This window comes from Methylobacter marinus A45 (assembly GCF_000383855.1).
In the GTDB taxonomy this organism is placed as follows: domain Bacteria; phylum Pseudomonadota; class Gammaproteobacteria; order Methylococcales; family Methylomonadaceae; genus Methylobacter; species Methylobacter marinus.
The window spans coordinates 2,809,579-2,924,921 of sequence record NZ_KB912877.1 but is presented as its reverse complement, the minus strand read 5'-3'; the positions used below and the strand labels follow the sequence as shown (position 1 = coordinate 2,924,921).

General features: G+C 53.9%; 108 protein-coding genes, 2 tRNA genes and 2 rRNA genes (2 of these 112 only partly in view). 61 read left to right on the top strand and 51 right to left on the bottom strand.

The window, feature by feature from the left end; translation table 11 throughout:
- The 6 genes from METMA_RS24625 to METMA_RS28220 all read left to right on the top strand — a co-directional run.
- Nucleotides 1–165, top strand: partial view of a hypothetical protein gene (locus METMA_RS24625; protein WP_051114355.1) — the 3' portion only. The gene continues 102 nt to the left of window position 1, outside the view; only the last 165 of its 267 coding nucleotides appear in the window; its start codon lies off the left edge, out of view; it ends in the stop codon at nt 163–165.
- A 73-nt stretch (nt 166–238) separates the two neighbouring features.
- Nucleotides 239–778 (top strand): GNAT family N-acetyltransferase, encoded by a 540-nt coding sequence (locus METMA_RS0113785; protein ID WP_020159677.1) that lies wholly within the window; start codon nt 239–241, stop codon nt 776–778.
- Between the two features lie 61 nt (nt 779–839).
- Nucleotides 840–1,283: an Imm50 family immunity protein gene (locus METMA_RS24620; RefSeq protein ID WP_051114354.1), complete on the top strand. Its 444-nt coding sequence runs from the start codon at nt 840–842 to the stop codon at nt 1,281–1,283.
- A gap of 65 nt (nt 1,284–1,348) precedes the next feature.
- A complete protein-coding gene (locus METMA_RS0113775) occupies nt 1,349–1,747 on the top strand; it encodes a hypothetical protein (RefSeq protein ID WP_027147328.1) in 399 nt (132 codons plus the stop codon).
- 587 nt (nt 1,748–2,334) lie between these two features.
- Nucleotides 2,335–2,820 carry a VOC family protein gene (locus METMA_RS0113765; RefSeq protein WP_020159673.1) on the top strand — a complete coding sequence of 162 codons (486 nt, stop codon included), beginning with the start codon at nt 2,335–2,337 and terminating at the stop codon, nt 2,818–2,820.
- A gap of 100 nt (nt 2,821–2,920) precedes the next feature.
- On the top strand, nt 2,921–3,307 hold the full coding sequence (locus METMA_RS28220; protein ID WP_020159672.1) for an MAPEG family protein: 387 nt from the start codon (nt 2,921–2,923) through the stop codon (nt 3,305–3,307).
- A 99-nt stretch (nt 3,308–3,406) separates the two neighbouring features.
- On the opposite strand, the gene ltrA is transcribed toward METMA_RS28220, so the two are convergent.
- Nucleotides 3,407–4,720 carry a group II intron reverse transcriptase/maturase gene (gene ltrA / locus METMA_RS0113755; RefSeq protein ID WP_020159671.1) on the bottom strand — a complete coding sequence of 438 codons (1,314 nt, stop codon included), beginning with the start codon at nt 4,718–4,720 and terminating at the stop codon, nt 3,407–3,409.
- Nucleotides 4,721–5,486: 766 nt separating this feature from the next.
- Between ltrA and METMA_RS24615 the strand changes: the two genes are divergently transcribed.
- From METMA_RS24615 to METMA_RS27015, 7 genes are all read left to right on the top strand, one after another.
- Entirely contained in the window at nt 5,487–5,828 is a 342-nt protein-coding gene (locus tag METMA_RS24615) for a YciI family protein (protein WP_020159670.1), read from the top strand.
- 69 nt (nt 5,829–5,897) lie between these two features.
- A complete protein-coding gene (locus tag METMA_RS0113745) occupies nt 5,898–6,170 on the top strand; it encodes a hypothetical protein (protein WP_020159669.1) in 273 nt (90 codons plus the stop codon).
- Between the two features lie 238 nt (nt 6,171–6,408).
- Complete coding sequence (locus METMA_RS26510) at nt 6,409–6,684, top strand: putative quinol monooxygenase (protein WP_084254130.1); 276 nt, start codon at nt 6,409–6,411, stop codon at nt 6,682–6,684.
- An 82-nt stretch (nt 6,685–6,766) separates the two neighbouring features.
- On the top strand, nt 6,767–7,546 hold the full coding sequence (locus METMA_RS0113740) for a PhzF family phenazine biosynthesis protein (RefSeq protein WP_020159668.1): 780 nt from the start codon (nt 6,767–6,769) through the stop codon (nt 7,544–7,546).
- 114 nt (nt 7,547–7,660) lie between these two features.
- Nucleotides 7,661–8,218, top strand: a complete 558-nt coding sequence (locus tag METMA_RS0113735) for a membrane protein (RefSeq protein ID WP_027147327.1) — start codon at nt 7,661–7,663, stop codon at nt 8,216–8,218.
- 76 nt (nt 8,219–8,294) lie between these two features.
- The gene (locus METMA_RS0113730) at nt 8,295–8,927 is read left to right on the top strand and encodes a histidine phosphatase family protein (protein ID WP_232216358.1); all 633 of its coding nucleotides are present in this window, start codon (nt 8,295–8,297) and stop codon (nt 8,925–8,927) included.
- A 328-nt stretch (nt 8,928–9,255) separates the two neighbouring features.
- Nucleotides 9,256–9,408: a hypothetical protein gene (locus METMA_RS27015; protein ID WP_020159665.1), complete on the top strand. Its 153-nt coding sequence runs from the start codon at nt 9,256–9,258 to the stop codon at nt 9,406–9,408.
- Nucleotides 9,409–9,648: 240 nt separating this feature from the next.
- Here METMA_RS27015 and surE read toward each other — a convergent pair whose 3' ends face one another.
- The 4 genes from surE to METMA_RS27010 form a co-directional block, all read right to left on the bottom strand.
- The gene (gene surE, locus METMA_RS0113720) at nt 9,649–10,659 is read right to left on the bottom strand and encodes a 5'/3'-nucleotidase SurE (protein ID WP_020159664.1); all 1,011 of its coding nucleotides are present in this window, start codon (nt 10,657–10,659) and stop codon (nt 9,649–9,651) included.
- 41 nt (nt 10,660–10,700) lie between these two features.
- The gene (locus tag METMA_RS0113715) at nt 10,701–11,336 is read right to left on the bottom strand and encodes a hypothetical protein (protein ID WP_020159663.1); all 636 of its coding nucleotides are present in this window, start codon (nt 11,334–11,336) and stop codon (nt 10,701–10,703) included.
- Between the two features lie 5 nt (nt 11,337–11,341).
- Nucleotides 11,342–11,782 (bottom strand): hypothetical protein, encoded by a 441-nt coding sequence (locus METMA_RS0113710; RefSeq protein WP_020159662.1) that lies wholly within the window; start codon nt 11,780–11,782, stop codon nt 11,342–11,344.
- Nucleotides 11,783–12,316: 534 nt separating this feature from the next.
- Entirely contained in the window at nt 12,317–12,481 is a 165-nt protein-coding gene (locus tag METMA_RS27010; protein ID WP_020159661.1) for a hypothetical protein, read from the bottom strand.
- A 335-nt stretch (nt 12,482–12,816) separates the two neighbouring features.
- Between METMA_RS27010 and METMA_RS0113700 the strand changes: the two genes are divergently transcribed.
- Entirely contained in the window at nt 12,817–13,158 is a 342-nt protein-coding gene (locus tag METMA_RS0113700; RefSeq protein ID WP_020159660.1) for a YciI family protein, read from the top strand.
- A 170-nt stretch (nt 13,159–13,328) separates the two neighbouring features.
- On the opposite strand, the gene purL is transcribed toward METMA_RS0113700, so the two are convergent.
- The 4 genes from purL to METMA_RS0113680 all read right to left on the bottom strand — a co-directional run bounded on the left by purL (nt 13,329) and on the right by METMA_RS0113680 (nt 19,567).
- Nucleotides 13,329–17,213 carry a phosphoribosylformylglycinamidine synthase gene (gene purL, locus METMA_RS0113695; RefSeq protein ID WP_027147326.1) on the bottom strand — a complete coding sequence of 1,295 codons (3,885 nt, stop codon included), beginning with the start codon at nt 17,211–17,213 and terminating at the stop codon, nt 13,329–13,331.
- 274 nt (nt 17,214–17,487) lie between these two features.
- Nucleotides 17,488–18,144 carry an outer membrane protein assembly factor BamC gene (gene bamC, locus METMA_RS0113690; RefSeq protein ID WP_232216357.1) on the bottom strand — a complete coding sequence of 219 codons (657 nt, stop codon included), beginning with the start codon at nt 18,142–18,144 and terminating at the stop codon, nt 17,488–17,490.
- Nucleotides 18,145–18,148: 4 nt separating this feature from the next.
- A complete protein-coding gene (gene dapA, locus METMA_RS0113685) occupies nt 18,149–19,024 on the bottom strand; it encodes a 4-hydroxy-tetrahydrodipicolinate synthase (protein WP_027147325.1) in 876 nt (291 codons plus the stop codon).
- Nucleotides 19,025–19,123: 99 nt separating this feature from the next.
- Entirely contained in the window at nt 19,124–19,567 is a 444-nt protein-coding gene (locus METMA_RS0113680) for a YaiI/YqxD family protein (RefSeq protein WP_020159656.1), read from the bottom strand.
- Between the two features lie 115 nt (nt 19,568–19,682).
- On the opposite strand from METMA_RS0113680, the gene METMA_RS0113675 reads away from it, so the two are divergent.
- Nucleotides 19,683–21,443: a DEAD/DEAH box helicase gene (locus METMA_RS0113675; protein WP_020159655.1), complete on the top strand. Its 1,761-nt coding sequence runs from the start codon at nt 19,683–19,685 to the stop codon at nt 21,441–21,443.
- Between the two features lie 39 nt (nt 21,444–21,482).
- Here the strand turns inward: METMA_RS0113675 and dnaQ are convergent, their stop codons facing one another.
- The 3 genes from dnaQ to METMA_RS0113660 all read right to left on the bottom strand — a co-directional run bounded on the left by dnaQ (nt 21,483) and on the right by METMA_RS0113660 (nt 24,424).
- Nucleotides 21,483–22,208 carry a DNA polymerase III subunit epsilon gene (gene dnaQ / locus METMA_RS0113670; RefSeq protein WP_020159654.1) on the bottom strand — a complete coding sequence of 242 codons (726 nt, stop codon included), beginning with the start codon at nt 22,206–22,208 and terminating at the stop codon, nt 21,483–21,485.
- A gap of 26 nt (nt 22,209–22,234) precedes the next feature.
- Nucleotides 22,235–22,684: a universal stress protein gene (locus tag METMA_RS0113665; protein WP_020159653.1), complete on the bottom strand. Its 450-nt coding sequence runs from the start codon at nt 22,682–22,684 to the stop codon at nt 22,235–22,237.
- A 90-nt stretch (nt 22,685–22,774) separates the two neighbouring features.
- The gene (locus METMA_RS0113660; RefSeq protein WP_020159652.1) at nt 22,775–24,424 is read right to left on the bottom strand and encodes a multicopper oxidase family protein; all 1,650 of its coding nucleotides are present in this window, start codon (nt 24,422–24,424) and stop codon (nt 22,775–22,777) included.
- 373 nt (nt 24,425–24,797) lie between these two features.
- Here METMA_RS0113660 and METMA_RS27515 point away from each other — a divergent pair, with 373 nt between their 5' ends.
- Complete coding sequence (locus tag METMA_RS27515; protein WP_020159651.1) at nt 24,798–24,941, top strand: hypothetical protein; 144 nt, start codon at nt 24,798–24,800, stop codon at nt 24,939–24,941.
- Between the two features lie 128 nt (nt 24,942–25,069).
- On the opposite strand, the gene METMA_RS26505 is transcribed toward METMA_RS27515, so the two are convergent.
- From METMA_RS26505 to METMA_RS0113635, 4 genes are all read right to left on the bottom strand, one after another.
- Nucleotides 25,070–25,444, bottom strand: a complete 375-nt coding sequence (locus METMA_RS26505) for a glycine zipper 2TM domain-containing protein (protein WP_036299481.1) — start codon at nt 25,442–25,444, stop codon at nt 25,070–25,072.
- Between the two features lie 254 nt (nt 25,445–25,698).
- Nucleotides 25,699–25,774, bottom strand: a tRNA-Phe gene (locus tag METMA_RS0113645).
- A gap of 42 nt (nt 25,775–25,816) precedes the next feature.
- A tRNA-Phe gene (locus METMA_RS0113640) sits at nt 25,817–25,892 on the bottom strand.
- A gap of 62 nt (nt 25,893–25,954) precedes the next feature.
- Nucleotides 25,955–26,593, bottom strand: a complete 639-nt coding sequence (locus METMA_RS0113635; RefSeq protein ID WP_020159649.1) for a DUF4126 domain-containing protein — start codon at nt 26,591–26,593, stop codon at nt 25,955–25,957.
- Nucleotides 26,594–26,770: 177 nt separating this feature from the next.
- Here METMA_RS0113635 and hslV point away from each other — a divergent pair, with 177 nt between their 5' ends.
- The 9 genes from hslV to METMA_RS0113590 all read left to right on the top strand — a co-directional run bounded on the left by hslV (nt 26,771) and on the right by METMA_RS0113590 (nt 36,072).
- On the top strand, nt 26,771–27,319 hold the full coding sequence (gene hslV, locus METMA_RS0113630; RefSeq protein ID WP_027147324.1) for an ATP-dependent protease subunit HslV: 549 nt from the start codon (nt 26,771–26,773) through the stop codon (nt 27,317–27,319).
- 4 nt (nt 27,320–27,323) lie between these two features.
- On the top strand, nt 27,324–28,649 hold the full coding sequence (gene hslU / locus METMA_RS0113625; RefSeq protein WP_027147323.1) for an ATP-dependent protease ATPase subunit HslU: 1,326 nt from the start codon (nt 27,324–27,326) through the stop codon (nt 28,647–28,649).
- Nucleotides 28,650–28,653: 4 nt separating this feature from the next.
- A complete protein-coding gene (locus METMA_RS0113620; RefSeq protein ID WP_020159646.1) occupies nt 28,654–29,052 on the top strand; it encodes a gamma-butyrobetaine hydroxylase-like domain-containing protein in 399 nt (132 codons plus the stop codon).
- A 16-nt stretch (nt 29,053–29,068) separates the two neighbouring features.
- A complete protein-coding gene (gene ubiE, locus METMA_RS0113615) occupies nt 29,069–29,818 on the top strand; it encodes a bifunctional demethylmenaquinone methyltransferase/2-methoxy-6-polyprenyl-1,4-benzoquinol methylase UbiE (RefSeq protein ID WP_020159645.1) in 750 nt (249 codons plus the stop codon).
- A 1-nt stretch (nt 29,819) separates the two neighbouring features.
- The gene (locus METMA_RS0113610) at nt 29,820–30,446 is read left to right on the top strand and encodes a ubiquinone biosynthesis accessory factor UbiJ (protein WP_020159644.1); all 627 of its coding nucleotides are present in this window, start codon (nt 29,820–29,822) and stop codon (nt 30,444–30,446) included.
- Between the two features lie 75 nt (nt 30,447–30,521).
- Nucleotides 30,522–32,072, top strand: coding sequence for a ubiquinone biosynthesis regulatory protein kinase UbiB (gene ubiB / locus METMA_RS0113605; protein WP_020159643.1), 1,551 nt, complete (start codon nt 30,522–30,524; stop codon nt 32,070–32,072).
- Between the two features lie 260 nt (nt 32,073–32,332).
- On the top strand, nt 32,333–33,505 hold the full coding sequence (locus METMA_RS0113600; protein ID WP_027147322.1) for a phosphoglycerate kinase: 1,173 nt from the start codon (nt 32,333–32,335) through the stop codon (nt 33,503–33,505).
- Nucleotides 33,506–33,640: 135 nt separating this feature from the next.
- Complete coding sequence (gene rpoZ, locus METMA_RS0113595; RefSeq protein WP_020159641.1) at nt 33,641–33,880, top strand: DNA-directed RNA polymerase subunit omega; 240 nt, start codon at nt 33,641–33,643, stop codon at nt 33,878–33,880.
- A 23-nt stretch (nt 33,881–33,903) separates the two neighbouring features.
- A complete protein-coding gene (locus tag METMA_RS0113590) occupies nt 33,904–36,072 on the top strand; it encodes a RelA/SpoT family protein (RefSeq protein ID WP_020159640.1) in 2,169 nt (722 codons plus the stop codon).
- Nucleotides 36,073–36,098: 26 nt separating this feature from the next.
- Here METMA_RS0113590 and METMA_RS0113585 read toward each other — a convergent pair whose 3' ends face one another.
- Both METMA_RS0113585 and METMA_RS0113580 read right to left on the bottom strand, forming a co-directional pair.
- Nucleotides 36,099–36,416, bottom strand: a complete 318-nt coding sequence (locus METMA_RS0113585) for a CcdB family protein (protein ID WP_020159639.1) — start codon at nt 36,414–36,416, stop codon at nt 36,099–36,101.
- Nucleotide 36,417: 1 nt separating this feature from the next.
- Nucleotides 36,418–36,657, bottom strand: a complete 240-nt coding sequence (locus METMA_RS0113580) for a type II toxin-antitoxin system CcdA family antitoxin (protein ID WP_020159638.1) — start codon at nt 36,655–36,657, stop codon at nt 36,418–36,420.
- 476 nt (nt 36,658–37,133) lie between these two features.
- Between METMA_RS0113580 and METMA_RS0113575 the strand changes: the two genes are divergently transcribed.
- Genes METMA_RS0113575 through METMA_RS0113565 form a run of 3 tightly spaced genes read left to right on the top strand, consistent with a single transcriptional unit; the run spans nt 37,134 to nt 40,218 of the window.
- Nucleotides 37,134–37,535 (top strand): RidA family protein, encoded by a 402-nt coding sequence (locus METMA_RS0113575; RefSeq protein ID WP_020159637.1) that lies wholly within the window; start codon nt 37,134–37,136, stop codon nt 37,533–37,535.
- Nucleotides 37,536–37,558: 23 nt separating this feature from the next.
- Nucleotides 37,559–39,649 (top strand): ATP-dependent DNA helicase RecG, encoded by a 2,091-nt coding sequence (gene recG / locus METMA_RS0113570; protein WP_020159636.1) that lies wholly within the window; start codon nt 37,559–37,561, stop codon nt 39,647–39,649.
- Nucleotides 39,650–39,654: 5 nt separating this feature from the next.
- Nucleotides 39,655–40,218 (top strand): chorismate--pyruvate lyase family protein, encoded by a 564-nt coding sequence (locus METMA_RS0113565; protein WP_020159635.1) that lies wholly within the window; start codon nt 39,655–39,657, stop codon nt 40,216–40,218.
- Between the two features lie 2 nt (nt 40,219–40,220).
- Here the strand turns inward: METMA_RS0113565 and METMA_RS0113560 are convergent, their stop codons facing one another.
- On the bottom strand, nt 40,221–41,030 hold the full coding sequence (locus METMA_RS0113560) for a thermonuclease family protein (protein ID WP_027147321.1): 810 nt from the start codon (nt 41,028–41,030) through the stop codon (nt 40,221–40,223).
- 67 nt (nt 41,031–41,097) lie between these two features.
- Here METMA_RS0113560 and dtd point away from each other — a divergent pair, with 67 nt between their 5' ends.
- The 8 genes from dtd to METMA_RS0113515 all read left to right on the top strand — a co-directional run bounded on the left by dtd (nt 41,098) and on the right by METMA_RS0113515 (nt 47,826).
- On the top strand, nt 41,098–41,553 hold the full coding sequence (dtd, locus tag METMA_RS0113555; RefSeq protein WP_020159633.1) for a D-aminoacyl-tRNA deacylase: 456 nt from the start codon (nt 41,098–41,100) through the stop codon (nt 41,551–41,553).
- A gap of 73 nt (nt 41,554–41,626) precedes the next feature.
- The gene (locus METMA_RS0113550) at nt 41,627–42,691 is read left to right on the top strand and encodes a YjgN family protein (RefSeq protein WP_020159632.1); all 1,065 of its coding nucleotides are present in this window, start codon (nt 41,627–41,629) and stop codon (nt 42,689–42,691) included.
- Nucleotides 42,688–43,737 carry a M48 family metallopeptidase gene (locus tag METMA_RS24610; RefSeq protein ID WP_020159631.1) on the top strand — a complete coding sequence of 350 codons (1,050 nt, stop codon included), beginning with the start codon at nt 42,688–42,690 and terminating at the stop codon, nt 43,735–43,737. Before METMA_RS0113550 ends, METMA_RS24610 begins: the two co-directional genes overlap by 4 nt.
- Before the next feature lie 306 nt (nt 43,738–44,043).
- Nucleotides 44,044–45,387, top strand: a complete 1,344-nt coding sequence (trhP, locus tag METMA_RS0113535; RefSeq protein WP_020159629.1) for a prephenate-dependent tRNA uridine(34) hydroxylase TrhP — start codon at nt 44,044–44,046, stop codon at nt 45,385–45,387.
- Nucleotides 45,388–45,440: 53 nt separating this feature from the next.
- Nucleotides 45,441–45,926: a ribonuclease E activity regulator RraA gene (gene rraA, locus METMA_RS0113530; RefSeq protein ID WP_020159628.1), complete on the top strand. Its 486-nt coding sequence runs from the start codon at nt 45,441–45,443 to the stop codon at nt 45,924–45,926.
- Between the two features lie 36 nt (nt 45,927–45,962).
- On the top strand, nt 45,963–46,910 hold the full coding sequence (gene ispH, locus METMA_RS0113525) for a 4-hydroxy-3-methylbut-2-enyl diphosphate reductase (RefSeq protein ID WP_020159627.1): 948 nt from the start codon (nt 45,963–45,965) through the stop codon (nt 46,908–46,910).
- Between the two features lie 164 nt (nt 46,911–47,074).
- The gene (locus METMA_RS0113520; RefSeq protein ID WP_027147320.1) at nt 47,075–47,437 is read left to right on the top strand and encodes a rhodanese-like domain-containing protein; all 363 of its coding nucleotides are present in this window, start codon (nt 47,075–47,077) and stop codon (nt 47,435–47,437) included.
- Nucleotides 47,434–47,826 (top strand): RNA-binding S4 domain-containing protein, encoded by a 393-nt coding sequence (locus METMA_RS0113515; protein WP_020159625.1) that lies wholly within the window; start codon nt 47,434–47,436, stop codon nt 47,824–47,826. The genes METMA_RS0113520 and METMA_RS0113515 overlap by 4 nt, the downstream gene beginning before the upstream one ends.
- On the opposite strand, the gene METMA_RS0113510 is transcribed toward METMA_RS0113515, so the two are convergent.
- The 4 genes from METMA_RS0113510 to METMA_RS24605 all read right to left on the bottom strand — a co-directional run bounded on the left by METMA_RS0113510 (nt 47,827) and on the right by METMA_RS24605 (nt 49,508).
- On the bottom strand, nt 47,827–48,159 hold the full coding sequence (locus METMA_RS0113510) for a TusE/DsrC/DsvC family sulfur relay protein (RefSeq protein ID WP_020159624.1): 333 nt from the start codon (nt 48,157–48,159) through the stop codon (nt 47,827–47,829).
- Entirely contained in the window at nt 48,150–48,440 is a 291-nt protein-coding gene (gene tusB, locus METMA_RS0113505; RefSeq protein WP_020159623.1) for a sulfurtransferase complex subunit TusB, read from the bottom strand. The genes METMA_RS0113510 and tusB overlap by 10 nt, the downstream gene beginning before the upstream one ends.
- A 2-nt stretch (nt 48,441–48,442) precedes the next feature.
- A complete protein-coding gene (locus METMA_RS0113500; protein ID WP_020159622.1) occupies nt 48,443–48,763 on the bottom strand; it encodes a DMT family transporter in 321 nt (106 codons plus the stop codon).
- Nucleotides 48,764–49,133: 370 nt separating this feature from the next.
- Nucleotides 49,134–49,508 (bottom strand): hypothetical protein, encoded by a 375-nt coding sequence (locus METMA_RS24605; RefSeq protein ID WP_020159621.1) that lies wholly within the window; start codon nt 49,506–49,508, stop codon nt 49,134–49,136.
- 89 nt (nt 49,509–49,597) lie between these two features.
- Here METMA_RS24605 and xseA point away from each other — a divergent pair, with 89 nt between their 5' ends.
- The 3 genes from xseA (at nt 49,598) to METMA_RS0113480 (ending at nt 54,057) form a co-directional block, all read left to right on the top strand.
- Nucleotides 49,598–50,950: an exodeoxyribonuclease VII large subunit gene (xseA, locus tag METMA_RS0113490; protein WP_020159620.1), complete on the top strand. Its 1,353-nt coding sequence runs from the start codon at nt 49,598–49,600 to the stop codon at nt 50,948–50,950.
- A gap of 146 nt (nt 50,951–51,096) precedes the next feature.
- On the top strand, nt 51,097–52,464 hold the full coding sequence (gene trkA, locus METMA_RS0113485; RefSeq protein WP_027147319.1) for a Trk system potassium transporter TrkA: 1,368 nt from the start codon (nt 51,097–51,099) through the stop codon (nt 52,462–52,464).
- A 135-nt stretch (nt 52,465–52,599) separates the two neighbouring features.
- The gene (locus tag METMA_RS0113480) at nt 52,600–54,057 is read left to right on the top strand and encodes a TrkH family potassium uptake protein (protein WP_027147318.1); all 1,458 of its coding nucleotides are present in this window, start codon (nt 52,600–52,602) and stop codon (nt 54,055–54,057) included.
- A gap of 22 nt (nt 54,058–54,079) precedes the next feature.
- Here METMA_RS0113480 and thpR read toward each other — a convergent pair whose 3' ends face one another.
- The 4 genes from thpR to METMA_RS0113460 all read right to left on the bottom strand — a co-directional run bounded on the left by thpR (nt 54,080) and on the right by METMA_RS0113460 (nt 57,870).
- On the bottom strand, nt 54,080–54,598 hold the full coding sequence (thpR, locus tag METMA_RS0113475; RefSeq protein ID WP_020159617.1) for an RNA 2',3'-cyclic phosphodiesterase: 519 nt from the start codon (nt 54,596–54,598) through the stop codon (nt 54,080–54,082).
- A gap of 163 nt (nt 54,599–54,761) precedes the next feature.
- Nucleotides 54,762–55,649 (bottom strand): succinate--CoA ligase subunit alpha, encoded by an 888-nt coding sequence (gene sucD / locus METMA_RS0113470; protein ID WP_020159616.1) that lies wholly within the window; start codon nt 55,647–55,649, stop codon nt 54,762–54,764.
- A gap of 12 nt (nt 55,650–55,661) precedes the next feature.
- Entirely contained in the window at nt 55,662–56,843 is a 1,182-nt protein-coding gene (locus METMA_RS0113465; RefSeq protein ID WP_020159615.1) for a malate--CoA ligase subunit beta, read from the bottom strand.
- A gap of 70 nt (nt 56,844–56,913) precedes the next feature.
- Nucleotides 56,914–57,870: an HpcH/HpaI aldolase/citrate lyase family protein gene (locus METMA_RS0113460; RefSeq protein ID WP_027147317.1), complete on the bottom strand. Its 957-nt coding sequence runs from the start codon at nt 57,868–57,870 to the stop codon at nt 56,914–56,916.
- Nucleotides 57,871–58,126: 256 nt separating this feature from the next.
- Between METMA_RS0113460 and METMA_RS0113455 the strand changes: the two genes are divergently transcribed.
- Both METMA_RS0113455 and METMA_RS0113450 read left to right on the top strand, forming a co-directional pair.
- A complete protein-coding gene (locus METMA_RS0113455; protein WP_027147316.1) occupies nt 58,127–59,293 on the top strand; it encodes an aminotransferase class V-fold PLP-dependent enzyme in 1,167 nt (388 codons plus the stop codon).
- A gap of 130 nt (nt 59,294–59,423) precedes the next feature.
- Nucleotides 59,424–60,395 carry a 2-hydroxyacid dehydrogenase gene (locus METMA_RS0113450; protein ID WP_027147315.1) on the top strand — a complete coding sequence of 324 codons (972 nt, stop codon included), beginning with the start codon at nt 59,424–59,426 and terminating at the stop codon, nt 60,393–60,395.
- A gap of 50 nt (nt 60,396–60,445) precedes the next feature.
- Here the strand turns inward: METMA_RS0113450 and METMA_RS0113445 are convergent, their stop codons facing one another.
- Nucleotides 60,446–61,423: a malate dehydrogenase gene (locus METMA_RS0113445; protein WP_027147314.1), complete on the bottom strand. Its 978-nt coding sequence runs from the start codon at nt 61,421–61,423 to the stop codon at nt 60,446–60,448.
- Nucleotides 61,424–61,778: 355 nt separating this feature from the next.
- On the opposite strand from METMA_RS0113445, the gene METMA_RS0113440 reads away from it, so the two are divergent.
- The 4 genes from METMA_RS0113440 (at nt 61,779) to METMA_RS0113425 (ending at nt 67,101) form a co-directional block, all read left to right on the top strand.
- Nucleotides 61,779–62,636, top strand: coding sequence for an NADP-dependent methylenetetrahydromethanopterin/methylenetetrahydrofolate dehydrogenase (locus METMA_RS0113440; protein WP_020159609.1), 858 nt, complete (start codon nt 61,779–61,781; stop codon nt 62,634–62,636).
- Nucleotides 62,637–62,653: 17 nt separating this feature from the next.
- On the top strand, nt 62,654–64,030 hold the full coding sequence (locus METMA_RS0113435) for a glycerate kinase type-2 family protein (RefSeq protein WP_020159608.1): 1,377 nt from the start codon (nt 62,654–62,656) through the stop codon (nt 64,028–64,030).
- Nucleotides 64,031–64,067: 37 nt separating this feature from the next.
- On the top strand, nt 64,068–65,324 hold the full coding sequence (gene glyA / locus METMA_RS0113430; RefSeq protein ID WP_020159607.1) for a serine hydroxymethyltransferase: 1,257 nt from the start codon (nt 64,068–64,070) through the stop codon (nt 65,322–65,324).
- A gap of 103 nt (nt 65,325–65,427) precedes the next feature.
- Entirely contained in the window at nt 65,428–67,101 is a 1,674-nt protein-coding gene (locus tag METMA_RS0113425; RefSeq protein ID WP_020159606.1) for a formate--tetrahydrofolate ligase, read from the top strand.
- 324 nt (nt 67,102–67,425) lie between these two features.
- On the opposite strand, the gene METMA_RS0113420 is transcribed toward METMA_RS0113425, so the two are convergent.
- The 4 genes from METMA_RS0113420 to METMA_RS0113405 form a co-directional block, all read right to left on the bottom strand.
- A complete protein-coding gene (locus METMA_RS0113420; protein WP_027147313.1) occupies nt 67,426–68,646 on the bottom strand; it encodes an aminotransferase class V-fold PLP-dependent enzyme in 1,221 nt (406 codons plus the stop codon).
- A 195-nt stretch (nt 68,647–68,841) separates the two neighbouring features.
- A complete protein-coding gene (locus METMA_RS0113415) occupies nt 68,842–69,969 on the bottom strand; it encodes a sodium ion-translocating decarboxylase subunit beta (RefSeq protein ID WP_020159604.1) in 1,128 nt (375 codons plus the stop codon).
- A gap of 84 nt (nt 69,970–70,053) precedes the next feature.
- Nucleotides 70,054–71,832, bottom strand: coding sequence for a sodium-extruding oxaloacetate decarboxylase subunit alpha (gene oadA / locus METMA_RS0113410; protein ID WP_020159603.1), 1,779 nt, complete (start codon nt 71,830–71,832; stop codon nt 70,054–70,056).
- Between the two features lie 135 nt (nt 71,833–71,967).
- Nucleotides 71,968–72,198, bottom strand: coding sequence for an OadG family protein (locus METMA_RS0113405; protein ID WP_232216355.1), 231 nt, complete (start codon nt 72,196–72,198; stop codon nt 71,968–71,970).
- A gap of 259 nt (nt 72,199–72,457) precedes the next feature.
- On the opposite strand from METMA_RS0113405, the gene METMA_RS0113400 reads away from it, so the two are divergent.
- From METMA_RS0113400 to METMA_RS0113340, 12 genes are all read left to right on the top strand, one after another.
- Nucleotides 72,458–73,348: a (Fe-S)-binding protein gene (locus METMA_RS0113400; RefSeq protein WP_036254155.1), complete on the top strand. Its 891-nt coding sequence runs from the start codon at nt 72,458–72,460 to the stop codon at nt 73,346–73,348.
- Between the two features lie 87 nt (nt 73,349–73,435).
- Nucleotides 73,436–78,439: a 2-oxoacid:acceptor oxidoreductase family protein gene (locus METMA_RS0113395; protein WP_020159600.1), complete on the top strand. Its 5,004-nt coding sequence runs from the start codon at nt 73,436–73,438 to the stop codon at nt 78,437–78,439.
- Between the two features lie 153 nt (nt 78,440–78,592).
- Entirely contained in the window at nt 78,593–79,936 is a 1,344-nt protein-coding gene (rsxC, locus tag METMA_RS0113390) for an electron transport complex subunit RsxC (protein WP_020159599.1), read from the top strand.
- Complete coding sequence (locus tag METMA_RS0113385) at nt 79,929–80,978, top strand: RnfABCDGE type electron transport complex subunit D (RefSeq protein WP_020159598.1); 1,050 nt, start codon at nt 79,929–79,931, stop codon at nt 80,976–80,978. Before rsxC ends, METMA_RS0113385 begins: the two co-directional genes overlap by 8 nt.
- 2 nt (nt 80,979–80,980) lie before the next feature.
- Nucleotides 80,981–81,682, top strand: coding sequence for an FMN-binding protein (locus tag METMA_RS0113380; protein WP_020159597.1), 702 nt, complete (start codon nt 80,981–80,983; stop codon nt 81,680–81,682).
- An 11-nt stretch (nt 81,683–81,693) separates the two neighbouring features.
- Nucleotides 81,694–82,371 carry an electron transport complex subunit RsxE gene (gene rsxE, locus METMA_RS0113375; RefSeq protein ID WP_020159596.1) on the top strand — a complete coding sequence of 226 codons (678 nt, stop codon included), beginning with the start codon at nt 81,694–81,696 and terminating at the stop codon, nt 82,369–82,371.
- A gap of 44 nt (nt 82,372–82,415) precedes the next feature.
- Nucleotides 82,416–83,006 (top strand): electron transport complex protein RnfA, encoded by a 591-nt coding sequence (locus tag METMA_RS0113370; RefSeq protein ID WP_020159595.1) that lies wholly within the window; start codon nt 82,416–82,418, stop codon nt 83,004–83,006.
- 20 nt (nt 83,007–83,026) lie between these two features.
- Entirely contained in the window at nt 83,027–83,209 is a 183-nt protein-coding gene (locus tag METMA_RS0113365; protein ID WP_020159594.1) for a hypothetical protein, read from the top strand.
- Between the two features lie 230 nt (nt 83,210–83,439).
- A complete protein-coding gene (gene motA / locus METMA_RS0113355) occupies nt 83,440–84,294 on the top strand; it encodes a flagellar motor stator protein MotA (RefSeq protein WP_020159592.1) in 855 nt (284 codons plus the stop codon).
- Nucleotides 84,295–84,317: 23 nt separating this feature from the next.
- On the top strand, nt 84,318–85,262 hold the full coding sequence (motB, locus tag METMA_RS0113350; RefSeq protein WP_020159591.1) for a flagellar motor protein MotB: 945 nt from the start codon (nt 84,318–84,320) through the stop codon (nt 85,260–85,262).
- Nucleotides 85,252–86,019 carry a class I SAM-dependent methyltransferase gene (locus tag METMA_RS0113345; RefSeq protein WP_232216354.1) on the top strand — a complete coding sequence of 256 codons (768 nt, stop codon included), beginning with the start codon at nt 85,252–85,254 and terminating at the stop codon, nt 86,017–86,019. The genes motB and METMA_RS0113345 overlap by 11 nt, the downstream gene beginning before the upstream one ends.
- Before the next feature lie 384 nt (nt 86,020–86,403).
- A complete protein-coding gene (locus METMA_RS0113340; RefSeq protein ID WP_020159589.1) occupies nt 86,404–89,061 on the top strand; it encodes an MMPL family transporter in 2,658 nt (885 codons plus the stop codon).
- Between the two features lie 288 nt (nt 89,062–89,349).
- On the opposite strand, the gene tpx is transcribed toward METMA_RS0113340, so the two are convergent.
- From tpx to htpG, 13 genes are all read right to left on the bottom strand, one after another.
- Nucleotides 89,350–89,844 carry a thiol peroxidase gene (gene tpx, locus METMA_RS0113335; protein ID WP_020159588.1) on the bottom strand — a complete coding sequence of 165 codons (495 nt, stop codon included), beginning with the start codon at nt 89,842–89,844 and terminating at the stop codon, nt 89,350–89,352.
- A 99-nt stretch (nt 89,845–89,943) separates the two neighbouring features.
- The gene (der, locus tag METMA_RS0113330) at nt 89,944–91,344 is read right to left on the bottom strand and encodes a ribosome biogenesis GTPase Der (RefSeq protein ID WP_020159587.1); all 1,401 of its coding nucleotides are present in this window, start codon (nt 91,342–91,344) and stop codon (nt 89,944–89,946) included.
- Nucleotides 91,345–91,349: 5 nt separating this feature from the next.
- Nucleotides 91,350–92,543, bottom strand: coding sequence for an outer membrane protein assembly factor BamB (bamB, locus tag METMA_RS0113325; RefSeq protein WP_020159586.1), 1,194 nt, complete (start codon nt 92,541–92,543; stop codon nt 91,350–91,352).
- Nucleotides 92,543–93,190 carry a YfgM family protein gene (locus tag METMA_RS0113320; protein WP_020159585.1) on the bottom strand — a complete coding sequence of 216 codons (648 nt, stop codon included), beginning with the start codon at nt 93,188–93,190 and terminating at the stop codon, nt 92,543–92,545. Before METMA_RS0113320 ends, bamB begins: the two co-directional genes overlap by 1 nt.
- Nucleotides 93,191–93,262: 72 nt before the next feature.
- Nucleotides 93,263–94,534 carry a histidine--tRNA ligase gene (gene hisS, locus METMA_RS0113315; protein WP_020159584.1) on the bottom strand — a complete coding sequence of 424 codons (1,272 nt, stop codon included), beginning with the start codon at nt 94,532–94,534 and terminating at the stop codon, nt 93,263–93,265.
- Between the two features lie 17 nt (nt 94,535–94,551).
- Nucleotides 94,552–95,313: a type IV pilus biogenesis/stability protein PilW gene (gene pilW, locus METMA_RS0113310; protein WP_020159583.1), complete on the bottom strand. Its 762-nt coding sequence runs from the start codon at nt 95,311–95,313 to the stop codon at nt 94,552–94,554.
- Nucleotides 95,303–96,415 carry a bifunctional tRNA (adenosine(37)-C2)-methyltransferase TrmG/ribosomal RNA large subunit methyltransferase RlmN gene (locus METMA_RS0113305; protein ID WP_020159582.1) on the bottom strand — a complete coding sequence of 371 codons (1,113 nt, stop codon included), beginning with the start codon at nt 96,413–96,415 and terminating at the stop codon, nt 95,303–95,305. Before METMA_RS0113305 ends, pilW begins: the two co-directional genes overlap by 11 nt.
- Nucleotides 96,390–96,821, bottom strand: coding sequence for a nucleoside-diphosphate kinase (ndk, locus tag METMA_RS0113300; RefSeq protein ID WP_020159581.1), 432 nt, complete (start codon nt 96,819–96,821; stop codon nt 96,390–96,392). The genes METMA_RS0113305 and ndk overlap by 26 nt, the downstream gene beginning before the upstream one ends.
- A gap of 109 nt (nt 96,822–96,930) precedes the next feature.
- Nucleotides 96,931–97,857, bottom strand: coding sequence for a protein translocase subunit SecF (gene secF, locus METMA_RS0113295; protein WP_020159580.1), 927 nt, complete (start codon nt 97,855–97,857; stop codon nt 96,931–96,933).
- 23 nt (nt 97,858–97,880) lie between these two features.
- Entirely contained in the window at nt 97,881–99,728 is a 1,848-nt protein-coding gene (gene secD, locus METMA_RS0113290) for a protein translocase subunit SecD (RefSeq protein WP_020159579.1), read from the bottom strand.
- Between the two features lie 78 nt (nt 99,729–99,806).
- Nucleotides 99,807–100,157, bottom strand: a complete 351-nt coding sequence (gene yajC, locus METMA_RS0113285) for a preprotein translocase subunit YajC (protein WP_020159578.1) — start codon at nt 100,155–100,157, stop codon at nt 99,807–99,809.
- Between the two features lie 43 nt (nt 100,158–100,200).
- The gene (tgt, locus tag METMA_RS0113280; protein ID WP_020159577.1) at nt 100,201–101,316 is read right to left on the bottom strand and encodes a tRNA guanosine(34) transglycosylase Tgt; all 1,116 of its coding nucleotides are present in this window, start codon (nt 101,314–101,316) and stop codon (nt 100,201–100,203) included.
- A gap of 53 nt (nt 101,317–101,369) precedes the next feature.
- On the bottom strand, nt 101,370–103,292 hold the full coding sequence (gene htpG / locus METMA_RS0113275) for a molecular chaperone HtpG (protein WP_020159576.1): 1,923 nt from the start codon (nt 103,290–103,292) through the stop codon (nt 101,370–101,372).
- A 113-nt stretch (nt 103,293–103,405) separates the two neighbouring features.
- Between htpG and METMA_RS0113270 the strand changes: the two genes are divergently transcribed.
- Together METMA_RS0113270 and METMA_RS0113265 are read left to right on the top strand one after the other, a co-directional pair.
- Nucleotides 103,406–105,040 (top strand): tetratricopeptide repeat-containing response regulator, encoded by a 1,635-nt coding sequence (locus METMA_RS0113270; protein ID WP_020159575.1) that lies wholly within the window; start codon nt 103,406–103,408, stop codon nt 105,038–105,040.
- Nucleotides 105,040–105,726 carry a sensor histidine kinase gene (locus METMA_RS0113265; protein ID WP_020159574.1) on the top strand — a complete coding sequence of 229 codons (687 nt, stop codon included), beginning with the start codon at nt 105,040–105,042 and terminating at the stop codon, nt 105,724–105,726. The genes METMA_RS0113270 and METMA_RS0113265 overlap by 1 nt, the downstream gene beginning before the upstream one ends.
- On the opposite strand, the gene holA is transcribed toward METMA_RS0113265, so the two are convergent.
- The 3 genes from holA to leuS are packed head-to-tail and all read right to left on the bottom strand — an operon-like array spanning nt 105,707 to nt 109,695.
- Nucleotides 105,707–106,732: a DNA polymerase III subunit delta gene (gene holA, locus METMA_RS0113260; RefSeq protein ID WP_020159573.1), complete on the bottom strand. Its 1,026-nt coding sequence runs from the start codon at nt 106,730–106,732 to the stop codon at nt 105,707–105,709. The two genes, METMA_RS0113265 and holA, sit on opposite strands and share 20 nt — an antisense overlap.
- Nucleotide 106,733: 1 nt before the next feature.
- Nucleotides 106,734–107,228 carry an LPS-assembly lipoprotein LptE gene (locus METMA_RS0113255; protein WP_020159572.1) on the bottom strand — a complete coding sequence of 165 codons (495 nt, stop codon included), beginning with the start codon at nt 107,226–107,228 and terminating at the stop codon, nt 106,734–106,736.
- A gap of 13 nt (nt 107,229–107,241) precedes the next feature.
- The gene (leuS, locus tag METMA_RS0113250) at nt 107,242–109,695 is read right to left on the bottom strand and encodes a leucine--tRNA ligase (protein WP_020159571.1); all 2,454 of its coding nucleotides are present in this window, start codon (nt 109,693–109,695) and stop codon (nt 107,242–107,244) included.
- Nucleotides 109,696–109,777: 82 nt separating this feature from the next.
- On the opposite strand from leuS, the gene METMA_RS0113245 reads away from it, so the two are divergent.
- Nucleotides 109,778–110,263 carry a zinc ribbon-containing protein gene (locus tag METMA_RS0113245; RefSeq protein WP_020159570.1) on the top strand — a complete coding sequence of 162 codons (486 nt, stop codon included), beginning with the start codon at nt 109,778–109,780 and terminating at the stop codon, nt 110,261–110,263.
- Nucleotides 110,264–110,325: 62 nt separating this feature from the next.
- Nucleotides 110,326–111,102 (top strand): ParA family protein, encoded by a 777-nt coding sequence (locus METMA_RS0113240; protein ID WP_027147310.1) that lies wholly within the window; start codon nt 110,326–110,328, stop codon nt 111,100–111,102.
- A gap of 101 nt (nt 111,103–111,203) precedes the next feature.
- Here the strand turns inward: METMA_RS0113240 and lnt are convergent, their stop codons facing one another.
- The 3 genes from lnt to METMA_RS0113225 form a co-directional block, all read right to left on the bottom strand.
- Nucleotides 111,204–112,745 (bottom strand): apolipoprotein N-acyltransferase, encoded by a 1,542-nt coding sequence (gene lnt / locus METMA_RS24600; protein WP_051114352.1) that lies wholly within the window; start codon nt 112,743–112,745, stop codon nt 111,204–111,206.
- Nucleotides 112,746–112,973: 228 nt separating this feature from the next.
- A 5S ribosomal RNA gene (gene rrf / locus METMA_RS0113230) occupies nt 112,974–113,089 on the bottom strand.
- A 105-nt stretch (nt 113,090–113,194) separates the two neighbouring features.
- A 23S ribosomal RNA gene (locus METMA_RS0113225) occupies nt 113,195–115,343 on the bottom strand; it runs 745 nt beyond the window's last position.

Sequence of the window (115,343 nt, the reverse complement as noted above, 5' to 3'; positions counted from 1 at the left end):
TACGGCGTTACAAATATCGAAATTCCTCATTATGCTCCATGGGGGAAGTCAACCTGTATTAACGCAGTTCGGTTTGAAGAAAATCGTTTTCAAATTGAAATGCAAACAGGCGATATATTAAGTATTGAGGCGTCTAGTTATGAATTTCAAGAACTTCCCTTATAACACACCGCTCAAAGGGACGCTCCGCTTCGCTGCGCGCCCTTTAGCTCTGCGTTAGAAAATAGGAACCAACATCGTGCAGACCCGTACTCCCATTCGATTTAGCTCAGTTACGATAAATGGTGAACGGGTACGACTAATACCAATCTCTGATCAATATGCGGACATAATTTTTAAAGAGTTTACTGATGAAATAACGCAGCTTATGGTTCCATCGACACCCACACATATTAATCAGATTTACGAGTTTATTCGAACAAGTAATAAAAATATGGAAGATAACACTGATTTAACTTTTGCAATTCTTGATAATAACTCAGATGAATTCTTGGGCGTTTGTGGGCTTCATGGAAAGCCTTCCCCAGACGAACCAATCCTGGGTATATGGCTAAAAAAACATGCTCACGGTAATCGTTTCGGTCAAGAGGCAATAAAGCTTCTGGCTGATTGGGCCAGAAAAAATCTGATTTTCAATTTTATGGTATATCCTTGCGACAGAGATAATATACCCAGCAGGAAAATTGCAGAAAAATTAAACGGCAGAATATTTAGAACTGGCGAAGTAACAAGTATGTCTGGTCGAATCCTTAATGAAGTTGCATATAAAATCGTTTAGATCGTTTTAACAATACGCTCGCGCCCCACAGTTTGTCGTTATGCATATCGAATCCACGCGAATGAATAAGTATTTGAAAATTGCTGGTTCAGAAGAAATATTGGGCATTTTTGAGGATTGGCCGTCGTTCCATGATGCAGAAATTATTTCAGTTGTCCTTGATAGAAATGCATGCAAAGGGCAAAATGGGCCAACGGTAACAGTAAAGCTTCATTGTTTTCAAATTACCAACGAGGTTGTCGGTAATCAATACAAAACTATAAAGCACAATATTGTTACTTTCGCATTCTACGATGTGGTCGAGTTCTATTTGGGCTACGGGTTTGGACAACAGAACTCGTTAAGCGGACTTACGATTTCGGATATTCGCGGTGATCAATTAGAAAACATTAACTACAAGGTTAGCTTCGATGCGCATACGACATGTGACCTACGTTTTAACTGTTCAAAAATAGAAATATTGTCGATTGAAGGCGGCATACCAGTTGGCAGTGTATATGCATAACACAGCGCTCAAGGCAACGATTCACTTCGCTACACGCTCCTTAGCTTGGCGTTATGCCCTTTAATATGAAGACAGAGACACTATTAGAAAATGAATTCCAATATGACGGGCGCGGCCCAGAATTGCAGCGCGCTGTATGGTTCCGTAATGGCGTAATTCTCAAAGGATTCGAATATTACAACCCAGAAGATGTTTATGATGAAGAAAACATTAAACATCTAGAATTAGTCGGTATTGAAGCGTACTCAATGGCCAGCGAAGAAGTTCATGGGAATATTCTAGCCACCGGGGACTCAAAAGCCGCAGTAATAAAAGTCGTAAACTCACCTTGGTTTAAACAATTTAACCCCTCTCACCTAGAAGGTTGTGAGCATTACCAAATCATGTTTTACGATGAAATTTACGATGTTATCTGTAAAGAGATTAAGGCTGGTAAGGGCAGGTTAACAGATGGCGGGGTATAACAAGTCGCTTCATTTGACGCTCATTCCGTTGCGTTTTATTCGCGCAAATGAGCTCGGTCGTTAAATGAAGGAAGCAATTATCAAGATCCTCTGGAGGTTGTACTTTGTAATCATAGCGTTAAGCTTTGTTGCGCTGCTCTCATTTTATTCGTATTTCGACCTAGAGGAGCCAAATGCGAGTGATGTTCTTGATATCCTCTTTATGTCGATAACTCTTGCTGGTTTATTTGGGTTTATCTATAGGCACAAAATATTCACTAAAGCACTATGGAAGCTATGGCTGCCATTCATTGTTCTGTGGGATATATATTTATCGGTTCATGGTTATATTGAAGAACCAATAGAAGTGAATACAGAGAATATTATTTGGGCCGGATTCGCATATGTTATTTTGTTTATACCAGGCTACATTGGATTGTATCTGTATGGATTTCGATCCTGTGAATTATGGGAAAAATCATCTAACACTGCGCTCAAGCAGGACCGCGCTGACCGCGCGGCCCCTTAGCTGAGCGTTAAACCACAATGCGAAGCACAGTGTAGCCATGCCGGAATGACACAAATTTCGATCTTAGTGGAGAAGTGACATGACAACACCAGCAAAGAACACGGTTTGCCTTTGGTACGATGGTAGCGCCGAAGACGCGGCACGGTTTTACGCCGCTACTTTTCCTGACTCGTTTGTCGGCGCAGTGCACCGCGCACCGGGGGACTTTCCGTCCGGGAAGACAGGGGATGTGTTGACGGTCTGGTTCACTATAATGGGCATTCCGTGCCTCGGGCTCAACGGTGGACCTGCATTTAAGCACAACGAAGCGTTCTCGTTTCAGGTCGCAACCGCTGACCAGGCCGAAACGGATCGCTACTGGAGCGCGATCGTCGGCAACGGCGGCCAAGAGAGTGCGTGCGGCTGGTGCAAGGACAAATGGGGATTGTCCTGGCAGATAACACCTCTGGCCCTGACGGAAGCGATCACTGATCCAGATCCCGCTGCCGCCAAGCGTGCGTTCGATGCGATGATGACGATGCGAAAGATTGACATCGCCGCGATCGAAGCGGCGCGCCGCGGCTGAGATGCGGGCAGTCTAACATTGCGCTCAAGCGAGACGGTCGTTATCGCGCCCGCCCCTTAGCTTCACGTTTGGCTACCCAAATAAACAGGAATTTTAACGTATGAATTTTGTTCACGTAGTAGCAGTTTTGGCGGTGTTACAGTTTTTTCTATTTGGTATCCTCGTAGGCCGAGCACGAGCTAAACACGATGTTAGGCCCCCTTCAACATCAGGGAACGAGCAGTTTGAACGCGCTTTTCGTGTGCAAATGAACACGATGGAGCAATTGGTGGGTTTTCTTCCCGCTCTGTTCATCGCTAGCCATTATTGGCCAAATTCGGTAGTCGCTGCCGTTGGGGCAGTTTATTTAATCGGGCGCTTTTTGTATCGACATTTGTATATTACTGACCCGGCTAAAAGGCAACCTGGATTTGTTTTAACAGTCGTCCCAACTTTCATTCTATTAATTGCTAGTTTGGTAGGGTCGCTAGGGCTATATATAGCCTAACAAGCGCATGTTACGGAAAAATTTCCGCTGATCGGGTCAGAGGGAGCCGCAGCTCCCGTCTGCCCACAGAACCGTGCGTACGGGTCCGTACACGGCTCCTCACGTAAGACGAATCCATTGAGAAACCTCAAACCAATGCGCTAATTGGCGGTCGGATCGTATTTCCTGTCCCATCAGGTTGATAAACCAACTGTTCGGGTAGGCTCTCGTCACCGCTCGGGTTGCCGAAAGGGCCCACCGTTTCTTGTTGGAAAAGACCGTCTGGGCGGCTTGCTTTCGCGGTACGCCCCGTTTGACCAGGTTTCGATACAGATGCTGTTTCCGCTTCTGCTGACTCACCAGCCTCGCTCGTAATCGTCGCCGGATATGGGCTTCGATTTTCCTCAGTTGAGACGGGTATTGGGTCAAACTGTAGTAGTTGGCCCAGCCCACGTACCACTGATTAAGGTCGGCCAGGGTATGATTCAGCGTCTGATGGGTGCCACGCGGCGTGAGTTCCTTGACTTTACTCATGGCCGTTTGCAGGGCTTTATGCGCAAGCGCTATCGTCCCATCGACCACGGTAAAGCCCAAGAACTTTACCGCATCGGATTTAGCCACTTGGCTTTTCTCCCGATTCACCTTCAGTTTCAGCTTGTTTTCGATGAATTGGCTGACTTTGTCCATCACCCGTTCGGCCGCTTTCTGCGAGCTAACGAAGATGTTACAGTCATCGGCAAACCGGCAAAATGCCAGTCCGCGTTTTTCCAATTCCTGGTCCAGTTCGTCCAGAACGATATTGCTCAGCAAGGGACTTAACGGGCCACCTTGCATCGCGCCTTCCTTGTTCGGGTTGACGACGCCGTTGATCATCACGCCGCTGCGCAGCATCATGCCCACCAGGCGCAAGATGCGTTTGTCAGCGATCCGCAGTCCCATCCGGGAAATCAAGCGGTCATGGTGGATTCGATCGAAGAACTTCGATAAGTCGATATCCACCACGTAGGGCTTGCCACTGTTGACGATTGCCTGAGCCGCTTGCACCGCTTGGTGTTGACTACAGCCCGGTCTGAAACCGTAACTGTGCGGCGAAAAATGCGGATCAAAGATCGGTTCCAGCAACATTTTCAAGGTCGTCTGTACCACACGATCCCGTACCGTCGGTATGCCGAGCAGCCGAACTCCCTTGCCGCCCGGCTTGGGAATTTCGACCCGGCGAACCGGCGAGGGTTGGTAAGTCCAATCCTGCAACTCCTGTTGCAGGCGGCTTAGCTCTTCGTCTAAACGGGCTTCAAAGTCGGCTATCGTGACCCCATCAATGCCGGGTTTGCCTTTGTTCTTCTTCACCTGTTCAAATCCCGCACTCAAATACAACGTTGAGCACAGGTGGTCAAAGAGTCTTGGTTCCTCAATCAATCGGTCATGTTCGTTCATTTCACTTTTTTTTTCTCTCTTGCAATGGCCTTTCTTCAATCTCGCGCAATCGATTCGTTCACTGTTTACGACGCGAATAGTCGATTGCTCCTGCCAGGCTGATCTCAGACCCTCAGTTTATAATCAACGGCCATGGCCCGCTTACGTGTTCCACCCTTCACCTCCAACTTCCTGTCACTGGTTCGATGTTTTTCCCTCAGCTATGTCACCATAACCTCATCGGCATCGAACTTTACGATTACTACGGCTTCATCTGCAGACCCTCGGTTCATCACGTCAACATTACTGCTGCGCTTAGGGCTTAAGGTGTCGCAGTTACACCGACCCGAAGCCGACGGCCCTTCACTGGGTAAGATAGTCAACTTTATCTCGGTCCACCTACCTTCAATACACCAGCAAGTTACGGTGAGAATATCGGACTTCGGTGGGCGCGGGCACCTCATCCTCTTGCTGCCGCCTTACGAAGGTTCACTCTCGTTTAGGTGACCGATTCGGCTAGAGCTTCTTTCAGATTCCGCATTGGCTCCCGATAACCGTGCTTCCCTGTTGGGTAGCTACCGGGCATTTCTTTGGACACCCTTGCTTTCGCCTACTTCTTCCCTTCTCACAGGGCAAAGGCTGGACTTTCACCAGCTAGCTGACTACCATGCCAGTCACACCACAAAAAGCTACGCGACGCTTCGCTTTTTGTATCCGGTTATGCTTTACGTTATGCAACAAAAGCGGATCATTGGCCGCGATCCTTCGATCACTAGAGGAGCTATGAATGAAATTCTTGTGCCTTGCCTATGGAAGCGAAGACGGATGGAACAGTTTGACTGAGGATGAGAAACGAGAAGTCCTTGCCCAAGATGCTGTGATTCGGGACAGAGGTAATCTCATGGCAGCGGTTCAAACCAAAGTAACCTCAGTAAAAAACTGGGGCGGAAATCTGGAAGTCTCGGAAGAACCATATGTCAACCTCGATCTTCCGTTAGCCGGTTTCTCCGTAATTGAAGCTGACAGCATGGACGAGGTTGTCAAGCTTGTTGCTAACACACCCTGCGCACGAGCAAGTGGAGTGATAGAGATTCGGCCTTTCTGGGATTTTGGTGATGATGTCGCATAACCTTGCAGTCAAGCGGGACTGCGCAAAAGCGCGCAGCCCCTTACTTTTACGTTATGAGTTGGTGAAGACATGAACGAGTTTTGGTTAATAGATGGTAAAACGTCTGACAGAGAATGGCTTTACAACCTCTACCAAAACGCGATGAAACCATGCATTGAAGACACTTGGGGTTGGAATGAGGAATTTCAAAGCAATGGCTTCAATAGCAACTTGAAGCCTACTGACTGGAAAATCATTAACGATGATATTGAAAGAATTGGCGGATTTGTTTTAAAGGAAGGCATCGACCATCTTTGGCTGGAAATGATTATTATCAAACCAGAATACCAACAAAAGGCATAGGGCGGAGAGTTCTGACATATATACAGAACATCGCAAAACAAAAGTCTTTACCATTGAGGCTTAGTGTTATCAAAGCCAATCCGGTCAAACCATTCTATTTAAAATTGGGTTTTTGCCAATATGATGAAGATGACTCATTTTATAAAATGCAGTGGCACTCATAACACTGCGCTCAAAGGGACGGTCGCTATAGCGCCCGCCCCTTAGCTCGGCGTTATGTGTCCAGGAGATTAGTTACGTGGCAATAATTGTAGCAGGCAAACTGACTATAAAGTCGGGTTCGCGTGACGAATTCATAGAAAAGTCTTGTGAGGCAACCTTACAGGCGAGAGAAAATGAAGCTTGCGATGATTTCTCGGTATCACCAGACCCTATTGATCTAAATAGAGTAAATATTTACGAGAAATGGAAATCCCGTTCTGCGCTGGATGCATTCCGAGGCTCTGGTCCGGAAAGTGATATTTTTTCACTCGTAGTATGTTTCGATGTAAACGAATATGAAATCAACACATAACAAGGCAATTTCACTCGGACGCTCCGCTGCGCTGCGCGCCGGTGAATTGCGGCGTTAGGTTTCTCATCACACGTTATCAGACATGAAAATCAAACAATACCAAGTAGATGCTTTTGCAACCCGAGCATTCGAGGGAAATCCGGCGGCAGTGTGCCCGTTGGAGAACTGGCTGGATGATGACTTGCTTCAAGCCATCGCAGAAGAAAACAACTTGTCAGAGACCGCATTCTTCGTACCCAGCGCAAAGGGGTTTAATCTGAGATGGTTTACTCCAGTCAAGGAGGTTGATCTTTGTGGCCATGCCACATTGGCAACGGCTCACGTAATCTTTGAATCTCTTGGCTTCACAGAATCAGTCATTACATTTGAAACGCGTAGCGGTGATCTATTCGTGAAAAAGCGTGGAAGTCTCTTGCAAATGGATTTCCCTGCATACAAGTTAACCGCCTGCGAGATTTCCGAAACCTTGGTTCAAGGTCTTGGCGTGCGCCCTATAGAGGTATTAGCTGACGACGACTACTTGGCCGTGTTCGATAGCGAAGCAACCGTTCGCGCCATCACGCCAAACCACGCCCTGCTCAGCCAGCTCGATTTGCGCGGCGTTATCGTTACTGCGCCAGGCACTGATGTGGATTTTGTCAGTCGTTTCTTTGCCCCTAAGATCGGCATTCCTGAAGATCCCGTCACCGGTGCCGCCCATTGCAAACTTGCGCCGTACTGGGCTGGAAAACTTGGCAAAAATACTCTGTCCGCCAGACAGGTTTCTAAGCGTGGCGGCAACCTCGCATGCGAGGTAAAATCCGACAGAGTGGTACTGTCCGGAAGTGCCGTAACGTTCATGGAGGCCGAAATTGCCTTCTAAACCTAACGATGCGCTCAAGCGCCTGTATAAACCGTCGGCCAAGAAGGTTGATATCGTCGAAGTGCCACGATTGACGGTGATTCGCGGCGTTATGCGTCATAGGAAACTCATAGGTTGAAACGTATAATACTCATAGTCATGCTCAGCATCCCGGTTGCTGCCTGGGCATTCTTCAAGCCTGTTCGAATTGTTGCACCTGAACTGGCCGGTCTTTCCTGTCTTGATGATACTTTGTGCATAGACGACCTGTCTCGCACCCGGGAAGCAGCCAAACTGTACGATGAAGCTCTACAGTTTGTCGACGCATCGGTTGGCGCCATCGAAAATAAGCCACGCGTCATTTTCTGCAGTTCTGATGCCTGTTCCGAGTCCTTCAATCTGGGAAATCGCGCGGGCATGACGATCGGCACGTTCGGCATCGTCATCAACTCCCGCGGATGGAAACCATTTTATGTGCGTCATGAAATGATCCATCATCTTCAAAATGAGCAGCTTGGGATGTTCGCGGCATGGACCAAGCCCAAGTGGTTCTTCGAAGGAATGGCATATTCTCTTAGTGAAGACCCGCGATCAAAGCTATCCGAACCATTTGAGCAATACCGCTCACAATTTGAGCGTTGGTATACCAGCGTTGGCAAAGAACGAATCTGGTCAGAGGCGCGCCACCTATGAACGCGCATACCAAGTCGCCCAAAGGGACGCCCCGCTTCGCTGCGCACCCTTTAGCTTGGCGGTATATAGTGAAAAGATGATGCGAATTACCTTGCTACGTCATGGAAAACCAGCGTTTGAGCTGAAAGGGATAGTCCAAACGAAAGACTTGGGCGCGATTGCAAAAGCATACAACTTATCAGGGATTGCGGGCGCTCCCCCAAGAAAAACGGCTGCCGCCATCCAGGGAGAAAAGTGGATCGTGTGCAGCCACCTTGCGCGCTCAATCGAATCAGCAAAAGCACTTGGATTTTCCGAAGTGCATGTGAAGGATCCGCTGTTCTGCGAAACTGCAATACCCCACTTTGGTAGCGGTTCTGTTCCACTGCCAGTCGGTGTCTGGATTGTTGTTCTAAGGGTTCTGTGGCTATTTGGCTTTTCAAAGAACGGCGAATCGCTGATAAGCGCCAGGAAGCGCGCAAGGCAAGCGGCGGAAAGACTGGTTGAACTGGCAGAGGAACATCAGAACATTCTGCTTGTTGGCCACGGGTTCATCAACCACTTCATCGCCAAGGAGCTTAAGAAAAGCGGCTGGCTTGGCCCATCAAAGCCAGGCAAAGTATTTTGGGAATACGGGGTTTATGAATTAAATCGAAGACATAGCGGCCTTGGCAACTGTCTTCCCGATCCAACCGGCGGTTCCGACCAGCCGCCTGTCAATGGCCAATAATTTTGAGCCAGTTTCGGCCATTAAAATTGAGCCATTTTTTCCGGTTAATATGAGTTGTTTAGCTTCGCTTTCAGCCGATAACTTTCCCCTCCGAGCATAAAGGCTAAAGCCACAGGACGCGCCGGATACCTGACGACAGGCACTGTTATCCATGACTGCAGCCGCTCTTTGGCCCTGCCGGATTCGGCATCGGCCCTTTACGAAAGTATTTCCAATGCGGAAGACCTCGCCGTCACAGCCAGAGCCGCAAAAACGCCTAACACTTCACTAAGCCAGAGAGGTAAAATCCTATTTCTGGTAAACATTAAACTGCTCTGAGGAGAACACAGTGAAGCACATCATTACTTTTTCATGTTTAATAGCCGCGATTGCACTGTATATCGTCGGAAGCGTCCCGGGCGCCACCGTGTTCTTCATAGCGGGACTGTTTGCTGAGATGGCATTCTGGATTCGCCTTTTTCAAGGCGAAGAAAACGAATAACCGCCCTGTACGGTTGACTAAACGCTATCGCCCATCAATTGGACATCCAAACGACCGGAAAAGGCCGATTGTTCCCGGCCTATCGGCCTCAAGCCACTAATCGCCGGAATCCGCTGTCAAGTCATTCCCGGCAATTGCATTGACTGGAATACATGGCGATGCGCCCCAGAATAGACGCTTGCGTGCAATTTTTCTTTTTCTGCGTTCTCCCCCGTTTCCCAAAGCAACAGACATCGTCGCCTATCGCCTCCCGGCGCCGCTTTTAATATCCATCTTCAGAGGGACAAGACCCGGCGTATCGGCCGTATAGTCGGGCGTGATCGGAACGATGGTGATGTACCCTTTCGAATACCACGTGGTGTCGGCGCCCGGGATCTCGGGCGTCTCGTCCGGGATAATCTCCGTTATTCCGCCCTTGAGCGTGGTTCCCACCGGTACGTCGACGCAGGGCTCATGACAGCCGATGTTGATAGCGACCGTATCGGCGCCGAAGCTCACGACCAGATCATCCTCAAAAGTGACCGTGCGGCCCTGCCGCGTGACGAGGACGCCGGCGGGCTCGGGCAGCGGCGGGAAGTTGATGTTGAGACCTACGCCGCGCGGCAGCAGGCGCTTTTCGCCCGTCAGGGAGCCGGCCTTGCGTTCGAGACGGGCAATGAAAGCAACGAGAAAGTCCGCCACCCGTGCAAAATGGGCATCGTTCGAGGCTCTGCAATCAGGCGTGGACTCGCCGCACACCGGATCGGTGCTGATCGCGATGGCGGGGACTGCGCCATTGAGCATGGGGGACAGCGCGGCAATGGCGGCACCGACTGTGCCCGAGAACTGGGTAGCGGCGCCGATGTTGGCGCCAATGTTGATGCCGGATACCAGCAGGTTGGGCAGCCGGCCGGCGCGCTGCCGCGCGATATCGATAGCCACGAGCGCGCTGGTCGCCGGCTCGGCGCTTTCTGTCCCGTCACCAATGGCAACGGAATACTCGAGCACTCCCTCTTCATCGCGCCGCTTGGTAATCAGGAGGTCTGTCATGTTGATCGCCGCACTGCTGCCGCTTTGCTCATTGAGCGGACCGGCGAGGATCACGGTATGGCCGGCGGCCAGCGCCCGCTTGGCGGCCTGGATGCCGATGGCGTCCCAGCCGTCAGCGTCACTGAGGGCAATCGTGAGCGCCCGTACGCCGGGCGAGAACACGAACAGCAAGACGGCGAGCGCAGCGGCGAAGCGCCCTCGGTATTTACGATCGTTACGCATGGTATACCTCCACATATAGGCATTTTGCGGCCGCACACTTGTCAGGGGCTCTGCGGCCGTTCCTTGCCGTCGAAGACAATGACCAACGGGGTCAGTGTCTGCCTGGAATCGGCGCCCCGGGCCGTACCCGGAACAACGTAGTTCCGCTCGATGAATGTCACTGTCTCGCCCTTCGGAATCAACGCCTCCGTGATTTCAAAGCAGTAGGCGAGTCCCGTACAGTCGCGCGCGAAGTACTGGACGTAGAACCGGTCGGCATTGTCGACCGGTTCCGAAAAGGCCGATGCGGTCCCCGCGAGATCTTCGTCGAAGACGTTCCCGATGCCCTGGAGAACCGACGAGCGATTGAGCGCGATGCTTGAGTACGTGGCGTTGCCGGTACCCACGACGGCAAGCACCTGGCCCGAATCGATATTGGCGCGCTGGCTGAGCCGCCAGTCTTCGTCCTGGTTGTCGCCGAGGCAGTTCATGGGGCGCTCGATGCAGTGCTGCCCGATGAGATCCACGGCCAGTTCCAGAGCCTGGAACGGCAGTGCGGGGGCGTAAGTCTGTTCCCAGTGCTGCTTGACGGACTCGATCAGCGCCGCGAAATCACCCAGCAACCCAAGCTCGGAGCGGGCGGTCCTCTCATCGTAAGCGGGCTTGGGATAAGGCTCGGTCGGACGCGCCGTGTTCATGTCCCTCACCCGGAGTATGGCCAGCGGATGCTGAGCGCCAGGTCGTCCGCCTCGGGCCCGAGCCCTGCCTGGAAAATCTCCGTTGACACGGGCGCGGTAAACACCTGATTGCGATCGGGAACGCCCGCCCGCAGGAGCGCCTCGGTCACTGCCCGCTCCATCACGGCATCGGGCGTGACGATGAAAAAGCGCTGCTGGTCGAAGGCCGCCCCGGACTGCCGCTCGATGACGACGTTGTTGATGCTGTTGCCGAAGGTCGCGAACACCAGCGAACGGGACGGATTCGGCGAAGCGGTGAACAGCAGTTCCCGCAGGAAAGGGTCCGTGACCGACTGGAAGACCAGATTCTCGGGATCGATGAGTCCTTCGCGCGAAAAGGCGTAGGGGTGTGAAGTACTTCGCGGGCGGCGGAAGCTGCGCCAGCACGACCAGCGCCTCCCGCTCATCGAGACGGAACGTGACCCAGGTATCCTCCGGCATCGGTCCGAGCAGGTCTTTCATGTGCGCGTCCACGAACTCGTCCGGCCAAAGCGGAACGGAAGGGAAAACATACGGTGATGCCGGGTTGTTTCCGAGACAGTTGCCGATCACGGCGATCGAGAACTGGCAATCCTCGATCGTGAACAGGTCCCAGAAGCCGCGCGCGACCTTGTAGCCTTTGGCCTCGAGATCGGCCTGAAGAATCCGGACCTTTTGCTCTAGCGATGCAGGGAGTCGATGGAAGTTGCCCGAACCGTTTTTCGAGCCGCTCATCGCGGGCGCGGATGCGAGCATTGCAACGAATACGAACCCAATAGGCGTAATCTCATAAGTCCTCCTCTACCATGATGGCTGGAGTGAAACGGGGCGCGGTGAGCGGCGCTCGCGATACCGGCGGGGACAGGCCGTTCGACCAGATCAGGTCTTGCATCAGCTTGTTTTTCAGGCCGCCGTCATCCGCGATTGCAGGACTTTACCCGGTTATTCCGCATTTGTTCCGTTCACATGACTGGAATCACTCTTTGGTTGTCCCGGATCAATGGGCTGAAAGAGAGGGCATAGTCATTAATCAACGCCAATGTCAGCAAGTCGCTGTCGAAGGGAATGAACGGCATCTTGGCCGTCTTGCGGGAAGATTTATTGCGGCCGGAGCAGCCATGAGACATAATCCGCCGAGGTAAACCTAGCAAGACATGCCGCATCAAGCCACGCACTTTAGAAGTAAAACGGAGAGCCAAACGATGACTAATCAATGACAAATCAATGGGGTCAGTATCGTTGATTCAACCGCAAAATTGTTGTTTTTGGCCAGTGAAGACTTGGCTTTATTGTGTATTGCTTTATTTAACAAGTCGATAGAAGGGACGCGCCGCCCATTGATGATTTTGGCGCTTGTTTTTTACCAAGGTTCAGCGGCTTCGTTTAAGCTCACAGAGCGGCGGCGCCCTTACCGTAAACGTTAGCTCAACCGGTCCGCCTGAAGACCGTTACAGGAGAAGTCATGACGCAGTATTTGATTGCTATTCACCACCCCGACGACTACGACCCGTTTGTCGCAGAGGACGAAGCGATGTCCCGCGACATTGACGCACTCAACGACGAAATGAAGGCTGCTGGTGTCAGAATTTTCGTTGGCGGCCTGCGCCCGGCAAGCAGCGCGAGGTCGCTGAGGGCGCAGCCCGATGGTGAGGTGCTCATCACCGACGGACCGTATCTGGAGACCAAGGAGCACGTGGGCGGTTTTTGGGTGCTGGAAGCCGCTGACCTGGACGAGGCGCTGGCATGGGGGCGTAAGGCTGCCGTCGCCTGTCGGGCGCCGGTCGAGGTGCGCCCGTTTCACTGACGGAAGCAACTCGTAAGGCGGATTCGCTTCAGCAATCCGCCATCACCAGTTCGGCAATGGCAGTTTGCTAGCGCGAAACTGCCCTACGTCCTCGGCGATTTTTTAAGCCGCATCACGGGCGCTGGAATCTTTAAGTCTGCGCGACCTCTGCACTATGATGGACAGAGTGTTTACCCCACCCAAACCCTGGCATTCCTGAACATGCGCATCCACGCGCCGTACTCCTGCCAGTCATCCGGATGCCATGAGTTTTGCAGCGTTCTGAAACAACGCTCCGGATGCGGCATCATGATGGTAAACCGGCCGTCGGCTGTGGTCAGGCCGGTAATGCCGAACGGCGAACCGTTGGGGTTGGCCGGGAACTGGGTCGTCACTTCGCCATAGTTGTCGACATAGCACAAAGCCACCGCTTCGGCATCCAGGGCCACGGTGGGGTCCATGGCGAATTCCGCGCGCCCTTCCCCATGGGCAATGGCTACAGGCATTCTGGAGCCTTCCATGCCGGCAAACAGGATGGACGGCGATTTTTTGACTTCCACCATGGCTACCCGCGCCTCGAACTGCTCGGAGGTATTGCGCATGAACCGCGGCCAGTGATCGGCGCCGGGAATGATGTCCTTCAATCCCGACATCATCTGGCAGCCATTGCAGACGCCCAGGCCGAATGTATCCTGGCGCTGGAAAAACGCCGCGAATTCATCGCGCGCGCGCGGATTGAACAGGATCGACTTGGCCCAGCCGCCGCCCGCGCCCAGCACATCGCCGTAGGAAAACCCGCCGCAGGCCACCAGTCCCCTGAATTCAGCCAGGCTGACGCGGCCTTCGATGATATCGCTCATGTGCACGTCGATGCTGGTAAAGCCGGCGCGATCGAACGCTGCCGCCATCTCGACATGGCCGTTGACGCCCTGCTCGCGCAAAATCGCGACCTTGGGCCTTGCAGCGGCAGCAAACGGCGCGCTGACATCGTCGTTAATATCGAAAGTCAACCGGGCATGCAGGCCCGGATCGTTATCGTCGGCAATGCGCTCGAACTGTTGCCTTGCGCAGTCTGGATTATCGCGCAGGGCCTGCATGCGGAAGCTGAGCTCAGACCAGATGGCCTGCAGTTCGGCACGGCCGGCCGAATAAATCAGTTGACCGGCATGACTGATCGTCAATTGCGGCTCTTCAACCACGTTGCCAATGACGTAGGTGCAATCGATCAGGCCGGCATCGCGCAGCAGGCCGATGACTTCCTGGCAATCGTTCTGGCGGATCTGGATCACGGCACCGAGTTCCTCATTGAACAGGACGGCCAGCGCATCATCGCCCAGGCTGTCCAGCGTCATCGATACGCCCAGCCGTCCGGCGAACATCATTTCAGCGACGGTAGCCAGCAGGCCGCCGTCGGAGCGGTCATGATAAGCCAATATCTTGTCCTGGCTGCTCAACTCCTGAACCGCATCGAAGAAGGCTTTGAACAACGCGGGATCATCGAGATCGGGACAGTCGTTGCCGAGTTGTTTGTATACCTGTGCCAGCACGGAGCCGCCCAGGCGGTTTCTGCCCGCGCCCAGATCGATCAGGATCAACATGCTATGCTCGTCCGGCGCGGCTCTTAACTGCGGCGTCAGGGTTTTGCTGACGTCGGTCACCGGCGCGAATGCGGTGATGATCAACGACAACGGGGAGGTCATGGTTTTCTCGCCAACCTGGTCTTTCCAGACCGTCTTCATCGACAGCGAATCCTTGCCCACCGGTATGGCGATGCCCAATTGCGGGCATAACTCCATGCCGACCGCCTTGACGGTATCGAACAAGGCCGCATCCTCGCCCGGGAAACCCGCCGCCGCCATCCAGTTGGCGGACAGCTTGATTTTCCGCAGCGACTCGACGCGCGCCGCCGCCAGATTGGTCAAGGCCTCGCCTATCGCCATGCGCCCGGAGGCCGGCGCGTCAATCACGGCAATCGGCGTGCGCTCGCCCATGGCCATGGCTTCGCCGGTCAGGGCATGGAAACCCGAGGCGGTCACGGCCACATCGGCCACCGGCACCTGCCAGGGACCGACCATCTGATCGCGCGCAACCAGACCGGTCACGGAACGGTCGCCGATATGGATCAGAAAGCTTTTGTCGGCGACGGCCGGAAACGACAGCACACGCTTGACCGCTTCGTTCAGCTCGATGCCGGTCGTGTCCAGTGCCTTCAATTGAGGCTGCACATGCTCCGCCTGGCGGTGCATTTTCGGCGGCTTGCCGAATAGTACGGACATCGGCAGATCGACCGGCTTGTTGCCGAACCAGGCATCGTTCAGCAGCAAATGTTCTTCGTCCGTGGCTTCGCCTATCACGGCATACAGGCAATGCTCGCGTTCGCAGAAGGATTTGAACAGTTCCAGGGACTCGGGCTTGATGGCAACGACATAGCGTTCCTGCGCTTCGTTGCACCAGATCTGCATCGGCGACATGCCTTTATCGGCATTCTGTACGTCACGCAATTCGAAGCGGCCGCCGCGCTCACAGTCATGAATGATTTCCGGCACGGCATTGGATAAGCCGCCTGCGCCGATATCGTGGATCGAAACAATCGGCGTGTCGTCGCCCAGAGAGTTGCAGTGGTTGATAACTTCCTGGCAGCGGCGTTCCATTTCCGGATTTTCGCGCTGCACGGAAGCGAAATCGAGCGTTTCGGAGCTCTCGCCGGAGGCCTGCGATGAGGCCGCGCCGCCGCCCAGGCCGATCAGCATGGCCGGGCCGCCCAGAATGATGATCAGCGAACCGGCCGGAATCGGCTGTTTTTTAACCAGCATCGGGCGGATATTGCCCACGCCGCCGGCGATCATGATCGGCTTGTGGTAGCCCCTGAATTCCTTGCCGTTGCCGCCCGGCGCGGGTTGCTCGAAGCTGCGGAAATAACCGGCCAGATTGGGCCGGCCGAATTCATTATTGAAGGCCGCGCCGCCGATCGGGCCTTCCAGCATGATATCGAGCGCCGAGGCGATGCGGTCAGGCTTGCCGTTATCGTCTTCCCAGGGCTGTATATACTCGGGCACTCTCAGATGCGATACGGAAAATCCGGTCAGGCCGGCTTTCGGCGTGGAGCCCCGCCCGGTCGCGCCTTCGTCCCGGATCTCGCCGCCGGAACCGGTTGCCGCGCCCGGATGCGGCGAAATAGCTGTGGGATGATTGTGCGTTTCCACCTTCATCAACACATGCGCCTCTTCTTCGACATAGGCATATTCACGGGTTTTGGCATCGCGAATAAAAACCTGCGCCGTCGAGCCTTCAATCACCGAGGCATTATCGCTGTAGGCCGACAGAATGCCCGCCGGGCTTTTTTCAGCCGTATTGCGTATCATGCGGAACAGTGTCTGCGCCTGCGCTACGCCGTCGATGGTCCAGTCGGCATTGAAAATCTTGTGGCGGCAATGCTCGGAGTTGGCCTGGGCGAACATCATCAATTCGACATCGGACGGATTGCGACCCAGGGCCTTGAAACTGTCGGTCAGATAGTCGATTTCATCATCCGACAAAGCCAGGCCCAATTCAGCATTGGCCTTGTCCAGCGCCTCACGGCCCTGCTCGATGACCGCCACGTTCACTAGCGGCTGGGGCTCGTGCTGGGCAAACAGATCCGGCTCGGCCTCGCCGTCCACCACGGTCTGCGTCATGCGGTCATGCAGCAGGGCCGCCAGGCGTTCCTTGATGTCGGCCGCCAACGGCGCCTGGGCATCGAGTACATATTCAACGCCTCGCTCAATGCGCTTGATGGTTGATAAACCACAGCGCTGGGCGATCTCGGTCGCTTTGCTGGACCAGGGAGAAATCGTGCCCGACCGCGGAATGACTAACAGGCGCTCAGTCCCGCTGACATTTAACGGTAGAGCAGAACCGTAGGACAGCAAGCGGTCCAATACCGCCGCCTGACCGTCATCCAGATCATTTTCCAGATCGACGAAGTGCACAAACCGTGCCGAGACCGCATTGATCATTGGGTCTATAGCCTGCAGCTCAGCCAGCAGCTTTTGAACGCGAAAGTCAGAAAGTGCAGAGGTTCCGGGGATTTTTAACATAGAGATAACAATGAAGAATTAGAAAAATAGGTTGTGAAGCGAGTTCGGCCGTTCGGCTTTGCAAGTGCGCTAAACACTTTAGGCACGGCAATGAAATAAGAACCGCGGAGGCAGGATTTCTGTTCCTGTTCAAGGCGTATAACCAGCTTTGTAACTGGTTGCGCAACGCCGAAGAGGGACGGAAAGACCAGTCAGCTGCGGGAATTATAAAACTCACGTTTCTTAGTAGACACATTGTTTACGCGGCCGCACTCTGCACAACGTTAAACGAAGCTTATTCAGGCTGATCAGTGGACATGGTTTCCTGCAGCAAGGTCAGCAATCTTAAACCGGGACCTTCGGATAACGGTTGCCGATCCGCATCCAGAACAACCACTTCCGAGTGCCGGTTGTTGGCTACCAGCTTGAGGATATATTCCTTCTCCTCGCTCTGAAGGCCTCGAAACAGAAAGACAACCTCATCCCAGATGAAACCGTCCTCCACAGCCTGCTCATCCGGGTCGTAATGAACATGAAACAGCGCGTCTTCCTGATTGCGCTCGGTGACTTCCAGCGAGTTCCGGCTTAGCGCCTTGCCGACCATGCGCCAGGCTCTCGCGACCGGCGCACCGATGCGCAGACGGGTTTCACCCGTTTCGAATTTAACCAGTTCCACCGGAATGACACGCGGCGTTTCGGCCTCTTCTTCCGCTGAAGGTTCAGCAGGCGCCGCAGCCGGCTGGCCGGGCACAGGCTCTGTTGAATCGGCAGCGGGAGCGCTTAATTCGGCATTCTTGTCCAGATCGGGCGGCAGTTTCAGAGGGGGAATTTCAGTGGTGAACTGATAATCTTTTTCCTTGTCCGGAAAATAGCTTTTAATATACGAACAGGCCGTCACGTTACCCAGCACGGCGGCAATAACCACGAGCGATCCTAATCTGGATTTCATCATGTGCCTATATGACTTCAGCCTGGCGCATCGCCTCGCGCACGGCGGGGAAACATTCCTCGGTCAGCCAGGTTAACGGCAGGCGTATGCCTTTGCCCATCAGGCCCATTTCGGCAACAGCCCATTTGACCGGAATCGGATTGGACTGAATAAACAGATTTTTATGCAGGCCAGCCAGTTTGGCGTCAATCGCCGAAGCCGTTTCGCTATCGCCGTTGATCGCCGCCATAATCATTTCATGGACCAGTTTGGGCGCCACATTGCCGGTCACAGTGATTGTGCCGTTACCGCCCAACAGGCAGAATTCCCGGCTGGTCGCATCGTCGCCGGTATAGATCGCGAAATCGTTGCCCGTCAACTCGCGGATTTTTTTAACACGGGACAGGTCGCCGGTCGCTTCCTTAACACCGACGATATTTTTAACACGGGACAGGCGGCCAACCGTTTCCGGCAGCATATCGCAGGCCGTACGGCCGGGCACGTTATATAAAATCTGCGGGATATCGACGGCCTCGGCGATGGCTTTATGATGCAGATACAGGCCTTCCTGGGTCGGCTTGTTGTAATAAGGCGTCACGATCAGGCAGGCATCGGCGCCGACTTCCTTGGCCCGGCGAGTCAGGTTGATCGCTTCAGTGGTCGCGTTTGCGCCGGTTCCGGCAATGACAGGGATTCGGCCATCGACATAATCGACAACCCACTTTATAACTGCACAATGTTCGTCCTCGTCCAGCGTCGCTGACTCGCCTGTCGTGCCTACCGCAACGATCGCGTCCGTGCCCTGCTCAATATGATATTCCACTAATTTTTTCAGACTGTCCCTGTCCACTGCACCGCTTTCATCCATCGGCGTTACTAAAGCTACGATACTACCTTGAATCATGAAATCTCTCGATCAGAATTAATACAGTTACAAAACCGTCGCCATTATAACAAGCAAATAAGCAAAACTCAGCCTGTAAGCACAAATTACGCTATAACCTCAATATTTAGCCAGCAACCTGTCCAGAGCATTGGCAAAATCCTGCTTGTCGCGCGCACCGAGCGGTGCCGGCCCGCCCGATAGCTGCCCGGCGCTGCGCAATTCGTCCATGAGATCGCGCATGGCCAGCCGGTCTTTGATGTTGTCCTTGGTATAAAGCTCGCCCCGCGGATTAAGGGCATGGGCGTTTTTCGCAATCACCTCGGCCGCCAGCGGGATGTCGGCGGTAATCACCAGATCGTTTTCCTGCAGGTGCTGGACGATGTAGTTATCGGCCACATCAAAACCGCCCGACACCTGCACGGCACGAATCAGCCGCGAAGGCGGCGCGGCCAGAAAATGGTTGGCGACGAGGATCAGTTCCAACTGCTTGCGCCCGGCCGCGCGATACAAAATATCCTTGATCACGTTAGGACAAGCGTCCGCATCCACCCAGATTTTCATATTTTCCCTCAAGCTCGATCAATTTATGCAAATGCCAATATAATGCGGTACAATGCCCGGTTATACAAACATTCCTCTGCGCACACGCGCCTTCTATCTTTCTACAGGTAAATTCATGTCCAACGATGTTTCAACATTACCCTCTTTCCGTGACTTAGCACTGAGCGAACCGGTGCTACGCGCATTGGATGATGTCGGTTATGAAACACCCTCGCCGATTCAGGCACAAACAATCCCGCACTTGATGGCAGGCAAAGACGTTCTGGGGCAGGCACAAACAGGCACGGGTAAAACGGCGGCCTTTGCGTTGCCCATCCTTTCACGACTGGACCTCAAACAAAAAGATCCTCAGGTTCTGGTTCTGGCGCCAACGCGCGAACTGGCCATTCAGGTGGCGGAAGCGTTTCAGCGCTATGCCGCTCACTTGAAAGGCTTCCATGTTCTGCCCATATACGGCGGACAGGATTACAGTTCCCAACTACGCCATCTTAAGCGCGGCGCTCATGTCGTGGTCGGCACGCCGGGCCGGGTCATGGACCACATGCGCAAGGGCACATTGAGGCTGGACGGCCTGAATTATCTGGTCCTGGACGAAGCTGACGAAATGCTGCGCATGGGCTTTATCGATGATGTGGAATGGATACTTGAGCAGATTCCGGAACAGCGCCAAATTGCGTTGTTTTCAGCAACCATGCCAACGGCCATCCGTAAAATCGCGCAGAAATATCTGGTTGATCCGGTCCAGGTCACGATCAAAGTCACGACTACCTCGGCCGAAAACATACGGCAACGCTATTGGATGGTCAGCGGCGTGCACAAGCTGGACGCGTTGACACGCATTCTGGAAGTCGAAACCTTCGACGGCATGATTATCTTCGTCAGAACCAAGACCGCCACCGTGGAACTGGCCGAGAAACTGGAAGCGCGCGGTTTTTCCGCCGCCGCGATCAACGGCGATATGTCACAGGCCTTGCGCGAGCGCGCGATTGCCAATCTGAAAAACGGCAAGCTGGACATTCTGATCGCGACCGACGTGGCCGCTCGCGGCCTGGACGTGGACCGTATCACGCATGTCGTCAACTATGACATCCCTTACGATACCGAATCCTATGTTCATCGCATCGGCAGAACCGGCCGCGCGGGACGCACCGGCGACGCCATTCTTTTTATCGCGCCGCGGGAAAAAAAGCTGCTCGCCAATATAGAAAAAGCGACCAAGCAAAAAGTTGAGGAAATGGGCCTGCCTTCGACCGAAATCATCAACAACAAGCGTATCGCCCGCTTCAAACAGAACATTACCGATACCCTGGCGGCCGAGGAACTGAGCTTTTTCAGCCAACTGCTGGACCAATACCAGCAGGAACATAATGTTTCGGCGCTCGAAATAGCCGCCGCCCTGGCTAAGATGGTTCAAGGCGATACACCGCTGCTGATGCAACCGCCCAAAAAGACCAAGGCAAGCCGGGAAGACAGGCCGGACCGGTCGCGAAAGGAAGACAGCGCCCCGAGAGAGCGCAAGTCCAGACGCGGCGGCGCGGGCATCGAAATGGAGCTGTTCCGCATCGAAGTCGGCCATAGCCATGGCGTAAAGCCCGGCAACATTGTCGGCGCCATAGCCAATGAGACAGGACTTGATGGCGAACACATCGCGCGCATTAAAATTGAAGATAATTACAGCATGGTGGAACTGCCTGCCGGCATGCCCAAGACACTGTTTCAGGAGTTGAAGAAAGTCCGGGTCGCCGGCCAACCGCTCAATATATCAAGAATTGAATCGGGTTCCAGAAAAATGGATGACGACAGTAAAAAAGCGGCAAAAAGCAAAAAAAGAATGAGTTCCACGTCCAAGCGAGCAAAGTCAAAATCCGCTGAATGATGAAATTCCGCGGGCGGCCAATCGGTCGCCCGCAACGATTCAAACCAACTGATTCCAGATGCAGGCACCGCTGGCTTTTTCGACAGCTTCCAGACGCTGCTGATGCGCCCGCAGCTCTTCTTCATTACAACGAATGACTTTCAGTGCCGGGCGATCGGCCGGCAAAACGCTGTACACCATATTCGTGCTGACCGCCTCCTGTTCCGACAACCCTTCGTCAAGCAAGGAGAACTGCCCGCCAGTCATTATCAGGAACACATCGGCCAGAATCTCGGCATCCAGCAATGCGCCGTGCAAATCGCGGTGGCTGTTATCAATACCATAGCGTTTACACAGCGCATCCAGACTGTTTCTCTGCCCGGGATGCTTCTGGCGGGCATACGTCAGCGTATCGAATACCTCGCTGTAATCGACGACACTGCCGGTTCCGTTATTGAGCAAGGCGAATTCATGATTGATAAACCCGACATCGAACGGTGCATTGTGAATGATCAATTCGGCGCCGCGGATAAACGCGATAAAATCTTCGACAATAGCCTCGAAACGCGGCTTATCCTCTAAAAATTCATTGGTAATGCCATGAACCTCGATGGCCCCCTGATCAATAACACGGTCAGGATTGATATAAACATGAAACCGATTTTGCGTCAGACGGCGGTTCACCAGTTCCACGCAGCCGATTTCAATGATTCTGTGCCCTTCCTGAGGATTAAGTCCGGTAGTTTCGGTATCCAAAACCACCTGCCTGACTTTCGGCTTTGTCATATTTTTACTCTAATTTATATAAACGCTTATGGCTCATCATCCCTTAACCTAACTGCCATGACATCGCAGCTAGCATCATGCAGGACGCTATTCGCCGTTGAACCCAATAATAATGCCAGGCCATGCCGACCATGCGAACCCAGCACGATCAGATCGACCTGTTCGTGTTCGGCGATCGACACAATCTCCTGATGAGGCACTCCCCAGACCAACCACCGATCGGCAGACTCGATGCCCAACTTATCCGCTATTTGCACCAACCGGGATTTCTTCTCTTCCAACAGATCATAGCCCGAATCGCGATCCAGCGGAATCACAGTGCCATAAGCCGTATCCGACATGGGGATGTCATCCAGCACATGGATAATGCTCAGTCGGGACCGGTATTGTTTCGCCAGCATCCTGGCTTTACGGACCACCGTATCATCATGACCGGAATAATCCACAGCCAGTAAAATATGTTGATAATCACCCATGACCTGATTTTTGATAACTTAAAACGGTTAAGTGTACCGCCATTTGCAGAGGATCATTAATCAGTTTTTTTCGCGATGTGCAAAACAACCTTATTTAATGAGGAAATCGCGCATCATGCCCATATCTTCATGCTCGAGATTATGACAGTGGTACATAAAGATCCCGGTATAATCGTTAAAAGGCTTTAAAATCGTGACCTTCTCTCCCGGCATAACCAGCACCGTATCTTTCCAGCCGCTGTCGACAAAACCCGCCGCTACCGATTCATGCCCCGACCTGAAACCCGGGTTAATTTCGCGCCTCAGCACCTGGAACTGCTCACCGTGAATATGCATGGGATGCGGCATCGCCATCATGCCTCCCATGCCCATGCCCATCCCGCCGCTAAAACCATTATCGAATGTTATAACTTGCAGGGTATTGACCGGAATGATTTCATCGGGCCGAACATCATCCATCGCGTAAGAGCGTCCGTTTAGCAAAGCGGACATATGACGCATGGACAAGAGAATGTTTCTGGGATTGTCAGCATTGGCGGCATCCTGCAAGCGCAACGGCTTGATAGTCGTCAGGCGTTCAGGCAATTTATCCTGCGCCTGCACCTGCCTGGAAACCTTGACCTTCAACACAGCATAATCGCCGCCTAAAGGCAAATCGCCGCCCGACATCATGCCGCGCCCTCCCATCATGCCTCGCCTACCCATCATGCCTCGCCTACCCATCATGCCGCGCCCACCCATCATGCCACCGCCATGCATGCCTCCATGCATGGAGGATTCAAACGGAAGACTGCGCAGGTTCAGCTCAGTCCCTACCGGTTTACCGCTGAAATCCACCCAGATCTCGCGCCGTTCTCCCGGAGCCAGCATCATATAAGCATGTTGCTCCGGATGTTCCAGCAATCCGCCATCCACGCCAATGACCGTCATAGGGGTACCATCATCCCAAGCCAATTTATAAATGCGCGAATTAGAGCCGTTCAGCAACCTTAATCGATAGGCCCGGGTGGCAACCGGCAAGATATAATCGGGCTGGCCATTGATCATAATCTGATCACCCAGAAACCCCTGCATGCGCTGCATCATATGGTTGTTGTAATGCAGCTGATTCTGATTGTCGAAACTGCGGTCCTGAATTGCAAGCGCGACATCATATTCGCCCTTGGGCAAATCCAGTGCCTGCTCTTCCGCGTCACTGACGATAAAGAGCCCCGCCAGACCTGAATAAACCTGTTTGGCGGTAACACTATGCGTATGGGCATGGTACCAATAGAATCCGGCCCGATTCAGAATGGTAAACTCATAGACGAATGCCTGCCCCTGATCAACGGCATACATGGGATTGCCGTCCATTTTGGAAGGAACATGCAAACCGTGCCAATGCAAAATGGATTGGGCCGGCAAATTGTTTTTCAGAATGATCCTGACCTTCTGCCCTTTTTGCAGGCGTATGGTGGGCGCGATATAGCTCGCCGCATGATTTTCTATCGCGGCTTCAGGCCCTTTCAATACCTTGCCGGAGACTTTCCAGATTCGCGTTTCAGGACCTTTGAAGATAGGAACATGGGCAACTTCCTGCGTTAATTCAATTTCCACATCCGGATCGAAATCTTTTGATGCCTGATTGCCCATCGCCATGCTTTCGGCATAGGACAAAAATGGGTAAGCAGCAGCCATTGCAGCCGTGAGACCAGCATACTTCAACAGTTTGCGGCGCTGAATGTTAATCGTGTTTGGCATTTGGGTACTCCGGATATTGAGCAAAATTACTTTATAGTGATTTTGTAATACACAAAGTCCGACATGTAAAGCTGAATTCTTAAATAGATACGGTTACCGCGATATGGTCAATCCGGGCGAATCCCGGCTGGTAACTGAGAAACCCCGGCTATCGCGAGCTTAAAAAAGGTCCATTCCCGTATGACATCTCAGTCACTTATTACCGGACAACCATAATGCAACTTGACTGACAATCTGCTGAGCACCTTATGATTGCTTCATAAAAGGAAATAATTTATCTAGTTTTTTCCGCATTGTTAATCCGGAAATATACGTATAGTCTCAATCGAAGTTACCCAAAGAACCAATTTAAAACTTTAAAGAGGATATTGACATGAATGACTTTCGAAAAGATATTCTGATCGGCCTGATCTTCATCGCCGGTGTTTTTGGTTTTATATCAGGTGAGTTTGTTATTTCGACCATACTGTTTGCATCCGCCGCCATTGCCGGCAACGTGATACATTACCAAGATTAAGACGAGCGTTACCGCCTGAATTACCTTGTTTAAACGCGTAACAAAGAAAAACCGATGCGTTTATCCTATCAGCCTGTTTGGAAACTCCCGACCCTATGGGTCAGGAGTTTTTTTATGATCCTGAAGAATTAATAGCGATTACCGAGATAAGATCCGGCCGCCGCCCCGAGGCCGGCTGCTATTGGATCGCCATGCCCCATTTCATACCCCAGGGCACTGCCTACGACACCGCCGACAAGCCCTGCCCCCGTGCGCTGATCATAGTAGCCTCTGCCCGGATAGGGCGCCGGATAATAGTTAACCTGGGGCTGCGGGTGATAATGATGCACCACAGGCGGCGCGTAATAATGATGAACCTCTGCGCGCGGATAATAACCTCTGTCATGATGATGGTGATGATGACCGCGGTGGTGATGGTGATGGTGATGACCTCCAGCAGACGCGTAAGATGAATATCCAGCTATTGCCAGGGTCAGTTGCGTTAAGATGAATATTTTTTTCATTTTATCCCTCGCCATTAATGACTCAAGTTAAACCTAACCGGACGATACCGTTAAGTTTCGGTTTTAATTATTTTGGCGAGATTTTATGCCAGATTTCTTAACGCTAACTGAACAGGATTCCTGTTATAAATATATTTTTGAGAATACCGATCTTTACTGAGGTTTTTAGCTGAGGCGAATGCTCCAGCCGGCATATATCCTGCTCCCGGCTGAAACAAAAAAGGCCCCGAAAAAATCGGAGCCTTTGGAATTCATGGTGCCCAGGGGCGGAATCGAACCGTCGACACGAGGATTTTCAGTCCTCTGCTCTACCGACTGAGCTACCTGGGCATTCTTGAGGTGTTACCGTTATTCTTGTTGATTTTTTTGTAATGGTGCCCAGGGGCGGAATCGAACCGTCGACACGAGGATTTTCAGTCCTCTGCTCTACCGACTGAGCTACCTGGGCAGTACTACAAAAGAGCGCCATTAAACCCGATTCTCTGATTCCCGTCAATAAAAAATATGATTTTATTCCTGGGACTCCGCGTTCAGCGGTCGTTCGTCCCTTCGAAACAGATTGATAATAAAGCGGAATACCTTTTTTACACCCGCCCATATCCGCGGCAATAACCAGATCATCAACAGGACAAACAATACCAGGACCGCTAAGAACAGCAGTGGATGATTGATACAAGCCCAAACCCCGCCAATAACGGCAATATCCTCGCCTACGGATGCAACCCAGTTGCTGAAGGGCTCCGGCGAAGTATTGATCAGCACGCGCGTGCCGGCTTTGGTTGCATGCGTGCCTGCCGCCAGACCGCCTCCCAATATTGCCGCCGCCAACTCAACCGCCGGATTTAAATCGCCAACGGCGCCGGCAGCCAGCATCGCGCCGGCAGGGATGCGGATAAACGTATGTATCGTGTCCCAACCGGTATCGACGCCGGGCACCTTATCAGCGAAAAACTCAATAAAATACATAACCCCGGCCGCCCCCATGACCACCGGGTTAGCGACTATCTGCAAATCCGGCGGCAAATTCAAATTGCCGGTATTGGCAAGATAGCCCAGCATAAACAAGGTTGCATAAAGATTGATACCGCTGGCCCAAGCCAGTCCCATTGTCAATGCCAGCGTAGTTGATATTTGATCCAGCGCTTCCATTAAAGAGTCCTTTATTTGAAATTTGTCTCAGCATAGCCTATTTTGCTGAACTTCCAATAAACACAAAAATCTTAATCTCCGTTACACCAAGTAAACGGAGCACTTTATTTTTTACCACATTTGAACCCAGACCATGTAGAATTGGCACCATCATTTTCGTAACTTTGGGATTTTAAAGTGAGTTTTAGAGGTACAACCATACTTTCTGTTCGCCGCGGCGACAAAGTGGTGATTGGCGGTGATGGCCAGGTCACTTTAGGCAATACGGTCATGAAGGGCAACGCCCGCAAAGTACGCCGCCTATACCACGACAAGGTTATTGCCGGTTTTGCCGGCGCTACGGCGGATGCGTTCACCTTGTTCGAGCATTTTGAAGGCAAGCTGGAAAAGCACCGAGGCAACCTGACTCGCGCTGCGGTCGAAATGGCTAAAGACTGGAGGACCGATCGCGCATTGCGCAAACTGGAAGCCCTGCTGACCATTGCCGATGCAAAAACGTCATTGATTCTTTCCGGTACCGGAGATGTCATTGAACCTGAGCATGACTTGATGGCTATCGGTTCCGGCGGCGCTTTCGCGCAGGCAGCCGCGCGCGCTTTACTGGAAAATACCGATTTGAGCGCCCGCGAAATTGTCGAAAGATCGTTAAGAATAGCTGGCGACATCTGTATTTATACCAACCACAACTTGACCATCGAAGAATTGGACGCAGAACCTAACGAGTAAACGAATGACTCAGATGACACCTAAAGAAATTGTAAGCGAGCTGGATAAACATATTATCGGCCAGGCCAGCGCCAAGCGCTCTGTCGCTATCGCGTTGCGCAATCGCTGGCGCCGCCAACAGATTGATGCCGTTTTACGCGAGGAAATCACTCCGAAGAATATTTTAATGATCGGACCTACCGGCGTCGGTAAAACCGAGATCGCTCGTCGTCTGGCGCGTCTGGCCAACGCCCCTTTCATTAAAATTGAAGCCACCAAATTTACCGAAGTTGGTTATGTCGGCCGCGATGTTGAATCGATTATCCGCGACCTGGTCGACACCGCCGTTAAAATGACGCGCATGGCGGAAATGGAAAAAGTTCAGAATCGCGCTTACGATGCGGCCGAGGAAAAGGTGCTGGATATTCTGCTACCAAGAGCCGGCAGCGGCATGCTGTCCGATACCGAGGAAGCGACCCGTCAGAAAATGCGCAAAAAATTGCGCGAGGGCGACCTGGATGACAAGGAAATAGAAGTCGACGTGCATGTAGCCCCGGTAGGCGTCGAAATCATGGCGCCGCCCGGCATGGAGGAAATGACTAGCCAGTTGCAAGGCATGTTCCAAAACCTGAGCACGGGCAAAAGAAAATCCCGCAAGATGAAAGTCAGCAACGCATTAAAGGTGCTTCAGGAAGAAGAAGCCGCCAAGCTGGTTAATGAAGATGACATCAAACTGCGCGCCGTGGAAGCCGTCGAACAGAACGGCATTGTCTTCCTCGATGAAATCGACAAGATCTGCAAACGCTCCGAAATGGGCGGCAGCGGCGGCGAAGTTTCCCGCGAAGGCGTGCAGCGTGACCTGTTGCCGCTGGTTGAAGGCAGCACCGTCAGCACCAAATACGGCACCATCAAAACCGATCACATCCTGTTTATCGCATCCGGTGCCTTCCATTTGACCAAACCCTCGGACCTGATTCCCGAACTGCAAGGCCGGTTTCCCATCCGTGTCGAACTCGATGCGCTGACCGCCGAGGATTTCGTGCGCATCCTGACCGAACCGAATGCTTCATTGACCGAACAGTATCAAGCTTTGCTGGCGACGGAAGGCGTTTCGGTGACGTTTGCTCCCGACGGCATTCAACGCATTGCCGAACTGGGTTTCCAGGTTAATGAAAAAACGGAAAACATCGGTGCCAGGCGACTGCATACGATACTGGAACGGCTGTTGGAAGACATTTCCTATGACGCGCCCGACCTCACTGAAAAATCCATCGTTATCGATGCCGCTTATGTCGACGGACAACTCGCCGAGTTTGTTCAGGATGAAGATCTGAGCCGTTATATTCTGTAATTTTATGCGCCTGACTGTACAACCCTGCAATACCATACCTACTGAAATAAAGCTGCATCAGGTTTCCCGCCTGCTTGAAATCAGTTTTGACGATGGCAGCGTTTTCACGCTGCCCTATGAATATCTGCGCGTCTATACCCCTTCGGCCGAAGCGGTCGGCCACGCACCGGGCCAGGAAGTGCTGCAGGTCGGCAAGGAAGACGTCACGATCGTGGAAATCAAGCCGATGGGCAACTATGGCATCGCGCCTGCGTTCAGCGACGGCCATGGCAGCGGCATTTATACCTGGGATCTGTTGTACAAACTGGGCGCGGAATACCCCGCTTTATGGGCCGTCTACCTGCAGCGCCTGGAGGCAGCCGGCCATCAACGCAACGCATCGACACCATCTACAGAGCAATAACATACCAAGCATGACAATGACAAATGACAACACCACCCATTTCGGTTTCAGACAGGTAGCCAAGGAAGAAAAAGTCAACCTGGTGCGCGGCGTGTTTGATTCCGTGGCAGGACAGTACGACATCATGAACGATTTGATGTCGATGGGCATCCATCGCATCTGGAAGCGCATTGCCGTCCAACTGAGCAATGTGCGCAAGGACGAACGGGTGCTCGATCTGGCCGGCGGCACCGGCGACCTGACCATGCTGTTCGAAAAACGCGTCGGCAAGGACGGCCAGGTGGTTTTGGCCGATATCAACTCAGAAATGCTGCGCACAGGCCGCGATCGCCTGATTGACAAAGGACTGATCGGCAACATCCGCTATGCGCAAGTCAATGCCGAATGCCTGCCCTTTGAGGACAATACCTTTGATTGCGTCTGCATCGGCTTTGGCCTGCGCAACGTAACCGACAAGGACGCCGCTTTGCGTTCCATGTACAGGGTATTGAAACCCGGCGGCCGCGTCATCGTGCTGGAATTCTCACACCCGACCGACAAGGTCACGGAGAAAGTCTACGATTTTTATTCGTTTAATCTGCTGCCCAAAATCGGCAAGATCGTGGCCAAGGATGAAGACAGCTACCGCTACCTGGCCGAATCCATACGCATGCATCCGAAACAGGATGAACTGAAAAAAATGATGGAAAACGCCGGTTTCGAGCGTTGCGAATATTTCAACTTGACGCAGGGCATCGTGGCCGTGCACAGAGGTTATAAAATCTAGCATGGCCATCAAACCGTTACTGGCCGGCGTGCTGGAAACCGCGCTTAACCAGTACCTGGCACTGGATCAGGACAGCCGCTATTTTCTGGAACCGTTGGCCGGCAAGGTCATTGCCGTCACGATCCTGCCGTTCAATGAAACCATTTACCTGTGTCCGACGACAGAATCCATTCAGTGCCTGGATCATTTTCCCGGCCAGCCCGACACCCGCCTGACCGGTTCGGTCTGGGCATTGGGCCTGATGGGGCTCAGTGCCAAACCGATGCGCTCAGTGTTTTCCGGCGAGGTGAAAATTGAGGGTGATGTCCATACCGGCCGTAAATTTCAAGAACTGTTCGACAAACTGGACATCGATCTGGAAGAAAAACTGTCGCACTTCACCGGCGATATTATCGCACATCAGGTCAGCCGCTTTTTCCGCGCCGGACAGCGCTGGGGGAAGGATTCCATCGAATCTTTCAGGCTGAATACCGCGGAATTCCTGCAGGAAGAAACCCGCGATTTGCCGGCCGGACCGGAAATGGAAATTTTTTATCACCAGGTCGATGAATTGCGCACTGATTTTGACCGCCTGTTAAGTAGAGTTGAACGTCTGGACCATGCGTTAGCCAATTTAAAGCAGAAATAATCCAGCCTTGCCTTATTGACACCCTCTTTGGCGAGCGCGAGAAGCCGTGCCCGCCTACAAACCAAAGGTAAATACGTGATCCGCCCTAAATTATTATTGCGCCTGATCCATATTAACTGGGTCCTGGTCTTTCACGGCCTGGACGAAATTGTTTTAAAAACCCATTTATTCCGCCCCATTCGTTTTCTGGCCGTTTTCTCGCCCAACTACTGGCTCAAACATCAAACCGCCCCGCGTGGCGTGCGCATACGGCGCGCATTGGAAGACCTGGGTCCTATTTATGTCAAATTCGGCCAGGCGCTGTCGACCCGGAAAGACCTTTTGCCTGACGACATTGCCGATGAACTGGTCAAGCTGCAGGACAGGGTTCCGCCGTTTCCCAATGAAACCGCGCGCGGCATCATTGAACAGGAACTCGGCATGCCCATCTCGGAGGCTTTCGCCGAATTCAGTCCCGAACCCTTGGCCTCGGCCTCGGTCGCGCAGGTGCATACGGCCGTGTTGCACAGCGGTGAGCGGGTCGTCGTCAAGGTCTTGCGTCCCGATATTGAAGAACGCATTCACTCCGACGTAGGCCTGCTTTATGAACTGGCCCGCTTCGCCGAAAAATTCTGGCCTGAAGCGAGACGACTGCGGGCGCTGGAAGTTGTTGCCGAGTTTGAAAAAACCACACTGGATGAACTTAACCTGGTCAGGGAGGCGGCCAATGCGACCAAACTGCGCCGCAACTTCGAGGGCTCGGATATTATTTACATCCCGGAAATCCACTGGCCGCTGACGCGCGAGAAAGTCATGGTCATGGAACGCATTCAAGGCATTCCGGTTGGCGAAATCGCCGCGCTGCGGGAAGGCGGCGCCGATTTCAAGCTGCTGGCCGAACGCGGCGTGGAAATCTTTTTCACGCAGGTCTTCCGCGACAACTTTTTTCACGCCGACATGCATCCCGGCAATATTTTCGTCGATCTGCCGGCCAAATACATCGCCGTCGATTTCGGCATCGTCGGCTCCCTGTCCCTGTCCGATCAGCGCTACCTGGCCGAGAATTTCCTGGCTTTTTTCAATCGCGATTACCGCCGGGTCGCGCAAATGCACGTCGAGTCCGGCTGGGTCCCCGGCACAACCCGCATAGAAGAGTTCGAATCGGCCATACGCAGCGTGTGCGAGCCGATCTTCGAAAAGCCGCTCAAAGATATTTCTTTCGGACAGTTGCTGCTGCGCCTGTTCCAGACCGCGCGGCGTTTCGACATGCACGTGCAGCCGCAACTGGTCTTGTTGCAGAAAACCCTGCTCAACATCGAAGGACTGGGGCGCGAGCTCTATCCCGATCTCGACTTGTGGCAAACCGCCAAGCCTTTCCTGGAAAGATGGTTTCATGAGCGCCTGGGGCCTAAAGCCAAAATCGACAGAATCGTCAAACAGTTTCCGGAACTGGCCGAGCAATTTCCGGAAATTCCATCACTGATCTATAAAGCGCTGGACAATGCCGCTCACGCCAGGCCCAATGCCGAAGCGCACAACCGCGAACTGGTACTGCTGCGTCAACAGATGGAACATAATCATCGCCGGACGGTATGGGCTATTCTGGTCAGCGCGGTTATGATCAGCATGGCGGTTTTGTTTCGGTAACTGATTCGGCGTACGGATAGTTTTATCCGGTCGCCGGTCAAGTACCCGCGAGAAGAGCAAGAAGCGGTCGGCTTTTCTTTGAGGCACTGCTAATATAGGACCCATATTTGTACGAATTCACTTGTGCCTCAGGCAATATTCGCGCTAAACGAGCGGCACGGCATTAAAGACAGCAGATGTCCCCGGTCGAATGCGCAGGTTTAATGCATAAATCAGTTGTAAAAAAATACCAATAAATAACACAAACAGGAGAGTCTACTATGTCGATTAAGAGAATGGTCGATCTGGGTTTATCAGGCAAACGCGTACTGATTCGCCAGGATTTGAATGTGCCCGTGAAAAACGGCAAGGTCACCAGCGACATCCGCATTCAGGCCAGCGTGCCAACAATTAAACAAGCCCTGGAGGCAGGCGCCGCCGTCATGTTGCTGTCACATCTGGGCCGGCCCGTTGAAGGCCAGTATTCGGAAGACGCGTCATTGAAACCGGTGGCCGAGCGTTTGTCGGAATTGCTCGGCCAGCCTGTCAGACTGGAAAAAGACTGGCTGGACGGCATTGACATCAAGCCCGGCGAAGTCGTACTGTGCGAAAACGTGCGCTTTAACGCCGGCGAAGGTAAAAACAGCGATGAATTGGGCCGCAAAATGGCCGCGCTCTGCGATGTTTTTGTCATGGATGCCTTCGGCACCGCGCACCGGGCGCAGGCCTCGACGCACAGCGTCGCCAAGTACGCGCCTGTCGCTTGTGCCGGCCCTTTATTGGCCAGCGAACTGGACGCGCTGGGCAAGGCGCTGGAAACGCCGGTCAAACCGTTGGTCGCCATTGTCGGCGGCTCCAAAGTATCGACTAAACTGACGGTCCTGAAATCGTTGTCTGAAAAAGTCGATCAACTGATCGTCGGCGGCGGTATTGCCAATACCTTTATTGCAGCCGCGGGTTTTCCGGTCGGCAAATCGCTGTACGAAGAAGACCTGGTTGAAGAGGCCAAACAGCTGATTGAACAGGCCAGGCGCAACAGCTCGGACATTCCCATACCGGTCGATGTCGTTTGCGCGAAGGAATTCTCGGAAACCGCCATCGCTTCAGTTAAGAAAGTCGAGGACGTTGAAGCCGATGACTTGATTATGGACATCGGCCCCGAAACGGCAAAACACTATGCGCAATTGCTGAAATCGGCCGGCACTATCGTCTGGAACGGCCCGGTCGGCGTGTTCGAGTTCGACCAGTTCGGCAACGGTACAAAGTCGCTGGCCAAGGCTATTGCCGAAAGCAGCGCCTTCTCGATCGCCGGCGGCGGCGATACGCTCGCGGCCATCGACAAATACGGCATTAATGATGATATCTCTTATACTTCCACGGGCGGCGGCGCCTTCCTTGAATTTCTTGAAGGCAAGGAACTTCCGGCCGTTTCTATTTTAAAATCACGAGCATAGAGGTTTAAGTCCGGCGGTGTTTTTTATATAATGCACCGCTCCTCCCTTTCAGTCAGCTTAAGATGGCAGAAATGAAACGGTTCTCCATCAGTCCGGTCAAATGGATTGATTTTCTTAATTTATTAGGTTTAAAAAATGGCCAGAGTCACGATCGAAGATTGTTTAGAAAACGTAGAAAACCGCTTTAAGCTGGTTTTATTAGCCAGCACCCGGGCGCGTCAGCTCAGCAAAGGCGCGGATGAATTCGTTACGCGCAACAAAGACAAAGATACGGTTGTCGCATTACGTGAAATCGCGGCGGGCCATGTCACCCCTGAAAATGTCAACCTGCTGCATCGCGCTGGCGAGAATCACGATACCGGCACCATGTTTTAAGCCCTGACCGTATTGAATTGACCATGTTGAATATAGCCGACACAATTGAGCTTGAACGCCCTCAGGACAAACTGATCCGGCGTTTGTGCGAAACTTTGAGCGGCTATCTGGATCAGTCCCAGATCGATGAAATTGTCCGTGCCTATGAATTCAGCGCCTCCGCTCATGCCGGCCAATTTCGCAAAAGTGGCGAAGCCTATATCTGCCACCCTATTTCCGTTGCCATCAGCCTGGCTGAAATGCGCATGGATGCGCATGGCATCATGGCGGCGATTCTGCACGATGTCATTGAAGACACCCCGATCAGCAAAAAAGAATTAGCCAACCAGTTCGGCCCGGAAGTGGCGGAACTGGTCGACGGCGTCACCAAGCTCACCAAAATCGATAGCAAATCGCACGCCGAAGCGCAGGCCGAGAATGTCCGCAAAATGTTTATGGCCATGGCCAAGGATTTGCGCGTCATCATGGTTAAACTGGCGGACCGGCTGCACAACATGCAGACTCTCGGTGCCATGAAGGTGGAAAAAAAGCGCCGCATCGCCCGCGAAACGCTGGATATTTATGCCCCCATCGCCAATCGCCTGGGCATGAACAATATCCGGCACAAGCTTGAGTCGCTGGGCTTTGAGGCGCTGTATCCCTTGCGCCATGCCATTTTAAAGAACGCGGTCAGAAAAGCCCGCGGCAATCGCCGCAAGATTGTCGACACTATTGAAAGCGCGATAAAAAACCGCCTGGAACAGGCCGGACTGCACTGTGAAGTGGCTGGACGGGAAAAAAATCTTTACAGCATTTACCAGAAAATGCTGAACAAAAAAATTTCTTTTTCCGATGTTTTCGATGTCTATGCCTTCAGGATTTATTGCGACAATGTCGACAATTGTTATCGTGTATTAGGCATCGCACACAACCTGTACAAACCGATTCCGGGCCGGTTCAAGGATTACATCGCCCTGCCCAAGGCCAATGGTTATCAATCCCTACACACCATCCTGATCGGTCCTTACGGCGTGCCCATTGAAATCCAGATCAGAACGCACGAAATGCACCGCATGTCGGAATCGGGCATTGCCGCGCACTGGCTGTACAAATCCGATGACGACAAATCCGAAAAATTTCAGGCTGGCGCCAACGAATGGCTCAGGGAGTTGCTGGAAATTCAGAAATCGGCCGGCGATTCGCTGGAGTTCATCGATAACCTGAAAGTCGATCTTTTCCCGCAGGAAGTGTTCGTGTTTACACCGCAGGGCGGCATTATCAAATTGCCGCGCGGCGCGACCATTATTGATTTCGCCTATGCCGTCCATACCGATATCGGCAATGCCTGCGTTTCCGCCCGCATCGACAAGCAGCTGGTGCCGCTGCAATCGACGCTGGAAAACGGCGTCACGGTGGAGGTCATTACCGCCTCCTGGGCCCGGCCCAACCCGCTGTGGCTCAACTATGTCATTACCGCCAAGGCCCGTTCCAGCATACGTACCTATCTAAAGCATTTCAAGCAACAGGAAGCCATCAATCTCGGCCGCCGTTTGCTGGAAAAAGAGCTGCAAGCCATGCATTTGCATCTTGAAAACATCGAGCAGGACCGGATACTGGGGCTGCTCGATGCGATGTCCATTCAGAGCCTGGATGAACTGCTCGAAGACATCGGGCTGGGCAACAAAATGCCGTTCCTGATTGCCAAGCGCCTCACGCAGGACGACGTGCACGCGGCAGTCAAACTCGATAACAGCGATAGCGGCGTAAGAAACCCGCTGATCATCAAGGGCACCGAAGGCATGGTCATCACGCTGGCAAAATGCTGCCGGCCGATTCCGGGCGATTCGATCATCGGCTTTTTCAATCCCGGCCGCGGCATTGTTGTGCATCACCATGAATGTCGCAACCGCATTGATGCCAGAAAAAAACAGACCAGCTGGCTGGATGTGGAATGGAGTCCGGATGCCATCGGCGACTTCCCGGCCGAAATTCGCATAGAAATACTGAATCAGCGCGGCTCCCTGGCGACAATCGCATCGACGATCTCCGAATTGAATTCAAACATCGAAAATGTCACCGTGGTCGACCAGGATGACCGCGTTTCCGTCGACTTGATCACCTTGACGGTCAAGGACCGTGTGCATCTGGCCCGGATCATGCGCAGGCTGAAGGAATTATCGATCGTACTGAAAATCACGCGGGTCAAAGCTTAGGGCCAATACTGTTGAGTTAAGTACTATCAGAATCCATGAAACAAAAAATCCAGTGCCGCGGTAATTTCAAACTGCTTGTCAGCAAGCGATACAACCGGTGATTTCAATAATTGACGTGGCACCGCCGCCAGCTTTGGAATTTCTAATAAACACTCAATCCCTTCCACCTCAATAATTGGAATAAGATTACCGGGAATTGCGACTGAAGAGAAACGGTCACGCCTTCGTAGAGGCACTACGATACGCGTGTCCAGACCGTGTAACAGATCACTTTGCACATCCACCAGATACGGAGTCTCAGCAGATTGCTTACCCGCGTTGCGATAAACATCAAAACGCGCCATTTTAAAATGAGCGCCACTGATCCAGAGGCAAACCCTCACTGTTTATGGTCTGATTATAAGCCTCAATAAAATCGCTGTTATCTTGCAGCCAACGTCGTTCGCGCTCCTTGGCAACCAGTTCACGCAAAAATTGGTCACAAACTTGAGAAATATTAATATTTAAAGCCTTCGCCTCGGTTAGAACATCCAATGAAAGCGTAATATTAGTAGGCTTCTTGGATGATTTGAGTATTTTCTGCATGATATGCACTCCTTCTGTAGAGAGTTGATGCGCATAATATAACAACATGTTTAGTATTTAACACGCGTATTTTTAAGCTAAGGACTTGGCTAACCTGCATTAACAACTGACAAACCGCCCCATCACCTTCCATGCCGCCGGCAATCGGCAGAAATGGCCACCATGAGCTTGTTGGCCGTGGCTGATAAGACTTCAGAGCCACTGTGTCGTTAATCTTGACGGTATTCTGATCGGCTCCCGTATTAAAACTGGCGCCCAATTTAAACTTACTGCGTAACATCAGTGATTAAATTTGAAAGCTCAGGCGCTTCCAAGCATATTCGCTATGTTTTTTGAATAGACCACATTCGGAATGACCTGAACCCTTGACAACAAAGGACACAAGAAAATTTCCGCCGGATTCCTTATAATGCGAGGGTGAATTAATTCTCGTCCAGTGATTTAACTACTTTGCCAACTGATACACAGGAATAACAATGACAAAAGAAATTATCCAGACCGATAAAGCACCCCAGGCCATCGGAACCTATTCGCAAGCAGTTAAGGTCGACAATACCGTTTATCTCTCGGGGCAGATTCCCCTGGTTCCGGCCACCATGACCCTGATCGAGGGCGATATCTCGGCCCAGATCACGCAGGTGTTCGAAAACCTGAAAGCGGTAGCCGAAGCGGCCGGCGGCGATCTTTCCGATATCGTCAAACTGAACGTGTTTCTGACCGATCTGTCGCACTTTCCCATCGTCAACGAAATCATGGGCCATTATTTTCAGGCGCCTTACCCGGCGCGTGCCGCGATTGGCGTAGCCGCGCTGCCTAAGGACGCCGGCGTGGAAATGGATGCGATCATGCAACTGAATGCACAAACCTATCCTATCTAAACTCAAGCTTGACCAGCCCGTCGATGCTGCATCCGAATACGCTTAATCAGTCGGTCGCATCCTTGGCGGGCATAGGCGGCCAAACCGCACAGCGCCTGGAAAAACTCGGTATCCGCACGGTCCAGGATCTGATTTTTCACCTGCCGCACCGCTATGAAGACCGCACGCGCGTCTACCCTATCGGTTCCTTGACGCCGGGCATGACCGTATTGGTCTGCGGTAAAGTCGAATTCACCGATATTCTGCCCCGAGGCCGGAAAAGCCTGGTCTGCCGCATCAGTGACGGAACCGGTTTTATCAGCCTGAAATTCTTTCATTTCAGCGCCAGCCAGCATAATGCGCTGCAGCCGGGCACTCTGCTCAGCTGTTTTGCCGAAGTGCGCAATGGCTTTGCCGGCCTGGAAATGGTTCATCCTGAATACAAAATCATATCAGGGCCGGACAGCTGCGTGACGGAAACCTGCCTGACGCCCGTTTATCCACTGACCGAAGGCCTCAGGCAGGCGACGTTAAGAAAAGCCATAAAACAGGCCCTGGCCATCTGCCTCCATGAAAGCCAGCTGTTGCCGGACTGGATTCCCGAGACGGTCTTAAAGCGCTACCGTTACCCTTCCTTGCTGGAGGCCATACAGACCCTGCATGCGCCGGACGAATCGATCTCGACGGCGGCGTTGCAAGACGGCAATGTGCCGGCGCTGAAACGGCTGGCGTTTGAGGAATTGCTGGCTCATCACCTGAGTCTCAGGAAATCGAGAAACAAGATCAAGACCTGGCATGCTCCGTGTTTTCCCATCAACCGGGTCATCAGCGAGCACTTTATCCGTGCCCTGCCCTTCGGCCTGACCCGCGCGCAACAGCGCGTCATCGCCGAAATCGAGGCGGATTGCAGCCGCAACCATCCAATGATGCGTCTGGTTCAGGGCGATGTCGGCTCCGGCAAAACCGTCGTGGCCGCCTACGCGGCCTTGCTGGCCTTATCGGCAGGCTTTCAGGTTGCGATCATGGCGCCGACCGAATTGCTGGCCGAGCAGCACTTCCGCAACTTCAGCAGCTGGTTCGAGCATTTCCAGACGCAGGTGGTGTTTCTGACCGGACAACTGAAAGGCAACCCGAGAAAAGATGCCCTGCAAGCGCTAGCCGACGGCAGCGCCGGCATCATCATCGGCACGCATGCTTTGTTTCAGGACAGCGTCAACTTTCACAAGCTGGGCCTGGTGATTATCGACGAACAGCACCGCTTCGGCGTGCACCAGCGGCTGGCGCTCAGGGAGAAAGGCCAGCAGACCGGGCTGCGTCCGCATCAGCTGGTGATGACAGCGACCCCGATTCCACGCACGCTGGCCATGCTGCAATATTCCGATCTCGATATCTCGATTATCGACGAGCTGCCGCCGGGCAGACAACCGGTGGTCACCAGCGTCATTCCCGCCGAGCGCCGCGACGATGTTATCGCACGCATCGACACGTGGGTCGCCCGAAAAAGGCAGGCCTACTGGGTGTGCACGTTGATCGAGGAGTCGGAAGTGTTGCAGTGCGAAGCCGCCGAGAAAACCGCCGAACGTCTGAACCAGGCCTTGCCGAATGTGCGCATCGGCCTGGTCCACGGACGCATGAAAGCGGCCGAGAAAGAGGCCGTCATGCAGGACTTCAAGCAGCATCATCTCGATCTGCTGGTCGCCACGACCGTCATCGAGGTCGGCGTCGATGTGCCCAATGCCGGACTGATGATTATCGAAAATCCGGAACGGCTGGGCCTGTCCCAGCTGCACCAGCTGCGAGGCCGGGTCGGCCGCGGCGAAGGCGACAGTTACTGTCTGCTGATGTACCAGCCGCCGCTGACCGATACGGCCCGCCAGCGCCTGGGTATTTTAAGGGACAGCAACGACGGCTTCGTGATCGCCGAGAAGGACCTGCAATTGCGCGGCCCGGGCGAGGTCATGGGCACACGGCAAACCGGCGCCATGCATTTTAAAATTGCCGATTTGTCCCGCGATTCGGATTTACTGGATAATATCCAGCAGATAGCCGACACTTTTTTTAACGAATCGCCCGAAGCCGTACAGCCGTTGATCGATCGCTGGCTGGGCGATGCGACAGACTATGCAGAGGTTTAGACTCGTTGACCACTAAAAGCTTTTTATTCACGCAGGAACCTGACTGGTTCGAGAACCGCCAGGGCACCCGTCATTGTCTACCGGAGGCCGTTCAGTCCTGGACCTATGAAGCCGGCTCCTTGACGCAGCGCCTGCGCAATTATTACGGCGATGCCGTTACCGTTAAAGTACTGCGGCAGCAATGGCACACGCCGTTTCTGAGTGAGCGCCGGCTGCTCAAGTTACGCGAAAACCGTTACAGTCTGATTCGTGAAGTGCTCATGCATGCGGACGGCAAGCCGCTGATCCTGGCCCGCACCATCATACCGGTCCGCACCCTCAACGCCGCCAAGCGCAGCCTGTCGCACCTGGGCAACCGCCCGCTGGGCGAAGTGATTTTTTCCTACCCCCGGCTCGAACGCAAGGAAATGGATGTCGCTATGATCAATCCAGTTATATGGACGCCGGCAGCGATTGCAGAAGCCGGCATAAATGGGCCGCTATGGGGCAGAAGAACCGTCTATGTCATTCGGCGCCGGCAGATGCTGGTCAGTGAGTTTTTTCTGCCGGGAGCATTGGAAATTTCATAAACTTACCTCGGCTTGATCGCACTGGGATGGCGGATCAGCATCGAAAAGCCGTTCCTGTTTTTATTGAGCCAGCCGCGAACTTCGATACTCCGCCCCAGATAGCTGTTCATGTCCGGAAACAAGGACAGCCATTTGCGCTCAATGCGTGCTTCGAACTGACTGGAAAATTCCAGATAGCTGTATTTGCGGCTGTTGCGGATCTTCATCACCCTGCCCACCAACCGAGTCCAGCCCGCATGCCCCTGGCCGGCAAGACGGCTGACCGGCATTACGGCATATTCGGCGCGCCGCCAAATGCCCAGCCCGGCCTGCTCGACCTGATCCTGGGCGTTCACCAGTTCCTCGACATATTGCAGATTGGGCGGATAAATATTGACGGTTGCCAACCCTGCCGCGACCAGTTGCAGATTGATATGTTCATTGTCCTCGGTAAACAGATGCGCCAGCGTTCTTTTGTATTTATCGGTTTTCTCGGTATCGGTTTCCAGACGGACCTTGCTGTTCCGCAGCTTATCGGTCAGCCAGCGCTTCGCCTCATCGCCGCCGGCCTGGGTGTCCTCGTTTTTATGCTGGACTTCCGGCGTATTGATGCCCAACAGTCGAACCCGGCGACCATCCTCCAGCAGCACCGTATCGCCGTCAAAAACTTTTTTTACCCGGTAGAATGAATAACCTGGCTGGATATCGACGATTTTCGCACCGGGCGATGGCCGATCGGAGAAATGCCGGTTGCCGCCGTCATCCCGCCATTGGTAAATTTCGGCGCCAGTCCAGGATGACCACGCCAATAATAAAATCAGTAAAAACCTCATGCACCTGCCTGTATTATAATGATTAAAATTTTTATCCATGCCAACCTGACAACCTGTGCCAATACTCATGCTCACGATCATTCAACGCGTCACCACCGCTAACGTCACCGTCAATAATGAAGTCATAGGCCAGATCGGCAAAGGCATTATGGCGCTGGTCGCCGTTGAAAGAGAAGACAGCGAAAAAGACGCTCAGCGCCTGCTTGAGCGCATGCTCAACTATCGCATTTTTGCCGACGACAATGATCGCATGAATTTGAGCTTGCGTGATATCGGCGGCGGCCTGTTGCTGGTCCCGCAATTTACCCTGGCCGCCGACACCAACAGTGGCAATCGCCCGAGCTTTACCCCGGCCGCGTCGCCGGAAAAAGGGCAACAGTTGTTCGGCTATCTGCAGCAGCTGGCAAGCGCCACTTATCCGCACGTCGAATTCGGCCAATTCGGTGCCGACATGCAGGTTGCACTGGTCAATGATGGACCGGTTACTTTTACGTTAAGGACGACAACCAACCGAAATAACTGAGTCTGGGCACTAGCAAGATAAAAAAATTCGACTAAAATGACTTTTTTAATAAAAAAAATTAAATGAGGTCATCATGCTTAAGGGAACTAAAGAAACACCGGTCGAATTTACCGGCAAGGCAGGCGAATATTTTGGCATCTGGATCGTCAATCTATTGCTGAGCATTATCACGCTGGGCATTTATTCCGCCTGGGCCAAGGTGCGGCGCAAAAAGTATTTTTACCAGAATACATTAATCGATGGCGTCGGCTTTGATTATCATGCCTCGCCTATCGCCATACTCAAAGGCCGCATCATTGCCTTCGTTTTCTTCATGGCTTATATCTTCAGCCAGCACATTTCGCCTTTCCTGCCTACGGTGTTTGCCTTCATCATTCTATTTTTAATGCCCTGGCTGGTCATACGGACGATGACTTTCAACGCGCGCAACTCCAGCTATCGCGGATTGCGCTTTGATTTTAACGGCGATATGCGCGAAGCGGCGATCGTCTTTATCGGCTTGCCGATACTGATCATTTTTACCCTGGGCTTGATTGTCCCTTACATGGTCATGCGCCAATCCCGCTATCTGATCCAGAATCACAAGTTTGGCCTCACCGCCTTCAGCATGGATGCGCAGGCAAAAGATTTTTACCAGATCTACGGAAAAGCCCTGTTGCTCTTGTTGGGCATAGGTGCAGCCCTCTCGGTTGCAGTGACATTGACGGTCGACCAGAATTTTTTATTGAACGCTGTCAATGACATGCGGACGGTAGAGACGTTCGCCAACTTCGGAATCATCATCGCGGTGTTCTTCCTGTTTTACTTCTTGGTCATACTAGGAATAGGCGCTTATATACAATCAAGAATCTCAAACCTGGTCTGGAATTCCACCACGCTCGGCAATCTGTCTTTCCACAGCCACTTGCGCGCCCGCGATATGCTCTGGCTGTATCTGAGCAATCTGCTGATCATCATCTGCTCGTTCGGCCTGCTGACGCCATTGGCACATATTCGCATGATGCGCTACCGGGCATCGCGCCTTAACCTGACAGGCGAAACCGATTTTGAGCGTTTCATTGGCGACAAGAAAGCCGATGTTAAAGCCACGGGGGCGGAAATGGCGGAAATGTTCGACCTTGATATTTCATTTGGATGATTAATTTTCAAGCGGATTACTTCGACGGTATCAGCGCGCGTGCCGTCAAGGTAGACATCGAAGCGGACAGCGACGGGCTTGCCTTTATCGCGCAAGGTGTCCGGCACCTCTTTCAGTTGGTGGATATACAGGTACAACCGAAACTTGGCCGCGCGCGGCGCGTGATCGAACTGCCGGACGGCGGTCGGCTGGAAGCTGAGGATATCGCCCTGCTGGAGGCGCTGAAACCTGATAAAAAGGCGTTCTTCTGGCATTGGCTGCACCGGCTTGAAAATCATCTGGGCTGGGCGCTGCTCGCTTTAATACTGACCATCCTGACAGGCTGGGCCAGCGTGCGCTTCGGTATTCCGGCACTGGCCGAACAGGTCGCGCACGCCATGCCGCCCGCCATGGAACGCCAGCTTGGCGAGCAGGTATTAGCCATAATGGACCACGAACAGTTGGGGTACTTTAAGCCCAGCCTTCTGGAACCGGCGCGTCAAACCGCTTTGAGCGCAAGGCTCAAGACTTTGTGCGAGCAACAACTTGATTGCCCCGCGTACAACCTGGAATTCCGGGGCGGCGGCCATATCGGCGCCAATGCCCTGGCTTTGCCTGGCGGCTACGTGGTCGTCACGGATGAACTGGTCGCCCTGGCAACAACCGATCAGGAAGTCATCGCGATACTGACGCATGAACTGGGCCATGTAAAACTGCGCCATGCACTGCGGCAAACGCTGCAAGGCGCCTTGTCCGGTCTGTTGCTGGCGGCGGTGACCGGCGATGTCGACTCCCTCGCCTCCGGCCTTCCGGCCGTGCTGCTGCAACTTCGTTACTCGCGCCAGATGGAAACGGAAGCCGATAGCTATGCCCTGGCATCGCTGCAGCGCGCCTGTGTGCCGCCGCACCTGTTCGCCGATCTGTTAAGCCGACTGGAACAGGAAGCGGGCGCCTTAATTCCCGAGATCGTGTCTTCTCATCCTGACAATCAAGCGCGAGTACAGCCTTTTCTCGAGGCAAAACTCGATTGCCTGCCAGCCCCTTCCCCTGCTCACTCAGTGCCTTAGCTTCTGTTACCAATCATCGGAACTGTCCTCATCATATGGTTGGGATTTAACATTTTTTGGAATCTTCGGCATGTTCGCCGTTCTGAGTAAAATCAAGGCACTGCCTAAAACAAAAAGCAGGACGATGATCAATAATATTATCCACATACAATACTCCTGAATTGACAGGCTCTATATTCGATTGCCCGGCGGCCCGGACCCTCTACCTGAGCGACAGTCTTGACCGGCCGGCCGCTAAGCTATCTCACTTAATCGTCGCAAATTACGATAGAATATATGGCAATCGATTCCATTGACACACATACCATGAAACAAGTTGAACTGCTTTCCCCCGCCGGCACCCTGAAAAACATGCGCTATGCCTTCGCATTCGGCGCCGATGCTGTCTATGCCGGACAGCCGCGTTACAGTCTCAGAGTGCGCAACAATGATTTTCTTGAAGACAATCTGGCCAAGGGTATTAGTGAGGCGCATGCGCTGGGTAAAAAATTTTTCCTGGCCACTAATGTGATTCCCCATAATGCCAAAATCAAAACCTTTCTGGCCGATATCGAACCGATTATCGCCATGAAACCGGACGCTCTGATCATGGCCGATCCGGGGCTGATCATGATGGTGCGCGAAACCTGGCCGGACATGCCTGTCCATCTGTCCGTGCAGGCCAATACGGTCAATTATGCCACGGTAAAATTCTGGCAAAGCATGGGCGTCGAGCGCGTGATCCTGTCGCGTGAACTGTCGCTGGATGAAATCGAGGAGATCCGCCAGCGCTGCCCCGACATGGAACTGGAAGTGTTCGTGCACGGCGCGCTGTGCATCGCCTATTCCGGCCGCTGCCTGCTGTCGGGCTATTTCAATCACCGCGATCCGAACCAGGGCACCTGCACGAATTCCTGCCGCTGGAAATACGACACGCTGCCCGCGCATGAAAACGCCGAAGGCGATTACGTGCTCGATGGCGGTGCCCTGTCCATGGCTGATATCAGCACGGCCAGCTGCGGCGGCGCGGACCGGCACCCCCTGGCGGACAAAGTCTATTTCCTCGAAGAGGAAGGCCGCAAGGGCGAACTGTTGCCGGTCATGGAGGATGAGAACGGCACCTACATCATGAATTCGAAAGACCTGCGCGCCATCGAGCACGTGCAGCGGCTGGTGGAGATCGGCGTGGACAGCCTTAAAATCGAAGGCCGCACCAAGTCGCATTATTACGTCGCGCGCACGGCGCAGACCTACCGCCAGGCTATTGACGATGCGCAGGCAGGACGCCCCTTCCGGCCCGAACTGCTCGGCGTGCTGGAAAACCTGGCCAATCGCGGCTATACCGACGGCTTTTATCAGCGCCATCATACGCACGAATACCAGAACTATATCACTGGTTATTCGAAAAGCCATCAGCAACAGTTTTGCGGCGAAATCAGAAGTTATGACAAGGACAGCGGCCTGGCCGTGATCGATGTTAAAAACAAGTTTGCGGTCGGTGACAGAATCGAGCTGATTCTGCCGGAAGGTAACCGGGACATTACCGTGGAACGCATGCTGGACATGTACGGCCGCGATATGCAGGAAGCTCCGGGCGGCGGTTATGAAGTCAAAATACCGATGCCTGAAACCGCCAATAACCACGGCCTGATCGCGCGTTACTTCGCTTGATTCGTTAACCAATGGGCCGCCGGACCGGCAGCCCCACAGCCTGGATTTAGACTATGAATTTCACGACAGCCGACCTTTGCGATGCACATTCCGAGGAAGAACACTTCCAGATTGCCGAACCCCTGTTCAGATCCTATGGGGCGAATCCTGCCTTTTGCGGCCAAATAACCACGCTGAAAGTGTTCGAAGATAATGTATTGGTCCGGCAAACGCTGGAAGAAAAAGTGGACAACCGGGTATTGGTCGTCGACGGCGGCGGCTCGCATCGCTGCGCCTTGCTGGGCAGCAATCTGGCCAGGCTTGCCGTTGACAACGGCTGGCAAGGCATTATTATCTATGGCTGCGTGCGCGATTCCGCAATAATTGACCAACTGCCTATCGGCATACGCGCATTGCATACGCATCCGTTGAAAAGCCACAAGCGAGGCCATGGCGAACGCGACCAGCCAGTCTTTTTCGCCGGCGTCACTTTCAAAAAAGATCATTTTCTGTATGCCGATACCGATGGAATTATCGTATCGGATACGATGTTGAGTTAGAATAATCCCAAATTAACCAAGTAAAGAAGTCAAGATATGCAAATTGTACTCGCTAACCCTCGCGGATTCTGTGCCGGTGTCGACCGGGCTATCGAAATTGTGGATCAGGCCCTGGAAACTTTCGGGGCGCCGATTTATGTCCGCCATGAGGTGGTCCACAACCGAACGGTGGTTGAAGGGCTGAAAGAAAAAGGCGCTATTTTTATCGAGGATTTAACCGATGTACCGGTCGGCTCGTATCTGATCTTCAGCGCGCACGGCGTATCCAAACAAGTACAACAAGAAGCCGAAGAACGCAATTTGACCGTTTTCGACGCTACCTGCCCGCTGGTTACGAAAGTGCATCTGCAAGTCGCCAAGCACGCCAAATCCGACCGGGAAGTGATTCTGATAGGTCATGCCGGCCACCCGGAAGTCGAAGGTACGATGGGGCAATACGAAAAATGTACCGAAAACGGCGGCATCTACCTGGTGGAAACGCCGGAAGACGTTGAAAACCTGGAAGTCAACAATCCCGACAACCTGGCCTACGTCACGCAAACGACATTATCCATGACTGACACCAAAATCATGGTCGACGCCTTAAGAACACGGTTCAGCGGCATTCAGGAACAGAAAAAAGACGATATCTGTTACGCGACCCAGAATCGTCAGGATGCGGTCCATGAACTGGCCAAGACCTCCGATATCATCCTCGTCGTCGGCTCGCCCAACAGCTCCAATTCCAACCGCCTGCGCGAGATCGCCGAACAGCTCGGCAAACCTGCTTACCTGATCGATACGGCGCAAGACATGCGCCAGGAATGGTTTGACGGAATTAATGTAGTCGGCGTGACGGCCGGCGCCTCGGCGCCGGAGGTCCTGGTTCAGGAGGTCATCAATCAGCTCAAGCAATGGGGCGGCACATCGACTACCGAGATTCAGGGCATAGAAGAAAAAGTCGTGTTCTCCTTACCCAAGGAATTGAAAAAGCACATGAACTGACGGTGCGCCGGATGACTGCCACGGCAGTCATCCAATCCGGACTTTTCGCCGCCAATTGCTTCAAGTCATTGTTTTCATAAGAGCAATAATCAACCCGCAAAAAAGACTGGCCGCACAATATTATTTATTGCTAATATGTTTCTTATTTTTTTCAGGAGACGACCATGACCTTAACCCCAATGGATCTTGTTGCCCAGGCCAAACAACAGATTACTGAAATAAATATTGATGAAGCCAAAAACGAACTCGGAACGAGCCTGATCCTGGACGTCAGGGAACCGGCTGAATACGCGGCGGGCCATTTGCCCGGCGCCGTCAATATCCCGCGCGGGGTATTGGAATTCAAAATAGGCGCGCACCCCGATTTTCAGGATAAACAGGGCGAAAAAATCATTGTTTATTGCCAGACCGGCGGCCGTTCCGCCTTGGCTGCCGAAGCATTGAACAAAATCGGATACGGCAATGCCGTCAGTATGGCGGGCGGTTTCAAAGCCTGGACGGACAGCGGTAATAAAGTAAGCGCGTGACAGAACTCGAATCCGTACGTTTGGATAAGTGGCTATGGGCTGCGCGTTTTTTTAAAACGCGCAAGCTGGCCGCTGACGCCGTTTCCGGCGGCAAGGTTCATCTTAACGGCCAACGCACGAAACCTAGCAAGGAAGTCAAACCCGGCGCCACACTCTCGATCAGTAAAGATCACTATACCTGGGACATCACCGTTATCGCGGTCAGTGAGCAACGCCGCCCGGCCAAAGAGGCGGTCCTGCTCTATGAAGAATCCGCCGAAAGCCAGGCGAAACGCCAGCAGCAAATTATTCAGCAACGTGAACAGCGGGAATTATTCGGCCTGAGCTACAGGGAACACAAACCGAACAAGAAAGAGAGACGCCTGATTCACCGCTTCAAACAAGGGTGATTATAGACAGGTTGGCGGTTTGGGCAGCCCGGCCAGTTTGCAGGCATATTTTAAAGGGCCCTCGGGAAACAGTTTATGCAAATACCGGCTGTTGCCTTTTTCCTCGCCCAATGCCTTGGCAACGGCCTTGGTAAACACCCGCGCATTCGGCAAGTGCTTGAACTGCTGATAGTAATCGCGGATAAACCCGATGATTTCCCAATGCCGCTCATCCAGCTCGATATCGTCCAATTCGGCCAACCGCCTTGCGACCTCTTCATCCCAATCACCGGCATTGACCAGAAAACCCTGATCGGTTAAGTCCAGCTCCCGACCATGAACACTCAAGACCATGTTTGAATCACGTGATTGTTGACGGTCAACGCGACCAGCTCGTCATAACCGATGATATCGATGCCTTCGACCAGTTCATCCACGGCGATGCCGCGCACAGCCATATCTTCCGACAAGACGCACAGGCGGTTCGTGCTGAGCAGCTGCGTCAATGACGCGCTCAGCAGACCATTTTTCAGCAGCCTTAGCACGGCGTTTTCAAGAAACACGGCCACATCGCCGGTCTCAATGCGCTCCAGAACGGCCGCCTCTATCGGTGACTGAAAAACAAGATGCAGCATTGTCAGGCGCTATCCGTTAATTTAAGCCCTACAATGCCGGAAATGACCAGCGTAATCGACAGCAACCGGTACAGATCCGCCGATTCCTTGAACAGAAAGATGCCCACTATGGCCACGCCTACCGCTCCCATGCCTGTCCAGACCGCATAAGCGGTACCGAGCGGCAAGGATTTGATTGCCAGCATCAGCAGATAAAAACTGCTGCCGCCTGAAATCATGGTCAGAATACTGGGCCACAACCGGGTAAAACCCTCATTAAATTTAAGACTTAAGGCAAACACTATTTCCGCCAAACCTGCAGAAAACAACAGCAACCACGCCAACGCACACCTCTACTTCATACATAAAAAAATATCGCCTATTTTACAACAGGCAAGTCAATAGCATGCGAAATTTTAATGCCCACTGAGGATTGGGCCGTCAATAATTCCCTGTTTAATATAGGATGTGCCGACGGCAGGAGGCGCACTTGTGCCCTTTAGGGTATCATTCGCGAGCGATGCGATTTACTGCACGACCTTGAGCGCCTGCTTTTGGTCGGCACATCCCATGCAAGGTGTTAATTTCAGAAAGGCATTTTCAGCCAAATACTGAGAAAATCAAGTGATCCTGTTGAATTACAAGACTGAAAAGATAACGCCGATTTTTGAACCGGCGTTATTTGAACGAAAAAGACAAACACCCTGCCCTGGTTTAATAGCGCCGTCCATATCTGTCGTATTGATCATTCCGACTCAGAGCCGAGATCCGGCCGGAAACCTGATTCAGTTTCCTCTTTAAAATAGTGCGTTCGGGGCGGGTCAACACGCCGTCGCGTTTAAACCGGCTCTCAAGTCTGGCGATTTTCTGCTGCTGTTTCCTGAGGTTTTTTACTTCTCTCGGGGAAAGCTGTCCGCGACGAATGCCTTTCTCGATCTGCCGCTGATGCTGCTGCTGATGCCCATCAATCCAATCACCATGCCTGCCGTAATGGCGATAATCAGAAGCGTAATGCCCCCTGAAATCGGCCTGTGCAAATGATGCAAACAATAAACCCGCAAATAAACCGATAACTCTTAAACTTTTCATGGCAAACCTCCATCATTAGGGTTGACTGCAGATTAAAAGGCAAGGCATGAATGCAAACTGAACAGTACAGGAAGTGATAAAATTATTGCATGACGATTATCCTTCCCTCCGCACAACGCAAAATATACACGGTTACTCAACTCAACCGTGAAACCAGCCTGCTGCTCGGCGAGCATTTCCTGGCTATCCTGGTCGAAGGTGAAATATCCAACTTAAGCACACCGGCTTCCGGACATATTTATTTTTCCTTGAAAGATGCCAATGCCCAGATCCGTTGCGCCATGTTTAAGAACATGCGGCGCAGATTCGGGTTCAGACCAGAAAACGGCAAGCAAGTCATCGTCAAGGCGCAAGTCAGCCTTTATGAGCCCAGAGGCGATTATCAACTGATCGTCGAACAGATCGAGGAAGCCGGCGACGGTGCCTTGCGCAGAGCTTTTGATGCCTTGAAGCTCAAGTTGTCGATGGAAGGCCTGTTCGATGCCGCCAATAAGCTGAGCCTGCCGACCCTGCCGAATACCATCGGCGTAATCACCTCCCCGACAGGAGCCGCCATCCGGGACATACTGACTGTCCTGCGCAGGCGTTTCGCGGCAGTACCGGTCATCGTTTATCCGGTGGCCGTGCAGGGAGACAATGCCAGACATGAAATTGCCAGAGCCATAGACACCGCCAACAAACAAGCCCTGTGCGATGTGCTTATTCTTAGCCGGGGCGGCGGATCGCTGGAAGACTTGTGGGCTTTCAACGAGGAAATCGTGGCGCGCGCCATTTTTGCCAGCGACATCCCGATCATCACGGGCATAGGCCATGAAACCGATTTTACCATTGCCGATTTCGTCGCCGACCTGCGCGCGCCAACGCCATCGGCCGCCGCCGAGCACGCCGTTCCCGATCAACAAACCTGGCTGACGCAATTCGTTTATTTGGAATCCCGGCTGCACCAGCTGCTGCAACGCAAACTAAACCAGTCCCGACAGTCACTGGATTGGCTGCTCAAGCGGCTGCAACAACAACACCCGGGGCAGAAACTGACAAGAAACATGCAGCGCATGGATGAACTCGAATCGCGGCTTCATCAAGCCATGCACGTCAGACTGCGCCAGCATGCCCAGCTGCTGGAAGCCAAAACGGCCAAACTATGGCAACACATCCCCAGCGTTGCGATCAACAGCCATAAGCAGCGCCAACGTTACCTGAGCGAACGCCTGAACAGTGCCATCCGCCACCGCCTGGAGCAACTGAACCAGCGCCTGTTAAACGCCGGCCAGACGCTCAATGCCGTCAGTCCACTGGCAACACTGAACCGCGGTTATTCAATAACCAGTCATTTGCCGTCCGGAAAAATCATCACATCCACCGAGCAACTGAAAGCCGGCGATATCGTTCAGACCCGCCTTGCGCAAGGCCAAATCACGAGCCAAATCAAGACCATTGAATAGAATGGAGTGGAAATATCCTGACTATACCTGATGCGAATCATTTTATTTTTGTTGCGATAAACCCAAAACAACTATAAAGTTGCGCGATTTTATCGCGTGTCGGGTCACACAAGACACATAACCTGAATTGGGTTGTTGATACTATTATGCGAATACTGATTCTTGGCGCCGGCATGACCGGCGCCTCAGTCGCCGAGGCATTGGCGAGTGAAGAAAACGATATTGTTGTCATTGATTATAAAGCGCATCTGCTGGATGCTTTGAAAGAACGCTTCGATATTGCCACGGTTGTCGGCAATGCCGCGCATCCCAGCGTTCTGGAGCAGGCCGGGGTACACAATACCGACATGGTTATTGCCGTAACCGATCGCGATGAGACCAATATGCTGGCTTGTACGATCATCAACAAGCTCTATAGCCGCCCGAAAACGATCGCCCGCATCCGCGCCATCGATTATCTGCAAAATCCCAAACTGTTCGCTCCCGGCGGCATTCCTGTCGATATCGTGATCAGCCCCGAACAAATCGTCATGGAATCGATACGCAACCTGATTGAACTGCCGGGTGTTCTACAAATTACCGATTTCGCCGATGGCTTGGTGCGGCTGTTTTCAGTGAAAGTGGGCGCGGACGGCTTTTTAACCGGTAAAAAAATCAAGGAATTAAAAAAACGCCTGTCCGGCGGCAAAATTCGTATAGCGGCCATTTTCCGGCAAGGGCGGCCTTTGGTTGCCAACGGCGAAGCCTTTATCGCCACAGGCGATGAGGTGTTTATCGTGGCTCCGCGCAAGGAAGTGCAGCAGGTATTGAAAGAGCTTCGTAAACTGGAAGCGCCATTAAAGCGCATTATCATCGCCGGCGGCGGCCATATCGGCAAGCGCTTGGCGCTAGCGCTGGAAAAAGACCATCAAGTCAAAATAATCGAGCGGAATCCGGATCGTGCCCAGAAAATCGCCAATGATCTTGATCATACCGTGGTGCTGCAGGGCGATTGCACCGATGAATCCTTGCTGCTTGATGAGTCCGTCGATAAAACCGATCTATTCTGCGCGGTGACCGATCATGACGGCGAAAACATCATCTCGGCTTCCCTGGCCAAGCAATTAGGCGTACGCAAAGCAATATGCCTGCTTAACAATCGGTCTTACACAAAGTTATTGCCCGGCACGGGCATTGATGTGTCTGTCCTGCCCAACTTTGAAACGCTGGGCAGCATTTTAAAATACGTCAGGCGCGGCGACGTGGCGCGCGTCAGTTCCTTATGCGGAGGCACGGCCGAAGCGATCGAGGCCATTGCCCACATGGGTAATGGCCAGAATTCGGTGGTAGGACTGCAAGTGGACGCGATTCAATGGCCGGAAGGCATCGTGCTAGGGGCTTTGATTCGCAACCGCCAGGTTATTTCAATACACCACGATACGATCTTCGAGGAAGGCGATCATGTCGTCATGTTTGCACTGGATAAAAAACTGGTCACCTATATCGAGCAGAAATTCCAACCGCTCAACAAGTAGTTTTCCCAACAATGCCCTCTCTCATCATTGTGCAGGATTCTTGTTTCACCGCCGCTATACAACTTGTTATATTTCGAGTGCCATGGCATTCATCGCGGCCGCTACTTTAAACATATACACAATTTAAGCGTTTCCATGAATGTCATTTTCACTACCATCCATATTTTTGGCCTGATCACGATTGGCTTCAGCGCCTTGATGGCTACCTGCCTGATGACATCTTTTATCAGCCATGACGGCGCCATTATCGCTTTCTTTGAAGGTACAGGAATTACTTTACTGCTGGGCGCTTTAATGTTTTTTCCAACATTGCGAACACCTAAAAAAGTATCGCGGCAAACGAGTTTTCTGCTGGTGTCCATGACGTGGTCGTTGATTCCGGTATTTTGCACGTTGCCGCTGATAATCTATATGCCGGAAATCAGCTATATCGATGCGTATTTCGAGGCTGTCTCAGGCCTGACCACGACCGGAGCGACCACATTGACCGGACTGGATGATTTACCGATGTCGATTAATCTCTGGCGCCACGAATTGAATTGGGTCGGCGGCATGGGCATCATCATTCTGGCGGTAGCCATATTACCGATCCTCGGTATCGGCGGCATGCAGCTATACAAGGCCGAAGCGCCCGGCGCGGTCAAGGAGTCCGAGCTGCCGCCACGCATCGCGCAGACGGCTAAAGCGCTGTGGCTGGTATACGCAGGCTTCACATTAACCTGCATCATCGCCTTGAAATTGGCCGGCATGACCTGGTTTGATTCTGTCTGCCATGCGTTTTCCGCTATGAGTTTGGGTGGATTTTCAACGCACGATGCCAGTATCGGTTTTTTCGATTCGCCCGCCATTGAAATGGTGCTGACCAGCTTCCAGTTACTGGCGGCCATTAATTTCGCGACCCATTATATCGCCATCCGAAAACAGACCTTGAAACCTTATGCCAAGGATATGGAAGCGAGAAGCTTTCTGGCGCTGGTACTGGGAAGTTGTCTCGTAGCAGCTACGGTATTGTGGCACGCCGATACTTATCCTGACTTTCTCACGGCGTTACGCCATGCCGCTTTCAACATGGTCACCATCGCTACCTCTAGCGGATATTCCAGCCAGGATTTCAATCAGTGGCCAATTTTCGTGTCAATGTCGATGTTATTCCTGAGCTGTATTTCCGCTTCTTCCGGTTCCACCGGCGGCGGCATTCGCATGATCCGCACGATTATTCTAGTGAAACAATCACGTCTTGAGCTCTATAAATTCATCCATCCTTTTTCTATTAAACCGTTGAAAATAGGCACCAATATCATCAGTCATAATATTGTCGCGTCCGTGACAGGCTTTATTTTTCTGTATTTTATTATTATCGTTATTATGGTGTTCATGATGCTACTGAGCGGCATGGACTTCCTTACCGCGTTCACGGCCGTCATCGCCAGCTTTAACAACACGGGCCCCGGTCTCAATCAAGTCGGCCCCGCCGCCAATTATGCCGGCCTGAACGATTTCCAGACTGGCGTTTGCATCATTGCCATGCTGCTGGGCCGCGTGCAAATTTTCTCGATGATCATCCTGTTTGTGCCTGAATTCTGGAAAAAATAAGGCGGTCACTGCCTCTATCGTTCTAGCCTACGGTTTTGATCAAGGGCCATTTCCGCAGCACTTTATAGATCACACCCTCCGACGTGCCGCAGGATTCCATCAGGCAAAAGGAATCAGCGCGCCAAATGATGGGAGCGAACTCCTGCACGATAGCACGCGCCTGCCTGGCCAAGGTTATATGCGGCGTGTAAGGCCTCGTATCGGTTTCCACGCCGCAGTCCGCCACCGCTTGATCCAGCGCGTCCGCCAGGTCCACCACCTCATGCCCAAATTGCCGGCAGGTCAGGCATAAAATCCTGGGCCTGCTCCAATAGCTCAGCTGGTCAAAGGTCAACACGAAAGGCTCGGCCGAAATATCGGCGACGCGCTCCTTGATCATGGCTTCAGTCGCCTCATCGACATTGCCTAGAAATACCAGCGTGACGTGCAGATTTTGCCCAGATACCCATTTCATCCTTTTAGCTTCCATGGATGTCTGCAAGCGCATGAGGCCCTGCCTGGTTTCATCGTCCGGCCATAAAGCAAAAAACAATTTTTTCATTATTCATCTCTGTTAAATCATGTCGAGTTTCTTTGTATAAATATTCGGCTCCCCCGTCAAGCAAAGCACACTGCCACCGGCTTGCAACGCTCTAAAACGACAAAAGCCGCATCCCACTGACGCAGGATGCGGCTTTTTGTTTGCAGTAAGTAAATGCCTGAACTTACAGTTTAGCCAATACGGAGGCCACCGTTTCGCCCATCGCGGACGGAGTCGGACAAATCGTCACGCCCAGTTCCTTCAACATCGCAACTTTTTCGGCCGCGCTTTCGCCTATGGATGAAATGATCGCGCCGGCATGCCCCATGCGACGGCCTTCCGGCGCGGTTAAACCGGCGATATAAGCCACGACCGGCTTGCTCATGTGTTCTTTGGCGAACAGGCCGGCCTCCACTTCCTGGGGACCGCCGATCTCGCCAATCATGACCACGACTTTGGTTTCCGGATCCTGTTCAAATCTCTCCAGAATATCGCGGTGTGAGCTGCCGTTGATCGGATCGCCGCCGATACCGACCGAGGTGGAAACGCCTATGCCCAAGCGTTTCATCTGGTCGGCGGCTTCATAACCCAGAGTACCCGAACGGCCGACGATACCGACGTTGCCCTTCATATAGATGTGTCCAGGCATAATACCGAGCATGGCGCGCCCCGGGCTGATCGTGCCGGCGCAGTTAGGGCCGGTCAGCACCATTCTTTCTTCTTTCGGGAAGCGGCGCAGAAAGTTTTTCACTTTCATCATGTCCTGTGTAGGAATGCCGTCGGTAATGGCCACGCAATATTTAATGCCGGCATCGGCCGCTTCCATGATTGAATCAGCCGCGAAAGCGGGCGGAACGAAGATAATACTGGCCTCGGCACCGGCTTTCTGCACGGACTCCTTGACCGTATTGAAGACAGGCAGCCCCAGATGCGTCTGACCGCCCTTGCCCGGCGTGATGCCGCCGACGACATTGGACCCGTAATTAATCATATCCTGGGCATGGAAGGAACCGATTTTGCCGGTAAAGCCCTGAACAATAATGCGTGTGTTTTCGTTAATTAAAATAGCCATTTATAGTTTCCCCTAGCCTGCTTTTGCGACAGCTTCATTACGCGCCTGAACCGCTTTTTCAGCAGCTTCTGCCAATGTTTCTGCCGTAATGATAGGCAAACCACTCTCAGCAATAATTCTGCGGCCCTCTTCCACGTTCGTACCGGATAAACGCACGATCAACGGAATTTTCATGTCGATTTTCTTGACCGCCTCGACCACGCCTTCGGCGATCCAGTCGCAACGGTTGATACCGGCGAAAATGTTGACCAGCATCGCTTTGACGTTTTCATCGGCCAGTACCAGCCGGAAGGCTTTTTCGGTACGCTCGGCCGAGGCGCCGCCGCCGACATCCAGGAAATTGGCAGGCTCGCCGCCGGCTAGTTTAATCATATCCATCGTCGCCATGGCCAGACCGGCGCCGTTGATCATGCAGCCGATATCGCCGTCCAGGCCGACATAGCTCAAGCCACGGTCCGCCGCAGCCATCTCGCGCGCATCTTCCTGCGTCTTGTCGCGCAACTCGGCCACCTTGGGCTGACGGAACAGGGCGTTGTCGTCAAATCCCATTTTCGCATCCAGCGCCAGCAGCTCGCCGCTGCCGGTAATAACCAGCGGGTTGATTTCCAGCATGTTGGCATCCAGGTCACGCAAGGCACGGTAGCAGCCTTTAATGGTTTTGACGGCATGACTCAGCATGGCCGCATCCATGCCCAAGGCAAACGCCATTTCACGCGCCTGATAATCCTGCAGCCCTACCGCGGGCTCAATATAGATTTTGGTAATGGCTTCAGGATTGGTTTCGGCCAGTTCCTCGATCTCCATACCGCCCTGCGCGGAGCCGACCATGACGATACGTTCCGAGCCGCGGTCAACCAAAAAACAGAAATACAGCTCTTTGGCGATATCGGTTCCGGCTTCGACATACAGCCTTGAGCAGACTTTACCGGCCGGTCCCGTCTGGTGCGTGACCAGTCTTTTGCCTAACAGCGCTTCCGCGGCCGCCTCAACTTCTCTATCGCTTTTACAGATTTTAATGCCGCCGGCTTTACCACGAGCTCCCGAATGAATCTGTGCCTTGACAGCCCAAACATTGCCCCCGATTTCCCTGGAACGTTGCACGGCATCCTCAGGACTGTAAGCCATCCCACCTTCAGCGATTTTAACCCCGTAACCGCTTAAAATTTCTTTCGCTTGATACTCATGAATATCCACAGCATCTCTCTCTTTAATATTTGAAAATTACCAGCACAGGCCGTAAATCAAGTACGGCTTGTCTCTGTTGTTAGTTATTTTTGCTTTTCGCGGCAATGGCTTCGGCCGCCCTGACCACATTGTTCGCCATTCTTTCCGAAGCGGCGTCGATCAGGCGACCGTCCAGTGCCGCCGCGCCTTTGCCCTGTGCGGCCGCTTCTTTTAGCGCGGCTAATATGCGTTGCGCTTTCTCGACTTCAGCCGCGGGCGGTGTAAATACATCATTGGCCAATTCCACCTGAGACGGATGAATCGCCCATTTGCCCTCGCAGCCTAGCGCGGCCGCCCGTCTTGCAGCCTGCTTATAGCCGTCGGGATCCTTGATATCGCCGAACGGCCCGTCAATAGGCCGCAGGCCGAATGCGCGGCAGGCGACGGTCATGCGGCTGATCGCGGCATGCCATTGATCGCCCGGATAATCAGGATTCAGCCCGCCGATGTTGGTGGTTCTGGCGCGATTACTGGCCGCATAGTCGGCCACGCCGAAATGCAGGGCCTCCAGACGGCCGGTCGCGCCGTTGCGCGCGATATCTTCGACATTGGCCATGCCCAGCGCCGTTTCAATCAGCGCTTCGATGCCGATTTTATTTTTCAGCCCCTGCTGCATTTCCAACTGATTGAGCATTGCCTCAACCATATAGACATCGGCATAAACGCCGACTTTCGGAATCAGGATGGTGTCAATTTTGCTGCCGGCCTGTTCGACCAGATCAACCACGTCGCGAACCATGTACTGAGTATCGAGGCCATTGATACGTACTGAAACGGTAACCCCATGCCCTTTCCAATCCAGATCATTGATCGCTTCGATGACATTTTTGCGCGCCTGCAGCTTGTCATCGGGAGCAACCGCATCCTCAAGGTCAAGAAAGATGAAATCCACGCCGCTCTTCATCGCTTTTTCGAACATGCCGGGGTTTGAGCCCGGAACCGCTAATTCACAGCGCTGAACTCGTTGAACTGACGCTTCATATAATGTGTGACTCATTGATACCTTCCAACTTTATTATTAAACTAGGGCCCTGATTTCAGTGCTTAAATGGCCTTCCCCGGCCTAAACCGGACATAAATCAACCCAACATTTTACTTTCAGAGTCGTCAAAGTCAATTTTTAAAGCGCATTTTACCAATCAAATCTTGCTGATTTATAGCGGCTATGTCATGATTGGCCATTTTTCGAGCCTTAAAAGGCTCAACCTTGTTTTATTCAACATCCAACTATTAAATTATAAAGAGGCGATACAATGGCTGGTCGTAACCACCTATATATTCCTGGCCCGACTAACGTGCCAAGTGAAGTTCTGAATGCTATGCATGTCAACATGGAAGATCATCGCTCACCCATCTTCCCCAAGCTGCTGAAGCCTCTTTTACAGGACCTGAAAAAAGTATTTAAAACAGAAACCGGGCAAGCATTTGTTTTTCCGGCCACAGGCACAGCGGGCTGGGAAATCGCCTTAACCAATACCTTAAATCCAGGCGATAAAGTATTGATCTATCGTTTCGGCCAATTCAGCCATTTATGGGCCGAAATGGCAAAACGCCTGGGCTTTGATGTCGAAATCCATCAGGAAGCCTGGGGCAAAGGCATTCCTCTGGATAAACTGGAAGCCCGTTTAAAAGAAGACAGCCAGCACGAGATCAAAGCCGTTCTGGCGACCCACAATGAAACCGCAACCGGCGTTACCAGCGACATCGGCGGCGTCCGCAAAGCCATGAACGCCGCCAACCACCCGGCACTGCTATTCGTTGACGGCGTCAGCTCGATTGCCAGCCTGGATTTCCGCATGGATGAATGGGGCGTTGACGGCGCCATCAGCGGCTCGCAAAAAGGCTTTATGCTGCCGGCCGGCGGTGCTTTCGTGGCTTTCAGCCAAAAAGCCCTGCAAGCCTGTGAAACATCCACTTATCCACGCTGCTTCCTGGACCTGAAAGACCAGATGTCGGCGAATAAAGACGGCTATACTCCCTACACCCCTTCACTGCCGATTTTATACGGTTTGCGCAAAGCGCTGGACCTGTTATTCGAGGAAGGACTGGAAAATGTGTATGCGCGCCACCACCGCCTGGCTGAAGGCACACGTAAAGCCGTTGAGGCATGGGGGTTGAAATTATGCGCGCAACCCGGTTTCGAATCCGACACCGTTTCCGCGATCGTCGTGCCGGAAGGCAAGGATGCCCGCGATGTGATCAGCACGGCATTCAACAAGTACAATATCTCACTGGGCGCGGGCCTGTCTGAAGTAGCCGGCAAAGTCTTCCGTATCGGCCATGTCGGCGATATGAATGATGTATCCATGCTGGGCGCGATCGCCGGCGTTGAAATGGCGATGCTCGATAACGGCTTCGATATCAAGCCTGGCTCAGGCGTTGCCGCGGCGATTGAATATTACCGGTCCACGGCAAAATAACGCGACGGCCTAATCAGCAGGAAACCCAAACAAAGGCATCCCGTTAATAACGGCGATGCCTTTGTGCTTTATAGCGTTATATTTTCAAATCGAAAACAATCCCTATAAGTTGCTTACCTGGAGGATATTAATGAGCAAACCCAAAGTCTTCATCACGCGCAAGTGGCCCGAGTCCGTTGAAGCCAAGCTGAAAGAGCTTTATGACGTTACCTTAAACGAATACGACCGTCCGCTGTCCGCCGCTCATTTCAGAGACGCGCTGCAACACTACGATGCCGTATGCCCGACCGTTTGCGATTCATTCCCCGCGGAGGTCATCAATGTCCCGAACAAGCGCTGCAAAATCCTGGGCAATTTCGGCGTCGGCTTCAACCATATCGATATCAATGCCGCAAAAGAACAGGGACTGGTCGTCACCAACACCCCGGGCGTATTAACCGAAAGCACCGCCGATATCGCCATGACCCTGTTATTGATGTCGGCGCGGCGCGGCGCCGAAGGCGACCGCTTGGTCCGGGCCCGGCAATGGACCGGCTGGTGCCCGACGCATATGATGAGTTCCGATGTCACGGGCGCCGCATTAGGCCTGATCGGATTTGGCCGCATTGCCCAGGCCATGGCGCGAAAAGCTCATCATGGCTTCAACATGAAAATCTATTACTTCAGTCCCCGAGCCGCGGATCAGCATGTCGTTGACGATCTGGACGCGACACGCTGTGAAACACTTGAAGAGCTTATGCAGGTTTCCGACTACGTTTCACTGCACTGTCCAGGCGGTGCAGAAACGCATCATTTAATCAATGAACAGCGACTCAGCCAGATGAAGCCGACAGCGCATTTGATCAATACCGCGCGCGGCGACGTCGTCGACAGCAAGGCCTTGATCAAGGCATTGAAAGAAAAAAGAATAGCCGGCGCTGGCCTCGATGTCTACGAAGGCGAACCTGACATTGACGAAGGCTTTCTGTCGCTGGAGAATGTTTCGCTGTTACCGCATTTAGGCAGTGCTACGATTGCCACGCGTACGGCGATGGGTGAAAAAGTACTGGAAAATCTGGCGGCCTTTTTCGCCGGCCAGGAACCGCCCGACCGGATGGCTTGATTAAAAAAGGGCGGTATAGCCGCCCTTTTTTATTGTCGACGGAAAGAGGTTCAGAACAAATGCCTGACCGAATCCCTCTCTTCTTTTAATTCGGCTTCGGTTGCCCGCATTCTCTGCATGCTGAACTCGTTGATCTCGAGCCCCTTGACGATATTGATCTGCCCATCGACGACGGTCACGGGATAAGAATAAACCAGACCCTGCTCAATGCCGTAACTGCCATCCGACGGTATCGCCATGCTGACCCAGTCCCCTTCCTTGGTACCCAGCGCCCAGTTGTTCATCTGATTGATCGCGGCATTGGCCGCCGATGCCGCGCTGGATTGCCCTCTTGCCTTAATAATGGCGGCGCCGCGCTGCTGCACGGTCGGTATAAATTCTTTTACAAACCAGTCATGCTCAACCAGTGACAAGGCATCCTGCCCCTTGACCTTGGCATGATGCAGGTCGGGATACTGCGTGATGGAATGATTACCCCAGATAATCATGTTTTTCACATCGGACGGCAGCACGCCGCATTTTTCGGCTAATTGGCTAAGTGCCCGATTGTGATCCAACCGGGTCATGGCGGAAAAATTCTCCGGCTTCAAATCCGGCGCGTTCTTTAGAGCAATCAAGGCATTGGTATTGGCCGGATTGCCTGTCACCAGTATTTTTATATTCCGGTTGGCCACTTCATTCAAGGCCTTGCCTTGCACCGCAAAAATTTCCGCGTTAACCTCCAGCAAGTCCTTGCGCTCCATACCCGGCCCACGCGGACGCGCGCCAACCAAAAAAGCATAATCGACATCCCGGAACGCTACTTTGGGGTCGGCGGTGATTTCTATACGATGCAGCAGCGGATAGGCGCAATCCTTCAATTCCATCACCACACCCTGTAAAGCTTCCATGGCTTGGGGAATTTCCAGTAAATGCAAGACGATCGGCTGTTCGGGACCGAGCAACGAACCCGCCGCCAAGCGAAATAGCAATGAATAACTGATTTGTCCTGCCGCACCAGTAACCGCGATATGAACGGGTGTTTTCATCTGTTTTTTCCTAATTTCTATAATGTTTTCGGAACCCATGCACAAGTTCCAAACGATCGGAAATCATATAGCATCCAACTTTACTTATATTCCCGACACCACACATCTGTGTAATACCCATATCATCCATACTACATGACTACAGCATAATATTGATTAAATGATAACGAAAAGCCCACGCTCCACGCAACCTTATAAGCCCTTGCCCGGCAAATCATCCCCAACGACGAGCACAGCCTCCCTACACCGCATAAAGTAATGCTTAAATGGAGCACTTAAGACTTTATCGAGTATAATGCCGCGGTTTACGAATCGTATTAACGGGTAATTTTCCAAACCACTCTTAGGTAAGTTAATGAAAAAACTGCTATTCCAATTCGATACAGACGCTCACCCCTCCGTTTTCGATACTGTTGTAGGCTATGATGGCGGCGCGGATCATGTGATCGGGTACGGAGGACTGACACCTGACAACATCACTTCCCTGGTGGAAGGCACTATTTTCACACGCGCACCTAAGGAAAAGAAAAACACCGCCATTTTCATCGGCGGCAGCGACATGGTCGCCGGCCAGGAATTATTTACCGCCGTACAAAAACATTTCTTCCCCGGCTTTCAGGTCTCCATCATGCTGGACAGCAACGGCAGCAACACGACCGCCGCGGCAGGCGTGGCCAAACTGGCAACCAGCGGCACCATCGCCGGCAAAAAAGCCGTGGTATTGGCCGGCACAGGCCCGGTGGGCCAGCGCGCGGCTGTCATGCTGGCGCAGGAAGGCGCCGAAGTCTCGCTGACTTCCCGCTCGCTGGAGCGGGCCGTCCAGGCCTGCAATGCCATGAAAGCGCGCTTCGGCGTTGACTTGACGCCCGTTGAAGCAGCCGATAACGAGGCCAGGGCCAAAGCCATCGAATACGCGAACATTGTTTTTGCGACCGGTGCCGCTGGCGTCGAACTGCTCACAGTGGACCAGTGGCAGGACAACCCCCATATCGAAATGATGGCCGATGCCAATGCGACGCCACCGATCGGCATCGGCGGCACCGACATGATGGATAAAGGCATCGAACGCCACGGCAAGGTCATCTGGGGAGCTATCGGTTTCGGCACGTTGAAACTGGCTTTACACCGCGCCTGCATTACTAAACTGTTCGAAGATAACAGACAGGTTTTTGATGCCGAAAACATCTTTGCTCTCGCGATGGAAATGGCCTGATCGCCTTATCGAAAAATATGAGCAATTTTGTCAATCCCGCTTCAATCGATGCCATGAGAAAAGATGCGCTCAGCATTTTTCAAGCCGGCATTGAGGCTGCCGACCCTTACCTGGCCGTCAAGCGCTGTCTTACTGTTGCCGATCATCATATCGAAATCCGGTTAAATTTAAATGACAGCAATCAGAAACGCCTGGGCAGATGGACAAAAGTCCATTTGATCGCCTTCGGCAAGGCCGCCTGCGCCATGGCCCGGGCCGCGCAGGAAATTATTCCGGCGCCGCTGCTGGCGGGCCGAGGCATTGCCGTGACCAACCACGAAAACGAAGCGACCGTCGATCATTTTAAAGTAATCGGCGCATCGCATCCGCTGCCCGATGCGGCCGGTCTCGAAGGCGCGCGCCTGATTGCCGATCAGGCAGGCAACGCGCAAAAGGATGAACTGGTACTGGTACTGGTCAGCGGCGGCGGTTCGGCGCTGATCCCCTACCCGGCCTCCTCGATTACACTGGAGGATAAAATTGCCACGACGGACCTGTTACTGGCCTGCGGTGCCAACATCAACCAGATCAACTGCGTGCGCAAGCATTTATCCCTGATCAAGGGCGGCGGCCTGGCTAAAATGGCGGCGCCGGCCGATCTGCACGCGCTGGTTTTATCCGACGTTCTGGGAGATGATCTGAGCGCCATCGCCAGCGGGCCTACCGTGCCCGACGCGACGACATTCGCCGATGCCATCGATGTCTTCAAATCCAAAGGCGTCTGGGACAAGGTACCCGCCAACGTTCAACGGTATCTGGAACAGGGCCGGCGGGGCCTTGTGCCCGAGACGCCGAAACCGGGCGACAAAATATTTAACAATACCGGCCACACGCTGATCGGCAGCAATGCCATCAGCGTCGGCGCCATTATGAAAGCATCCGAAGCCCTCGGTTATCAACCAACACTGTACAGCGATCATCTCTGCGGCGAGGCCAGGGACGAAGCTGAAAAATGGGTCATCCATGCCAAACGGCTCATCGCTAACGGCATCGACAAACCGGTTGCCCTATTAGCGGGCGGTGAAACCACGGTCACCTTGAAAGGCAACGGACGCGGCGGCCGTAATCAGGAGATGGCGCTGGCCTTCGCCTGTGCCGCCGAACAACACGGCTTAACCGGCAACTGGGTCTTCCTGAGCGGCGGAACCGACGGCCGTGACGGTCCGACCGACGCAGCCGGCGGCCTGGTCGACCCGGGCTCGATCCGGCGCATGAAGGACAGCAGTATCGACCCTGCCGCGCTGCTGGATAATAATGATGCCTATAACGCCTTAAATACCGCCGGCGACTTACTTGATACGGGCGCAACCGGGACCAATGTAGCCGACTTGCAGGTACTGCTGATCCATCCATAATTTTGCATACAATAGAACTCTATATCGGGAGACATAAATGTTTAAAAAATCCATGACAATCGCCGGCTTTGATGATGAATTATTCCAGGCGATGGAAGAAGAGCGTCGCCGTCAGGAAGATCACATCGAACTGATTGCCTCCGAAAACTACACCAGTCCGCGTGTGATGGAAGCGCAAGGTTCCCAGTTGACCAACAAGTATGCCGAAGGCTATCCCGGCAAGCGTTATTACGGCGGCTGTGAATTTGTCGACAAGGCCGAGCAACTGGCGATTGACCGTGCCAAGGAACTGTTCGGCGCCGATTACGCCAACGTCCAGCCCCACTCCGGCTCGCAAGCCAACATGGCCGTGTTCATGGCCCTGGTTCAGCCCGGCGATACGATTCTCGGCCTGGCGCTGTCCGACGGCGGCCATTTGACGCACGGCGCCAAACCGAACTTTTCCGGCAAAATCTACAATGCCGTACAGTACCATCTGGATCCGGCCACCGGCCTGATCGATTACGACGAAGTCAGACGTCTGGCGCAGGAACACCGCCCTAAAATGATCGTGGCCGGTTTTTCCGCCTATTCGCGCGTCATGGACTGGGCGCGCTTTCGGGCAATCGCCGATGAAGTCGGGGCTTATCTGTTTGTCGATATCGCGCATGTAGCCGGCCTTATTGCCGCCGACCTGTACCCCAACCCGATGCCTTATGCCGATGTCGTCACCAGCACCACGCATAAAAGCCTGCGTGGCCCCCGCGGCGGCCTCATCCTGTGCAAAAGCAACCCGGACCTGGAAAAAAAGCTCAATTCCAATATCTTCCCCGGTATTCAGGGCGGTCCTTTAATGCATGTCATCGCGGCAAAAGCCGTGGCTTTCAAGGAAGCCATGCAGCCTGAATTCCGCGCTTATCAGCAACAAGTGATCAAAAACGCCAAAGCCATGGCCGAAGTGTTCATGAATCGCGGCTTCGATGTCGTGTCGGGCGGTACCGACAACCACCTGATGCTGGTTTCGCTGATTCCCAAAGGCATTACCGGCAAAGCCGCCGACGCCGCCTTGGGCAGAGCGCATATTACCGTCAATAAAAATGCCGTGCCTAACGATCCTGAATCGCCGTTTGTCACCAGCGGCATTCGCGTCGGCACACCGGCGCCGACATCGCGAGGCTTCAAGGAGCCGCAAATGATCGAAATCGCCAATTTGATGTGCGACGTCATGGAAAACATGGACGACGAAAACGTCATCGCCGCGGTACGCGAAAAAGTCAGCATTCTGTGCTCTCGTTTTCCTGTTTACAGTGAATAAACCATAAACAGTTCAGGTTTTTACCCGGCCTGCTTCATTGCCAATGAAGCAGGCTTTTTGCGTTTATCGAATTTAAAAAAATTACATCAGATCGGGAGGTAGTATGTCTGATATTGAAATCGCCCAGAAAGCAAACATGAAGCCCATCATCGGGTTGGTTAAAGAACAATACGGTATCGATGCCGAGCATCTGGATCCTATCGGTCATTACAAAGCGAAAATGTCGCTGGAATACGTCAACAGTCTGAGCGATAAAAAAGATGGCAAGCTGATTCTGGTGACCGCGATCAGCCCGACACCGGCCGGCGAAGGCAAAACCACCACCACGGTGGGCCTCGGCGATGCCCTGAACCGTATCGGCAAAAAAGCCATGATGTGCCTGCGCGAACCCTCTCTGGGCCCCTGCTTCGGCGTCAAAGGGGGCGCTGCCGGCGGCGGTTATTCGCAGGTCGTGCCGATGGAAGACATCAACCTGCATTTTACCGGCGATTTCCATGCCATCGGCGTGGCGCACAATCTGCTGTCTGCTCTGATAGACAACCACATCAACCACGGCAACGAACTGGACATAGATCCCCGGCGCATCCAGTGGAAACGCGTCGTCGACATGAATGACCGCGCCCTGCGCAATATCGTCGTCGGCATGGGCGGCCCGGCCAACGGTTATCTGCGCGAAGACGGCTATGACATCGTCGTCGCTTCCGAAATCATGGCGATTTTATGCCTGGCGACCAGCCGCGCCGACCTGAAAGAGCGCCTCGGCCGCATCGTGATCGGCTATAAGTCCGACAAAGTGACGCCGGTCTATGCCCGCGACCTGAAAGCGCACGGCGCGATGGCGGCCCTGCTGAAGGATGCGATCAAGCCGAACCTCGTGCAGACGCTGGAAAACAATATCGCGATCATTCACGGCGGCCCGTTCGCCAATATCGCGCACGGCTGCAACACGGTCACGGCCACCAAAACCGCCCTGAAACTGGCCGACTATGTAGTCACCGAAGCCGGCTTCGGCGCCGACCTGGGCGCTGAAAAATTCATCGACATCAAATGCCGCATGTCCGGCCTGAAGCCGTCGGCCGTCGTATTGGTCGCGACCGTCAGGGCGCTGAAATTCCATGGCGGCGTCGCCAGGGAAGAGCTGAATGTCGAAAACCTGGCGGCCTTGGAAAAAGGCTTTGAAAATCTGGAACGCCACCTGAGCAATATCAACAACCATTACGGCCTGCCCTGCGTGGTCTGCATCAATCATTTCACCTTCGATACCGATGCCGAAATCGCGTTGCTGAAAGCCAAATGCGAAGCCCTGGGCGCCAAATGCGTCGTTTCCAGGCACTGGGCCGAAGGCGGCGCCGGCGCCGAGGAACTGGCCCGGGAAATCATCAACATCGTGGACAGCCACGACCCCGAATTCAGCTATGTTTATGACGAAAACCTGAGCCTGTGGGAAAAAATCGAAACCATCGCCACCAAGCTGTACGGCGCGGCCGGCATTACGGCCAACGCCAAGGTCAAGGCGCAACTGGCGGCCTGGGAAGCCGACTACGGCAAATTCCCGATCTGCATGGCGAAGACGCAGATGTCATTCTCTACCAATCCGAATGCCAAAGGCGCGCCTACCGGCCATACGGTCGAAATCAGGGATGTCAGGCTAGCCAACGGCGCCGGTTTCATCGTCGCCATCGCCGGCGACATGATGACCATGCCGGGCCTGCCTAAAGTGCCGGCCGCGGAACGCATCGACATTGACGATGACGGCAGAATCACCGGCTTGTTTTAACCTTAGCCGGCCCGATTAGCCTGAAAAAAAAGCCTCTGACGGTTAACCGTCAGAGGCTTTTTTATTTGTACCAGAGCCTGTAGGGCGGGTTAGACGCGCTAATCACCGAATCTTCCGCCAGCAACCACCCTCCGCGCGTCGTAACCCGCCTTTCGGTAACCGCGCCTATTCCATGCCTGAACTTCCACCGGAGCCGCCCATTCTCGAAGACAGCTTCCTAAACGAACGTGAATCCTCAAAAAAGGCGGGTTACGGCGCGCGGGAAATTCAGTGGCAAATTTAACATGGAGGACTTGCGCGTCTAACCTGCCCTACGCTATAGAATTAACCGGCATAATAGGCGTTGAGTCCTTGCATAACCGCCTCTTTATCGATATCCGCACCCATGTTGATCATGGCATCGGCAAAGCGGCCGACGATGTCGCCAATCGCCTCAACGGTCAACTGATTCAGGATGCCGATCCGTATTTGCACAGGCTCCGACAAGGTGGTCCAGATGGCAAAGCCTTCGGCGCGACACTTAGCAACCAGCTCTTTTTCCTTACCCGCCAGGCTGCCGGGCAAGTTCAAGACGACCAGGCTGGTCATATTAGACGTGACTTCGCAGCCCATGGCCTGAACGGCTTGTTTCAGCGCGGCCTCATGGTAGGCATAATCGAGTGCCTTTTGCTTCACCGTGTGTGTCAGCAGGATGCGCAAGGCTTCATGGAAAGCCGCCACGGCATAAGACGAATGCGTGCGATGATAGGCCGCCGCCGCATCCTGACCATCAATGATGCCCCAGTGGCGCGCTTCCAGAATAGGATGGTGCACATAAGTATAGCAGCCGCGTCTGGTTAAAAGATTGATCGCTTCATCGCGGAAACTGACCGGCGCATAAGTCAACGGCAGGCTCAACACGCCTTTCTGCGGACAAGACGCCCAGGCGACGATAGCCGGATAGTCATCGATGCTGAAATCGGCGACACCCAGGCTGGATACCGCATCGACAATGCCCATGACGCCGTGTCTGGCGCAGGCATCGTTAAATCCTTTCAGGTCATTGACGCGGCCGCTGCCGGTTTCCCAGTGCGCCATAAAGGCCCACATCGGTTTGTGTTTGGCCAATTCCGCCTCGACCGTTTCGCCGCTCACGGATTGCCCATGCGGCACATTGACAATCGTCACATTGGCCGGTTTCGGATTCAGGGGATCAGCCGCCAAATCCTGGACGCTGGAAGCCTTCATGCGAATCGCCTGCCCGTCGATGCCGCTGAAAGTACCGTTAATGAATGCAACGACTTTATCACCGGGAAGAATCAGGCTGAATACACAATCCAGACCGCTGAAACCGGTACCGGCAACACCGTAGGTATAGGTATTTTTTGTGCCCCATGCTTCGCGCAGCATTTGCTTGGCTTCAATCATGCCTCTCACCACATCGGCCTGCATGTGATCGGCAACGCCGGTTTTGCACAGGCGATCGAGTACTCTGGGATCTGTATTACCAGGACCTGGGCCCGCGGCTAAAGTATTGGGGATTTCCAAAGCTGGAAAAATAGTCATTAAAAAAACTCCTATATAATTACTGAATAACGAGAGAATAGAGACAGAACCAATCCAACGTGCCTATCACTCAAGCACCAGCCTTACAATTCAAAAAGCCGGCTATCATACCAAAAACAGATCGCGCGGTCTTGCAAAAACCCGCCAATTACCTGTTTATGAACCAAAAACGGCTTATCCACAAGCGCTTCCGCCTTACTGCACCAGACTCAACAAAATACCGGCCGCGACCGCCGAGCCGATGACGCCGGCCACGTTCGGGCCCATGGCATGCATGAGCAGGAAGTTGTGCGGATTGCTCTCCAGGCCCAGCTTGTTGGCGACGCGCGCCGCCATCGGCACGGCCGAAACGCCGGCCGCGCCGATCAGCGGGTTGACCAGGGTCTTGCTGAACTTGTTCATCAGCTTGGCCATCAGCACGCCGGCGGCCGTGCCGATCGCGAACGCCGCCGCGCCCAGGGCCAGGATCCCCAGGGTCTCCATCTGCAGGAACGCCTCGGCGCTGAGCTTGGAGCCGACCGACAGCCCCAGGAAAATGGTCACGATGTTGATCAGTTCGTTCTGGGCGGTCTGGCTCAGGCGGTCGACGACGCCGCAGGCGTTCATCAGGTTGCCGAGCGCGAACATGCCGACCAGCGGCGCCGCCGACGGCAGCAGCAGCGCGGTCAGGCCGATCAGCAGCAGCGGGAAGACGATCTTTTCGCTGCGCCCGACCGTGCGCAGCTGCTGCATCTCGATGCGGCGCTCGGCTTCCGTGGTCAGGGCGCGCATGATCGGCGGCTGGATCAAGGGCACCAGCGCCATGTACGAATAGGCCGCGACCGCGATCGCGCCGAGCAGTTCCGGGGACAGGCGCGAGGCCACGTAGATCGCGGTCGGCCCGTCGGCGCCGCCGATGATGGCGATGGCGGCCGCGTCCTTCAGCGTGAACTCCAGGCCCGGCACGATGTTCAGCGCCAGGGCCCCGAGCAGCGAGGCGAAGATGCCGAACTGGGCGGCGGCGCCCAGCAGCAGGGTTTTCGGGTTGGCCAGCAGCGGCCCGAAGTCGGTCATGGCGCCGACGCCCATGAAGATCAAGAGCGGGAACAACCCGGTCTTGATGCCGAAATACAGGTAGTACAGCAGGCCGCCCTCGTCATTGAGGCCGGCCACCGGAATGTTGCTGAGAATGGCGCCGAAGCCGATCGGCAGCAGCAGCAGGGGTTCGAAGCCTTTCTTGATGGCCAGGAACAGCAGCAGGAAGCCGACCAGCATCATGAGCGCCTGGCCGCCGGTGATATTGTACAGGCCGGTGCTGTGCCAGAGTGAAAGCAGATTGTCCATCGGATGTGTCTCGTCTGATAATCAGGGAAGCCCCGCCGGCCGGGCGCTCGCCGCGGGGCGAGGCGGCCGCCGGGGCTGTTGTTGTTATAGGCTGATCAGCGTGTCGCCGACGGTGACGGCGGCGCCTTCCTTGACGTGCACGGCGGACACGATGCCGCCGGCTTTCGAGCGCACTTCGGTTTCCATTTTCATCGCTTCCATGATCACCACGACATCGCCCTCGGCGACGGCGCTGCCGGTCTGCACCAGCACTTTCAGGATGGTGCCGGCCATCGGCGCCTCGATCGCCGCGCCGTTGCCGGCCGTGGCCGGGGCGCTGACGGCCGCGGCCGGCTGCACGCTCAGGGCGCCACCGCCGGGGCCGACCGCGACGTTGTAGTGGCGGCCGTCGACGTTGACGCTGTAGGTTTCCACGGCCGGCGCGGCGCGGGCCGCGACCGGCGCCGGCGGGGCCACGGCCACGCTGCCCGGCGCCGGTTCGAAGGCGGCCGGGTTGCCGCGGTTGACCAGGAATTTCCAGCCGACCTGCGCGAACAGGCCGTTGATCAGCGCGTCCTCTTCAATGTGTTCGCTGAGCGTGACGCCCTCGGCGCGGGCTTTCTCCCGGACCTCGGCGATCAGCTTGTCCATTTCCGGTTCCAGCAGGTCGGCCGGCCGGCAGCTGACCGGCTCGGCGCCGTTCAGCACGCGCGCCTGCAGTTCGGCGTTGACCGGGGCCGGGGTGGCGCCGTACTCGCCTTTCAGCACGCCGGCGGTTTCCTTGGTGATGGTCTTGTAGCGCTCGCCATTGAGTACGTTCATGACGGCCTGGGTGCCGACGATCTGCGAGGTCGGCGTCACCAGCGGGATGAAGCCCAGGTCCTCGCGCACGCGCGGGATCTCGGCCAAGACCGCATCGAACTGGTCCTCGGCGCCCTGCTCCTTGAGCTGGCTTTCCATGTTGGTGAGCATGCCGCCCGGCACCTGCGCGACCAGGATGCGGCCGTCGACGCCTTTCAGGCTGCCTTCGAACTGGGCGTATTTCTTGCGCACGGCGCGGAAGTAGGCGGCGATCTCCTCGAGTTTCACCAGGTCCAGGCCGGTATCGCGCCCGGTGCCCTCGAGGCTGGCGACGATGGTTTCGGTCGGCGTGTGGCCGTAGGTCATGCTCATGGAGGAAATGGCGGTGTCGACGTTGTCGATGCCGGCCTCGGCGGCCTTCAGGATGGCGCCGGTGCTGAGTCCCGTGGTGGCGTGGCACTGCATGTGGATCGGGATGGCGACGCTCGCTTTCAACCGGCTGACCAGCTCGTAGGCGTCATAGGGCTTGAGCAGGCCGGCCATGTCCTTGATGCAGATCGAATGGGCGCCCAGGTCCTCGATCTGTTTGCCCAGGTCGACCCACAGGTCCAGGGTGTGCACGGGGCTGGTCGTGTACGAGATCGTGCCCTGCGCGTGGGCGTCGGTGCGCAGCACGGCCTGGACGGCATGCTCGATGTTGCGCATGTCGTTCATGGCGTCGAAGATGCGGAACACGTCGATGCCGTTGACGGCGCAGCGCTCGACGAAGGTGTCGACCACGTCGTCGGCGTAATGCCGGTAGCCGAGCAGGTTCTGGCCGCGCAGCAGCATCTGCTGGCGGGTGCGGGGCATGGCCGCCTTCAGCTGGCGCAGGCGCTCCCAGGGGTCCTCGCCCAGATAGCGGATGCAGGCGTCGAAGGTGGCGCCGCCCCAGGTCTCCAGCGACCAGTAGCCGATCCGGTCGAGCTTGTCGCAGATCGGCAGCATGTCGTCGATGCGCAGGCGCGTGGCCAGCAGGGATTGATGGGCGTCGCGCAGGACGACGTCGGTAATGCCTAACGGCTTGTTGTTGTTTTGGGCCATGCTATATAACCTTTTTGGGTTTTGAATCGAAGACCTTGTGGGTCGCTTGATCCGTTGAATAGAAATCGGTGCGCGCCGCCCGTCCCCCACGACGGCGGCTGGCGCGGGCGTTCCGGCGGCGCCGGACGCCGAGCGTTATTTAGGCCGGGTCCGGTATTGATGCACGGCCGCGGCAATCGCGGCGATCACGCCGGCGTCCACGCCCTTCCCGCCGCCGGCCGGTCGGCCCGCGGCCGTGGCCGGCGGCGCGTCCGGGAAATAGCGCAGCACCAGCGCCGACATCAGGTTGATGGCCAGCACCAGCATGGCCAGAAACAGGAAGACGAGGCCCATGCCGACCATCATTAGCTCTATCCCGCTTGTCATCAGTTCTGTCATATTGTGAACCTAAGCTGTATGAAATTATCCGCTCATTATCCATAAAACTCATACGCTAAACAAACTAAGATAACTAAACTGATGTATATTTTCTTCTCCCATCAGCAATACCTTATAACAATCATCAATCATACTTTTCCAAAAAAGCGAATTTTCGTGTAAAGTAACGCTCTCTAGGCTGGCGGTTTTATTCCCTTGTAAAACCTGCCCCAGGTTCGCATTAGTATTTTATTAGAGTCAGTAAAGCATGTTATCACTAGCTAGTATTGGAACCGCTGCCCTGTTTATGATCGCGCTCGGCGTGGTTCTGGCAGTTATTCTGGCTATCGCGAGTAAGAAGTTATTTGTTTATGAAGACCCCCGAATCGATGCCGTGGATGAGATGCTGCCGCAAGCTCAGTGCGGTGCTTGCGGCGTTCCCGGCTGCCGTCCTTTCGCCGAGGCGGTGGTCGCCGGCATCCGAAGCCCCTCCGGCTGTACCGTAAATTCCCCTGAAGCCAACCAATTGATCGCCGATTACATGGGCGTCGACGTAGGCAGCCAGGAAAAGGTCGTCGCCCGCCTGGCTTGCGCCGGCGGCACGCATGTCGCTTATAAGCGCGCCGAATACCAGGGCCTGAAATCCTGCCAGGCGGCATCAGTGATCGCCGGCGGCGGCAAAGGCTGCAACTGGGGCTGCCTGGGTCTGGGCGATTGCGCCGAGGTCTGCGATTTCGACGCCATTTTTATGGATGAGCATGGCCTGCCTATCGTCATTGAAGACAAATGCACGGCCTGTAATGACTGCGTCGTTGTCTGTCCCAAGGATTTATTTTCCCTGCAACCGGTCAGCCATCAATTGTTTGTCGCCTGCAAAAGCCTTGATGAAGGCGACGAAGCGCAGCACGAATGCGAAGTCGCCTGTACCGCCTGCGGAAAATGCGTGGTTGACGCGCCTACGGGCCTGATCGAGATCAAAAATAATCTGGCCGTTATTGATTACTCGAAGTATGAGGATTTCGCAGTCGACCGGACGCCCATAGAACGCTGCCCGACCGGCGCCATCGTCTGGATAGACAGCAAATTGGGCACGACCCGCTCCAGCCACGGCAAGGAATCGAAAAAGATTCTGCGCACGGAATCACTGCCCTTGGGCTAACCGACTTTTTTTCACACTAATCTATATATACAGAGCGTCTGAACCGGACAAGCCGGTCATTGCACGCTTTTACTAAGGAAACCTGAAATGGCTTTTTTCGGCAAAAAAGAAACCAAAACGTTTAGATATCCTGGCATACGCATGGCCATGGACGGCAGTGCGGCCGTCATCATGGTCGAGCGCGAATCCAGCGATGCTGCCGGCGCTTACCCGATCACCCCTTCGACCGACATGGGCGAAGGCTGGGCCGTGGAAATGGCCAATGGCTATCTGAACATCTCCGACAGACCGCTGATTTTTGTCGAGCCTGAAGGCGAGCATGCCGCGGCCGGCGTTACCGCCGGCATGTCGATGTCCGGCCTCAGGGCCACCAACTTCACCTCATCCCAGGGCGCCGCCTACATGCATGAATCCTTGTATGCGGCGGTGGGCAAACGGCTGCCTTATGTCCTGAACATGGCCTGCCGCGCGATCACGAAATCGTCGCTGAACGTGCACTGCGGCCATGACGACTATCACTGTATCGACGATACCGGCTTTATCCAGATGTTCGCCAAGGACAACCAGGAAGCGGCCGATCTGAACATCATCGGCCGGAAAATCGCCGAGATGGCGCTGAACCCCATCGTCGTGGCGCAGGACGGCTTTCTGACCACGCACCTGATCGAAGCGCTGAACGTACCGGAAAGAGCGCTGATCGAGGAGTACCTGGGCCGCCCGGACGACATCATCAACACGCCGACGCCGGCGCAGCGCATTTTGTACGGCCCGACCCGACGACGCATCCCGGAGCTCTGGACGGTCGACAAACCGATGATGTCGGGCGTGGTGCAGAACCAGGACAGCTACATGCAGGCTGTGGCCGGCCAGCGCCCCTACTTCTTCGACCACGTCAGCGTCTTCGCCGACCAGTGCATGGACGAATGGTACGAATTGACCGGCCGGCGCTACCACCGTATCGGCCAATACCGCTGCGACGACGCCGATTACCTGATCATCGCGCAGGGCAGCGTCATTCATACCGCCGAAGTCACGGCCGATTACCTGCGCGAGACTCGCGGCCTTAAAGTCGGCGTCGTCAACATGACCTTATTCCGTCCGTTCCCGGGCGATCTGATCTCGCACGTCGTCAAGGGCCGCAAAGGCATCACGGTCATGGAAAGAACCGACCAGCCGATGGCCGAGGACCTGCCAATCATGCGAGAAATCCGCACGGCGATGACCAAGGCCGTGGAAAACGGCCGCTCCGGCAAGCAACCTTTCCCCGGTTACGCCGCTTATAAAAAAGATACCGACTCGTCGCCGCTGTTCTCGGCTTCGTTCGGCCTGGGCAGCCGCGATCTGCAGCCGGAAGGCATTATCGCGGCCGTCGAAAACATGCTGCCGGACGGCAAGCAGAAGAAATTCTTTTACCTGGGCATCCAGTTCGTGCGCGACCGGGCTTATTCGCCCAAACAGGAAATCCAGCAGCAGGCCGTCGTCGACGCCTATCCGCACATCCGCGAGCTGGCGCTGACCGGCTCCGAAAACCCTAACCTGATGCCGAAAGGCGCCATCACCGTGCGCATGCACTCGGTCGGCGGCTGGGGCGCGATCACGACCGGCAAAAACCTGGCCATGACCTTGTTCGACCTGCTCGACTACGAGATCAAGGCCAACCCCAAATACGGCTCCGAGAAAAAAGGCCAGCCGACCACGTACTATCTGTCGGCCGCGCCGGAAAAAATCCGTCTGGCCTGCGAATACGCGTTCGTGGACGTGGTCATCTCCCCCGATCCGAACGTCTTCACGCACTCGAATCCGCTGGCCGGCCTGAAGGAAAACGGCGTCTTTATCATCCAGAGCAGCCTGTCCTCGCCTGAAGAGGTCTGGCGTTCGTTCCCGAAAGCCTCGCAGCAATATATCGTCGACAAGAAAATCAAGGTCGCCTATATAGACGGCTTCAAGATCGCGCGCGAGGAAGCCAAGGACCCCGACCTGCAGTTCCGCATGCAGGGCATCGCCTTCCAGGGCGCCTTCTTCGAGGCGGCGCCGCTGGCGGCCAATCTGAACAAAAGCAAGGACGAGATCCTGCAGGCGATCTACGACACCCTCAACGCCAAATTCGGCAGCAAGGGCAAACAGGTGGTCGAGGACAACTTCAGGACCGTCAAACGCGGCTTCCTGGAAACCCATGAACTCGACGTCAGCGCCATGACCGTCGGCGATGTCGCGCCCTGGGCCGAGAAAAAAGAAGCCACGGCGCCGCTGACGCTGCTGCGCAAGCCTGCCAACGACGACCCGATCTCCGATATCCACCGCTTCTTCGAGCAGACCGGCAGCAACTACATCAACGGCCGCGGCAGCGAAAACCTGGCCGACCCGTTCATGGCGCTGAGCATCGTGCCGGCGGCGACCGGTATTTACCGCGACATGACGCAGATCCGTTTCGAGCATCCGACCTGGATTCCCGAAAACTGTACCGCTTGCGGCGACTGCTACACGGTCTGCCCCGACAGCGCCATTCCGGGCCTGATCAATACGGTCGGCGAAGTCTTCGAGACCAACATCAGGCGCATCGAAAAAACCGGCAAAACGACCAAGCACCTGCGCCGGGCCATCCGCACCGTGGAGAAAAAATACCATGCCCTGACCTCGACGCGCTCGGAAGGCACGGCTTTGACCCCGGTGTTCAACAAAGCCATCGGCGATACGATCGCCGAATACCCGGAAGCCGAACGCGCCGAAGTCGCCGCCGAGTTCGAGTGGTTCAAGGAGGCCATGGGCTCGTTCAAATTCGCGCTGACCAAGCCCTACCACGACGCGGTCAACAAACGCACGCCCAACAACGGAGGCCTGTTCTCGATCACCATCAACCCCATGACCTGCAAGGGCTGCATGGAATGCGTCGAGGTCTGCGACGACAACGCGCTGGCCGTGACGCCGCAGACCGTCGACAGCGTCAAGGCGCTGCGCGAAGACTGGGATTACTGGATGGACCTGCCGACCTCGAATCCGAAATACAGCCGTATCGACGATATCGACGAAAAAATCGGCGCCCTGACCAGCATGCTGCTGGACAAGAAAATCTACAGTTCCATGAACTGCGGCGACAGCGCCTGCCTCGGCTGCGGCGAAAAAACCATCATTCACCTGTTCACCAGCGCCGTGACCGCGCTCATGCAGCCGCGGGTCAAGAAACAGCTTACCAAGATCGACGAACTGATTGTCGGCATGGAAAAACATATCCGCCTGAAACTGGCGGAGTCGCTCGACGTTAATGATATTGAAGCCATCGAAGCCGCGATCGAAGCGAACAAAAACGTCGACCTGACCCTGACCAAGCTCAGCAGCGCGCTGGATGCCGGCAAGCCGTCCAAGCCGATCGACGCCGCCTGGCTGAAATGGGCCTCGCAGATTTCCGCCAAACTGAAACACCTGAAATGGCTGTATCTGGAAGGCCCGACCGGCAACGGCCGCGTGGAAATGGGCATCACCAACAGCACGGGCTGCACCTCGGTCTGGGGCTCGACCTTCCCGTTCAACCCCTACCCGTTCCCGTGGGCCAACCACCTGTTCCAGGATGCGCCGTCCCTGGCGATGGGCGTCTTCGAAGGCCACATGCTGAAAATGGCGGAAGGCTTCAAGGCCATACGTATGGCGGAACTGGAACTGGCCGGCAAGTACGACAAGGACGAGCACGACCGATTCTTCAAGTACTTCGACTGGCGCCAGTTCACCGAGCAGGAATACCTGATGTGCCCGCCCGTGGTCTGCGTCGGCGGCGACGGCGCCATGTACGACATCGGTTTCCAGAACCTGTCGCGCTGCCTGATCTCGGGCCTGCCGATCAAGGTGCTGATCCTCGATACGCAGGTTTATTCGAACACCGGCGGCCAGGCCTGCACCTCCGGCTTTACCGGCCAGATATCGGACATGGCGCCCTACGGCCAGGAAGCGAAAGGCAAGTTCGAACTGCGCAAGGAAATGAGCCTGCTCGCGATGGCGCACCGGACATCCTACGTCATGCAGGGCGCCATCTCACATGTCAACCACTTGCTGGAAGGCTACATCGACGGCCTGAATTTCCGCGGCCCGGCCGTGTTCAACATTTATGCCGTCTGCCAGCCCGAACATGGCGTGGCCGATGACGCCGCTGAAATGCAGAGCCGGCTGGCCGTCGAGTCGCGCGCTTATCCGTTGATGACTTTCGACCCGCGCCTGGGTGATACCTGGGAGGAATGCACGTCCATTCAGGGCAACCCGGACATCGATAAGGACTGGACGACTTACACGTTGAAATTCGTCGATGAATACGGCCTGGAAGACACCCTGGAGGTGCCGATGATGTTCGCCGACTGGGCGCTGACGGAAGGGCGCTTCCGCAAGCACTTCAAGTTCGTGCCGCCGTCCCGGTGGACCGACGACATGGTGCCGCTGATCGAGTTTATCGATCTGCCGAAAGAGGACAAAGCCGAGCATGTGCCGTTCATCCATGCCGTGCACCCGGATACGAATACCCTGGTGCGCGTGGTGGTCGATCCCGAAATCGTGCTGTCGACGATCGACCGGCGCGACTTCTGGCGTACCCTGAAAGGCATCGTCGGCACCAACCGGCCCACCATAGACCTGAAAGCGATCGCTGATCAGGCCAAAGCGGAAATGGCCTCCAGCATCGCCGCCAACCTGGTGACTATGGCGGGCGGCGGCGACGCCGGCGCCTTGACCGGCCTGCTGGCCAAGACGGCCGCCGCGGCCGCGCCGGCACCCGTCCCTGCCGCGCCCGCGGCACCGGCCTCTGCCGCTCAGGCAACACCGGCCGCAGCGCCTGCTGCGCCGGCGCCCAAGGCCGCCGCCGGCGGGCACGAGCCGGTCTGGATCGAAACGCCCGATTGCACGACCTGCGATGAATGCGTCGATATTGCGCCGGCCATCTTCCAGTATAATGCCGACAAAAAAGCCGTTGTCGTCAATCCGACAGCCGGCACTTACGAACAGATCGTGAAAGCGGCGGAGAAATGCACGGCCGTGATCATTCATCCCGGCACGCCCTGGAACCCGGATGAGCCTAATCTCGAAAAGCTCATCAAACGGGCGGAGAAATTTCAGTAAGGCACGGGCCGGAAGCGTTTGTCAGACCATTTTTCACCACGAAGAGCACGAAGGTCACGGAGCAAAGAGCACGCTTCGTGCCCTCGTGCTCTTCGTGGTTTACGGACACGCTAATTCCCTAGCGTCGTTGTGATTTTTATACCAGTCAGGACTATGAGTTTATTGAAACTGTTCGGCAGAAAAACCTTCCCCAAGGGCATACATCCTGTCGAATACAAAGAACAGACCAGCGCCAGGCCGACCCGCCGGCTGCCTTTCGCGCCGCAAATCATCGTGCCTTTGTCGCAGAATATCGGCAAGCCCCCGATCGCGATCGTGCGCAAAGGCCAGCACGTTGAGCGCGGCGAGGTGATCGCCGTCGCCGACGGGGCGCTGTCCGTGCCGCTGCACGCGCCGGTCACGGGCACCGTCAAGGACATCGAACTGATGCCGACGCCGTCCGGCAGCAAAAAAGACTGCATCATCATCGACACCCAACCCAGTTCGTCGCAGATTCCGATACAGGGCGAAGCGCGCGACATTGAAGCCATGAGCCGCGATGAACTGATCCAGGCCGTCAAGGATACCGGCATGGTGGGCCTGGGCGGGGCCAGTTTCCCGACCCATTTCAAGATGACGGTGCCGGCAGGCAAGCAAGTGCACACGGTCATCGTCAACGGCTGCGAATGCGAGCCGTTCATGACCACCGATCACCGCGTCATGCTGGAAAACGTCAAGAACCTGATTCTGGGCATCCGCATCGCAATGAAATGCGTGGACGCCTCCAGGGCCATGATCGGCGTCGAGGACAACAAGCCGGACGTTCTGGCCGCAATCAAGCCGCATTTGCCCGAGGACGGCAGCATCACGATCGAAGCCGTGGAAACGAAGTACCCGCAGGGCGCCGAGAAAATGCTGGTGTATTCGCTGCTCGGTCTCGAGATTCCGGCCGGCGGCCTGCCGGCCGACATCGGCCTGGCCGTTTTCAACGTCGCGACGCTGGCCGAAATCGGCCGCCTGCTGCCGCATGGCCAGGGGCTGATCGAGCGCGTCGTCACCATTACCGGCGATGATCTGGAAAAGCCCGGCAATTACCTTGTGCCGATCGGCACGCCGCTGCGTTATATCCTGCATTATGCGGGCTTCAACGGCCAACAGGCCGAGTTGATACTCGGCGGCCCCATGATGGGCTCGGCCGCCGCGTCGCTGGATACGCCGGTGACCAAGGGCACCGGCGCGGTCCTGGTGCTCGACCAGCGCGCCACCAAAAACGACGACATTCTGCCGTGCATCAAATGCGGCAAATGCCTGCAAGCCTGCCCGATCAACCTGAATCCGTGCGAACTGGGCCAACTGGCGGCCAAGCGCCGCTATGACGTCATGGAGGAACAATATCACCTCAATGACTGTTTCGAATGCGGCTGCTGCAGTTATGTCTGTCCGTCCAATATTCCCTTAGTGCAGTACTTCAGAATCGCCAAAGTACTGAATCGTGAAAGGCGCCTGAACAATGGCTGAAAAATCCCCCAAAATCGATATACGCACCTCGCCTTATATCCGGCGCGCGCCGACCGTTACCGAAATCATGCGCCATGTGGTCTATGCCCTGCTGCCGGTCTGCGCCTATTCGATTTACCAGTTCGGCATCAGCGCCCTGGCCTCCATGATCACGACCACGCTGGCCTGCGTCGCGACCGAGCATTTTTTCTGCCGCATGGCCGACAAACGCTCGACCGTCGGCGACTGGAGCGCCGTCATCACGGGCCTGCTGCTGGCCCTGACCCTGCCGCCGGGCTTTCCGTTGTGGATGGGCGCGGTCGGCGGCTTTGTCTCGATCGCGCTGGGCAAGGCCCTGTTCGGCGGCCTGGGCTTTAACGTCTTCAATCCGGCGCTGGTCGGACGGGCCTTCGTTCAGGCGGCATTTCCGGTCGCGATCACGACCTGGACGCCGGCGTTTGCCGTGAACCGCTTCAGCGAATTCATCCCGTCCACGCTGGCCGTCCCGTTCATGACGCCCGCGCCTACCGCCGAATGGACGCTGAAAACGGCCGTCGACGGCTTCACCGGCGCGACGCCGCTGGCGCTGATGAAATTCCAGGGCGTCATGACCGATGCCCAGGATTTGTTCCTGGGCACGGTCGCGGGCTCGGCCGGCGAGCCCTCGTCATTGCTGATCGTGCTTTGCGGCCTCTATCTGGCCTATAAAAAAATGCTCGACTGGCGCATTACCGCCGCCGTCATTTTCGGCACCGCGATCTCGGCTGAATTTTTTTATCTGCTGGACCCGGCCAAATACCCGAGCCCCGCCTTTATGGTCTTTTCCGGCGGCCTGATGTTCGCGGCCGTGTTCATGACCACCGACATGGTGTCGTCGCCCGTTACGCCGTGGGGCATTTTTATTGTCGGCGTTCTGGTCGGTTTTCTGACGGTCGTCATTCGCCTGTTCGGCGCCTTGACCGAAGCGGTCATGTACGCCATTTTGTTCGGCAACGCCGCGACACCGATTATTGAATCGTTCACGCAACCGCGTATTTTCGGCGCGCGCAAAGGCAAGGATTAAACATGAATACTCCCGAACCGCCAATTCCGGCGCTGCCTTCCAGCACCACGTTGATCGGCAAACTCGGCGTCGTGGCACTGATATCGGGCCTGCTGGTGGCCATGGTCTACGAATACACGAAACCCATCATCGCCGAAAATCAACGCGCCGCGCTGGAAGGGGCCCTGTTCAAGGTACTGCCGGCCAGCGCCGAATCGCGCCTGACTTACCGCCTGCAGGATGACCGGCTCGTACGAGTCCCGGACAATACGCCCAATAATGGCGACCTGTTCTATGCCGGCTACGACAAAGACCGTAAACTGGTCGGCATCGCCTTGACGGCGGCGGCGCAGGGTTATCAGGATACCGTCAGGATCCTGTACGCCTATGACCCGTACAACAGCTGCATCACCGGCTTTGCCGTATTGAAAAGCACGGAAACACCGGGCTTTGGCGATAAAATCGATAAAGATCCGGCATTTCTGGAAAATTTCCAATGCCTGGACGCCAAGGTGAACGACGAAGGATCAGCCCTGGCCCATGGCATTAGAACGGTACGTCACGGCACCAAGAAGAATCCCTGGGAAATCGACGCCATTTCCGGCTCCACGATTACATCGAATGCCGTCGGGCGCATGCTTGACAAGAGCGGGCAACTCTTCCATCCCGTCATTGCCAAAAATTTAAACCTGCTGGAAAACGCCCAGCCGGCAACCCAACCTTAAAGAGGTGACCTATGTCGACGCCTGCCACTAAACAAGAAACACCGCTGACCCTGGAAACGTTTACCGCCGGCCTATGGAAGGAAAACCCCATCTTCGTCATGATGCTGGGGCTTTGCCCTACCCTGGCCGTGACCAACACGCTGACCAATTCGCTGGCCATGGGCGCGGCCACCATCTTCGTGCTGGTCGGCTCCAATGCCCTGATATCGGGGCTGCGCCATTTCATCCCCAAGCAGATCCGCATCACGACCTACATCATCATCATCGCGACCTTCGTGACGCTGGTCGATTACCTGATTCAGGCCATCAGCCTGGATCTATACAACGCCCTGGGCGCCTTTATTCAGCTGATCGTCGTGAACTGCCTGATCCTGGGCCGCGCCGAAGCCTTTGCCTCCAAGAACTCGTTCAACAAATCCGTGGTCAGCGCCGCCGGCATGGGCGTGGGCTTTACCTTTGCCCTGGCCTGCCTGGGCAGCGTCCGGGAACTGCTGGGCTCCGGCAAGCTACTCGGCTTTCAGGTGTTCAGCGACAATTTCGAACCGTGGGTGGTCATGATCCTGCCGCCCGGCGGCTTCATCGTACTGGGCAGCTGGCTGCTGCTGTTCAAATGGCTGGAGCAACGCCGAACCCGGAAAATCATTCGCACCGATGCCGCCACGCATTGCACGGTCAGGCAGAATCCTTGATCGGCTTGAAACCTCGGCCTTATTAACGACTGGAGCGACCCGTCATGCAAACCGAATCATTAAGCTATTTATTTTTAAGCGCTTTTTTAATCAATAATTTCGTATTGGCGATGTTTTTAGGCCTGTGCCCGTTTGTCGGCACGTCGGCGAAACGCAATACCGCCATCAACATGGGCATGGCCACCACCTTCGTGATGCTGATCAGCTCCGTCTGCGCCTATGGCATCAATGCCGTCCTGACCCGGTACCAGCTGGAATTTCTGAGGCTGATCAGCTACATCGCCGTTATCGCCGCCGCGGTGCAGTTAGTGGAGATGATTCTGAAGAAATTCAGTCCGGTCCTGTCCAGGGCTTTGGGGATTTATCTGCCGCTGATCACGACCAACTGCGCGATATTGGGGGTGGCTTTGATCCAGACCGCCAAGGGCTATGATTTCATGCAGTCGGTGGCGTTCAGCGCCGGCGCCGGCGCCGGTTTCGCCCTGGCCCTGATTCTGATGGCCGGGCTGAGGGAAAAACTGGAACTGGCCAACATGCCCGGCATTACCCAGGCGGCCGGCCTCAGCATGATGCTGGCCGGCATTCTGTCCCTGACGTTTATGGGCTTTGCAGGCTTGGGCGGCAGCGCGGCCTGACTTCGCAACAGGAGCATTCCATGATCAACTTTTTAATTGCGTTCGGCGTTATTTTTTCCCTGATGCTGGGCTGGATTCTGGTGCAGCAGGCGGCCCGTAAACTCGCCGCCAAATATCCCGAATACGGCCCGGCCAAGGAAGAAGGACTAGGCTGCGGCAAGAGCTGCGGCTGCCAGGCTAACCGTTGCGAAAACAAGGACTAGGCTTGGCTATGTCAAACACTCCCGTTCTTTCGGCCTTGAACCTGGCTGAACCGCTCTTTGCATGGCACCCGCCCATCCGCCGTTAACAACATATGACGCCGAACCGCCGGACTCAAACGAATTCCTTAACGTCGCGCGGGCTACCGGCCTTTTGCCCGCCGGCGACGCGCAAACGAAACGGCCCGGCTTGTCGCTTATTTCCTTAACATCATCCTGAAGAGAACAATTGCATGTTTGTCATTATCGGTTATATCCTCGTCATCGGCGGCGTCATGGGCGGTTATCTCGGTGCCGGCGGCCATATCGGCATTTTGATACAACCTTTTGAAGTTATCATAATCGTCGGAGCCGCCATCGGCGCCTTTGTCGTGACAAACAGCCCCAAAGTGATAAAGGCGACCCTGGCCGCAATCGGCACGGCCTTGAAAAGCTCAAAATACAATAAGGCGTTTTACATGGAAACGCTGGTACTGCTGCATAACGCGTTTGTCAAAATTCGCCAGCAAGGCCTGCTGGCTATCGAAGGCGACATCGACAATCCCGAAGCCAGCCCTCTGTTTTCGGCGGCGCCCAACGTACTGGCCGATCACCATGCCGTGGAATTCATCACCGATTACCTGCGCCTGATGGTAAACGGCACTTTTGACATTCACCAGATCGACAACCTCATGGATCTGGATATCGAAGCCCATCACGAGGAAGGCACCCTGCCGATCACGGCGCTGGCGCGACTGGCCGACGGCATGCCGGCGTTCGGCATTGTCGCGGCGGTCATGGGCGTGGTGCATACCATGGAATCGGTCAACCAGCCGCCGGCGATATTGGGCGGGCTGATTGCGGCGGCCCTGGTCGGCACCTTTCTGGGCATTCTGATTTCCTACGGTTTCATCGGTCCGCTGACCGGCAACCTGGAACAGAAACTGGGCGAATCGACAAAGTACTATCAGAGCATCAAGGCCGGCATCATCGCCTCCATGAACGGCTATGCGCCCTCCACGGCGATCGAATTCTCGCGCAAGACGATGTTCTCGGCCGAGCGCCCGCAATTCGCCGAGCTTGAGGAGCACCTCAAGAATAACAAATAGTCCATTCCCCGACGGTAATCCTAATGGCCGACAATCAAACCATCGTCATCAAAAAAATAAAAAAGAACAGTCACGGTCATCATGGCGGCGCCTGGAAACTGGCTTACGCGGATTTCGTCACGGCCATGATGGCCTTCTTTCTGCTGATGTGGCTGCTCGGCATGGTTGAACCGGAGATCCGCCAGGGCATCTCGGAATATTTTCAGGATCCCTGGAAACCCTCGATGCGGGGCGGCGACAGCACCGGCGATGCGACCAGCCTGATTCAGGGCGGCGGCGAGGACATCACCCAGTCCAGAGGCCAGGTGAAACTGACCAATCAGGGCCGGCAGGAGACGATTGCCGATGCCAGCGACAAGGATGCCGAGGAGGAATTGAGGCGTCTCGATATCAACCACCTGAAGGAACTGAAGGACAAGATTGAAAAAATGATCGAAATCTCGCCGCTGCTGAACCAATTCAAGAACCAGCTGAAGATCGATATCACCTCCGAAGGCTTGCGCATCCAGATCATCGATCAGGACAAGCGGGCGATGTTCCGCACCGCCAGCGCGAAAATGGAGCCTTACGCGGCCCAGATCATCGATCAGCTGGCGCCGGTGATCAATGAACTGCCGAACCGGATCAGCATCTCGGGCCATACGGACAGCCTGCCCTTCCCCGGCAACGGTCAGGGCTACACCAACTGGGAGTTATCCACCGACCGCGCCAATGCCGCGCGCAAGGAACTGGTCCGGGGCGGCTTGAAGGCCGAGAAAATGATGCGCGTGGTGGGCCTGGCATCCAGCGTGCCCCTGGAAAAAGATGACCCGCTGGCGCCGACCAACCGGCGCATTGCCATTATCGTCATGAACAAGCAAACCGAGGAAGCCCTGGTCAGCAATGCCAATATAGACGATTTTTCCCAGACCAAATTACAGCCAGCCCCGGCTTCGCTGCCCGCCGAAGCCGGCCAGCTTGAGCACTGACCGGCCCATGCGCATGCCTGTCCGGTCCGCGGCCTTGCTGGCGCAGGCCGGCGCCGTGCTGCTGGCATGGCTGATATTCGAGACGGCGGCTTTCTTCGGTCTGTTGTTGCCCCTATGGGCGATTGCAGCCACGCAAAGCGCTGCCGCCGTGCTGCTTAGCCGGCTGTTGCACCTGCCCGTCTGGTGGCTGCCGGTTCAGGCGCTGTTTATACCGGCCGTGCTGTTCGCCTTGCATCTTGACCTGCCTTCCGGCTATTTTCTGACCGGCTTCGTCCTTTTCTGGCTGATATTTCGCAGCAATGCGCGCGAGAGAGTGCCGCTTTATTTTTCCACCCAGGCGACCGCCGAGGCGCTGCTGGCCCTGCTGCCGCCGAACAGGCCGGTGGCTTTTCTGGATTTGGGCTCCGGCCTGGGAGGACTGCCCGCTTATCTTGCCGCGCATAGGCCGGACAGTGTCTTTCATGGCGTTGAATCGGCGCCGGCGCTTTTCGGGATCAGCTGGCTGCGGCTAAGAAAGCGGGCCAACGCGCAGGTTCGCTATGGAAGCTTGTGGCAGGAAAATCTGGCGCCCTATGATCTGGTTTACGCCTTCCTCTCGCCTGAACCCATGCCCGAATTATGGCGCAAGGCCAAAGCCGAAATGCGCCCGGGCTCTTTGCTCGTCAGCAATTCTTTTTCCGTGCCGGGCATGACCCCGACCCGGACCTTATCGTTAAACGATCCGCGCCGCACCCGCCTGCTGATCTGGACGCTGTAGGCGCTAACCTGAATATTTCACCACGAACGACTGCATGGATGCAGGAGGTAGAGCAATGCAGGAGCAATTGCCGAGGTCACGAAGGCTTTTTAATTCAAATACTTGCAAATATTTCATAATAAACTCATGAAGTTATCGGTGAAAAATGATAATGCCATGATTTTCTTCGTGTTCTCGGCAAAGGCGGAAAACCGCTTATGCCGCACAGCGGCGGGGTGAATTATTCAAACCTATTATTCGCCGGGTTTTGTAGCTCTGCTATAGTTGTTTATACTTATCGGATTTTTTCAATCTATCCCAGTCGGGCTGACTTTTTCGCGCTGAGGAAAGAAAACTTGCGCACTGCGGCAAAAGACCGGCCCCACCCTAATCCTTAAACCCTAGATGAGCAACACAACCGACAATCTCCTGGTCAAGACTATTCTCTGGTGGGAAGAAAACATCCTGAACCGCCCCTGGTGGCTACTCGCATTCACCGTGATTATCAGCGGTTTCGTTTTTCACTACACGGCAAACAATCTCACCGTCAACACCAACACGGCCGAGATGCTCTCCCCCGAACTGCCGTTTCAACAGGATCGTCAGCGCCTGGAAAAAGCCTTTCCCCAGGATGCCAATACGATCCTGATGCTGGTGGAAGGCAAGACACCGGAGCAGACCACAGACGCGCTCCAGCGCATAACATCCGGGCTTCAGCAGCAAAAAGACCAGATCCGGTCCGTCTACATTCCCGACGAAGGCGCGTTTTTCGACCGGAATGGCTTGCTTTATCTGAGTCTGAAAGAACTGCAGGATCTCTCCACCAAACTCGCCAACGCCCAGCCTTTTATCGGCAGACTATCGCAGGACAACAGCCTCAACGGCCTGTTCGAGCTGTTCGGACAGGCACTGGACGCTTCCAACGACATTGAGCTCGATATGAATGCCGTTTTCAGCAAGGCCGGCGAAGCCTTGCAGGCGGCACAGCAAGGCCGGCCTTATCAGTTATCCTGGCAGCAACTGATGATGGATCGGAGTTCGGGACTGGGGGTTACCAAACGCTTTATCATCGCCAAGCCGGTCCTGGATTTTCAGGCATTCCTGCCCGCCGAAAAGAGCCTGGCGGTCATCGACCAGGTCATTGCCGCCTCGCTGACCGGCGACCTCGCCGATGTCAGCGTCCGCCTGACCGGCGAAGTCATGCTGGAACATGAAGAGATGCAAACCGTCAGCGAAGGTACGGCCATTGCCGGCATCGTCTCGATGTTTCTGGTCTGCATCACGCTCTGGATCGCCTATCGCTCCTTCAAGCTGATGTTCGCCACTTTTTTCACGCTCACTATAGGCCTGATACTGTCCCTGGGCTTCGCCGCGTTCGCGGTCGGCCACCTGAACATGATTTCGATCGCCTTCGGCGTGCTGTTTATCGGCATGGGCGACGCATATTCCTCGCATTTTTGCCTGCGCTACCGCGAACTGACCCTGCGCGGCGAATCCCCCCGCGATGCCTTGCGCGACACGCTCACGTCCACGGGCGGCTCGCTGGCCCTGTGCACGGTCACGGCGGCAATCGGTCTGTTTGCCTTTATCCCGACCAATTATCTCGGCGTGTCGGAACTGGGCATCATCGCCGGCACCAGTCTGGTCATCGCGCTGTCAACGACCTTTACCGTGCTGCCGGCCGTGATAAAAATCATGCCGCCTAAAATACGGAAACAGGAAGACAGCCGGAAAACACGCTCGAAGCTGACCTCGAACTGGCCGTTGGTCTATGCGCGCCCGATCCGCTGGGTTACCGGCATTCTGGCCGTGGTCTCACTGGCCCTGCTGACACGCGTCAGCATCGATTTCAATCCCATCAACCTGCGTGATCCTGACACCGAGTCGGTCAAAACCTTTAAATACCTGCTGCAGTCCAAGGATACCTCGCCGATGACGCTGACGTCCCTGGCGGCTTCGGCGGCGGAAGCCCGGGATATGGAGGCCCGTTTCGAAAGTCTGGACACGGTGAGCAAGGCCGTGACGCTGTTCGATTTCATCCCCGAAAATCAGGACGCCAAGCTGGCCTTGATAGAAGACCTCGCGCTGATTCTGGGACCCGAGCTCGATAACTTTCCCGAGCCGAGCGAAGGCCATGCCGGCATCGAGGCCCTGGAAAAATTCCACGCCACGCTCAAGCAGCGCCTGGCGGCCGATAATAACGACGTCATGGCGCGTCTGGACGCCACGCTCGATGGTTTTCTCGCCGCCCTGCAATCGCTCGATCCCGAGGCGCGGCAAGCGACGTTGAACCGGCTTGAGGCCAGCCTGTTGCAGACGCTGCCCTCGACGATCCGGCTTCTCCAAAACAGCCTGCAGGCCAGTGAGATAGACCTGGAAATGCTGCCCAAGGATATGCGGGAACGCTGGCGCAACCAGGATGGCGTCTATCGGGTTCAGGCCTTGCCGAAAAAAGACATGAATGATCTGGAGAATATACGCGAGTTTATCCTGGACGCCCAGCAGGTCGACCCGCACGTCAGCGATTTACCGGTCAGCTTTCTCGAATCCATGAACGAGGTCATTCTTGCGTTCCAGCAGGCTTTTGCCGTTGCCTTCGGAGTCATCGCCTTATTGCTGCTGGCCATCATGCGCAATGTCAAGGATACCCTGCTGGTACTGCTGCCGCTGCTGCTTGCGTCCCTGTTTACGGCCGCCTTGACGGTACTGATCGATATGCCGTTCAATTTCGCCAACATAATTGCCCTGCCGCTGTTGTTCGGTCTCGGCGTGGACAGCGGCATCCACATGGCGCACCGGCTGCACTACCTGAAATCGAACAATGGCGACATGCTCAGCAGCAGCGAGGCGCAGGGCGTATTCTATGGCACCCTGACCACGATTTTCAGCTTCGGCAGCCTGGCCTTCACGTCGCACCTGGGCACGGCGTCAATGGGCATTCTGCTCGCCGTGGGACTGCTTCTGACCCTGGTTTGCGCGCTGGTTGTTCTGCCGGCCTTCAGCGCGCTCAGGTTTCAGCCGCAGGTAAAGACGGAGGCGGTTAATGAGATTGGCGGCCGCTGATCGCGGCTGAATGATCGGCCGCGGACGCTGGCGGCGACGGGGGTATTTCCTGCCAGGCAATTGCGGTTTAGTGCCTTAACCCGGATATTTCATAATAACCACAGAGAACACAGACGACCGCATGACAGGAAATGATCCCGCCCATGCGGTCGTTCGTGGTGAAATATACAGGTTAAGATTGATGCGCGAGGCTAGCCTTCGCACCTCCCTGGAGGACTGCCGATTTCTTGTGCTGCCTGCAACATCGACATTTCCACCCTCCCTGGTGGTCAGATTCTTTCATAGTGTCTACAGCGCGGCCAGCGCGCTTTCGTAATCGGGTTCGTTGGCTACTTCGTCAACCAGCTGCGTATAGATGACGTTGTCGTTCTCGTCGAGAATGACGATGGCGCGGGCCGCCAGGCCGGCAAGAACGGTATCGGTGATATGGACGCCATAGTCATCGGTAAAAGCGGAGCGGAAGGTAGACAGAGGAATCACATTTTTCAGGCCTTCCGCCTCACAAAAACGGCCTTGGGCAAAAGGCAGATCGGCTGAGATCACCAGCACGACGGTATTGTCCAGGCCTGAGGCTTTCTGATTGAACTTGCGTGTTGAAGCGGCGCATACGGGCGTATCGAGGCTGGGCACTATATTGAGGATTTTTCTTTTGCCGGCATAAGTGGCCAGATTCACTTCCTGCAACTTGCCGTTGACCAGGGTAAAATCCGGCGCCTTGCTGCCGACCGCGGGCAGTTCGCCTGATGTGTGTAACGGTTTGCCTTGAAATTTGATGGTCGCCATAACGTGAATCCTCCAGTTGCGTAATCAATTAAAGATATCGAAACGGGCACCCTACGGTTTTACGTATGATGCCCGCCGGCTGAACCGGCCGGCCCCGGATCACTTCTTGCCTTTGGTATGCCTGACCAGCCGTTTGCGTTTTTGTACCTGCCGCTCGGTCAGTTGGTTTTTCTTGCCGTGGAAGGGATTGACCGGCGATTTGAACTCCAGGCGGATAGGCGTCCCTTTCAGACCCAGTTTGTCGCGAAAATAGTTCATTAAATAGCGCTTATAGGCATTCGGCAGCACATCGGTCTGAACGCCGTGTATGACCACGACAGGCGGATTGCGCCCGCCCTGATGGGCATATTTGAGCTTGATCCGGCGCCCGTTCACCAAAGGCGGCTGATGCGCGTCGGTCGCTTCTTTCAGGATCCGCGTCAGCACTGGCGTGCCCATATCGAGCATGGCCGAGTCGTACAGGGTATGCACGACATCGAACAGTTTGCCGACGCCGCTGCCGTGCAACGCCGAGATCGGATGTTTTTCGGCGAATTCCAGAAACGACAATTTGACATCCATTTGCCGCCTGACCGTTTCCTTCTGCTCGATTGTCAGGCCATCCCATTTATTCAGGCCGATAATCAAGGCTCTGCCGGCTTCCAGCACGAGACCCAGCAAATGCGCATCCTGGTCGGTAATGCCTTCGCTGGCATCGATCAGGTAGATGACGACATTGGCTTTTTCGATCGCCTGCAGCGATTTGATGACGCTGAATTTTTCAATCCCCAGTGACACTTTCGAACGCCTGCGCATGCCGGCCGTATCGATCAGCGTGAACATCTTGCCGTTGCGCTCAAACGGAATATAGACACTGTCGCGCGTCGTACCGGGCTCATCGAACACGACCACGCGCTCTTCGCCCAGCAGCCGGTTGACCAGTGTGGACTTGCCGACATTGGGCCTTCCGACGACGGCGATACCGATACCGCTGATGCCGTCGCGCAGGTCTTCGGCTTCTTTATCGGGCGGCGGCAGCAACTGGTCGGCGCGCGCCAGTAATTCAGGCACGCCTCGCCCATGCGTCGCGGCAATTTGCACCGGCTCGCCCAGCGCCAGCGAATGGAAATCGGCCGCCGCCATGTCGCCATGGATGCCGTCGACTTTGTTGGTGACCAGGATAACGGGCTTATTCAGCTTTCTGAGCATATCGGCGATAACCTGATCGGAGGCGTTAAGCCCTTCACGCGCGTCGACCATGAAGAAAATGATATCGGCTTCATCAAGCGCGATTTGCACCTGTTTTCTCGCGCAGCTGTCTATGCCATCCGCATCATCGGCTATACCGCCGGTATCGACAACCAGGCAGGCGCGGTCGCCGCGCTTGACGCGGCCGTATTGCCTGTCCCGGGTGAGGCCCGGATAATCGGCCACCAGTGCCTCGCGGCTGCGTGTCAAGTAATTGAATAATGTCGACTTGCCAACATTAGGGCGCCCGACAAGGGCTATAACAGGTAGCATATTTTCTATAAGGACCGGGCTTTTAAAGCGGCAAGCGTGCCGTCTTTTGCGTAAACGTAAACGGTATTATCCACCACGAGGGGCTTGGCATCCATGGCGCTGTCAGCCACATGTACACGAGCCAGTTGCCTGCCGTCATTGGTGGATAGCCAATGCACATAACCTTCGAAATCACCGACCACGACATAATTCTCATACGTGGCCGGCGCAGTTAATTTTCTTTGATGCAGTTCCTTCTGCTTCCATAATGAGGCGCCGCTGCGCTGGTCCAGTTGCCAGACATCGCTTTTCGAATCCGTCAAATATAAATAGCGCCAGTCATTGGCCATGCCCGAAGAAGACGAAATCGTCTCGTTACGCCAGATCACGTCGCCGTCCAGCGCCAGAGCTGCGGCTATCCCGCTCTGGTAACTGGCAATATAAATGACGCCGTCGGTTTCTATCGGATCAACGTCAAGATCGACCAGCCTTTCCACTTCCGAGCGGCCGGAGGGAATCACGACGCTGGTTTCCCAGACATGCTTGCCGTCCGCCAGGCGTAAAGCGATCAATTTGCCATTGTCATAGCCTCCCACGACATTGTCTCCACTGATCAGCAATGAGCCGGTTCCGCGTACGCTGAGTGCCGGCACGGCCTGCTCGTAGCTCCATAACTTGTCGCCGTTTTTCTCGTCGAGCGCCGTGACGGTGCCGTCAATCGTACGAACGACGACCACGCCCTGGGCAATGGCGGGCACCGAAAGCACTTCGCTGGAGACGCCGGCAGTCCAGAGCAGTTCGCCATTTTCAAGGTTTAACGCGACGACTTCGGCGTCGCTGGTGCCTAAAACAACCGTGCCGTTCCCCAGGCCCGGACCGCCGGAAAAGTCAAACTCGGTTTCCGCTTCCCAGTTCAGGTCGCCGGAATTTAAATCCCTGGACTGTACCAGTCCATCTCTATCCGCCGCCAGTATTGCCCCATAGCCGGCGGCCGGCACAAGTTTCAAGGCATGCCCGTTCGCCCCGTCGCCGACAGATTTCTTCCACAGCACATCGATCTCGATCTCAGGCGTGAGTTCAGTCAGTTCGGTCGGCGGGTCGGTATTGTCCTCGCCGCCGGTAAAATAATCGGTCAGGCCTGCAACCGAATCACTGACGGTGTTCAATGCCGCACAGCCGGTCAATACAAAACAAGTCAATAGCAGCGTAATCAGGCGCATTATTTTTGAGTTTGTATGATTTCTGGAGCGGTCAAATCATCGATTTTCAATTGTAACAAAGGCGACTGTGATCCATTTCTTAACGCATTCTGATAAGCCGTGCGCGCTTCAGCCCGGCGATCCAGCGCGACGTATAAGTCACCCAGCAGCTCGTCGTAAGTGACCGAAAAACCGGACGATGAGGCAGGGTCCACTTTGTTGATGACCTCCAGTCCCTGCTCATGCTCACCAGTCGCCAACATCAGGCGCACCAGCCTGATCCGTGCGATATGGCTCAATTCGTCATCCGATTTTGCCGCAAGTCCTTCCAGGATCTGCTTGGCCACGGCCAGATCGCCCTGCTGGACTTTCAGTTTTGCCTGCACCAGGCCGCTGTATAACGCATATTTGGTAGTGCCAAACTGCTCCTTCGTGCGTTCAGCCAGTTTTTCGGCCGATTCCTTGTTGCCGGCATCCGTCGCCGTCAATAGTTGGTCGTACAGGGCAGAAGCTTGCGCCGCCTGTTCCTTTTTATGACTTTGCCAATAATTCCAGCCCAGAATAAGAGCGATACCCACCACCAGGCCGGCAATAGTCGACGTGCCATTTTCCTTCCACCATCTTTTTAACGCTTCTACCTGTTCTTCTTCTGTATCGTAAATTGCCACGTGCTTTCTCTTGTTTGATATTAATGAAACGGTAAGTTATTGCCCGCCAGATACTGTCCGAGTCTGCCGGGATTACAGATGCTCTTTAAAAAACGCAATGGCCTGCGGCTGGGATAGGGTCTGCTGCTCCTGCTCATGCCGTAAGGATTTGATGCCGACTTCGCCGCGGCTGACTTCATCGTCACCCAGGATGATGGCATAGTCGGCGCCTGTTTTATCGGCTTTCTTGAACTGGCTTTTGAAACTGCCGCCGCCGCAATGCATCTGCAGTTTCAACGCCGGAACTTCATCCCGGAGCGCTTCGGCAAATCGCAGCCCCGCCCTGTCGGCGGTTTCACCGACGCGGATCATATAGACATTGACGGACTTTGCCACCGGCACATTCTCCAGCGTTTCCATCAACGCCAATAAGCGCTCCATACCCATGGCAAAGCCTACCGCGTAATTGGACTTGCCGCCCAGTTGCTCGATCAGGCCGTCATAACGGCCGCCCGCGCAAACCGTGCCTTGCGCGCCCAGTTCATCGGTCACCCATTCGAAAACAGTCTTGCCGTAATAATCGAGGCCACGCACCAGTCTGGAGTTAAGTTCGTACGCGATGCCGAGATCATCAAGCATGGCGGTAAAAGTATTAAAGTGATCGCGGCTGTCATCGCCCAGGTAGTCCATCAATTCCGGCGCATTGGCGACGACTTCTTTCATGGCCGGGTTCTTGGTGTCGAGAATGCGCAGCGGATTGGTGCTCAGGCGGCGCAGGCTGTCCTCATCCAACTGGTCCAGATGCCCCTGGAAATAGGTAACCAGACTTTCCCGGTAAAGCGCCCGCTCGGCAATCGTGCCGAGCGAATTGAGCTGCAACCGGACCTTATCGCGGATACCGAGTTTTTTCCATAACCGGTCGATGATCAGAATCAGTTCGGCATCGATATCGGGGCCGGCCATGCCATAGGTTTCCACGCCCAGCTGGAAAAACTGGCGATAACGGCCTTTCTGCGGGCGCTCGTGGCGGTACATAGGTCCGTAATACCATAACCGGTGCACCTGATTATGCAGCATGCCATGCTCCAGACAGGCCCTGAGGCAGCCGGCCGTCCCTTCCGGCCGCAAGGTCAGCGAATCGCCGTTCCTGTCTTCAAACGTATACATTTCCTTTTCGACGATATCGGTCACTTCACCGATAGAACGCTTGAAAAGTTCCGTTTTTTCCACGATAGGCAGTCGGATTTCACTATAACCATAAGCGCCGAGTACGTCTCTGATGATTTGTTCCGCGTATTGCCAGAGCGGCGCCTGTTCGGGAAGCACATCATGCATCCCGCGAATTGCTTGAATGTTATTTGCCATGTGTATGATACAGCCCGTTACCGTTGAGCGGGCTTAGTCTTTTTTGCTTCGTCTGAGAAGGGGAATTTTTCAAATAATTGCTGCCGGTAGTCTTCGGCCGGCTCCCGGTTGCCTAGCGCGCGCTCTGTCTGCATCGCATACCATAAGGTTTCGGATGTGGGAGGGGCGATATTGGTATAGCGCTGAAAATAGCCTTTCGCGGCCCAGAACTCACCGTTTTTATAGCTGATTTTTTGCATTTCCAGCAAAGCCGGAGCATAGGCCGCATGCGCTTCCAATGCCTTGCGGAAATAAACAACGGCTTCTTGCGGCTGCCCCATGCTGACCTTGCAGCGCCCGAGATTGGTCAACGCCATCCACGGACGCTCATTTAACGGCATGGCGGCGGCACGGGATAATAAAGCGACGCCTTCCTCAAACTGGCCTCGTTCGCAAAGAAAACGGCCATAGTTATTTTGCCCGCCCGAATCATCGGGCGCCAGATCCAGTGCCGTCTCATAGTGATCCCGAGCATCATCATACAGATTGATCTTTTCGTACAGAAAAGCCAGCGCATTATGGACTTTGGCATTGTGCGAGTCTTTCTTCAGCGCCATCAGCAGGTTTTCTTTCGCCAGCTCGAGCTTGTTCAGCCCCATATAGCGTACGCCCAGTTGTAAATAGACCTCGGCGGATTCACGGTCCTTAGCGCTTTTTCCCGTTCCGGCGCAGGCGCTTAATGCCGACGCCAGCAGGATGACGCTAACAATTTTGATGGCTTTGCTTGATTCAGGCTGCACGTTCGGAACTCGCTGGTTTGATTTTCAGGTGCCTGCGGCTTTTATCCTCGACTTTTCCGACAAGCTGACCGCACGCGGCATCGATATCCTCACCGCGCGTACGCCTGACCGTGGTGACGATTCCGGCCTCGTTCAGGAGCATTCTGAAACGGTTGATCGTCTCGTTGCTGGAACACCGGTAAGGTGAATTCGGAAAAGGATTGAATGGTATCAGATTCAGTTTTGACGGGACGCTTTTCAATAATTTAATCAATCCACGCGCATCCTGCAACGAGTCATTAATGCCGTCCAGCATCACGTATTCAAAGGTGATTTTGCGGCGGGGCGCAATCTTGACATTTTCCCTACAGGCCGCCATCAGTTCCTTGAGCGGGTATTTTTTATTGATCGGAACCAGCTCGTCCCTTAGCTCATCGGTCACGGCATGCAGTGACACCGCCAGACTGACATCACATACTTCGGTGAGCCGGTACATGGCCGGCACGACCCCTGAGGTGCTGATCGTGACGCGGCGCTTGGACAGGCCGTAAGCAAAATCATCCATCATCAGGTTCACGGCCGCGATGACGTTGTCGAAGTTCAGCAACGGTTCGCCCATGCCCATCATGACGACATTGGTAATGCGATTATCGGGATCCAGGCGTTTCTGGGCGACTAACAGCTGGCCGATAATTTCGGCGGTCGTCAGGTTACGGTTAAACCCCTGCTGGGCCGTGGAGCAAAACGAGCAGGCCAAAGCGCAGCCGACTTGCGAGGACACGCAAAGCGTACCGCGCCCTTCCTCCGGAATAAAAACCGTTTCCACGCGATTACCGCAACTGGTCTGCAACGCCCATTTACAAGTACCGTCCGTGGCGATTTGTTCCACGACGATTTCAGGCGTTTCAATGCAGCAGTGCTCATTTAAATAGGCGCGCAACGATTTGCTTAAGTTGGTCATCAGGTTGAAGTCCTGGACGTCTTCCTGATAAATCCATTTAAGCAACTGCGTTGCGCGGAAAGGTTTCTCGCCTATCTCGACAAAAAAAGCCGAGAGGCCTTTTCTGTCGAAGTCCAGCAGATTGGTGCGTTTCGGCTTAGCGGGTGCGTGCACAGAGTTCATTGTCCGAGAAAAAGAAAGCGATTTCTCTTTTGGCTGTTTCCAGTGCATCGGAGCCATGCACGGCATTTTCATCGATGCTGTTGGCGAAGTCGGCGCGTATAGTGCCGGCTGCGGCTTCTTTGGGGTTGGTGGCGCCCATCAGTTCGCGATTTTTCAGTACCGCGTTTTCGCCTTCCAATACCTGCATCATGACCGGGCCTGAAATCATGAACGATACCAGATCATTGAAGAAGCCGCGCTCTTTGTGTTCCGCGTAGAAGCCTTCGGCCTGTTCTTGAGTCAAATGCACCATTTTGGCGGCAACGATTTGTAAACCGTTCTTTTCAAAACGACTGTATATTTCGCCGATGACATTTTTTGCTACCGCGTCAGGTTTAATGATGGAAAAAGTGCGTTCTATCGCCATGTGTTTTAAAACTCCAGAGTGTTAATAAAAATTAATAAGTGCTCATTATATCCGAACAAACCGGCTATTTCGAAGATACCTGAACATATTGCCGGCAAATGTTATTCCGTTAAGGTAAATGGTCGATGTCCGCGCCTTCCTTTACGGGTATCATCAAGTCCTCGGCATTGACGCCCCAGGTTAAAGCCAGCGCGCTGGCGACAAAAACCGAGGAATAGGTTCCGACAAACACGCCGAATAAAAGTGCAATCGAAAAATTGTGAATAATCGCGCCGCCGAGGAATACCAGGGCAAGCAACACCAGAACCACGGTAAAAGAAGTTAATATGGTCCGGCTCAGCGTTTCATTCAATGAGGCATTCATGATTTCTTCCGGGGTGCCTTTTCTGAATTTTCTGAAGTTCTCCCGGATACGGTCAAACACGACAATGGTATCGTTCAGCGAGTAACCGATCAGCGCAAGGATCGCCGCCAATACGGTCGAATCAAATTCCAGTCCCAAGACGGAAAAAAATCCCAGAGTGATAATCACGTCATGCACCAACGCGGCCACCGAACCCAGAGCAAACTTGTATTCAAAACGCCAGGCCACATAAATCAAAATGCCGATCATCGAAAATAACAGCGCCAGACCGCCGTCTTGAGCCAGCTCATCGCCGACCTGGGGGCCTACAAATTCGACGCGACGCAATTGCGCGGGCTCTGCCGTATTCTTATTGACGGCCTCCAGCACTTTGACGCTTAATTCCTCATTACTGATACCCTCCTGAGGTTTCAGCCGGATCAGGACATCCTTGGTCGTGCCGTAATGCTGAACGGTAGCATCGCCGAAGCCGGCTTCATTCAAGGCGCCGCGCACCGCTGCCAGATCGGCCGATTGCGGATAGCCTACTTCCACGAGCGTACCGCCGGTGAAATCAATGCCCAACTGCAGGCCGCGCACGGCCAGTGAAGCGATCGAAACGACCAGCAAGATACAGGACACTATCAACGCTATTTTGCGTCTGCCTAAAAAATCTATATTTTGTTTTAACATGTGTTTAATCTTCTCTACAGAGCCTAAATAGACAGTTTCTCAACCCTGCGGTTGCCGTAAATCCAGTTAATAATCATCCTCGAGCCGACGGTTGCGGTAAACATGGACGTCAGAATACCAATCGACAAGGTCACGGCGAAGCCTTTCACAGAGCCGGTGCCAAAGACGAACAGCATCACGGCGGTCAATAAAGTCGTCAGATTGGAATCGAAAATAGTCGAGAACGCTTTTTCATAGCCCAGAAAAATACTGGATTGCGGCGTATTACCGTTTCTGATTTCTTCACGAATCCGCTCAAAAATCAGAACGTTGGCATCGACCGACATACCGACCGTCAAGACTATACCGGCGATGCCGGGCAACGTCAGCGTCGCCTGCAGCATCGACAAGATAGCCACTAAAATAACCACGTTAAACGCCAGCGCGATATTAGCCACCATGCCGAAAAGCCTGTAATAGAGCGCCATAAATACCAGCACCAGGACAAAGCCCACCATAACCGACATCATGCCTTTATCGATGTTGTCCTGCCCAAGACTTGGCCCGACCGTGCGTTCCTCCACGATATCGACCGGCGCCGCCAGAGCTCCGGCTCTTAGCAGAAGCGCGAGATTACGTGCTTCCTGAGGGCTATCCAGTCCGGTCGTCTGAAAGCGCTTGCTGAAAGCATCGCGGATCGTGGCAACGCTGATCACCTGCTCGGTTTTCTCTTTACGGACAACTTTCTGGCCGTTAACCATTCTGGTCTCGGACTTGTATTCAATGAAGACCACCGCCATAGGCCGGCCGATATTGGCTTGCGTGACCTTGCCCATCTTCGCGGCGCCGACGCCGTTCAGGGTAATCGATACCGACGGCTGACCATCCTGGTCGAGGCCCGACGAAGCGTCGACAATCTGGTCGCCGGTCACGATGATACGCCGGTCCAACAGTATGGGATTGCCGTTCTTGTCATAATATAAACGGCTGCCGACCGGCACCATGCCTTTCACAGCCTTTTGCACGTCATGCTCGACATCAACGAGCCGGTATTCCAGTGTCGCCGTGGTACCCAGGATTTCCTTGGCGCGCGCCGTATCCTGCACGCCGGGCAATTGCACGACGATGCGATTTTCGCCTTGCTGTTGAATCACGGGTTCCGCGACACCGAGTTCATTGACCCGGTTGCGCAATGTGGTCATATTCTGCGCCACGGCGAATTTTTTAATTTCGCGTATTTCGATCTCGGCAATTTTCAGCCACACCTCATCCTGGGCATTCGGCTCGGTCAGATCCAGTGAGCGGAAATCCTTATTCAGCAATGTCAGCAGGGCCTCTTTTTCATCGGTTGATTTCAGCTTGACCTTGATATATCCCTTATCCTTGGAAACCGACTGATAATGAATTTTTGCGCCTCTCAGCGCCAGACGGACATCTTCAGTGTAACGTTCCTCAGCCTGTTTGACGGCCGCATCCATGTCCACTTCGAGCAGAAAATGCACACCGCCGCGCAAATCCAGGCCCAGGTACATGGCGTCGGCACCTAATGCTTGCAGCCAGTCTGGCGTCGCGGGCGCCAGATTCAGCGCCACCGTATAATCGCTTCCGAGTTTGTCTCTGAGCAGATCCGCTGCCTGGAGCTGGTCATCGGTATTATTAAACCGGACTAAAACACGGCCGTCCTTAAACTCAATCGATTTAATATCAAATCCGGCTGCCTTGATGGCTGACTCGACCTGGTCCGCCTGTTGCTGCGCGACTTGGGTGTCTCGTGTGGATGAGACCTGAACGGAAGGATCGTCACCATACAAATTCGGTAACGCGTAAACAATCCCGAACATGAAAATGATCAGGATCAATAGATTTTTCCAAAGGGGGAAACGGTTTTGCATGTGTTATTCCATCAATTGAACGACGTCGGTCGTATCGACTTTGCCGACAAGCTATGCGCTAAATACAGGATGCGATAGTTAAACCTTGTTTTTTCTAAGGATTGTTTTATAGGTTCCTTTAGGCATCAGGCTGCCAATGGCATGGCGCTGGACTTGTATAAAAATATTGTCGCTGATTTCGAGCTTGACGAAGTTCTCGTCCAGATCAACGATTTTGCCGAGAATTCCGCCTGTCGTTACGACTTCGACCCCTTTGTTAAGCGATGCCAGCATTTGCTTTTGTTCTTTGGCTTTCTTGGCTTGCGGACGCAGAAACAGAAAATAGAAAAATACCAGTATGCCCAGGGGGAACAGCATGCCTTCAATACCGGGTTGTTGAGCGGCGGGAGCCGCGGCTTCCGCTAACGCATCAGAAATAAAGAAACTCATTGTTATCCTCGGTTGTTATTATAGTAAATAAAAAAGTCCGTTATTATGACACAGTCGGAACGGCTTTTCCTCGTTGTTGGTAAAATTGCTTGACAAAAACATCCAGCTCTTGCCTTTCAATCGCATCGCGCAAACCCTGCATCAAACTCAGGTAATAATGCAGGTTATGAATGGTGTTGAGCCTGGAGCCCAGCATTTCTCCACACTTGTCCAGATGCCTCAGATAGGCTCGGGAATAATTGCGGCAAGTATAACAGCCGCAGGTTTCATCCAGGGGATTGGTATCCAATTGATACTGGCTATTCCTGATTTTTATCACGCCGTTAGTGGTAAAAAGATGACCATTCCGGGCATTGCGTGTCGGCATCACGCAGTCGAACATATCGATACCGCGCCTGACCGCTTCAACCAAGTCCTCCGGCGTGCCGACCCCCATCAGATAACGCGGCTTGTCGACCGGCATTTTAGGATGCACGACATCGAGCGTGTTCATCATTTCCTCTTTCGGCTCGCCGACTGACAAGCCGCCGATGGCGTAGCCGTCAAAGCCGATATCGACCAGTCCGTCTATCGATTCCTGGCGTAAATGCTCATGCATGCCGCCTTGCACGATGCCAAACAGGGCGGATTCATTGTCGCCATGCGCTTTTTTGCTGCGTGCCGCCCAGCGCAAGGACAGGCGCATGGAATCTGCCGCCTCATGGACGGTCGCCGGATACGGCGTGCATTCATCAAAAATCATGACGATATCGGACCCGAGATCACGCTGTACCTGCATCGATTCTTCTGGTCCCATGAAAATAGAACTGCCGTTGATGGGCGATTTAAAAGTGACGCCCTGTTCGGTTATTTTTCTTAATGCGCCGAGACTGAATACCTGGAAACCGCCGGAATCGGTGAGAATAGGTTTTTCCCAGCGCATGAAATCATGCAGGTCGCCATGTATCTTCATGACCTCGGTGCCCGGGCGCAGCATTAGATGGAACGTATTACCCAGAATGATTTGCGCGCCGATACCGGTCAGATCTTCCGGCGTTAACGACTTGACGGCACCATAAGTGCCGACCGGCATAAAAATCGGGGTTTCGACAATGCCCCGGGCAAATTTGATCCGACCGCGACGGGCGTGGCCGTCGGTATTGAGTAACTTAAATTCCATGAAACAACTTTAATACATAAAAAAGGCTGGAGATTATCCAGCCTTTTTGATCCTTAGTGCAACAGTCCCTGCAATAAACCGTTCAACTTATGAACAAAAGCGGCCGGATCGTCGAGCTGCCCGCCTTCGCTTAAGATGGCTTGGTCGAACAGAATGTGAGTCAGGTCCGCAAATCGTTCATCATCCTGCTCGTCCTTCAGGCGCGCCACCAATGGGTGCGTCGGGTTGAGTTCGAAGATGGGCTTCTGGCCGAAGTTCATGGCTTGGCCCGCTTCCTTCATGATGCGTTCCATGTTCAGGCTCATGCCGTAAACATCCGAAACCAGGCAGGCCGGCGATTCGGTCAGGCGGTGGCTTAAGCGCACTTCGCTGACCTTGTCGGCCAGGACGTCCTTGATCTGCTTCAGCACCGATTCGAAGTCCTTATTGACTTCTTCCTGCTCTTTCTTGTCGGCTTCGTCCTCGAGCTTGCCTAAATCCAGATCGCCCTTGGCAACGGACTGCATGTGCTTGCCATCAAATTCGCCCAAATGCGAAACAAGCCATTCATCGATACGGTCCGAAAGCAGCAGCACTTCGATGCCTTTCTTGCGGAAAATTTCCAGATGCGGGCTGTTTTTGGCAGCCGCGTAGCTGTCCGCCGTGACGTAATAGATTTTTTCCTGGCCTTCCTTCATGCGGCTCACGTAATCTTCCAGTGTCACATCCTGTTTATCGGTATCGTTATGCGTCGAGGCGAAGCGCAACAGTTTAGCGATGCGGTCCTTATTGCCATGATCCTCGATAGGCCCTTCTTTCATGACGGTGCCGAACTCGGACCAGAACTTCTCGTATTTTTCCGGCTCGTTTTTGGCCATGCCTTCCAGCATGCCGAGCACTTTTTTCACGGAGCCCGATTTAATGGTACTGATCTGCTTGCTTTGCTGCAGGATCTCACGCGACACGTTCAGGGGCAGCGAATTGGCGTCGATGATGCCGCGGATAAAGCGCAGATAACGCGGCATCAACTGTTCGGCGTCATCGGTGATGAATACCTTGCGGATATACAATTTCACGCCATGCTTGGCTTCCCGGTCCCATAGATCGAACGGGGCGTGCGAGGGCACATAAAGCAACAGGGTATATTCGTTGGAACCTTCCACTTTGCTGTGCACATACGCCATCGGGTCCTGATAATCGTGGCCGACATGCTTGTAGAATTCATTGTAGTCATTTTCGGAAATTTCCTGGCGGGCTTTCGTCCATAACGCCGATGCGCTGTTGATGGTCTCTTCCTCGGGTACGGCCGGTTTTTCTTCCTCGTCCTCCTCGGTCATGGACGGCATGGGCTCTTTGTCCATGACGATAGGCAGGGAGATGTGATCAGAGAATTTTCTGACGATGGAGCGGATGCGGTAGCCGTCCAGGAATTCGCTTTCGACTTCTTTCAAATGCAGGACGATTTCGGTACCGCGCTGGGATTTTTCTATCGATTCGAGCGTGTAATCGCCTTCGCCGGTCGATTCCCAACGCACGCCTTCACTTGCCGGCGCGCCGGCCTTGCGCGTCGTCAGCGTCACTTTGTCCGCGACAATAAAAGCGGAATAGAAACCGACGCCGAACTGGCCGATCAGTTCGCTGTCTTTGGCCTGATCGCCCGTCAAGGCTTCGAAAAACTGCTTGGTGCCGGATTTCGCGATCGTGCCGATATGTTCCTGCACTTCCGCACGAGTCATGCCGATACCATTATCGATGATCGTAATGGTACCTTTATCCTTGTCGACTTCGATCCGGATCTTCAACTCGCTGTCGCCTTCATAGAGGCTGTCATTGGACAGCGCTAGAAATCGCAATTTGTCTGCTGCATCGGAGGCATTTGAAATCAGTTCGCGCAAGAAGATTTCCTTGTTACTGTACAAGGAATGAATCATCAAATGTAAAAGGTGCTTAACTTCGGTTTCAAACCCTAGCGTTTCTTTTTTTGCTTCAACAGTCATCTTTATTATTCCTGATAATGAAAAATTTTGGATGGCAGATGATATTGGGGCGCATTTATTTTTTTCAAGACCGAACTGGACACGGATAAATGTCTGGTTAGAATTGATTACTTATGACACTGAACCTCGAACTCAAAAAAATCCTGCTCGTCGAAGACAATCCGACCATGCGTAAAGCCATTATGGAGATGCTTTACATGCTGCATGCGCAACATATTGTCGAGACGAACAACGGCATCGGCGCTGTTGCCGCCTTGACCCAGGATCAGTTCGATATTGTTCTGTGCGACTACAACCTGGGTCCGGGCAAAAACGGCCAACAGGTTTTGGAAGAGGCCAGGTTCAATAAGTTGCTGCCGGTCGGCGCCGTCTTTATCATGGTCACTGCCGAACAGAATCAGAGTATGGTGCTGGGCGCCATGGACAGCCGGCCTGACGAGTATCTGATCAAGCCCTTTAACTCACAGCAATTATTGAATCGCCTGGAGAGAAGTTGCGCGCGCAAGCATTTTTTTGAAGACATTGCCCGGGCTGCGGACCAGGGCGACTTGTCCTCGGCGATCCATTACTGCGAACAGCGGCTCGGCCAGGATCATAAAAATATGCGCATGCCTTTACTGAAAATGCGCGCCGAATTGGCTATCGATACCGGAGACTATGCCACCGCCCGACAAATTTATCTGGACGTCCTCGAGCAACGGGATCTGCCATGGGCAAGGCAGGGGCTCGGAATTATCGCTTTTCTTGAAAAAAACCACGAGCAGGCTATCGATGTCTTTCAGCAGGTTCTTAATCAAAATCCGATGATGCTGGAAACCTATGACTGGCTGGCAAAAGCGCAGGAAGCTGCCGGCGAGAATCTGGAGGCGCTGGACACGACGCATTCGGCCGTTGATTTATCTCCTCAGGCCATCTTAAGGCAGAAAAAACTGGCCCTGTTGGCGGACAAAACCGAAAACACCGCGATTGCGGAAAAAGCCTATAAAGCCGCCATTAAGCTCGGCCGGCACTCCATCCATAAATCCTCAAGCGACTATTCGGGGCTGGCAAAGGTTTATTTAAAGACCAACGCGACGGCCGAAGCTTTACGGGTTGTGGAAGAATTGCACCAGCAATTCACGGATGATCCCGAAGCCGAACTGCGCGCCGCGGCCCTGGCAACGGAAGCCTACCAAAAAATGGGCGATGCGGCGCTAACCCGGCAAGCCTATGAAAAAATGCTGGAATTAAACCGGCAATTCGGCAACCGGATCGCAAAAGAATTGCGCCTGGAAATAGCAACGGTCTGTCGTTTGAACGAAGATCATCAGGCATCGGACCGTATTCTTGACGAACTGGTCAAGTCCTATGTTGACGACCCTGAATTTATGAGTGATATCAAAAAGATGTGCGCGACTTTTAACAACAGCGATTATGCGAAAAAACTGATTCAGCGCACGCGGCAGGAAGTGATCGAGATTCATAATCAAGGCGTCAGACTGTTCAAGGAGGGCAAACTTAATGATGCGCTCGCGCTTTTTGAACAGGCTTTAGCGAAAATGCCCGATAACAAAACCATGCTGCTGAATATGGCTAAAGTGATGATTTATGACATCAAAGCCAACGGCAGCACCAGGGAAAAAATCCTGAGGACGGAAGCCGCGATTAAAAAGACCAGACAATCAGGTATCGCCCACGATAAAATAACCGAACTTCAGATGGCGCTTGCTAAAATCACCCGCCCGCAATCAACTTCTCATCAATCGTAATGCCGGACGCTCACTTACTGACAGTCAATTTTCCAGCCCTGCTGGCGTCGTCCATCCATGACATGAAAAATTCGCTGGCAACGGTCAGAGCCCTGATTGCCCAATTGAAAGGGACCTGTCCGGAGCCTCCCGCCCGGGAGTTCGAACAGCTGGAGTTTGAGGCCAACCGCATGAACAACAGTCTCATGCAGTTACTGATTCTTTATAAAATTGATTCATTCTCGTTTAATCTGTCGATCGATGAACATGCCGTCACCGACGTCTTTAACGAAGTTATCGCCCAGCAATCGAGTTTGCTGTCGTTAAGCAATATTGAACTGACCAGTGATTGTTCCGAAGACCTGTTCTGCTATTGCGACATGACGCTGATCGTCAATGCCCTCAGTACACTCGTCAATAATGCGCAACGCTACTGCCGCCGGCAGATACTGCTGACAGCCAGCCGGGATAACGATTATATGGTTTTTTGTATCGAAGACGATGGTCCCGGCTACCCGGAAAGTTTTATTTCGTCCGATGCAAAGCAAACCACGCAGATTGACCTGGCTACCGGCAGCACGGGCCTGGGCCTGATTTTCGTCGCAACCATCGCCAAAATGCATGCAAACGGCGATAACCGCGGCTTGATCAAAATCGACAATGATAGCCGTTTGGGCGGCGCCCGGTTCAGACTGTATCTGCCATAACCGTGACTGAGGCAAACTTCAGGCAAATAATCCGTAACGTTTCCCAGGCATCGCCTTGCTGCTGTCCTTTGATCTGCCGGTCCGCCTTGGCGCTTAACAGCAGGACGGCATTCAAATCCTGTTCGCTGAGTCTGCGCAGCGCATGATCGACCAGCGATTTACGTTTATCCCAGATCTGATTTTTTTTGAATACCAACTCCCTGTTTTGTCCTTGAGCTAGCTCTCTTTTTATCTTGATCAATGTTCTGGCTTCACGCGTGAGCGCCCATAGTACTACTGGGGCCGCAACGCCTTCCGCCTGCAGGCCGGGCAGCACTTTGAAAATACGTTTTATACTGGCGCCCAGTACGCAATCGATCAGCTTGAACACATCGTATCGGGAACTGTCCGCCACGACATCAAGGATCTGCTGTTCAGTCAGATGCCCGGAACCATAAAGCACATAGAGTTTTTCTACTTCCTGGGCGGCAGCGAGCAAATTGCCTTCAATCCTGGAAGCCAGAATCTTCAGACCTTCCGGATCCGCATTAAGCCCGCGCCGCTGCATTCTTTGCTGCAGCCACCGGATTAAATCGGGGCCGTCAAGGGGCCAAACCTGAATAACAACCCCGGCTTTATCAAGCGCCTGAAACCAGCGCGTTTTCAACGCCGCACCAGCCAGCTTACCGGCCGTAACGAGCAAAACCGTATCGGCAGGCAATCGCTCACAATAAGCCGTCAACACCTTTGATCCCTCTGTCCCGGGCGAGCCGGAAGGCAACCTTAAATCAAGGATTTTTTTATCGGAAAAAATAGAATATGAATCGGCGGCTACGGTCAAATCATTCCACTCAAACCCCGTCTCAGCGGAGAAAACCTCGCGCGTCAGAAAACCCGCCTGCCGTGCCGCCTTTCTGACGGCATCGGCCAACTCGCCAAGCTGTAATGATTCGTCGCCGCTGATAAAATAGACAGGCGCCAGGCGCTTTTGCAACTCGGCGCCTAATTGCTCGGGCTTTAAACGCATGTTATTTTGCGTCCGCCTCTAATACAACCCGGGCACGGTCCACTATCGTGCGCACCGCCTGTTGATACATTTCATTACGGATCACGTCTTCTTCGGTATCCTTAGCCATGACGTCCTGTTGATCATTGAAGTAATCGCGCCTGATTTCAACCGGCTGCCTCGGCATCAACACGGAATTGCCGGAACCGAGCAGTTCATATTCCAATCGATAATACAGTTCGAATTCGTTCGCGATACCCCTGGAACCCAGAGACAATGCCCGTCGATTTAGATCTTCTCCAAATATTTTAATGATCATGCCGGCTCCTTCCGGCGAATTGGCAAACTTACCGGCCGAGGATTTCAACGCGCGCTTGAATTGCTCTCGCAACGGCGGCGAACCACCGTCCACATAAACGTTCTTCATGCCTTCGGGCAAATCAAGCGCACCACGCAGATGATAACCGCAGGCGCCCAATAACAAAGCCATCATGAAGATAAGCGATTTTTTTGTCATTACACCCATTCTCTTAAACTACGATATTCACCAGCTTCTTTGGCACAATGATGACCTTTTTGACCGGCTTGTCTTCAATAAACCGCTTAACGTTTTCATCATTCAGCGCCATAGCTTCCACTTCATCCTTGGAAGCGGTTGTAGAAACGGAAATTTTGCTGCGCAATTTACCGTTTACCTGAACCACCAGTTCCAGTGAATCCAATTCCAGGGCCGTTGCATCCACTTCCGGCCAGGGCTCGCTGACAACGGCCTGCTGATGGCCTAAATCCAGCCATAACTGATGACAAATATGCGGCACCATGGGCGACAACATCAATACAATCGCTTCCAGGGTTTCCTGTCGAATCGCCTTGCCATTCTCGGTCTGATCATTGAATCTGGACAGCGCGTTAACCAGCTCCATATTAGCCGCGATGGCCGTATTAAAGGTATAGCGTCTGCCAAGATCATCCGTTACTTTCTGGATGGTTTGATGCAACTGACGACGCATGGCCTGCTGATCTTCGGTTAATGCCTGTTTGTCAACTTTCCGGGTCGAACCGCTGGCGTTAATATGCAGATAAGCCTGTTTCCAGAGCCGTTTAAGAAACCTGAATGAGCCCTCGACACCGCTATCGGACCACTCCAGGGATTGCTCGGGCGGCGCGGCAAACATAATGAACAAGCGCACGGTATCGGCGCCGTATTGATCGATCAAGGCCTGAGGATCGACCGTGTTGCCCTTGGATTTGGACATTTTGCTGCCGTCCTTCAGCACCATGCCTTGCGTCAACAGCTTTTTAAAGGGTTCATCGCAAACCAGCAAACCTTCATCACGCAACAGCTTGGTATAAAAACGCGCATACAGCAAATGCAAGATCGCATGCTCAATACCGCCGATATATTGATCGACCGGCAACCAGTATTTGGCCCTTTCATCGAGCATGCTACTGGCGCTATCGCTGCTTGCGAAGCGGGCAAAATACCATGAGGATTCCATGAATGTATCGAAGGTATCGGTTTCACGGCGTGCGGCTTTTCCGCAAACCGGGCAATCCACATGGGAGAAAGTCGGATGCGCCACCAATGGCGACTGTGACCCGTCCAGCACCACATCGCGCGGCAATTCCACCGGCAGGTCCTTTTCGGGAACCGGCACCGTGCCGCAGTCATCGCAATAAATAACCGGGATCGGCGCGCCCCAGTAACGCTGACGCGAAACACCCCAATCGCGCAGACGGAAATTGGTTTTGCGCTGGCCTTTGCCGGCTTTTTCCAGTGTTTCCGCAATGGCTGTAAAAGCCTGCTCTGATGTTAAACCGTCGAACTCGCCTGAATTGCGCAAGATACCTTTAGCGATGTAGGCCTGCTCGGAACAATCGGCCTGCTCGCCATCTCTGGCAAAAATCACCTGCTTGATCGCAATGCCATATTTTTGAGCGAACTCAAAATCGCGCTGATCATGCGCAGGCACCGACATAACAGCACCTGTGCCGTATCCCATTAATACGAAGTTGGCAATCCAGACAGGTACGTGCTCGCCGGTAATCGGATGGATGGCTTTGATACCTGAATCCACCCCGCGCTTCTCCATCGTCTCCATGGCCGCTTCCGACGTTTCCATCACTTTGCACTCGTTAATGAATGCCATGAGTTCCGGTTGGTTTTCTGCGGCTTTATACGCTAACGGATGCTCGGCGGCGACAGCCAGATAAGTGACCCCCATCAGGGTATCAGGCCGGGTCGTATAAATTCTTAAAGGCTGCTCCATGTCCGCCACTTGAAAATCCATTTCCACACCTTCGGAACGGCCGATCCAGTTGGCCTGCATGGTCTTGACCTGATCCGGCCAGCCATCCAGTGTCTCCAGAGATTGCAGTAATTCATCGGCATAGTCCGTGATCTTCAGGAACCATTGCGCAATCTCTTTTCTTTCCACGGGCGTGTCGCAGCGCCAACAGCAACCATCAATAACCTGCTCATTAGCCAGCACGGTCATATCATGCGGACACCAGTTGACCGGTGCGGTTTTTTTATAGACCAGTCCTTTTTCCAGCAACTTGATGAAGAACCACTGTTCCCAGCGGTAATAATCTGGATCGCAGGTCGCTATTTCCCGCTGCCAATCATAGCCAAATCCCAATCGCTTAAGCTGATCCCGCATATAGTCGATATTCTCATACGTCCAATCGGCCGGATGAACACCGTGCTTCATGGCCGCGTTTTCCGCGGGCAGCCCAAAAGCGTCCCAGCCCATTGGCTGCATGACATTTTTGCCTAGCATGCGCTGGTAACGACTGATCACATCGCCAATGGTATAGTTACGAACATGCCCCATGTGGAGTTTACCGCTGGGATAGGGAAACATGGATAAGCAATAATACTTTTCCTGAGTCGAGGATTCCGACACATTAAATACCCCCGAATCCTGCCAGACCTTTTGTACTTCTTGCTCAATAACCAACGGCTTATAATTTTCTTGCATCCTTCTCGTCTTTTACCAATCAAAAGCGTTAGAATACCGCACAGCCGCTTAAATCTAAAGTGTCATTTTTCAGGAGTTGACCATGAATAAGAATAAATTTATCACCGCCTATAACGAGCTCATGAGGCATCTGCATGAAACCATGGATGAGACTATTCATTCTTTAGCGGATGCACTGGAAATTTCGAAGGAAAAAACCAGAAAAACCACTGACTTGACCCAAGATGAAATCGATCAGGTATCTGGTTATGTCAAACGTGATATTGAACATGCAGCGCATGGATTAACTGAAAAAAAAGATAGTGATTCGCTCTCGGAATGGTTTAAATTCGATATTGAATTGATTGAAAACTTCGCACTGGATGCATTTTTGAGCCTAGCCGATAAAACCCGCCTTGAACTTGCAAAAATTGAACGACTGGCAGAACTCAACACTTATCACACGGGCGACATCACAGGGCCTGGCACGTTTGTTTGCGATCAATGCGATAAGCAAATTGCCTTTAAATCGACCAGTGAAATTCCCGAATGCCCGGCTTGTCACGGTAAAACTTTTGTCCGCCTTTGATATTGTTGGCCTAGGCCTTATAATACGAGTTTTATCTATTTGATTCCATGGGAAATAGCAACATGCGCAGGGTCATTTTCAATCAGAAGGGCGGTGTCGGCAAATCTACGATTACCTGCAATTTAGCCGCCATCAGTGCCGTTGAAGGCAAGCGTACTTTAGTCATCGATTTAGATGTTCAAGGCAATTCCACGCAATATCTACTCGGCAAAAAAGTCAGCGAGAGCGAAAAAACTATTGCTCACTTTTTTAAGGACAGCTTGAGTCTTGGCCTGTTCGGAAATAATGGCTCCGGTCTTGAAAATGTCATACACGAAACCCCTTTTCCGGATTTGTTTGTTATCCCTTCCCATCCCGACCTTGAACCCTTACAAGCACGTCTGGAATCGCGCTATAAAATTTTTAAACTAAAAGAGGCGCTGGACAAACTGGAAGGTTTCGACGCCATCTACATGGACACTCCGCCCATTCTCAACTTCTACAGCCAATCCGCCTTAATTGCCGCGGATAAGTGCCTGATTCCCTTCGATTGCGATACATTTGCCCGGGAAGCCTTGTATTTATTAATGCAGGCCTTAAGAGAAGTTAAAGCCGATCATAACCAGAATCTGGAAATTGAAGGCATCGTTGTTAACCAATTTCAAAAACAGGCGAATTTGCCTCGCCAGTTAGTTGATGAACTTGTAGCGGAAGGACTGCCCGTACTGGCAGCCATGATTTCACCGTCAATCAAGGTAAGAGAATCGCATACAGAATCGCGGCCACTGATCCATTATGCACCCAATCATAAATTGACCGACGAATTCAGAGCACTACACACAGAAATTCACGGTCATTAAATCTTTTGCTCAGGGGTTAAGATGATTCATTACTCCTGAGCATTTTATTGAAGCCCAGCAAAAGGCTTAAGCGTCGCATTATAGCGTTCCCGCTTTCACAGTTAGATACGATCCTCTATAGACATAACATTTGAATTTGCAAATTTCTTATTTAAGATCAGCTTGTCATATATCATCAGTCCTAAAAGCAAGATTCCTATAGCACTTATAATTACCTTGTCTCCAACGCCGGCATAAGGTGTCATCCCACCCATAGGAGTTATATTTTCACTAATCGCCACTGCCTCAAACAGCGGGGCCTGTTTGATGATGTCTCCATTCGGAGACACTATTGCCGTTATACCCGTATTTGTTGCCCGCAATAAAAAACGGCCTGTTTCCATGGCGCGCATTCTTGCAATTTGCAGATGCTGATGAGGCTCCAGTGAGTTTCCGAACCAGGCATCATTCGTCACATTGACCAGATAAGCGGCATCCGATAAGCCGCGAATATTGACCTCGCTAAAAGCGTCTTCATAACAAATGGATGTTATAAAAAGATAACCTCCCGCTTTTAATAAAGGCTGATCCGTTCCGCCCCGCAAAAAGTTGCCTAATTGAATATTTAACGTATTTAATACAAAACCGGATAAGGGTTGTAACGGTAGATATTCGCCAAACGGCAGTAAATGATTTTTCCGGTAAATACCATCATTTTTGCCCAGGGTTATCACCGCATTATATTTTTCATGAGACAGATTTCCTCTTACAGGAACGCTGACGATCAAATCAGTATCAGTCTTTTCGGCTTCTTTGCTTAAAGGCAGTAAAAATGATTCATTAACTTCGGCCCGAAAGGCAGGAACCGCGGTTTCAGGCCAAATGATAACATCCGAATCCCAGTGCTCTTCTGTCATCGACTTATATCTTTGCAAGATACGAATTTTATTTTCCGGCTTCCATTTTTGATCCTGGGAAATATTGCCCTGAATCAAAGACACTTTAATGGGAGATCCAACGGCTTGAGTCCATCTTACAGACTGCAGCCAGGCACCTATCCCCCATAACGCCAAAATAGTCGTTGATAATAATGCAAACTGTCGTTTGTAATACATCAAAATGACGATAATAGATGCAGTGAACGCCAATAAGAGACCGGTGCCATATGCCCCTATGACAGGTATATAGCCAGATAAAGGCGTTCCTAATTGAGAATATGCGATTTGCAGCCACGGAAATCCATTCAGTACCCAAGTACCGCGAATATATTCTATGAGTATCCAAATCAAGGGGGCTGCCAAAAGCCGTGGAACAACTGTGGACGCCAACATCAGTTTTACCGAAAGATACCCACATAAGGCAGGGAACAGAGACCAAACATTAACAAACAAGCTTGTTAATATAATTGAGCCCAGCAACCCCGCCCCACCAAAGTCATGGATACTGATATAGATCCAAGACACTCCTAAGCCGTATGAGCCTAAACCAAATAAATAGCCTCTTAAAGCCGCTCGACCTGGCGTGATATCCTGCCAGGAAGCAAATAAGAAACTCAATGCTACAAGTGCCAAATAAGCATAATTAAAAGGAGCAAAAGATAGGGTAAGTAGCATACCGGCAACAGGAGAGCCTAAATCCCAGTATTTACTATTTGAACAGCGCATAAATCAACGGTACGGACTTGAGTGACGAGCGATCAGGATAAGCCAAACCAGCTATTTTTTAAAATGAAAGTATAACAATTTCACTCATTAGCATCCTGCAATTTGCGTTGAAAGCGTATAAAACCCGAGCGGCGTAAGCCGGTTCCGGTACGGGGGCGCGAGCCGGCGGTTTTTTGCCGGGCAAAAAAAAACCCAGGCCTGTCGTCAGGTCTGGGTTTTCGGTAAGGCGCTTGGCAATTCCCTACTTTCGCATGGCAAATCGCCACACTATCATCGGCGCTAAGCGGTTTCACTTCCGAGTTCGGGATGGGATCGGGTGGGTCACGCTCGCTATGGTCACCAAGCAAACTGGTCTGACAAGCCGGCTATCGCCGCCTGCCGCGTTGGAAATCTGTAACTCTCGCTGAATCAGCGTGTCAGTCTGTCAACCCAAACTGATTGGGTGTTATATGGTCAAGCCTCACGGGCAATTAGTATCAGTTAGCTTCAACCATTACTGGCCTTCCACACCTGACCTATCAACCTTGTCGTCTTCAAGGGCCCTTCAGGGGACTCATGGTCCCAGTGAGATCTCATCTTGGGAGGGGCTTCCCGCTTAGATGCTTTCAGCGGTTATCCTGTCCGAACATAGCTACCCGGCCATGCCACTGGCGTGACAACCGGAACACCAGAGGTTCGTCCACTCCGGTCCTCTCGTACTAGGAGCAGCTTCCCTCAAATCTCAAACGCCCACGGCAGATAGGGACCGAACTGTCTCACGACGTTCTGAACCCAGCTCGCGTACCACTTTAAATGGCGAACAGCCATACCCTTGGGACCTGCTTCAGCCCCAGGATGTGATGAGCCGACATCGAGGTGCCAAACACCGCCGTCGATATGAACTCTTGGGCGGTATCAGCCTGTTATCCCCGGAGTACCTTTTATCCGTTGAGCGATGGCCCTTCCATACAGAACCACCGGATCACTATGACCTACTTTCGTACCTGCTCGATGTGTCTATCTCGCAGTCAAGCACCCTTATGCCATTGCACTCATTGCCTGATTTCCGACCAGGCTGAGGGTACCTTCGTGCTCCTCCGTTACTCTTTAGGAGGAGACCGCCCCAGTCAAACTACCCACCAGACACTGTCCCCAGCCCAGATCATGGGCCCAGGTTAGAACTTCAAACATACCAGGGTGGTATTTCAAGGATGGCTCCACACCAACTGGCGTTGGTGCTTCACAGCCTCCCACCTATCCTACACAAGTAGGTTCAAAGTCCAGTGTCAAGCTATAGTAAAGGTTCACGGGGTCTTTCCGTCTAGCCGCGGGTATACGGCATCTTCACCGCAATTTCAATTTCACTGAGTCTCGGGTGGAGACAGTGTGGCCATCGTTACGCCATTCGTGCAGGTCGGAACTTACCCGACAAGGAATTTCGCTACCTTAGGACCGTTATAGTTACGGCCGCCGTTTACCGGGGCTTCGATCAAGAGCTTCGCGTGAGCTAACCCCATCAATTAACCTTCCGGCACCGGGCAGGCGTCACACCCTATACGTCCACTTTCGTGTTTGCAGAGTGCTATGTTTTTGCTAAACAGTCGCAGCCACCAGTTTATTGCAACCTCCTTCGGCTCCGGTCGCGAGGACCTTCACCTACCAAAGGCATACCTTCTCCCGAAGTTACGGTATCATTTTGCCTAGTTCCTTCACCCGAGTTCTCTCAAGCGCCTTAGAATTCTCATCCCACCCACCTGTGTCGGTTTGGGGTACGGCCACTGATAACCTGAAGCTTAGAGGTTTTTCTTGGAAGCCTGGCATCAATCACTTCGTCACTCAAAAGAGCGACTCGTCGTCACGTCTCAGCATAGAGTCTCCCGGATTTGCCTAAGAGACCTGCCTACTCGCTTAAACTGCCACTTCCAACCGGCAGCTGACCTAGCCTTCTCCGTCACCCCATCGCAGTTACCACCGGTACAGGAATATTAACCTGTTTGCCATCGACTACGCCTTTCGGCCTCGCCTTAGGTACCGACTAACCCTGCGTCGATTAGCGTTGCGCAGGAAACCTTGGGTTTTCGGCGTCAGGGTTTTTCACCCTGATTATCGTTACTCATGTCAGCATTCGCACTTCTGATACCTCCAGCCGACTTCTCAATCGACCTTCGCAGGCGTACAGAACGCTCCTCTACCGCTCATCCATAGGATGAACCCGTAGCTTCGGTACTATGCTTAGCCCCGGTAAATCTTCCGCGCAAGCCGACTCGACCAGTGAGCTATTACGCTTTCTTTAAAGGGTGGCTGCTTCTAAGCCAACCTCCTGGCTGTCTGGGCCTTCTCACATCGTTTCCCACTGAGCATAGATTTGGGGACCTTAGCTGACGGTCTGGGCTGTTTCCCTTTTCACGACGGACCTTATCACCCGCCGTGTGTCTCCCGTGCTCAAACTTGTTGGTATTCGGAGTTTGCATCGGGTTGGTAAGTCTAGACGACCCCCTAGCCGAAACAGTGCTCTACCCCCAACAGTTATACACGAGGCGCTACCTAAATAGCTTTCGAGGAGAACCAGCTATCTCCGAGCTTGATTAGCCTTTCACTCCGATCCACAGCTCATCCCCG

Bases quoted from the DNA above. Each gene is read 5' to 3' on its own strand.
- METMA_RS24620 (WP_051114354.1), top strand. From the start codon at position 840: ATGAATAAGTATTTGAAAATTGCTGGTTCAGAAGAAATATTGGGCATT.
- METMA_RS0113775 (WP_027147328.1), top strand. From the start codon at position 1,349: ATGAAGACAGAGACACTATTAGAAAATGAATTCCAATATGACGGGCGC.
- METMA_RS0113765 (WP_020159673.1), top strand. From the start codon at position 2,335: ATGACAACACCAGCAAAGAACACGGTTTGCCTTTGGTACGATGGTAGC.
- METMA_RS28220 (WP_020159672.1), top strand. From the start codon at position 2,921: ATGAATTTTGTTCACGTAGTAGCAGTTTTGGCGGTGTTACAGTTTTTT.
- ltrA (WP_020159671.1), bottom strand. From the start codon at position 4,720: ATGAACGAACATGACCGATTGATTGAGGAACCAAGACTCTTTGACCAC.
- METMA_RS24615 (WP_020159670.1), top strand. From the start codon at position 5,487: ATGAAATTCTTGTGCCTTGCCTATGGAAGCGAAGACGGATGGAACAGT.
- METMA_RS0113745 (WP_020159669.1), top strand. From the start codon at position 5,898: ATGAACGAGTTTTGGTTAATAGATGGTAAAACGTCTGACAGAGAATGG.
- METMA_RS0113740 (WP_020159668.1), top strand. From the start codon at position 6,767: ATGAAAATCAAACAATACCAAGTAGATGCTTTTGCAACCCGAGCATTC.
- METMA_RS0113730 (WP_232216358.1), top strand. From the start codon at position 8,295: ATGATGCGAATTACCTTGCTACGTCATGGAAAACCAGCGTTTGAGCTG.
- surE (WP_020159664.1), bottom strand. From the start codon at position 10,659: ATGCGTAACGATCGTAAATACCGAGGGCGCTTCGCCGCTGCGCTCGCC.
- METMA_RS0113715 (WP_020159663.1), bottom strand. From the start codon at position 11,336: ATGAACACGGCGCGTCCGACCGAGCCTTATCCCAAGCCCGCTTACGAT.
- METMA_RS0113710 (WP_020159662.1), bottom strand. From the start codon at position 11,782: ATGAGCGGGAGGCGCTGGTCGTGCTGGCGCAGCTTCCGCCGCCCGCGA.
- METMA_RS27010 (WP_020159661.1), bottom strand. From the start codon at position 12,481: ATGTCTCATGGCTGCTCCGGCCGCAATAAATCTTCCCGCAAGACGGCC.
- METMA_RS0113700 (WP_020159660.1), top strand. From the start codon at position 12,817: ATGACGCAGTATTTGATTGCTATTCACCACCCCGACGACTACGACCCG.
- purL (WP_027147326.1), bottom strand. From the start codon at position 17,213: ATGTTAAAAATCCCCGGAACCTCTGCACTTTCTGACTTTCGCGTTCAA.
- bamC (WP_232216357.1), bottom strand. From the start codon at position 18,144: ATGATGAAATCCAGATTAGGATCGCTCGTGGTTATTGCCGCCGTGCTG.
- dapA (WP_027147325.1), bottom strand. From the start codon at position 19,024: ATGATTCAAGGTAGTATCGTAGCTTTAGTAACGCCGATGGATGAAAGC.
- METMA_RS0113680 (WP_020159656.1), bottom strand. From the start codon at position 19,567: ATGAAAATCTGGGTGGATGCGGACGCTTGTCCTAACGTGATCAAGGAT.
- METMA_RS0113675 (WP_020159655.1), top strand. From the start codon at position 19,683: ATGTCCAACGATGTTTCAACATTACCCTCTTTCCGTGACTTAGCACTG.
- dnaQ (WP_020159654.1), bottom strand. From the start codon at position 22,208: ATGACAAAGCCGAAAGTCAGGCAGGTGGTTTTGGATACCGAAACTACC.
- METMA_RS0113665 (WP_020159653.1), bottom strand. From the start codon at position 22,684: ATGGGTGATTATCAACATATTTTACTGGCTGTGGATTATTCCGGTCAT.
- METMA_RS0113660 (WP_020159652.1), bottom strand. From the start codon at position 24,424: ATGCCAAACACGATTAACATTCAGCGCCGCAAACTGTTGAAGTATGCT.
- METMA_RS27515 (WP_020159651.1), top strand. From the start codon at position 24,798: ATGAATGACTTTCGAAAAGATATTCTGATCGGCCTGATCTTCATCGCC.
- METMA_RS26505 (WP_036299481.1), bottom strand. From the start codon at position 25,444: ATGAAAAAAATATTCATCTTAACGCAACTGACCCTGGCAATAGCTGGA.
- METMA_RS0113635 (WP_020159649.1), bottom strand. From the start codon at position 26,593: ATGGAAGCGCTGGATCAAATATCAACTACGCTGGCATTGACAATGGGA.
- hslU (WP_027147323.1), top strand. From the start codon at position 27,324: ATGACTCAGATGACACCTAAAGAAATTGTAAGCGAGCTGGATAAACAT.
- METMA_RS0113620 (WP_020159646.1), top strand. From the start codon at position 28,654: ATGCGCCTGACTGTACAACCCTGCAATACCATACCTACTGAAATAAAG.
- ubiE (WP_020159645.1), top strand. From the start codon at position 29,069: ATGACAAATGACAACACCACCCATTTCGGTTTCAGACAGGTAGCCAAG.
- METMA_RS0113610 (WP_020159644.1), top strand. From the start codon at position 29,820: ATGGCCATCAAACCGTTACTGGCCGGCGTGCTGGAAACCGCGCTTAAC.
- METMA_RS0113600 (WP_027147322.1), top strand. From the start codon at position 32,333: ATGTCGATTAAGAGAATGGTCGATCTGGGTTTATCAGGCAAACGCGTA.
- rpoZ (WP_020159641.1), top strand. From the start codon at position 33,641: ATGGCCAGAGTCACGATCGAAGATTGTTTAGAAAACGTAGAAAACCGC.
- METMA_RS0113590 (WP_020159640.1), top strand. From the start codon at position 33,904: ATGTTGAATATAGCCGACACAATTGAGCTTGAACGCCCTCAGGACAAA.
- METMA_RS0113585 (WP_020159639.1), bottom strand. From the start codon at position 36,416: ATGGCGCGTTTTGATGTTTATCGCAACGCGGGTAAGCAATCTGCTGAG.
- METMA_RS0113580 (WP_020159638.1), bottom strand. From the start codon at position 36,657: ATGCAGAAAATACTCAAATCATCCAAGAAGCCTACTAATATTACGCTT.
- METMA_RS0113575 (WP_020159637.1), top strand. From the start codon at position 37,134: ATGACAAAAGAAATTATCCAGACCGATAAAGCACCCCAGGCCATCGGA.
- recG (WP_020159636.1), top strand. From the start codon at position 37,559: ATGCTGCATCCGAATACGCTTAATCAGTCGGTCGCATCCTTGGCGGGC.
- METMA_RS0113560 (WP_027147321.1), bottom strand. From the start codon at position 41,030: ATGAGGTTTTTACTGATTTTATTATTGGCGTGGTCATCCTGGACTGGC.
- dtd (WP_020159633.1), top strand. From the start codon at position 41,098: ATGCTCACGATCATTCAACGCGTCACCACCGCTAACGTCACCGTCAAT.
- METMA_RS0113550 (WP_020159632.1), top strand. From the start codon at position 41,627: ATGCTTAAGGGAACTAAAGAAACACCGGTCGAATTTACCGGCAAGGCA.
- METMA_RS24610 (WP_020159631.1), top strand. From the start codon at position 42,688: ATGATTAATTTTCAAGCGGATTACTTCGACGGTATCAGCGCGCGTGCC.
- trhP (WP_020159629.1), top strand. From the start codon at position 44,044: ATGAAACAAGTTGAACTGCTTTCCCCCGCCGGCACCCTGAAAAACATG.
- rraA (WP_020159628.1), top strand. From the start codon at position 45,441: ATGAATTTCACGACAGCCGACCTTTGCGATGCACATTCCGAGGAAGAA.
- ispH (WP_020159627.1), top strand. From the start codon at position 45,963: ATGCAAATTGTACTCGCTAACCCTCGCGGATTCTGTGCCGGTGTCGAC.
- METMA_RS0113520 (WP_027147320.1), top strand. From the start codon at position 47,075: ATGACCTTAACCCCAATGGATCTTGTTGCCCAGGCCAAACAACAGATT.
- METMA_RS0113510 (WP_020159624.1), bottom strand. From the start codon at position 48,159: ATGGTCTTGAGTGTTCATGGTCGGGAGCTGGACTTAACCGATCAGGGT.
- tusB (WP_020159623.1), bottom strand. From the start codon at position 48,440: ATGCTGCATCTTGTTTTTCAGTCACCGATAGAGGCGGCCGTTCTGGAG.
- METMA_RS24605 (WP_020159621.1), bottom strand. From the start codon at position 49,508: ATGAAAAGTTTAAGAGTTATCGGTTTATTTGCGGGTTTATTGTTTGCA.
- xseA (WP_020159620.1), top strand. From the start codon at position 49,598: ATGACGATTATCCTTCCCTCCGCACAACGCAAAATATACACGGTTACT.
- trkA (WP_027147319.1), top strand. From the start codon at position 51,097: ATGCGAATACTGATTCTTGGCGCCGGCATGACCGGCGCCTCAGTCGCC.
- METMA_RS0113480 (WP_027147318.1), top strand. From the start codon at position 52,600: ATGAATGTCATTTTCACTACCATCCATATTTTTGGCCTGATCACGATT.
- thpR (WP_020159617.1), bottom strand. From the start codon at position 54,598: ATGAAAAAATTGTTTTTTGCTTTATGGCCGGACGATGAAACCAGGCAG.
- sucD (WP_020159616.1), bottom strand. From the start codon at position 55,649: ATGGCTATTTTAATTAACGAAAACACACGCATTATTGTTCAGGGCTTT.
- METMA_RS0113460 (WP_027147317.1), bottom strand. From the start codon at position 57,870: ATGAGTCACACATTATATGAAGCGTCAGTTCAACGAGTTCAGCGCTGT.
- METMA_RS0113455 (WP_027147316.1), top strand. From the start codon at position 58,127: ATGGCTGGTCGTAACCACCTATATATTCCTGGCCCGACTAACGTGCCA.
- METMA_RS0113450 (WP_027147315.1), top strand. From the start codon at position 59,424: ATGAGCAAACCCAAAGTCTTCATCACGCGCAAGTGGCCCGAGTCCGTT.
- METMA_RS0113445 (WP_027147314.1), bottom strand. From the start codon at position 61,423: ATGAAAACACCCGTTCATATCGCGGTTACTGGTGCGGCAGGACAAATC.
- METMA_RS0113440 (WP_020159609.1), top strand. From the start codon at position 61,779: ATGAAAAAACTGCTATTCCAATTCGATACAGACGCTCACCCCTCCGTT.
- METMA_RS0113435 (WP_020159608.1), top strand. From the start codon at position 62,654: ATGAGCAATTTTGTCAATCCCGCTTCAATCGATGCCATGAGAAAAGAT.
- glyA (WP_020159607.1), top strand. From the start codon at position 64,068: ATGTTTAAAAAATCCATGACAATCGCCGGCTTTGATGATGAATTATTC.
- METMA_RS0113425 (WP_020159606.1), top strand. From the start codon at position 65,428: ATGTCTGATATTGAAATCGCCCAGAAAGCAAACATGAAGCCCATCATC.
- METMA_RS0113420 (WP_027147313.1), bottom strand. From the start codon at position 68,646: ATGACTATTTTTCCAGCTTTGGAAATCCCCAATACTTTAGCCGCGGGC.
- METMA_RS0113415 (WP_020159604.1), bottom strand. From the start codon at position 69,969: ATGGACAATCTGCTTTCACTCTGGCACAGCACCGGCCTGTACAATATC.
- oadA (WP_020159603.1), bottom strand. From the start codon at position 71,832: ATGGCCCAAAACAACAACAAGCCGTTAGGCATTACCGACGTCGTCCTG.
- METMA_RS0113405 (WP_232216355.1), bottom strand. From the start codon at position 72,198: ATGACAAGCGGGATAGAGCTAATGATGGTCGGCATGGGCCTCGTCTTC.
- METMA_RS0113400 (WP_036254155.1), top strand. From the start codon at position 72,458: ATGTTATCACTAGCTAGTATTGGAACCGCTGCCCTGTTTATGATCGCG.
- METMA_RS0113395 (WP_020159600.1), top strand. From the start codon at position 73,436: ATGGCTTTTTTCGGCAAAAAAGAAACCAAAACGTTTAGATATCCTGGC.
- rsxC (WP_020159599.1), top strand. From the start codon at position 78,593: ATGAGTTTATTGAAACTGTTCGGCAGAAAAACCTTCCCCAAGGGCATA.
- METMA_RS0113385 (WP_020159598.1), top strand. From the start codon at position 79,929: ATGGCTGAAAAATCCCCCAAAATCGATATACGCACCTCGCCTTATATC.
- METMA_RS0113380 (WP_020159597.1), top strand. From the start codon at position 80,981: ATGAATACTCCCGAACCGCCAATTCCGGCGCTGCCTTCCAGCACCACG.
- rsxE (WP_020159596.1), top strand. From the start codon at position 81,694: ATGTCGACGCCTGCCACTAAACAAGAAACACCGCTGACCCTGGAAACG.
- METMA_RS0113370 (WP_020159595.1), top strand. From the start codon at position 82,416: ATGCAAACCGAATCATTAAGCTATTTATTTTTAAGCGCTTTTTTAATC.
- METMA_RS0113365 (WP_020159594.1), top strand. From the start codon at position 83,027: ATGATCAACTTTTTAATTGCGTTCGGCGTTATTTTTTCCCTGATGCTG.
- motA (WP_020159592.1), top strand. From the start codon at position 83,440: ATGTTTGTCATTATCGGTTATATCCTCGTCATCGGCGGCGTCATGGGC.
- motB (WP_020159591.1), top strand. From the start codon at position 84,318: ATGGCCGACAATCAAACCATCGTCATCAAAAAAATAAAAAAGAACAGT.
- METMA_RS0113340 (WP_020159589.1), top strand. From the start codon at position 86,404: ATGAGCAACACAACCGACAATCTCCTGGTCAAGACTATTCTCTGGTGG.
- tpx (WP_020159588.1), bottom strand. From the start codon at position 89,844: ATGGCGACCATCAAATTTCAAGGCAAACCGTTACACACATCAGGCGAA.
- der (WP_020159587.1), bottom strand. From the start codon at position 91,344: ATGCTACCTGTTATAGCCCTTGTCGGGCGCCCTAATGTTGGCAAGTCG.
- bamB (WP_020159586.1), bottom strand. From the start codon at position 92,543: ATGCGCCTGATTACGCTGCTATTGACTTGTTTTGTATTGACCGGCTGT.
- hisS (WP_020159584.1), bottom strand. From the start codon at position 94,534: ATGGCAAATAACATTCAAGCAATTCGCGGGATGCATGATGTGCTTCCC.
- METMA_RS0113305 (WP_020159582.1), bottom strand. From the start codon at position 96,415: ATGAACTCTGTGCACGCACCCGCTAAGCCGAAACGCACCAATCTGCTG.
- ndk (WP_020159581.1), bottom strand. From the start codon at position 96,821: ATGGCGATAGAACGCACTTTTTCCATCATTAAACCTGACGCGGTAGCA.
- secF (WP_020159580.1), bottom strand. From the start codon at position 97,857: ATGTTAAAACAAAATATAGATTTTTTAGGCAGACGCAAAATAGCGTTG.
- secD (WP_020159579.1), bottom strand. From the start codon at position 99,728: ATGCAAAACCGTTTCCCCCTTTGGAAAAATCTATTGATCCTGATCATT.
- yajC (WP_020159578.1), bottom strand. From the start codon at position 100,157: ATGAGTTTCTTTATTTCTGATGCGTTAGCGGAAGCCGCGGCTCCCGCC.
- tgt (WP_020159577.1), bottom strand. From the start codon at position 101,316: ATGGAATTTAAGTTACTCAATACCGACGGCCACGCCCGTCGCGGTCGG.
- htpG (WP_020159576.1), bottom strand. From the start codon at position 103,292: ATGACTGTTGAAGCAAAAAAAGAAACGCTAGGGTTTGAAACCGAAGTT.
- METMA_RS0113270 (WP_020159575.1), top strand. From the start codon at position 103,406: ATGACACTGAACCTCGAACTCAAAAAAATCCTGCTCGTCGAAGACAAT.
- METMA_RS0113265 (WP_020159574.1), top strand. From the start codon at position 105,040: ATGCCGGACGCTCACTTACTGACAGTCAATTTTCCAGCCCTGCTGGCG.
- holA (WP_020159573.1), bottom strand. From the start codon at position 106,732: ATGCGTTTAAAGCCCGAGCAATTAGGCGCCGAGTTGCAAAAGCGCCTG.
- METMA_RS0113255 (WP_020159572.1), bottom strand. From the start codon at position 107,228: ATGACAAAAAAATCGCTTATCTTCATGATGGCTTTGTTATTGGGCGCC.
- leuS (WP_020159571.1), bottom strand. From the start codon at position 109,695: ATGCAAGAAAATTATAAGCCGTTGGTTATTGAGCAAGAAGTACAAAAG.
- METMA_RS0113245 (WP_020159570.1), top strand. From the start codon at position 109,778: ATGAATAAGAATAAATTTATCACCGCCTATAACGAGCTCATGAGGCAT.
- METMA_RS0113240 (WP_027147310.1), top strand. From the start codon at position 110,326: ATGCGCAGGGTCATTTTCAATCAGAAGGGCGGTGTCGGCAAATCTACG.
- lnt (WP_051114352.1), bottom strand. From the start codon at position 112,745: ATGCGCTGTTCAAATAGTAAATACTGGGATTTAGGCTCTCCTGTTGCC.